Annotated in this window: 112 protein-coding genes, 1 tRNA gene and 1 pseudogene (1 of these 114 cut by a window edge); 63 read left to right on the top strand and 51 right to left on the bottom strand. The window is 62.7% G+C overall.

The window, feature by feature from the left end; all coding sequences use genetic code 11:
• Positions 1–371, top strand: the 3' portion of a protein-coding gene (locus tag RhoBH5_RS17215; protein WP_270008575.1) for a TenA family protein. 256 nt of this gene lie to the left of the window's left edge; the window shows 371 of its 627 coding nt (coding positions 257–627); its start codon lies beyond the left edge, outside the window; the stop codon is at positions 369–371.
• 97 nt (positions 372–468) lie between these two features.
• Here the strand turns inward: RhoBH5_RS17215 and RhoBH5_RS17220 are convergent.
• Together RhoBH5_RS17220 and RhoBH5_RS17225 are read right to left on the bottom strand one after the other, a co-directional pair.
• Positions 469–542 (bottom strand) — tRNA-Met (locus RhoBH5_RS17220).
• Between the two features lie 53 nt (positions 543–595).
• Positions 596–1306 carry a FadR/GntR family transcriptional regulator gene (locus RhoBH5_RS17225; RefSeq protein ID WP_030536564.1) on the bottom strand — a complete coding sequence of 237 codons (711 nt, stop codon included), beginning with the start codon at positions 1304–1306 and terminating at the stop codon, positions 596–598.
• A gap of 98 nt (positions 1307–1404) precedes the next feature.
• Here RhoBH5_RS17225 and RhoBH5_RS17230 point away from each other — a divergent pair, with 98 nt between their 5' ends.
• From RhoBH5_RS17230 to RhoBH5_RS17245, 4 genes are read left to right on the top strand one after another with little or no spacing between them, the layout of a single operon-like run.
• Positions 1405–2154 carry a (Fe-S)-binding protein gene (locus RhoBH5_RS17230; protein WP_221742388.1) on the top strand — a complete coding sequence of 250 codons (750 nt, stop codon included), beginning with the start codon at positions 1405–1407 and terminating at the stop codon, positions 2152–2154.
• Positions 2151–3671 carry a LutB/LldF family L-lactate oxidation iron-sulfur protein gene (locus tag RhoBH5_RS17235; protein WP_270008576.1) on the top strand — a complete coding sequence of 507 codons (1521 nt, stop codon included), beginning with the start codon at positions 2151–2153 and terminating at the stop codon, positions 3669–3671. Before RhoBH5_RS17230 ends, RhoBH5_RS17235 begins: the two co-directional genes overlap by 4 nt.
• Complete coding sequence (locus RhoBH5_RS17240) at positions 3668–4294, top strand: LutC/YkgG family protein (protein ID WP_234551256.1); 627 nt, start codon at positions 3668–3670, stop codon at positions 4292–4294. The genes RhoBH5_RS17235 and RhoBH5_RS17240 overlap by 4 nt, the downstream gene beginning before the upstream one ends.
• Before the next feature lie 58 nt (positions 4295–4352).
• Positions 4353–5168 (top strand): mycofactocin-coupled SDR family oxidoreductase, encoded by an 816-nt coding sequence (locus tag RhoBH5_RS17245; RefSeq protein WP_007730029.1) that lies wholly within the window; start codon positions 4353–4355, stop codon positions 5166–5168.
• A gap of 6 nt (positions 5169–5174) precedes the next feature.
• On the opposite strand, the gene RhoBH5_RS17250 is transcribed toward RhoBH5_RS17245, so the two are convergent.
• Positions 5175–5813, bottom strand: a complete 639-nt coding sequence (locus RhoBH5_RS17250; RefSeq protein WP_064073901.1) for an LON peptidase substrate-binding domain-containing protein — start codon at positions 5811–5813, stop codon at positions 5175–5177.
• Entirely contained in the window at positions 5813–6289 is a 477-nt protein-coding gene (locus RhoBH5_RS17255) for a DUF309 domain-containing protein (RefSeq protein WP_003940372.1), read from the bottom strand. The genes RhoBH5_RS17250 and RhoBH5_RS17255 overlap by 1 nt, the downstream gene beginning before the upstream one ends.
• Positions 6290–6429: 140 nt before the next feature.
• On the opposite strand from RhoBH5_RS17255, the gene RhoBH5_RS17260 reads away from it, so the two are divergent.
• Complete coding sequence (locus RhoBH5_RS17260; protein WP_003939718.1) at positions 6430–6774, top strand: YciI family protein; 345 nt, start codon at positions 6430–6432, stop codon at positions 6772–6774.
• A gap of 6 nt (positions 6775–6780) precedes the next feature.
• Positions 6781–8022 carry an RNA polymerase sigma factor gene (locus RhoBH5_RS17265; RefSeq protein WP_270008577.1) on the top strand — a complete coding sequence of 414 codons (1242 nt, stop codon included), beginning with the start codon at positions 6781–6783 and terminating at the stop codon, positions 8020–8022.
• A gap of 7 nt (positions 8023–8029) precedes the next feature.
• Here the strand turns inward: RhoBH5_RS17265 and RhoBH5_RS17270 are convergent, their stop codons facing one another.
• Entirely contained in the window at positions 8030–8608 is a 579-nt protein-coding gene (locus RhoBH5_RS17270; protein WP_270008578.1) for a DUF7822 domain-containing protein, read from the bottom strand.
• Between the two features lie 26 nt (positions 8609–8634).
• Positions 8635–9243, bottom strand: coding sequence for a TetR/AcrR family transcriptional regulator (locus RhoBH5_RS17275; protein ID WP_050654586.1), 609 nt, complete (start codon positions 9241–9243; stop codon positions 8635–8637).
• A 140-nt stretch (positions 9244–9383) separates the two neighbouring features.
• Here RhoBH5_RS17275 and RhoBH5_RS17280 point away from each other — a divergent pair, with 140 nt between their 5' ends.
• The 3 genes from RhoBH5_RS17280 to RhoBH5_RS17290 all read left to right on the top strand — a co-directional run bounded on the left by RhoBH5_RS17280 (position 9384) and on the right by RhoBH5_RS17290 (position 12109).
• Positions 9384–10529, top strand: coding sequence for an acyl-CoA dehydrogenase family protein (locus tag RhoBH5_RS17280; protein WP_007730036.1), 1146 nt, complete (start codon positions 9384–9386; stop codon positions 10527–10529).
• A gap of 73 nt (positions 10530–10602) precedes the next feature.
• Positions 10603–11364, top strand: coding sequence for an SDR family NAD(P)-dependent oxidoreductase (locus RhoBH5_RS17285; protein WP_003939707.1), 762 nt, complete (start codon positions 10603–10605; stop codon positions 11362–11364).
• A gap of 97 nt (positions 11365–11461) precedes the next feature.
• Positions 11462–12109 (top strand): TetR/AcrR family transcriptional regulator, encoded by a 648-nt coding sequence (locus RhoBH5_RS17290; RefSeq protein WP_007730038.1) that lies wholly within the window; start codon positions 11462–11464, stop codon positions 12107–12109.
• A gap of 2 nt (positions 12110–12111) precedes the next feature.
• Here RhoBH5_RS17290 and RhoBH5_RS17295 read toward each other — a convergent pair whose 3' ends face one another.
• Positions 12112–12573: an SRPBCC family protein gene (locus tag RhoBH5_RS17295; RefSeq protein WP_003940411.1), complete on the bottom strand. Its 462-nt coding sequence runs from the start codon at positions 12571–12573 to the stop codon at positions 12112–12114.
• An 89-nt stretch (positions 12574–12662) separates the two neighbouring features.
• Here RhoBH5_RS17295 and RhoBH5_RS17300 point away from each other — a divergent pair, with 89 nt between their 5' ends.
• Positions 12663–13289 (top strand): TetR/AcrR family transcriptional regulator, encoded by a 627-nt coding sequence (locus RhoBH5_RS17300; RefSeq protein WP_030536574.1) that lies wholly within the window; start codon positions 12663–12665, stop codon positions 13287–13289.
• A 79-nt stretch (positions 13290–13368) separates the two neighbouring features.
• Here the strand turns inward: RhoBH5_RS17300 and RhoBH5_RS17305 are convergent, their stop codons facing one another.
• Positions 13369–13947 (bottom strand): TetR/AcrR family transcriptional regulator, encoded by a 579-nt coding sequence (locus RhoBH5_RS17305; protein ID WP_007729643.1) that lies wholly within the window; start codon positions 13945–13947, stop codon positions 13369–13371.
• 82 nt (positions 13948–14029) lie between these two features.
• On the opposite strand from RhoBH5_RS17305, the gene RhoBH5_RS17310 reads away from it, so the two are divergent.
• Positions 14030–14959, top strand: coding sequence for a DMT family transporter (locus tag RhoBH5_RS17310; RefSeq protein ID WP_442972467.1), 930 nt, complete (start codon positions 14030–14032; stop codon positions 14957–14959).
• Here the strand turns inward: RhoBH5_RS17310 and RhoBH5_RS17315 are convergent.
• From RhoBH5_RS17315 to RhoBH5_RS17340, 6 genes are all read right to left on the bottom strand, one after another.
• Positions 14946–15767: a tyrosine-protein phosphatase gene (locus RhoBH5_RS17315; RefSeq protein ID WP_228401356.1), complete on the bottom strand. Its 822-nt coding sequence runs from the start codon at positions 15765–15767 to the stop codon at positions 14946–14948. The two genes, RhoBH5_RS17310 and RhoBH5_RS17315, sit on opposite strands and share 14 nt — an antisense overlap.
• Before the next feature lie 38 nt (positions 15768–15805).
• Complete coding sequence (locus RhoBH5_RS17320; protein WP_020970904.1) at positions 15806–16219, bottom strand: phage holin family protein; 414 nt, start codon at positions 16217–16219, stop codon at positions 15806–15808.
• 27 nt (positions 16220–16246) lie between these two features.
• Positions 16247–17224: a DUF1214 domain-containing protein gene (locus RhoBH5_RS17325; protein ID WP_269610956.1), complete on the bottom strand. Its 978-nt coding sequence runs from the start codon at positions 17222–17224 to the stop codon at positions 16247–16249.
• Positions 17225–17290: 66 nt separating this feature from the next.
• Entirely contained in the window at positions 17291–17599 is a 309-nt protein-coding gene (locus RhoBH5_RS17330) for an SHOCT domain-containing protein (protein WP_030537230.1), read from the bottom strand.
• A 1-nt stretch (position 17600) separates the two neighbouring features.
• Positions 17601–18038: a DUF6325 family protein gene (locus RhoBH5_RS17335; RefSeq protein ID WP_030537229.1), complete on the bottom strand. Its 438-nt coding sequence runs from the start codon at positions 18036–18038 to the stop codon at positions 17601–17603.
• The gene (locus tag RhoBH5_RS17340) at positions 18035–18409 is read right to left on the bottom strand and encodes a PLDc N-terminal domain-containing protein (RefSeq protein WP_007729621.1); all 375 of its coding nucleotides are present in this window, start codon (positions 18407–18409) and stop codon (positions 18035–18037) included. Before RhoBH5_RS17340 ends, RhoBH5_RS17335 begins: the two co-directional genes overlap by 4 nt.
• 170 nt (positions 18410–18579) lie before the next feature.
• Between RhoBH5_RS17340 and RhoBH5_RS17345 the strand changes: the two genes are divergently transcribed.
• On the top strand, positions 18580–20115 hold the full coding sequence (locus RhoBH5_RS17345; RefSeq protein WP_269610960.1) for a helix-turn-helix transcriptional regulator: 1536 nt from the start codon (positions 18580–18582) through the stop codon (positions 20113–20115).
• Here the strand turns inward: RhoBH5_RS17345 and RhoBH5_RS17350 are convergent.
• Positions 20050–20637, bottom strand: a complete 588-nt coding sequence (locus tag RhoBH5_RS17350) for a TetR/AcrR family transcriptional regulator (RefSeq protein ID WP_030537226.1) — start codon at positions 20635–20637, stop codon at positions 20050–20052. The two genes, RhoBH5_RS17345 and RhoBH5_RS17350, sit on opposite strands and share 66 nt — an antisense overlap.
• Before the next feature lie 95 nt (positions 20638–20732).
• Here RhoBH5_RS17350 and RhoBH5_RS17355 point away from each other — a divergent pair, with 95 nt between their 5' ends.
• From RhoBH5_RS17355 to RhoBH5_RS17370, 4 genes are all read left to right on the top strand, one after another.
• A complete protein-coding gene (locus RhoBH5_RS17355; protein ID WP_050654632.1) occupies positions 20733–22511 on the top strand; it encodes an ABC transporter ATP-binding protein in 1779 nt (592 codons plus the stop codon).
• 75 nt (positions 22512–22586) lie between these two features.
• Positions 22587–23798, top strand: coding sequence for an acyl-CoA dehydrogenase family protein (locus RhoBH5_RS17360; RefSeq protein WP_003940162.1), 1212 nt, complete (start codon positions 22587–22589; stop codon positions 23796–23798).
• Positions 23795–24820 carry a phosphotransferase family protein gene (locus RhoBH5_RS17365; RefSeq protein ID WP_270008580.1) on the top strand — a complete coding sequence of 342 codons (1026 nt, stop codon included), beginning with the start codon at positions 23795–23797 and terminating at the stop codon, positions 24818–24820. Before RhoBH5_RS17360 ends, RhoBH5_RS17365 begins: the two co-directional genes overlap by 4 nt.
• On the top strand, positions 24817–25554 hold the full coding sequence (locus RhoBH5_RS17370) for an SDR family NAD(P)-dependent oxidoreductase (protein ID WP_270008581.1): 738 nt from the start codon (positions 24817–24819) through the stop codon (positions 25552–25554). Before RhoBH5_RS17365 ends, RhoBH5_RS17370 begins: the two co-directional genes overlap by 4 nt.
• Positions 25555–25558: 4 nt before the next feature.
• Here RhoBH5_RS17370 and RhoBH5_RS17375 read toward each other — a convergent pair whose 3' ends face one another.
• Positions 25559–26104, bottom strand: a complete 546-nt coding sequence (locus RhoBH5_RS17375) for a hypothetical protein (RefSeq protein ID WP_007729604.1) — start codon at positions 26102–26104, stop codon at positions 25559–25561.
• Between the two features lie 144 nt (positions 26105–26248).
• Between RhoBH5_RS17375 and RhoBH5_RS17380 the strand changes: the two genes are divergently transcribed.
• Genes RhoBH5_RS17380 through RhoBH5_RS17395 form a run of 4 tightly spaced genes read left to right on the top strand, consistent with a single transcriptional unit; the run spans position 26249 to position 28728 of the window.
• Positions 26249–26749, top strand: a complete 501-nt coding sequence (locus tag RhoBH5_RS17380; protein WP_003940613.1) for a methylated-DNA--[protein]-cysteine S-methyltransferase — start codon at positions 26249–26251, stop codon at positions 26747–26749.
• Positions 26736–27290 carry an RNA polymerase sigma factor gene (locus RhoBH5_RS17385; RefSeq protein ID WP_080961251.1) on the top strand — a complete coding sequence of 185 codons (555 nt, stop codon included), beginning with the start codon at positions 26736–26738 and terminating at the stop codon, positions 27288–27290. The genes RhoBH5_RS17380 and RhoBH5_RS17385 overlap by 14 nt, the downstream gene beginning before the upstream one ends.
• A complete protein-coding gene (locus RhoBH5_RS17390; RefSeq protein WP_070385175.1) occupies positions 27287–27886 on the top strand; it encodes a methylated-DNA--[protein]-cysteine S-methyltransferase in 600 nt (199 codons plus the stop codon). The genes RhoBH5_RS17385 and RhoBH5_RS17390 overlap by 4 nt, the downstream gene beginning before the upstream one ends.
• Positions 27883–28728, top strand: coding sequence for a DNA-3-methyladenine glycosylase family protein (locus RhoBH5_RS17395; protein WP_270008582.1), 846 nt, complete (start codon positions 27883–27885; stop codon positions 28726–28728). Before RhoBH5_RS17390 ends, RhoBH5_RS17395 begins: the two co-directional genes overlap by 4 nt.
• Positions 28729–28732: 4 nt before the next feature.
• Here RhoBH5_RS17395 and RhoBH5_RS17400 read toward each other — a convergent pair whose 3' ends face one another.
• From RhoBH5_RS17400 to RhoBH5_RS17420, 5 genes are all read right to left on the bottom strand, one after another.
• Complete coding sequence (locus tag RhoBH5_RS17400) at positions 28733–30958, bottom strand: MMPL family transporter (protein ID WP_270008583.1); 2226 nt, start codon at positions 30956–30958, stop codon at positions 28733–28735.
• 102 nt (positions 30959–31060) lie between these two features.
• Complete coding sequence (locus RhoBH5_RS17405; RefSeq protein WP_270008635.1) at positions 31061–32611, bottom strand: bifunctional 3'-5' exonuclease/DNA polymerase; 1551 nt, start codon at positions 32609–32611, stop codon at positions 31061–31063.
• Between the two features lie 46 nt (positions 32612–32657).
• Positions 32658–33521: a biotin-dependent carboxyltransferase family protein gene (locus tag RhoBH5_RS17410; RefSeq protein WP_270008584.1), complete on the bottom strand. Its 864-nt coding sequence runs from the start codon at positions 33519–33521 to the stop codon at positions 32658–32660.
• Positions 33518–34150, bottom strand: coding sequence for a 5-oxoprolinase subunit B family protein (locus RhoBH5_RS17415; RefSeq protein WP_270008585.1), 633 nt, complete (start codon positions 34148–34150; stop codon positions 33518–33520). The genes RhoBH5_RS17410 and RhoBH5_RS17415 overlap by 4 nt, the downstream gene beginning before the upstream one ends.
• Entirely contained in the window at positions 34147–34626 is a 480-nt protein-coding gene (locus RhoBH5_RS17420) for a MarR family winged helix-turn-helix transcriptional regulator (protein WP_064687758.1), read from the bottom strand. Before RhoBH5_RS17420 ends, RhoBH5_RS17415 begins: the two co-directional genes overlap by 4 nt.
• 74 nt (positions 34627–34700) lie before the next feature.
• On the opposite strand from RhoBH5_RS17420, the gene RhoBH5_RS17425 reads away from it, so the two are divergent.
• The gene (locus RhoBH5_RS17425; RefSeq protein ID WP_270008586.1) at positions 34701–35534 is read left to right on the top strand and encodes an alpha/beta fold hydrolase; all 834 of its coding nucleotides are present in this window, start codon (positions 34701–34703) and stop codon (positions 35532–35534) included.
• Between the two features lie 4 nt (positions 35535–35538).
• On the opposite strand, the gene RhoBH5_RS17430 is transcribed toward RhoBH5_RS17425, so the two are convergent.
• Positions 35539–35982 carry a hypothetical protein gene (locus tag RhoBH5_RS17430; RefSeq protein WP_270008587.1) on the bottom strand — a complete coding sequence of 148 codons (444 nt, stop codon included), beginning with the start codon at positions 35980–35982 and terminating at the stop codon, positions 35539–35541.
• A gap of 49 nt (positions 35983–36031) precedes the next feature.
• Between RhoBH5_RS17430 and RhoBH5_RS17435 the strand changes: the two genes are divergently transcribed.
• A complete protein-coding gene (locus RhoBH5_RS17435; RefSeq protein ID WP_270008588.1) occupies positions 36032–36310 on the top strand; it encodes a hypothetical protein in 279 nt (92 codons plus the stop codon).
• Positions 36311–36409: 99 nt separating this feature from the next.
• Here RhoBH5_RS17435 and RhoBH5_RS17440 read toward each other — a convergent pair whose 3' ends face one another.
• Both RhoBH5_RS17440 and RhoBH5_RS17445 read right to left on the bottom strand, forming a co-directional pair.
• A complete protein-coding gene (locus RhoBH5_RS17440) occupies positions 36410–37786 on the bottom strand; it encodes an NAD-dependent succinate-semialdehyde dehydrogenase (protein WP_270008589.1) in 1377 nt (458 codons plus the stop codon).
• Positions 37787–37885: 99 nt separating this feature from the next.
• A complete protein-coding gene (locus tag RhoBH5_RS17445; RefSeq protein WP_007729572.1) occupies positions 37886–39199 on the bottom strand; it encodes a YhgE/Pip domain-containing protein in 1314 nt (437 codons plus the stop codon).
• A 171-nt stretch (positions 39200–39370) separates the two neighbouring features.
• Here RhoBH5_RS17445 and RhoBH5_RS17450 point away from each other — a divergent pair, with 171 nt between their 5' ends.
• The 9 genes from RhoBH5_RS17450 to RhoBH5_RS17490 all read left to right on the top strand — a co-directional run bounded on the left by RhoBH5_RS17450 (position 39371) and on the right by RhoBH5_RS17490 (position 49278).
• Positions 39371–40003, top strand: coding sequence for a DUF4178 domain-containing protein (locus tag RhoBH5_RS17450; RefSeq protein ID WP_192712194.1), 633 nt, complete (start codon positions 39371–39373; stop codon positions 40001–40003).
• Complete coding sequence (locus RhoBH5_RS17455; protein ID WP_192712195.1) at positions 40000–40500, top strand: DUF2617 family protein; 501 nt, start codon at positions 40000–40002, stop codon at positions 40498–40500. The genes RhoBH5_RS17450 and RhoBH5_RS17455 overlap by 4 nt, the downstream gene beginning before the upstream one ends.
• Positions 40488–40904 (top strand): DUF4247 domain-containing protein, encoded by a 417-nt coding sequence (locus RhoBH5_RS17460; RefSeq protein ID WP_037128670.1) that lies wholly within the window; start codon positions 40488–40490, stop codon positions 40902–40904. Before RhoBH5_RS17455 ends, RhoBH5_RS17460 begins: the two co-directional genes overlap by 13 nt.
• Positions 40901–41404, top strand: a complete 504-nt coding sequence (locus tag RhoBH5_RS17465) for a DUF350 domain-containing protein (RefSeq protein ID WP_442972466.1) — start codon at positions 40901–40903, stop codon at positions 41402–41404. Before RhoBH5_RS17460 ends, RhoBH5_RS17465 begins: the two co-directional genes overlap by 4 nt.
• Positions 41404–42978: a polyamine aminopropyltransferase gene (locus tag RhoBH5_RS17470; RefSeq protein ID WP_047272094.1), complete on the top strand. Its 1575-nt coding sequence runs from the start codon at positions 41404–41406 to the stop codon at positions 42976–42978. Before RhoBH5_RS17465 ends, RhoBH5_RS17470 begins: the two co-directional genes overlap by 1 nt.
• A 150-nt stretch (positions 42979–43128) precedes the next feature.
• Complete coding sequence (locus RhoBH5_RS17475) at positions 43129–44682, top strand: acetolactate synthase large subunit (protein WP_064688125.1); 1554 nt, start codon at positions 43129–43131, stop codon at positions 44680–44682.
• Positions 44683–44731: 49 nt separating this feature from the next.
• Complete coding sequence (locus tag RhoBH5_RS17480) at positions 44732–45409, top strand: GAP family protein (protein ID WP_192712196.1); 678 nt, start codon at positions 44732–44734, stop codon at positions 45407–45409.
• Positions 45410–45427: 18 nt separating this feature from the next.
• A complete protein-coding gene (locus RhoBH5_RS17485) occupies positions 45428–47320 on the top strand; it encodes an SEC-C domain-containing protein (protein WP_192712197.1) in 1893 nt (630 codons plus the stop codon).
• 35 nt (positions 47321–47355) lie between these two features.
• The gene (locus tag RhoBH5_RS17490; RefSeq protein ID WP_231782572.1) at positions 47356–49278 is read left to right on the top strand and encodes an SEC-C domain-containing protein; all 1923 of its coding nucleotides are present in this window, start codon (positions 47356–47358) and stop codon (positions 49276–49278) included.
• A 36-nt stretch (positions 49279–49314) separates the two neighbouring features.
• Here the strand turns inward: RhoBH5_RS17490 and RhoBH5_RS17495 are convergent.
• Positions 49315–50738: pseudogene (locus tag RhoBH5_RS17495) on the bottom strand (aldehyde dehydrogenase family protein).
• A gap of 109 nt (positions 50739–50847) precedes the next feature.
• Here RhoBH5_RS17495 and RhoBH5_RS17500 point away from each other — a divergent pair.
• From RhoBH5_RS17500 to RhoBH5_RS17520, 5 genes are all read left to right on the top strand, one after another.
• The gene (locus RhoBH5_RS17500) at positions 50848–51645 is read left to right on the top strand and encodes an enoyl-CoA hydratase (RefSeq protein ID WP_003939812.1); all 798 of its coding nucleotides are present in this window, start codon (positions 50848–50850) and stop codon (positions 51643–51645) included.
• A gap of 45 nt (positions 51646–51690) precedes the next feature.
• Complete coding sequence (locus RhoBH5_RS17505) at positions 51691–53211, top strand: acyl-CoA synthetase (protein WP_047272099.1); 1521 nt, start codon at positions 51691–51693, stop codon at positions 53209–53211.
• Positions 53212–53331: 120 nt separating this feature from the next.
• On the top strand, positions 53332–54498 hold the full coding sequence (locus RhoBH5_RS17510; RefSeq protein ID WP_007729538.1) for an acyl-CoA dehydrogenase family protein: 1167 nt from the start codon (positions 53332–53334) through the stop codon (positions 54496–54498).
• A gap of 42 nt (positions 54499–54540) precedes the next feature.
• Positions 54541–55281, top strand: coding sequence for a 3-oxoacyl-ACP reductase FabG (gene fabG, locus RhoBH5_RS17515; RefSeq protein ID WP_003940214.1), 741 nt, complete (start codon positions 54541–54543; stop codon positions 55279–55281).
• A gap of 72 nt (positions 55282–55353) precedes the next feature.
• Complete coding sequence (locus tag RhoBH5_RS17520; protein ID WP_003940302.1) at positions 55354–56550, top strand: CaiB/BaiF CoA transferase family protein; 1197 nt, start codon at positions 55354–55356, stop codon at positions 56548–56550.
• A gap of 5 nt (positions 56551–56555) precedes the next feature.
• Here RhoBH5_RS17520 and RhoBH5_RS17525 read toward each other — a convergent pair whose 3' ends face one another.
• The gene (locus tag RhoBH5_RS17525; RefSeq protein WP_007729531.1) at positions 56556–57776 is read right to left on the bottom strand and encodes an acetyl-CoA C-acetyltransferase; all 1221 of its coding nucleotides are present in this window, start codon (positions 57774–57776) and stop codon (positions 56556–56558) included.
• Positions 57777–58085: 309 nt separating this feature from the next.
• On the opposite strand from RhoBH5_RS17525, the gene RhoBH5_RS17530 reads away from it, so the two are divergent.
• A complete protein-coding gene (locus RhoBH5_RS17530; RefSeq protein ID WP_030537200.1) occupies positions 58086–59276 on the top strand; it encodes an acyl-CoA dehydrogenase family protein in 1191 nt (396 codons plus the stop codon).
• 50 nt (positions 59277–59326) lie between these two features.
• On the opposite strand, the gene RhoBH5_RS17535 is transcribed toward RhoBH5_RS17530, so the two are convergent.
• Entirely contained in the window at positions 59327–60997 is a 1671-nt protein-coding gene (locus tag RhoBH5_RS17535; protein ID WP_192712199.1) for a chitobiase/beta-hexosaminidase C-terminal domain-containing protein, read from the bottom strand.
• Positions 60998–61179: 182 nt separating this feature from the next.
• On the opposite strand from RhoBH5_RS17535, the gene RhoBH5_RS17540 reads away from it, so the two are divergent.
• Entirely contained in the window at positions 61180–62070 is an 891-nt protein-coding gene (locus tag RhoBH5_RS17540) for a LysR family transcriptional regulator (RefSeq protein WP_030537198.1), read from the top strand.
• Here RhoBH5_RS17540 and RhoBH5_RS17545 read toward each other — a convergent pair.
• Positions 62004–62933: a LysR family transcriptional regulator gene (locus tag RhoBH5_RS17545; protein WP_030537197.1), complete on the bottom strand. Its 930-nt coding sequence runs from the start codon at positions 62931–62933 to the stop codon at positions 62004–62006. The two genes, RhoBH5_RS17540 and RhoBH5_RS17545, sit on opposite strands and share 67 nt — an antisense overlap.
• Before the next feature lie 202 nt (positions 62934–63135).
• Between RhoBH5_RS17545 and RhoBH5_RS17550 the strand changes: the two genes are divergently transcribed.
• The 6 genes from RhoBH5_RS17550 to RhoBH5_RS17575 are packed head-to-tail and all read left to right on the top strand — an operon-like array spanning position 63136 to position 69179.
• A complete protein-coding gene (locus RhoBH5_RS17550) occupies positions 63136–64695 on the top strand; it encodes a long-chain-fatty-acid--CoA ligase (RefSeq protein WP_270008593.1) in 1560 nt (519 codons plus the stop codon).
• A complete protein-coding gene (locus RhoBH5_RS17555) occupies positions 64692–65738 on the top strand; it encodes an MBL fold metallo-hydrolase (protein WP_030537195.1) in 1047 nt (348 codons plus the stop codon). Before RhoBH5_RS17550 ends, RhoBH5_RS17555 begins: the two co-directional genes overlap by 4 nt.
• 37 nt (positions 65739–65775) lie before the next feature.
• On the top strand, positions 65776–66537 hold the full coding sequence (locus tag RhoBH5_RS17560) for a crotonase/enoyl-CoA hydratase family protein (protein ID WP_007729507.1): 762 nt from the start codon (positions 65776–65778) through the stop codon (positions 66535–66537).
• On the top strand, positions 66534–67346 hold the full coding sequence (locus RhoBH5_RS17565; RefSeq protein WP_193594920.1) for an enoyl-CoA hydratase/isomerase family protein: 813 nt from the start codon (positions 66534–66536) through the stop codon (positions 67344–67346). The genes RhoBH5_RS17560 and RhoBH5_RS17565 overlap by 4 nt, the downstream gene beginning before the upstream one ends.
• Positions 67347–67376: 30 nt before the next feature.
• Positions 67377–68279: a LysR family transcriptional regulator gene (locus tag RhoBH5_RS17570; protein ID WP_007729501.1), complete on the top strand. Its 903-nt coding sequence runs from the start codon at positions 67377–67379 to the stop codon at positions 68277–68279.
• A 3-nt stretch (positions 68280–68282) separates the two neighbouring features.
• Positions 68283–69179: a LysR family transcriptional regulator gene (locus RhoBH5_RS17575; protein WP_003939949.1), complete on the top strand. Its 897-nt coding sequence runs from the start codon at positions 68283–68285 to the stop codon at positions 69177–69179.
• On the opposite strand, the gene RhoBH5_RS17580 is transcribed toward RhoBH5_RS17575, so the two are convergent.
• The 5 genes from RhoBH5_RS17580 to RhoBH5_RS17600 form a co-directional block, all read right to left on the bottom strand.
• On the bottom strand, positions 69176–70081 hold the full coding sequence (locus RhoBH5_RS17580; RefSeq protein ID WP_245361854.1) for an NAD(P)H-dependent flavin oxidoreductase: 906 nt from the start codon (positions 70079–70081) through the stop codon (positions 69176–69178). The genes RhoBH5_RS17575 and RhoBH5_RS17580 overlap by 4 nt on opposite strands.
• Before the next feature lie 53 nt (positions 70082–70134).
• Complete coding sequence (locus tag RhoBH5_RS17585) at positions 70135–71790, bottom strand: class I adenylate-forming enzyme family protein (RefSeq protein ID WP_270008636.1); 1656 nt, start codon at positions 71788–71790, stop codon at positions 70135–70137.
• A 41-nt stretch (positions 71791–71831) separates the two neighbouring features.
• Positions 71832–72596: an SDR family NAD(P)-dependent oxidoreductase gene (locus RhoBH5_RS17590; protein ID WP_003939944.1), complete on the bottom strand. Its 765-nt coding sequence runs from the start codon at positions 72594–72596 to the stop codon at positions 71832–71834.
• Between the two features lie 54 nt (positions 72597–72650).
• The gene (locus RhoBH5_RS17595; protein WP_270008594.1) at positions 72651–73781 is read right to left on the bottom strand and encodes a thiolase family protein; all 1131 of its coding nucleotides are present in this window, start codon (positions 73779–73781) and stop codon (positions 72651–72653) included.
• Positions 73782–73915: 134 nt separating this feature from the next.
• A complete protein-coding gene (locus tag RhoBH5_RS17600) occupies positions 73916–75379 on the bottom strand; it encodes an MFS transporter (protein ID WP_270008595.1) in 1464 nt (487 codons plus the stop codon).
• A 195-nt stretch (positions 75380–75574) separates the two neighbouring features.
• On the opposite strand from RhoBH5_RS17600, the gene RhoBH5_RS17605 reads away from it, so the two are divergent.
• The gene (locus RhoBH5_RS17605) at positions 75575–76732 is read left to right on the top strand and encodes an acyl-CoA dehydrogenase family protein (RefSeq protein ID WP_270008596.1); all 1158 of its coding nucleotides are present in this window, start codon (positions 75575–75577) and stop codon (positions 76730–76732) included.
• Between the two features lie 66 nt (positions 76733–76798).
• On the opposite strand, the gene RhoBH5_RS17610 is transcribed toward RhoBH5_RS17605, so the two are convergent.
• Genes RhoBH5_RS17610 through RhoBH5_RS17620 form a run of 3 tightly spaced genes read right to left on the bottom strand, consistent with a single transcriptional unit; the run spans position 76799 to position 79921 of the window.
• Positions 76799–78019, bottom strand: coding sequence for a CoA transferase (locus RhoBH5_RS17610; protein WP_270008597.1), 1221 nt, complete (start codon positions 78017–78019; stop codon positions 76799–76801).
• 31 nt (positions 78020–78050) lie between these two features.
• A complete protein-coding gene (locus RhoBH5_RS17615) occupies positions 78051–79049 on the bottom strand; it encodes a MaoC family dehydratase (RefSeq protein WP_270008598.1) in 999 nt (332 codons plus the stop codon).
• Positions 79046–79921, bottom strand: coding sequence for an HpcH/HpaI aldolase/citrate lyase family protein (locus tag RhoBH5_RS17620; RefSeq protein WP_270008599.1), 876 nt, complete (start codon positions 79919–79921; stop codon positions 79046–79048). Before RhoBH5_RS17620 ends, RhoBH5_RS17615 begins: the two co-directional genes overlap by 4 nt.
• A gap of 200 nt (positions 79922–80121) precedes the next feature.
• On the opposite strand from RhoBH5_RS17620, the gene RhoBH5_RS17625 reads away from it, so the two are divergent.
• From RhoBH5_RS17625 to RhoBH5_RS17645, 5 genes are all read left to right on the top strand, one after another.
• Positions 80122–81273 (top strand): acyl-CoA dehydrogenase family protein, encoded by a 1152-nt coding sequence (locus RhoBH5_RS17625; protein WP_270008600.1) that lies wholly within the window; start codon positions 80122–80124, stop codon positions 81271–81273.
• 31 nt (positions 81274–81304) lie between these two features.
• Positions 81305–82051 carry a GntR family transcriptional regulator gene (locus RhoBH5_RS17630; RefSeq protein ID WP_003940169.1) on the top strand — a complete coding sequence of 249 codons (747 nt, stop codon included), beginning with the start codon at positions 81305–81307 and terminating at the stop codon, positions 82049–82051.
• A 69-nt stretch (positions 82052–82120) separates the two neighbouring features.
• Entirely contained in the window at positions 82121–82573 is a 453-nt protein-coding gene (locus RhoBH5_RS17635; protein WP_270008601.1) for a MaoC family dehydratase, read from the top strand.
• Positions 82574–82613: 40 nt separating this feature from the next.
• Positions 82614–83810 (top strand): acetyl-CoA C-acetyltransferase, encoded by a 1197-nt coding sequence (locus RhoBH5_RS17640; protein ID WP_270008602.1) that lies wholly within the window; start codon positions 82614–82616, stop codon positions 83808–83810.
• Between the two features lie 60 nt (positions 83811–83870).
• Positions 83871–84260, top strand: a complete 390-nt coding sequence (locus tag RhoBH5_RS17645; RefSeq protein ID WP_019745393.1) for an ArsR/SmtB family transcription factor — start codon at positions 83871–83873, stop codon at positions 84258–84260.
• Positions 84261–84267: 7 nt separating this feature from the next.
• Here RhoBH5_RS17645 and RhoBH5_RS17650 read toward each other — a convergent pair whose 3' ends face one another.
• The 3 genes from RhoBH5_RS17650 to RhoBH5_RS17660 all read right to left on the bottom strand — a co-directional run bounded on the left by RhoBH5_RS17650 (position 84268) and on the right by RhoBH5_RS17660 (position 86510).
• Complete coding sequence (locus tag RhoBH5_RS17650; protein ID WP_003940625.1) at positions 84268–84765, bottom strand: hypothetical protein; 498 nt, start codon at positions 84763–84765, stop codon at positions 84268–84270.
• Between the two features lie 111 nt (positions 84766–84876).
• The gene (locus RhoBH5_RS17655; RefSeq protein ID WP_270008603.1) at positions 84877–85527 is read right to left on the bottom strand and encodes a pyridoxamine 5'-phosphate oxidase family protein; all 651 of its coding nucleotides are present in this window, start codon (positions 85525–85527) and stop codon (positions 84877–84879) included.
• A gap of 29 nt (positions 85528–85556) precedes the next feature.
• Positions 85557–86510 (bottom strand): DNA-3-methyladenine glycosylase family protein, encoded by a 954-nt coding sequence (locus RhoBH5_RS17660; RefSeq protein WP_270008604.1) that lies wholly within the window; start codon positions 86508–86510, stop codon positions 85557–85559.
• A 45-nt stretch (positions 86511–86555) separates the two neighbouring features.
• Between RhoBH5_RS17660 and RhoBH5_RS17665 the strand changes: the two genes are divergently transcribed.
• Positions 86556–87107 carry a ribonuclease H family protein gene (locus tag RhoBH5_RS17665; protein WP_270008637.1) on the top strand — a complete coding sequence of 184 codons (552 nt, stop codon included), beginning with the start codon at positions 86556–86558 and terminating at the stop codon, positions 87105–87107.
• A 5-nt stretch (positions 87108–87112) separates the two neighbouring features.
• Here the strand turns inward: RhoBH5_RS17665 and RhoBH5_RS17670 are convergent, their stop codons facing one another.
• The 3 genes from RhoBH5_RS17670 to RhoBH5_RS17680 all read right to left on the bottom strand — a co-directional run bounded on the left by RhoBH5_RS17670 (position 87113) and on the right by RhoBH5_RS17680 (position 89857).
• Positions 87113–88111, bottom strand: coding sequence for an MDR family oxidoreductase (locus tag RhoBH5_RS17670; protein WP_270008605.1), 999 nt, complete (start codon positions 88109–88111; stop codon positions 87113–87115).
• A gap of 80 nt (positions 88112–88191) precedes the next feature.
• On the bottom strand, positions 88192–89325 hold the full coding sequence (locus tag RhoBH5_RS17675; RefSeq protein ID WP_003940612.1) for an oxidoreductase: 1134 nt from the start codon (positions 89323–89325) through the stop codon (positions 88192–88194).
• A 4-nt stretch (positions 89326–89329) separates the two neighbouring features.
• Positions 89330–89857 carry a nuclear transport factor 2 family protein gene (locus RhoBH5_RS17680; RefSeq protein ID WP_270008606.1) on the bottom strand — a complete coding sequence of 176 codons (528 nt, stop codon included), beginning with the start codon at positions 89855–89857 and terminating at the stop codon, positions 89330–89332.
• A 125-nt stretch (positions 89858–89982) separates the two neighbouring features.
• On the opposite strand from RhoBH5_RS17680, the gene RhoBH5_RS17685 reads away from it, so the two are divergent.
• Positions 89983–90888: an amidohydrolase family protein gene (locus RhoBH5_RS17685; protein ID WP_270008607.1), complete on the top strand. Its 906-nt coding sequence runs from the start codon at positions 89983–89985 to the stop codon at positions 90886–90888.
• A 22-nt stretch (positions 90889–90910) separates the two neighbouring features.
• Here the strand turns inward: RhoBH5_RS17685 and RhoBH5_RS17690 are convergent, their stop codons facing one another.
• Complete coding sequence (locus RhoBH5_RS17690; protein WP_030537180.1) at positions 90911–91654, bottom strand: SDR family NAD(P)-dependent oxidoreductase; 744 nt, start codon at positions 91652–91654, stop codon at positions 90911–90913.
• A gap of 26 nt (positions 91655–91680) precedes the next feature.
• Positions 91681–92619, bottom strand: a complete 939-nt coding sequence (locus RhoBH5_RS17695) for a 3-oxoacyl-ACP reductase (protein WP_007729451.1) — start codon at positions 92617–92619, stop codon at positions 91681–91683.
• Positions 92620–92989: 370 nt separating this feature from the next.
• Here RhoBH5_RS17695 and RhoBH5_RS17700 point away from each other — a divergent pair, with 370 nt between their 5' ends.
• Entirely contained in the window at positions 92990–94585 is a 1596-nt protein-coding gene (locus RhoBH5_RS17700) for an acyl-CoA synthetase (protein WP_065351432.1), read from the top strand.
• A 56-nt stretch (positions 94586–94641) separates the two neighbouring features.
• On the opposite strand, the gene RhoBH5_RS17705 is transcribed toward RhoBH5_RS17700, so the two are convergent.
• From RhoBH5_RS17705 to RhoBH5_RS17715, 3 genes are all read right to left on the bottom strand, one after another.
• On the bottom strand, positions 94642–95889 hold the full coding sequence (locus RhoBH5_RS17705; RefSeq protein ID WP_270008608.1) for an Nramp family divalent metal transporter: 1248 nt from the start codon (positions 95887–95889) through the stop codon (positions 94642–94644).
• 129 nt (positions 95890–96018) lie between these two features.
• Positions 96019–96510 (bottom strand): nuclear transport factor 2 family protein, encoded by a 492-nt coding sequence (locus tag RhoBH5_RS17710; RefSeq protein ID WP_003939809.1) that lies wholly within the window; start codon positions 96508–96510, stop codon positions 96019–96021.
• Between the two features lie 32 nt (positions 96511–96542).
• Positions 96543–97418, bottom strand: a complete 876-nt coding sequence (locus RhoBH5_RS17715) for a TIGR03619 family F420-dependent LLM class oxidoreductase (protein WP_003940045.1) — start codon at positions 97416–97418, stop codon at positions 96543–96545.
• Positions 97419–97556: 138 nt separating this feature from the next.
• On the opposite strand from RhoBH5_RS17715, the gene RhoBH5_RS17720 reads away from it, so the two are divergent.
• From RhoBH5_RS17720 to bphC, 4 genes are all read left to right on the top strand, one after another.
• Complete coding sequence (locus tag RhoBH5_RS17720) at positions 97557–98465, top strand: IclR family transcriptional regulator (RefSeq protein WP_003940451.1); 909 nt, start codon at positions 97557–97559, stop codon at positions 98463–98465.
• A gap of 76 nt (positions 98466–98541) precedes the next feature.
• Positions 98542–99411, top strand: a complete 870-nt coding sequence (locus RhoBH5_RS17725) for an alpha/beta fold hydrolase (RefSeq protein WP_019745379.1) — start codon at positions 98542–98544, stop codon at positions 99409–99411.
• A 171-nt stretch (positions 99412–99582) separates the two neighbouring features.
• Positions 99583–100761 carry an acyl-CoA dehydrogenase family protein gene (locus tag RhoBH5_RS17730; RefSeq protein WP_003940250.1) on the top strand — a complete coding sequence of 393 codons (1179 nt, stop codon included), beginning with the start codon at positions 99583–99585 and terminating at the stop codon, positions 100759–100761.
• A gap of 35 nt (positions 100762–100796) precedes the next feature.
• Positions 100797–101717, top strand: a complete 921-nt coding sequence (bphC, locus tag RhoBH5_RS17735; protein WP_003940493.1) for a biphenyl-2,3-diol 1,2-dioxygenase — start codon at positions 100797–100799, stop codon at positions 101715–101717.
• Between the two features lie 64 nt (positions 101718–101781).
• On the opposite strand, the gene RhoBH5_RS17740 is transcribed toward bphC, so the two are convergent.
• The 3 genes from RhoBH5_RS17740 to RhoBH5_RS17750 form a co-directional block, all read right to left on the bottom strand.
• Positions 101782–103095 carry a bifunctional o-acetylhomoserine/o-acetylserine sulfhydrylase gene (locus RhoBH5_RS17740; RefSeq protein WP_003939848.1) on the bottom strand — a complete coding sequence of 438 codons (1314 nt, stop codon included), beginning with the start codon at positions 103093–103095 and terminating at the stop codon, positions 101782–101784.
• 37 nt (positions 103096–103132) lie between these two features.
• Complete coding sequence (locus RhoBH5_RS17745; protein ID WP_007732784.1) at positions 103133–103648, bottom strand: OsmC family protein; 516 nt, start codon at positions 103646–103648, stop codon at positions 103133–103135.
• A gap of 241 nt (positions 103649–103889) precedes the next feature.
• A complete protein-coding gene (locus tag RhoBH5_RS17750; RefSeq protein WP_003940058.1) occupies positions 103890–104651 on the bottom strand; it encodes an enoyl-CoA hydratase-related protein in 762 nt (253 codons plus the stop codon).
• A gap of 117 nt (positions 104652–104768) precedes the next feature.
• Between RhoBH5_RS17750 and RhoBH5_RS17755 the strand changes: the two genes are divergently transcribed.
• The gene (locus RhoBH5_RS17755; protein WP_003940428.1) at positions 104769–105362 is read left to right on the top strand and encodes a TetR/AcrR family transcriptional regulator; all 594 of its coding nucleotides are present in this window, start codon (positions 104769–104771) and stop codon (positions 105360–105362) included.
• Here RhoBH5_RS17755 and RhoBH5_RS17760 read toward each other — a convergent pair whose 3' ends face one another.
• Entirely contained in the window at positions 105363–105965 is a 603-nt protein-coding gene (locus tag RhoBH5_RS17760; protein ID WP_442972468.1) for a TetR/AcrR family transcriptional regulator, read from the bottom strand.
• Between the two features lie 307 nt (positions 105966–106272).
• On the opposite strand from RhoBH5_RS17760, the gene RhoBH5_RS17765 reads away from it, so the two are divergent.
• The 4 genes from RhoBH5_RS17765 to RhoBH5_RS17780 all read left to right on the top strand — a co-directional run bounded on the left by RhoBH5_RS17765 (position 106273) and on the right by RhoBH5_RS17780 (position 111432).
• Positions 106273–107076, top strand: coding sequence for an SDR family NAD(P)-dependent oxidoreductase (locus RhoBH5_RS17765; protein ID WP_007732778.1), 804 nt, complete (start codon positions 106273–106275; stop codon positions 107074–107076).
• Positions 107077–107131: 55 nt separating this feature from the next.
• On the top strand, positions 107132–108253 hold the full coding sequence (locus tag RhoBH5_RS17770) for a DUF5938 domain-containing protein (protein WP_270008610.1): 1122 nt from the start codon (positions 107132–107134) through the stop codon (positions 108251–108253).
• Positions 108254–108326: 73 nt separating this feature from the next.
• Positions 108327–109847 carry an AMP-binding protein gene (locus RhoBH5_RS17775; RefSeq protein ID WP_065351429.1) on the top strand — a complete coding sequence of 507 codons (1521 nt, stop codon included), beginning with the start codon at positions 108327–108329 and terminating at the stop codon, positions 109845–109847.
• A gap of 205 nt (positions 109848–110052) precedes the next feature.
• Complete coding sequence (locus RhoBH5_RS17780; protein WP_007732774.1) at positions 110053–111432, top strand: MFS transporter; 1380 nt, start codon at positions 110053–110055, stop codon at positions 111430–111432.
• The last annotated feature ends 36 nt before the right edge of the window (positions 111433–111468 follow it).

A 111468-nucleotide genomic window follows, 5' to 3' on the forward strand; every position in this document is an offset into this window, starting at 1 on the left:
TCGCGCAGTTGCGTTCCCGCTTCCCGTACGAGGGTGACGCAGCGGCGCTGGTCGAGGAGTCGGCCGTGCTGTCGACGCACGCCTTGACTCTCGCTCGCGAAGAGGGCAGGGCGGCGGCGCTGGTGGGCATGTACGCCGCGGAAACCCTGTATCTGTCGTGGTGCCGGGAGGCGGCGGCAGTGAAGGTAGATCGCGAACCAGCGTTGCAGGACTGGGTGGACATGCATGTCGCTCCGCCGTTAGTGTCTCAGGTGGCAGTGCTGGCGTGCGAAGTGGACGCCATGCCCGAGTCCGTCACCGACGAGGACCTGGATCGGTGGTTCTCGGGCATGCTGGCCGCGGAGATCGATTTTCACAACGTGGTGGTGTGAACCACTGCTGTGCGCCTTTATTAACCCCCGGCGGTTAATAAAGGCGCACAGCAAAAGGCCCGTAGGTCGCTTTCGCAACCTACGGGCCTCTTCTTTGTAGCGGGGACAGGATTTGAACCTGCGACCTCTGGGTTATGAGCCCAGCGAGCTACCGAGCTGCTCCACCCCGCGTCGGTGTGAAACCAACAGTACACGACTTCTGGAGGCGCAATTACCACCCCCTGTCACCGGCTGGAGTGCGCGCTTTCCGAGTAGTAACCGCGGATGTGTCCGACTATGCGCTGACGTGCGAGTTCGCCGTCACCCGCGTTGACCGCATCCACCAATCCTCGGTGTTCGTCACGCAGTCGCATGCAGGTGCTCGGCCAGCTGTCGATCTGGACGCCCGCGAGAACGTAGGCCTCGATGGACTCGCGCAGGCCGGTCATCATGGCTGCGATCACCTGATTGCCCGCCGCGTCGGCGAGCGCCACGTGGAACTGTGCGTCGAGTAGCAAGAATTCCTCGGCCGAGAGAGCTGCGTCCTCCATCGAGTCGAGCAGTTCGACGGCCGCGCGGAGGTCGGGCGTCGGAGTCCGCGATGCCAGGGATTGCATCACCTCGGATTCGAGAACGAGTCGTGTCTTCACCACATCCGAGACCGGAAAGCCTTGTGCTGCAACCTGCATCCGCATCAGCATGGTCATACCGCCGGTCGGTTTGGCTACGATCATCGCGCCGGACGTCGGGCCGGAGCCAGTCTGCGCCTTGAGGAGGCCGAGTGCTTCCATGACCCGCAACGCTTCTCGGACCGATGACCGTCCGACGCCCAACTCTGCTGCCAGAATTCTCTCTCCCGGCAGGCGCTGGCCAGGAGACACCTCGCCTGAAACGAGCCGACGTTCGAGGTGGCTCAGTACTTGTTCCCACGCTCGCGGGCTCGGCTCGGTCGGCATGAGGCAAGAGCATAACCGGGTGGACGCCGTTTATGGGGTGGCCTGTACGGGGATGTATTACTGTGGTCAGACCACACCGACAGATTGCGGGGAACCACATGCGAGTAGCGCTGTTCGCCACCTGCATCGGGGACGCGATGTTTCCCGACGCCGTCAAGGCCACCGCCCTCCTGCTCACCCGTCTCGGGCACGACGTCGTGTTTCCGTCCGGGCAGACCTGCTGCGGGCAGATGCACGTCAATACCGGCTATCAGCCGGGCGCACTACCGCTGGTCGCGAACTACGCCGATACTTTCGGTGATGCGTCGATCGACGCCGTTGTCGCACCATCGGGGTCGTGCGTCGGCTCGGTCCGTCATCAACACGAGATGGTCGCCGAGCGCTACGGCACCGCGTCGCTGTGTGGACAGGTGCAGACCGTGAAGGCAAAGACGTACGAGCTTTCCGAATTCCTCGTGGACGTTCTCGGGGTCACCGATGTGGGCGCGTACTTCCCGCACCGAGTCACCTATCACCCGACCTGTCACTCACTGCGCATGTTGAGGGTGGGGGACAAGCCACTTCAGTTGCTGCGCAACGTCCGCGACATCGATCTGGTCGAACTCCCCGAAGCAGATTCCTGCTGTGGATTCGGCGGCACCTTCGCCATCAAGAATGCGGAGACTTCGACGGCCATGCTGGCGGACAAGATTCGCCACGTTGCGGACACCGGCGCCGAATTCTGCAGCGCCGGAGACTCGTCCTGCCTCATGCACATCGGCGGCGGTATGTCACGACTGCAGATGGGCGCCAAGACCATTCACCTCGCGGCGATTCTGGCGTCGGTGGAAAGCCGGGTGCACGCATGAGCGCTGTGACGCTGGGTCTGCCCAGCTTCCCGCCGAGGTCGCCCGAGGGTGCAGGGTTCCTGCGAGGTACTGAGAAATTCCCCGTCGCAGCACATCACGAGCTGGCCAACGCGCAACTGCGACGCAATATCGGCAAGGCGACGCACACCATCCGTGCCAAGCGCATCAACGTGACTGGAGAGCTGCCCGATTGGGAAGAGCTGCGTGACGCGGGTTCGGCGATCAAGGCCGACGTCATGGCGCGGTTGCCGGAACTGCTCGAACAGTTCGAGGCTGCAGTCATCGCGCGCGGTGGGCATGTGCATTGGGCGGCGGATGCCAACGAGGCCAACGCCATTGTGACCGAACTTGTCAAAGCCACCGGCTCCGACGAGGTCATCAAGGTCAAGTCGATGGCCACGCAGGAGATCGGTCTCAACGAGCATCTCGAAGCCCACGGAATCACCGCCTACGAGACCGATCTCGCGGAATTGATCGTCCAACTCGGCCACGACAAACCGTCGCACATCCTGGTTCCCGCGATCCATCGCAACAGGTCCGAGATTCGGGAGATATTCCTTCGTGAGATGCCAGATGTCGACCCCAACCTCGGGGAGAACCCGGCCGAACTTGCCGCTGCTGCACGAAAGTTTCTGCGCCACAAGTTCATGACGACGCCGGTCGCCGTCTCCGGCGCCAATTTCGGCATCGCGGACACGGGCACTCTGACCGTCGTGGAGTCGGAGGGCAACGGGCGAATGTGCCTGACCCTGCCGAAAACACTGATCACCGTGATGGGCATCGAGAAGATTCTGCCGACGTATCAGGATCTGGAGGTCTTCCTGCAACTGCTGCCGCGGTCCTCGACGGGGGAGCGGATGAACCCGTACACCTCCATGTGGACCGGCGTCACGCCCGACGACGGTCCACAGGAGTTCCACCTGGTCCTCCTCGACAACGGTCGGACTGCCGCGCTTGCCGACAAGATCGGGAGGGAAGCCCTGAGCTGCATACGGTGCTCGGCGTGTCTGAACGTGTGCCCGGTCTACGAGCGCACCGGCGGTCACGCCTACGGATCGACCTATCCGGGACCGATCGGCGCGGTGCTGACTCCGCAGCTCGCGGGCATGCATGGCAAAGACGATCCCAACTCGACGCTTCCCTTTGCCTCGAGTCTGTGCGGTGCGTGCTTCGACGCCTGCCCGGTCAAGATCGACATACCCTCGCTGCTCGTCGAATTGCGGCACCAGAAGGTCGCGCAATCCGGTGTCACGGCAGAGTCTTTGGCGATGAAAGCCGCCTCTCTGGCGATGTCGACCGAGGGCCGGTGGACGTTGGCTCAGAAAGCTGCCGGGCTCGGACGCGTCGTGGCCGGCAGGAAAGGGAAGATCTCTACGTTGCCACCTCCATTGAACGGTTGGACAGCTGCCAGAGACATTCCCGCACCGCCCAAGCAGACCTTCCGATCCTGGTGGGACTCCGACGAAGGCCGCGCGGCATTGGACGAGGCTCGTCGTGACGGGAAGGCGGACAGATGAATTCACGTGACGTGGTGCTCGGACGCATTCGTGATGCCATCACCTTGGCGCCCGCCCGCGAAGGCGAGATACCGCGAAACTACCGGACTGGCAGAACCATGTCCGACGAGGAACTCATCGATTTGTTCGTCGACCGTCTGGTGGACTACAAGGCGCACGTTCACCATTGCGCTGCAACAGAAATCGCCGAGGCCGTCGCCGGAATACTGAGAGAGCACGGACTACACACTCTGGGGATCCCCGCCGGCCTCGACCGATCATGGGTAGCCGGATTCGACGGAACGCTGGTGGTGGACAGCCCGGACGTACCGGCTCCTGAACTCGAGAACCTCGACGCCGTTGTCACCGGCTCGAAGGTATCGTGTGCCGAAACCGGCACCATCTTCCTCGACGCCGGTCCATCACAGGGACGCCGTGCGTTGACACTGGTACCGGACACACACATCTGCGTCGTGTATCGCAGCAGTGTGGAAGTGGGAGTGCCGGAGGCGATTGCGAAGCTGAAACCGGAGCGCCCCACCACCATGATCAGCGGCCCGTCGGCGACCTCCGACATCGAACTCGAGCGCGTCGAAGGTGTCCATGGTCCGAGGAATCTTCACGTCGTCATCGTCGACGGTTGATTCCCGTCGAGCGGGAACTCGGAGGCAGCGGGCCACATCAGCGTCTAACGTCCCGGCCATGACACAACTGTTGGCAGGCAAGGTCGTTTTCATCACCGGTGCAGCGCGGGGTCAGGGACGCAATCACGCGATTCGACTCGCGCAGGAAGGTGCAGACGTCATCGCTGTCGACGTGTGCGCGTCGGTGTCCGAAGACGTGGGTTACGCGGCCGCGACTGAAGCCGACCTCGAAGAAACGGCTCGTCTCGTGCGAGCGGAGGGGCGCGAGATCGTCACCGCTGTAGCGGACGTCCGTGACCTCGAGGCACTGCGTGCGGCGGTGGCGTCGGGCGTCGACAAGTTCGGTCGCCTCGACGTCGTGATTGCCAATGCGGGCATCGCTACGTGGAACCGTTTCTGGGAGATGCCGGAAGAGCAGTGGTCGACGCTGGTGGACATCAATCTCAATGGTGTCTGGCGCACGATGACAGCTGCGGTTCCTGCAATGATCGAAGCCGGCAACGGTGGTTCCATCGTGATTGTGAGCAGTGCTGCCGGCGTCGCCGAAGCGCCCGGCTGCGCGCACTACTCGGCGGCCAAGCACGGCCTCGTGGGTTTGGCTCGCACTGCTGCAACGGAATTGGGAAGCTTCGACATTCGAGTCAACACCATCCACCCTGGCGCGGTGGAGACCGAGATGGGCAACGATCCCAACGTCGGTAAGGTACTCACTACTCATCCGGAGTACATGAACTCGTACAAGTGGCCGCTCACGTCCGTCCCGCGCACCACCGTCGAGGACATCTCCAACGCCGTCGTCTACCTCGCGACGGACCTCTCCCGCGCGGTCACCGGGACGAAGATCGTCATCGACATGGGTCAGACGATGGCGTAGTTGCGCTCAGAGGAGATTGAACTGCGCGACCTCGATGGTGTTCTCGACTGCCTCCGAGAGTGCGCGAATACGTTCGTCGGCGCCTGGCGCGGTCAAAATCGCCAGGCGATCGGCGTCACCCATCGGAATGCTCCTGGCGAGGGCATACAGCCGAGAACCCAGCGGATCCAAGGGATCCGGTGGGACGGGCATTCGCGGAGTCTGTTCGCCGGCCCGAAGTGCGAGCTTTCCCAACATTCCGTACATGAACTCGATGCGCTCGAGGAGCGAGTCGTATTCGTAAGCAGTGACTGGTGTTCCGTTGTTCTCGTCAGGCCACAATTCGACCTCGGCAAGTGGGTAGGGATCGTCCGGCAGCCATCGATTGACCCGGATGCGGTCTTCGGTCCGGCAATACAACTGATACCGCCCGGCACCCATGGCGACATGAGACTCGATCCGAGCCAGAGTGCCGACGTCGTGACGTGATTCGCCGCCACCGACCTCGTGGCCACGAGCGATGAGCACTACTCCGAACAGTGGGCCGTCGGCAGCTTCGAGAACGTTCTCGACCAGTGCGCGATACCGAGGTTCGAAGATGTTCAGGGGCAACACCTCACCCGGTAGCAAAGCGGAGCCGAGCGGAAACATGGGGAAGATGGGCATCAGGGGATTCTCAACCTCGGAATCGGAGGGGCGGGGAAATCGCCGGGGCGATCGATTTCGGCGAGCAGGTGCTCGGACCACGTCAGTAGACCGGGGATATCGAGGCCGTGCGGACTCTCGACCTCGTAGTGCCTGATGCGGTCGTGACCCTGGCCGAGGAGTGAGACGGCGCCGGTGTTGTTGCCCCGAAGCAGATGGGTGAGCCCGACGGCCAACTGAGCCAGTCCCTGCCACAGGTCACGTTCCTCGGGCGGCGCGCTTTTCCACGTTCCTTCGAGAATCTCGTGTGCGTGGAAAGGCATGCCGTGGTCGAGGAGGCGCTGCGCCTCGGTGATCGACTCGTCTGGTGGCAGGCGTACATCGTCCGGAATGCGCGGGACACCGCCCGCTGCGTCGCGTGGCAGTGGACGTCCGAGTCCGTCACGGGGCCGCGAATTGAGGGGTTTCCCAGCGGCGTCCCGGTCGCGTTCGGTCATACACTCAGCCTAACGGCAGCGCCTCGGCCGAACTCGCCAAAAGTTTTTTCGAGTCGCCTGTCGATTCCGGGGAGAACCGTTCGTCGTCATGTTGTAAGGCAGGAAAGCCGCAAGAAAAACAACAGACCAAGGAGTCAGTCATGAAGTACATGTTGCTCATCTACACCGCACCCGGCGGAGACACCGAACCCCAGTGCACGTTCGAGGACTGGCAGCAATACGACAAGGAAATGAAGGATGCCGGGATCTGGGTGTCCGGCGATGCCCTCGCCGACCTGACGACTACGACGACGGTTCGGGTCTCGCAGTCCGGAGAAAAGACCGTCACCGACGGACCCTTCGCAGAAACCCGTGAAATCCTCGGCGGCTACGACGTCATCGACGTTCCCGATCTGGATGCGGCGCTTTCATGGGCCGCGCGGTGCCCCGGCGCGCGCGACGGCGGCAGCGTCGAGGTGCGTCCACTGGCCGGGTTCGGGGACTGATTCACCGTGGACGAGCAGGCCGAGAACTCCATCGAGTCAGTGTTCCGGGAGGAACGCGGACGACTCTTGGCCTCGCTCGTCCGCCGCTTCGGTGATCTGGATCTGGCCGAGGAAGTCACCTCCGAAGCCGTCGAGGCCGCGTTGGTGCACTGGCCCGTGGACGGAGTGCCGGCTAAACCCGGCGCCTGGCTGCTGACCACGGCGCGTCGTAAAGCCGTCGACAGGCTTCGTCGTGATCAGGCCTATGCGGCGCGATTGGCGGTGATGCAGGTGGACGCCGATCGTGCCGACCCGGCGCCGCCCACGGTCGACGGAGAACTTCCCGACGAGCGGTTGCAGCTGTTCTTCACCTGCTCGCACCCAGCGCTGGCCGAGGACGACCGAATCGCACTCACCTTGCGTTGCCTCGGCGGGTTGACGACGCCCGAAGTCGCTCGGGCCTTTCTCGTTCCTTCGGCGACGATGGCGCAGCGGATCGTGCGCGCGAAGAAGAAAATCCGTCAGGCTCGGATTCCCTTCCGCACTCCCAGCGCCGAAGAACTCCCGGAACGTTTGCCCGGTGTTCTGCAGGTGATCTACTCGGTGTTCACCGAGGGGTACGCAGCGAGTTCGGGTCCGGATCTGCAACGCGTCGACCTGGCGGTGGAGGCGATCAGGCTGGCGAGGATCTTGCGCGCATTGCTTCCCGATGAGCGCGAGATCGCCGGGTTGCTTGCATTGATGCTTCTCGTCCACGCGCGTCGGGATGCCCGTACCGACGCCGCCGGCGGGATCGTGCTCCTCGAAGACCAGGATCGCGGGTTTTGGGACCAGCCGATGATCGAGGAAGGCAGCGACCTCGTCGTAGTCGCGTTGACCGGGGGAGCGCCGGGGCCGTACGGGGTGCAGGCCGCCATCGCCGCATTGCACGACGAGTCCGCAGATGTGGAGAGCACCGACTGGCCACAGATCTGCGCGCTCTACGGAGTGCTTCTCACGTTGACGCCTTCGCCCGTCGTCGCAGTCAACAGGGCAGTGGCGCTGGCGATGCGCGACGGCGAGGAGGTTGGGCTGGCAGCTTTGGAAGAACTGGCAGCGGAGCCCAAACTTACCGACTACCACCCGTATCACCTTGCACGCGCCGAACTACTTGCTCGGTTGGGGCGCACCGACGCAGCGGCATCCGCGTACCGACAAGCTCTGAAACTCGTTGGTACGGAACCGGAGCGGGCCTACCTGGAGCGTCGGTTGGGTGAGATCTCGGACTGATCGGCTCCTATCGAGGGACGTCGAGATCGAAGTACAGGGTCTCGGACCAGTAACCGAGGCCGAGCTCGCGTAGCGGTTCCTCGACGCTCTCCTGAGTCGGCGTGAACAGTCGCTCCCAGAAGCTTGGCTTGACGGGTGCGAGCGTGGCCAGCGCCGCCTCCATCTCGGCGTCGATGTCCGCCAGACCGGTCATCAGGGCCGTGCCCTGTTCGGCGAACGGTTCGTCGTCCATGTCGAAGATCTCGCCGCACTCGAGGACGAAGTAGTGGTCGGGTTCGGTGTGGCTGCGCAGGAAACGCAGCGCATCGCCGGCCATCGTGCCGAGTGCGGGGTGATCGATGCGGCCGAGGAAGTCTTCGAGCCGGGCGATACCAGGACCACAGGGCGCGGTGACCGCGATCAGGTCGGGGGTGTCGTCCCAGATGATCGACTGTTGGGCGAAGGGATTCACGGACACAAGGATCCTCGGGACCAGCGGTATCGCGTACGACCACTCGGAGATACCGGTGAGACCTCGGGCGCGAGCGGCAGCCGGATTCTCATGCGGAGCAACAGGGGTCGAGTAGAGATAGGTGCGGTTGGCCACTGGCCGAGTCCTTTCTGCGGTCGGCGTCACCTGATTCGGGCGGCGCCCACCATCCTCAATGCCAGGTCTCCGTATAGTTTTCCGATGTCTTCCGGATTCGTGTAGTTGCCGGCCGGGAACCAGCGGCACACGTCGACGCACAGGGACATCAAGGCGAGGGTGACGCCTTCGGCATCGGGGATCGTGAAATCGCCCGACTGCACGCCGGCATCGACAACCTCCCGGACCACCCGCGTCGTGCTGCGGCGAAGCGCGACGACGGTTCGGTAGTGCTCTGGTGTGAGGGCAGTGAGTTCGTACTGGACAACGCGAGCGAGTGAGTGGTGCCCCGCCTGCCAACTGGCGAACGTGCTGATCAGTTCCTGCAAGCGAACGGACGGTTCTTCACCCGGTCGGTCGGCGCCCTCGACCACCTTCAACGCTTCGGTGTGGCCTTCGTAGCTGATCGCGAAAAGCAACTCTTCTTTCGAGCGGTAGTGCGGGTACATGGCGGCGGGACTCATGTCGAGTCGCGCGGCGATGTCACGGGTGGTGGTGCCGCCGTAGCCGGCAGAGGCAAAAGCGTCCACGGCTGCCGCGCGGATACGGGCCGCAGCTTTGGAGGGGCTGATCACCACGTCAGGTGAATCGCTCACGGTTTCCTCCAGGTGTGACGGATTTCGATGTTGACAATATCCCGCTCTCGATTCACTATAAGCAGGTGCTTAGATTCTAAGCGAATGCTTAGGAACATCGTTACGTGTGGCTTTGCCACGCCGAAAGGAAGCAACTCGTCATGCGTCGCACTCTGTACGGACCCGATCACGAGGCATTTCGCGAATCTGCTCGCGAATTCGTCAACCGGAACATCCTTCCGGTCGCAGAGAAGCTGATCGACCAGCGCTTCATCGATCGTGAAATCTGGCTCGAAGCGGGACGCAACGGCTTCCTCGGACTCGAGGTTCCGGAGGCGTACGGCGGAAGCGAAGCCGGCGACTACCGCTTCAACGCGGTTCTGGCCGAAGAGCTCTCGCGCGCCAGTGCAGCTGTTGCCTCGAGCTTCGGCATTCACGCCGACGTCGTTGCTCCCTACCTCGTTCAGCTCACCACCGAAGAGCAGAAGCAGCGTTGGCTGCCCAAGTTCTGCACCGGTGAGATGCTGACGGCCATCGGCATGACCGAGCCTTCCGGTGGATCCGACCTCGCCTCGCTCAAGACCACTGCGGTCAAGGACGGCGACGACTGGATCATCAACGGCTCCAAGACCTTCATCACCAACGGCTACAACGCCGACCTCGTGATCGTGGCGGCTCGGACCAGTCCCGAGAAGAAGTCCAAGGGCATCACCCTCTTTGCCGTCGAGACCGGCATGGAAGGCTTCGAGCGCGGACGCAAGCTCGACAAGGTCGGCCAGCACGAGTCCGATACCGCCGAACTGTTCTTCGAGAACGTTCGCGTGCCGTCCACCAACATCATCGGTGAGATCGACCGCGGCTTCATCCACATGATGGAAATGCTGCCGCAGGAGCGCGTCGGCGCTGCGGTGTCCAACATCGCGCACGCCGCTCCGATCCTCGAAGAGACGCTGCAATATGCCAAGGACCGCAAGGCTTTCGGTCAGCCGATCGGCTCGCTGCAGTGGAACAAATTCCTTCTCGCGGATCTCGTCACCCGCATCGAGGTCACCCAGGCCTACGTCGACAACTGCGTCGCGGCACACGCTGCCGGCGAGCTGACCGCCATCGACGCCGCGAAGGCTAAGTGGTGGACCGCGCAGGTGCAGAACGAGGTCCTCGATCACTGCGTTCAGTTGCACGGTGGCTACGGCTTCATGACCGAGTACCGCGCCGCTCGCGCGTGGATGGACGCCCGCGTCACCAAGATCTGGGCCGGATCCAACGAGATCATGAAGGAACTCATCGGCCGCGATCTCGGCCTGTAATTTCGCAACTGCAGTCGATACGTCACTGCAACCGCCACTTCCCGAACCCGACGACACAGGAGCATCACCGCGCATGTCTGTTCTCGACAAGTTCTCTCTGACCGATCGAGTGGTCATCGTGACCGGTGCGTCGTCGGGCCTCGGGGTGGCGTTTGCGAAAGCCGCAGCAGAGGCCGGCGCGGACGTCGTCCTCGCTGCTCGCCGCGTCGACAAGCTCGAAGACACGGCCAAGCTCGTGCGTGACGCAGGCCGCGAAGCATTGTGCGTGGCCACCGACATCGTCGATCCGGCTCAGGCTCAGAACATGGTCGACGCCGCGATGGAGAAGTTCGGCCGCGTGGACGTGCTGGTCAACAATGCCGGCGTCGGAACTGCCGTTCCGGCGACCCGCGAGACCCCGGACCAGTTCCGCGCCGTCATCGACATCAACCTCAACGGGTCCTACTGGGCAGCGCAGGCCTGCGGCCGCGTCATGCTCCCGGGCAGCTCCATCGTCAACATCTCGAGCATTCTCGGATTGACGACCGCCGGACTCCCGCAGGCCGCCTATGCGGCGAGCAAGGCAGGCGTCGTCGGATTGACCCGCGACCTCGCACAGCAGTGGGGAACGCGCAAGGGCATTCGCGTCAACGCGATCGCGCCCGGCTTCTTCAAGTCGGAAATGACGGACCAATACAACGACGGTTACTTGGACGCGATGGCTCCGCGCCTGATCCTCGGCCGCATGGGCGATCCGGAAGAGCTCGCGGCCACCATGGTGTGGCTCGCGTCCGAGGCCGGCGGATACGTCACCGGTCAGACCATCGCCGTCGACGGAGGAATCACCATCACCTGACGCCGATGCCGAGATGTCGCCGGCTTTGCCGTATAAGTAGCTGGTGACCTCTCGCGCCGAACCTCAGGAGAACTGGGAAGACCGTCCGCCACCATCCATGGCTGCGACGGAGCTTCTGCGTGACCTGCCGGTGACTGCCCGCGGCGTCCGGACCAGGGCTTCTCTGGTCGCAGCGGCTCGAACGGTGTTCGAGCGCGCAGGGTATCTCGACGCCCGTCTCACGGACATCACCAAGGAAGCGAACTGCTCCACCGGCACGTTCTACACCTACTTCGACAACAAAGAGCAGATCTTCGCCGCAGTTCTCGACGTCGCGCAGGAAGACATGCTGCACCCAGGCATGGGACGGGTCCGCGACGTCGACAATCCGTATGCGGTCCTCGAATCGAGCAACCGTGCCTACCTGACGGCTTTTCGCCGCAACGCCAAACTCATGGGCCTACTCGAGCAGGTATCGCACATCGACCCGGCCTTCGCGAAACTGCGTCGGGACCGAGCCGAGACCTTCATTTCTCGCAATGCCCGAGCCATCGAACGCTTGCAAGCGGCTGGCAAGGCAGATGCCTCGTTGGACCCGCTGTTGGCTTCCCGAGCACTGTCGGCGATGGTGAGCCGTCTTGCCTACAGTTCATTCGTCTCCGAGGAACCTGGCGCCGACGGCAACCCCGTCCCGTTCGAGGACGTCGTCAAGACGGCTACTCAGGTGTGGGCCAACGCGCTGGGACTCGAAGGCGACCGCGGGTAGTTTCAGCCTTCGCCGCGGGCCGCGAACTGCTCCTCGAGGCTGTGGCGCAGTGTTTCCTCGCTGTTCTTGACAGCGTTTTCGACGAACGGCCCGATCAATCGGCCGAGTGCCTTGCCGGCAATGCCGCCGGGCAGTTTGTAGGCGAAGTCGACGGAAAGCTCGGTCTTGGAATCGTCGATCGCGGCGAACTCCCACGTGGACGAGTTGGATACACCGCCGAGCGAAGACAGCTTGATGATTCGATTCTTCTCCCACTCGGTGACCTCGAGTTTGGAGCGCAACGTGCTCGGCCCGATCTGCATGGCCGCGTCGAACGTGGCGCCGAGTCCCTGATCGAACTCTCCGAACGGGGTGAACTCGGAAACACCGAACATCCACGTCGGGACATTGCGGTAGTTGTCGATGTAGTCGAAGGCGACATCAACCGGCACGGCAGCAACCGCGGTGTGGCGAACATGGATCATGACTGGTCCCTGTCTTTCGGTGAACACCGACTCTAACCAATGGCTCCGACGTGTTCGGCGGCGGCGCAAGAGCGATCTACGGTATCGGTATGACGAACGAGCTTCCGGTACGCGGGTCCTGGCGCGATTACGAAGACCTGGGACTACCGAAACCGCTCGCTGCGGCGCTGGAGGCGTTCGTCGAGCAGGGCTATCACGGGACTTCGATCCGTGACGTCGCGTCGCGGTCCGGGCTGTCGGTGCCGGGGCTCTACCACCACTACCCGTCCAAGCAGGCTCTGCTGATCGGTCTGGCGACCGTTGTGATGACGGAGTTGTTGGAGCGAAGCCGCGCCGCCGAACTCGATGCCGGGGACGATCCCTCCGATCGCTTCGACGCGGTGATCGAATCTCTGTTGCGGTTCCACATGTTTCGACGCGAGCAGTCGTTCGTCGCCTCCTCCGAGATCCGCAGCATGGAGCCCGACAGCCGGGCTGGTTACATCGCCCAGCGCGACGAACAGCAGAAGCAGGTGGACCGGATCGTCCTCGACGGCGTCGCCTCGGGCGTGTTCGAAGCCGACCATCCCGAGGACGCCAGCAGAGCCGTGGTGACGATGTGCGTCGCCGTCGCGGTCTGGTACCGACCGGACGGTGAGTTGTCTCCGGACGAGTTGGTGGAGAGGTATTTGGAGATAGCGAGGCGCATGGTGGGGGCGAAGCGGGTGGGGGAGTGACTGTGGGGGCGAAGCGGGTGGGGGAGTGACTGTGGGGGCGAAGCGGGTGGGGGAGTGACTGTGGGGGCAACTGCGCGAATCAGTCTGAATTTTTGAGCAATTCGAGCGCCGCGTCCCGGCCGGCGCCGAAGGGGTCGGTGCCGATACCGATCCCGTCTGCGACGAGGGCACCTTCGTGAAGCAGCATGATTGCCTCGACGAGACGTTCGTCGGCTAGTCCGTCCGTCGCCAGAATGCGCCGGAAAAGGTCTGACATCTCCCGCTTTTGTTCGGCGATGACAGCGAACACCGGATGTGAGTGATCGCTGAACTCGGCGTGCGCGTTGATCATGCTGCACCCTTTGCCTCCGCTCGCCTTGGACCAGGAGGCGGAAGCGTCGAATACCGCACTCAACTGTTCGGCGCGGCTAGCTCCGGCTGATGCGAGCTTCTCGTCGCGAAAGATTCGCCACCGCCGATCTCGAGCCCTCAGGTATTCAACGACGAGACCGTCTTTCGAGCCGAACCGTTCGTACAAAGTCTTCTTCGTGACCCCGGCGTCCAGTGCGACGGTATCCACGCCTACGGCATGAATCCCCTTTTCGTAGAACAGCTTCGACGCAGACTCCAGAATGCGACGCGCTTTCGGAGTCAATTCGGGTGTGGATTCCTCTGCCATGGACAAAAGTATACCGATCTGTATAGTCGGGCTCATGAGTAAACAGATCGGTATACCTCGGATCGTGACCTCGAGATCTGCCGTGACGGCTACCTTGTCGGTCCTGTTCGTCGCGTGCTGGAGTTCGGGATTCATCGGAGCCAAACTAGGCGCCGGCAGTGCCGGGGTCCCCACGCTGCTGATGTGGCGTTTTCTCCCGCTCGCGGTGGTACTGCTCCCGATTGTCTGGTTCTCCGCCCGGCGCCAGAACACGATGCCGACACCACGGGCTCTCGGCAGGCAGGTGGTGATCGGGATGCTCTCCCAGAGTGGCTACCTGTTGTCGGTGTACTGGGCAGTCGATCTCGGCGTGAACACCGGAACAACTGCGCTGATCGACGGTATTCAGCCGCTGGTGGCTGCCGCGCTGCTCGGTCCGGTCCTCGGTGTCGCAGTCCCGCGTATGCAGTGGATCGGGTTGGCGATCGGAATGGGCGGCGTCGCGATGGTCACGGCAGCCGATGCCGGGGCCGGTACATCGGCGCCGTGGTGGGCGTACGCGATTCCGTTCCTGGGGATGCTCAGCCTGGTTGCATCCACCTTCGTCCAACAACGCGCTCACACGTCCACGCCACCTCTGCAGGCTCTGGCCATCCACTGCTCTACCAGCGCAATAGTTTTCACGACACTGGCGGTGGCCTCAGGTGTCGCCGTACCACCAAGCGTCAACACATTCTGGATCGCATTGCTCTGGTTAGTCGTGCTGTCCACGTTCGGTGGTTACGGGCTGTACTGGTTACTGCTCCGTCGCATCGGCATCACGTCCGTCAACACCTTGATGTTCTTGATCGCCCCCGTCACCGCGGTCTGGGGCGCGTTGATGTTCGGAGAATCGTTCACTGCGTTCACCGCGCTCGGCTTGGCGGTGGGGATCCTCGCCGTCGTCGTGGTCACCCGGGCGGACAATCACCAGAAAAAGCGGGGAGAGGGCGAAAATGCCTGTTCGGTAAGGGCTCCGATCACTTCGCGCTGATGACTCCCGACCTGGATGTGAACCGCTCGCGGAGCGCGGTGAGTTGCTCTGCGGTGAGCTTCAGTCCGTTGATTGCGTAGTCCTCGACGGTGCCGAAGTGCGTGCGCATTTCGTCGAGAGCTGCGTCGAAATAGCTGTCACGGACTCCGAGGAGGGGTCGTAGCACTTCTGCGTCAACGCCTTTGCTCGCGGCGAAGTCGAGGATCGGTTCTGTCATGGGAGCCAGATCGGTGTTCGTCTCCAGGTAGTCGGCGCGTACATCGGCTTCGTCGGCCCCGAGGAGGAGTAGGAAAGAGGTCGCGGCCCACCCGGTTCGATCCTTGCCGGTGGTGCAGTGGAAAAGTGCTGCCCCGGTGCGTTTTTCGTCGATGAGGTCGAGGTAGAACGTGCGATAGGCGTCGAGAGCGGACGGCAGGCTGACGAAGTTGCGGTTGGCTTCCTCCATCTGTGCGATCCCACGTCCGTCGCTGATGGTCTCGGCGTATGCGACCGGGTCCGTCATGAGTAGTCCAGTGGCCGCGGCGTTTTGGGCATTGTCGGCAAGTACGTCGAGCCAGACTGTGCGCGTCGAGTCAGGGAGATTGTCGAGTGCGCCGTCGCGCTCGGCGGCGGTCCTCAGGTCGTATACCGTCCGGACGTCCAAGTCGGCGACCGCGGCAAGGTCGTCGCCGTCGAGTTTCGCCAGAGTCGCTGAACGGTAGAGCGCGCCCGCGCGGACGGTGCCGTCTGCAACAGGAATGCCACCGAGGTCCCGGAAGTTCGGAGCGGTCTTCAGGAGAACGCGGCGATCGAGCGGGTGAGTTGGCATGGCTGACTCCTTGTGGGTTCCGTTTCTGAACTGATCATTCATGCCTTCTGCACACTGCGCACGAGCTTTTCGGCATTGCGTCTCTTGATCCACTTGTCGATGACGAGAGCCATGAAGATCCACCCTCCCAATGCCGTGATCACCCACACGATGATCGGGGCGAGGATCCAGGACCCGACGCCGCTGATCTCGATACCGTCGGGGACCAGGGTCGCAACCCAGAGCGCGAGCAGTGTGGCGACCAAGCCGACACCACCCGCGAGCGGAGCCGCGTAGTGCAGTGCCACGCTGAGCACGAATGGGCCGAGGATCATGTGTGCGAGGGTGAATACACCGATAGCGGCCAAGAAGCCGTTCACGCTCAGGCTGACCCCGGGAAGAGCAAAATGCACGACGATCAGCGCGATCGCGCCGAGAACACATTGCGAAATGAGCTGAAATAACAGACGCATGGCTTGTACCTCCGTGATCAGGTCGAGTCACCCGAGAGTGGTGTGTGCGTGGGGAACGCTTTGCTGCAGGGCTTCGGGACGAGGCGCCGTCCAGGTGCCGTCGAGCACGGAGGGACGGGGGCGGTACAGGCGCAGTACGTAGTTCCAACCGGGCATGATGGGCAGTGCGTTCGCGACGCCGTCGAGATGGACCCCGAAGCGGATGGTGGTGCTGCCGTCGGAGTCTGGGGTGGCCGTGAGGCTGTTGATGCTGTTGACGCCCAGGGCGTTCTCTTCGAAGTATCCGGCCGCGTTGTACAGCGAGACCGACCAGAACGCATCCACGGGAACATCGTTCAGGCGGAGACGGTATTCCCCGACCGGGAGACGTTCGTCGAAGTTGACGTAGGTGGCCTCGTACTCGGGAAGGCCACCCCAGCCGGATGCGGTACCGAGCAGGTGCCTGATCGGGTCGACTTCCGCAGCGGTACCGAATGAATGGTCGTACGTGGTGATGCCACGCGCGAGTGCGAGGAGTGCGTCGCGGGTCTCGGTCTGCGATTGCTCGTCGTAGTCGGGCAACGGGAACTCTCCCGTTCCGCCGCCGTCGATGTTGAGGGCGTCTTGCAACCGGTTCACCTCGGCGACGTCTTCGGGGCTGTTCGGATCGACGAGGATGCGCACGATCAGTGCGGCGTAGTCGGTCCCGACCAATTCACGCGTGAGCAGGTGCTCTCCCGAGTCGCGCAGGATGACGGGACCGAAGTGATCTTGACTGACCACCCACACGGAGATGTAGCGCTCGCCGGTATCGGGCACCGTGATCGTGACGTTCTCGCGCACGTCGATGATCGCGCTGCTGTACAGAGTGTCGCGGTTCTGGCGGATGATCGGCTGGTTGTCGAGTGACCCGAGATCACGAGTGTGGTTCCACGTGCCCAGGCCGACGCCCGCGGCCAGGCGAGCGAACATGAGATCGGATTCTGCCCGATTGAAGTTCAGGACGTTGACGGCGATCGTGGACATAGCGGATTCCATTCGGTGTCGGGTATGGAAGCGAGAGCGGGAATCCCTCGCCTCTGTCGGGGTGAATCAGCCGAGCAGTCGCGCTTTGGCGGCTTGGAACTCGGCCTCACTCAGCAGGCCTTGTGATTTGAGGTCGCCGAGTTTCTGCAACTCGGTGACGAGATCGACCGGGGCCGCGGGTGCGGGTGTGGGCATCGGGAGTGCGGCATGCTGCTGGGCGAATTCGTACTGCGCCTGCTCGTAGTCGGCCTGAGCTCTCCTTTGCCGGCGGGTGGCCATACCGTCGCTGACGGCGGTCGCGGTACCGGTGACGACCGCGGTGCGGGCGGCGAGGCCCAGTAGTCCGGGGCGGCCTCGTCTCGGGATGTACGGCATGTCAGACCTCCAATTCCGGGATGATCGTGTCCATGAGGGCATTGACGACGGGTGCGGGTATCCGCTCATAACCCAGTAGCACCGCGCCTGACGCAGCGGTGCGGGCGGCGAGCTCACGCTGATAGACCAGCTCGAGCGCGACCAGCAGCGCTGCAGCGCCGGTGGGAATGGCTGCCGCGAGTTCGGTGATGTCCTCATGCCCGAGCAGACCGGACGCGCCGAGCATCTCGACGTTGATCTCGAAGCCGTTCGGCAACTCCTCGACTTCGATGAGGGTGAGTTCACCGTCCTCGGACTTGGAGATGACGATCAGATCGAGCAGCCGCACCAGGCCGGTATCCGTAAGGTCGGTCAAGGCGGAGAGCGCGGCCGGGTCGAGGCTCTGCCCAGGCAGGCCGAGAAGGTAGAAGTCGACGGGGCCGAAACGCGCGGCACTCACGAGAGGACCTTCAGCTTGAGTGCGGCGAACTCGTCCTCGCTGATCGCTCCGGCTTCGAGCAGTGCTGCGGCTGCGGCGATCTCCTCGCTGGGGCTCTTCCCCGCGACCTCGCGGATATACGATTCGGCGGCCTTCTCGGCGTCGCGTGCGGCCTTGTTGCTGCGTTCCGTCATCCCTTCGCCGCGGGCGACGAGATAGACGAGGGCGGTCAGGATCGGTAGGAAGAGCAGGAAGAACACCCAAACGGCCTTCAACCAGCCGTTCAGCTTGTGGTCGCGGAACAGGTCGGCGATGATCGCGAACAGCGCGAAGAGATATCCGATGAAGACGGTTGCCCACAGCATCCAGCCGAGGCTTTCCCAGAAGCTCATGTGTCTTATCCGTTTCGTGTCAGGCCTGCGCACCGGGATTCCGCCGACTAGCGCATTTCGGTTGATTCCGGCAATTCTCACTGGTTTCCGCAGGCTTCGATCGCGGTCTCATCCGAAGCGGATGAGACCGGATTTCCACGGACATCGAACGTCTCGAGTATCTTCGACACATGATCGAAGCCGTGCGTGACGCACTCGCCTCTGGTGAGGCGGAGCAGGCTCGACGAGTCCTGCGGAAAAACTGGCTTCGTTTGATTCTCGAATCTCACACCAGGGAACTCGAGCAGCTCTGCCTTGCTCATCCCGATCCCCACGATCCGCACATCCTGCTGATACGGGCGTGCTGCCGCGATCTCAGCGGTGATCCGTACGGCGCTGAGTTTCTCCGCGGGCAGGGTCTGCGGGTGGCGTCCGACGATTTTGTCGTCTGCTTCACCGACCTGCTGCTCGCTCCGGACACCTCGACCAAGGCCGTCATCGCCGATCGCGCGCGTCACGCGCTCGCCCAGTGCGAGCCCGAGGACGATTACCCGTCCGCGCTTTTCCTCCTCGGATGGACCGAGGTCAGGCTTCGTCGTGACCTTCCTCGTGCCATCGCGCTACTTCGCTCCGCCAGCGACGAGGCGCAGTTGCAGTCGCGCACGGAGACATTGCGTCTTGCACAGTCCAACTTGGCCTTTGCGCTGACCCACGCGGGAGCATTCACCGAAGCCGAACAGATCCTCGACGGCCTTCCTGCGCGAGATGTGGCGTCCGATTGGGAACGCTTCGAAGGTGGACTCCCACAGTCGAATCGAGGGTGCATCGCTTACTGGCGTGGCGACTTCGAGGAAGCGATCGCTCAGTTCGACTCGATCATCGTGGAGGGCAGTCCCGGAACCAACTTCGAGGCGCTCGCCCGTCTGTACCTGGTGATGAGCCTGATCGCTCTGAACCGGGAAGACCGGTACCACAACGCCGCTCGTCTGCTGCGAGGCGTGAGCACTGCGGACAAGCACGGCATTCCTTGGGATACGCTGCGGCGCGTCACCACGGCCTGGCTCGCCCACGCTCAAGGACAGGACGAGCAAGCTCGCCGCATCGCAATGCCCACGCTGACCAGAACAGGTGCTGCGGTCGCTCACGCGCTTCTCGCGGAGCTCTACCGAGTCATGGGGGATCCGGAACCGTCGGCTCAAGCGCTTCGCTTGGCAACCTCGGCCGCGCTGCCGCGATACGCGCTGGTGAGCACCCTTGTCACGTCTGCCGCCCTGAGCTCCGTCGCAGGGTGTGGACCGCAGGCACACGAGCAGTTGGATCGTGCGCTGGCCGAGGCAATCCCCGAGCGCATTCTCGCCCCATTTCTGAGCGGCGATCCGGTAGTTGTCGACCTCCTGACAGCGCACGCGGTCCGGGGGTCGAGACACCACGAGCTCCTACGCACGATTCTGGAAAAACGGGGCCAGCTCTCTGCCAAACTCGCCGGAGTCCTGACGGAACGTGAGAAAGAGATCCTCACTTTTCTGCGAACTACGATGACTGCAGACGAGATCGCTGCGCACCTCGGCATCGCCTATCCCACTGTGAAGACTCACATTCGCTCGATCTACCGCAAACTAGGCGTGACCAAACGGCGTGCCGCAGTCCAAGCAGCCGACAACCTAGACCGCGGGATCGGGGGCGATTCCGCGGCGGAGGCTGCGAACCGTCAGGTCCAAGGCTTGTAGGCGCGTCCCGGAACCACGGTTCACGTAGTCCATCGACGTGTAGAGCAGTGACCACAGCAGGTTCTGCACCCAGTCCGAACCCATGTCGGGGTCGATGGAACCGTCGGAGTGTCCGCGCTCGATGGCATCGGTGACTGAGTCGTCGTTCGACGCGGACTCGGCAAACGAATCTTCCTGATACACACCGGGAGTGAAGAACAGGACCGTCAAGAGGTCGGCCAGTTCGAAGTATTCATGGCACAGGCGAACCAGCGCTTCGGCTCCCGTACCCTCGCCGAGTCGAGCTGCTGCTGCTGCCTCTCCGACGGCGCGGGTGGCCTCGGCCGCGACTGCGTCGACCAGGTCTGACCGTTCGGGAAAGTAGCGGTGCAAAGTGGTCCGGCCGACCTTTGCGGCCGAAGCGATCTCGCTGAGGGTCGCAGCAGGCTTGGATGCGAACACCGAAACGGCAGCATCGAGGATGGCCTTCCGTGTGCGCTCGCGGGTCGCGCTTTGTTCTGGCGCGCTGTGGATCGTTGTCACGAATCCGAAGCGTAGCCGTGTCCGGTTTCGGTATCCAGTGTTTCCGAATCGGAATTTCTCTTGCCCTTTATGGAACATTCGTGTTCCATAAATTCATGCTTGAATCCGACGCTTCTCAGCCCGCACCGAAATGGAGCAATCTCCGCGTCCTCTCGGAGTTCGCTCGACCGCATCTGCCGTCGCTCCTCCTCGGATTGGTACTGGCGCTGTGCGGCTCCGCGGCGACGCTGGCAACGCCCATGGTCACCAAGTGGGTTCTCGACACCCTCGATACCGGTGCGTCGCTGAAAGGACCTATCCTCACGCTCGTCGTCCTTCTGATCGTCGGTGCCGTGCTCGGTTGTGCTCAGTGGATCGTTCTCGGAACCGCCGCCGAGAAGGTTGTCTTCGACGCCAGGTCGTCGCTGGTGAAGCGATTCCTGGCGGCGACCGTACCTTCGCTGCAATCGCGATCCGTGGGTGAATTGGTCACCCGGGTCACGTCTGACACCTTGCTGCTGCGGGAGGCTGCGTCGTCGGCCGCGGTGAATATTCTGAACGCAGCCGCGTTGACCATCGGAACGATTGTTCTGATGGGCGTACTGGATCTGCCGTTGTTGGGCGTCACCATGGTGGCAATCGTGTTCGCCTCCATACTCTTTGCCGTTCTGATGCCTCGGATTTCCGCAGCCGAAGCGCGAACCCAGGAATCGCTCGGTCAGCTCGGCGGCGTACTCGAGGGTGGCTTGCGTGCGATCCGGACGGTCAAAGTTTCCCTCGCCGAGGATCGCGTCGGCGCTCTGGTGACGAACAATGCGTCCGAGGCGAAAAAGCATGCGATCACGGCAGTTCGAGTGTCGGCAACCGCGTGGACTGTCGCGTGGACCGCCATTCAAGGATCGATCATTGCCATCCTCGGCTTTGGTGCCTGGCGAGTCGCCGACGGCGAAATGGCAGTCTCGACGCTCATCGCGTTTCTGCTCTACGCCTTCACCCTGATGGGGCCGGTGTCGGAGCTTGCGCAGAACGTGACCTCCGTTCAGTCGGGAATCGCGGCAGCTATCCGGATTCGCGAGATGCAGTCGTTGCCCACCGAGCAGTACGACGAGGTCGTGGACGTGGTCGCGAAAACCAACGCTGCCGCGCCGCTGATCGAGTTGCGCGACGTCACCGTGAGCTACCACGGATCGAACCAGCCGGCGTTGCGCGATGTCTCGCTGGTCATTCCGACGCGTGGGCACATGGCCATCGTCGGCCCGTCGGGTGCAGGAAAGACGACCTTGCTCTCGACCGTGCTGCGATTTGTCGAACCGCGATCGGGTGAGGTTCTCCTGCATGGAGTCGGTTACGACGCGCTCGATCACCGCGCTGTGCGCGAGAGTCTCGCATACGTGGAGCAGGAGACACCGGTGGTGCCCGGAACGATTCGGGAGAACGTCGTCTTCAGCCATCCCGATGCGACGGACGAAGAAGTCCAGGCCGTTCTGCGCTTGCTCCGGCTCGACGACGCGATCGAGGCCCTGCCCAACGGACTCGACACCGCTCTGACGGCCACTTCGCTGTCGGGCGGCCAACGTCAGCGGATCGCGATGGCGCGCGCAGTTCTGCGGCCGAGTGCTTTGCTTCTGCTCGACGAAGCCACTGCCCAGGTCGACACGCTCACCGAAGCCGCGATTGTCGACGCGATCAACGAACGTGCGCGCACCGGGGCCGTGGTGACTATCGCTCACCGGCTCTCGACGGTGCGTGACGCCGACTGGATCGTGGTCATGGAAGACGGTCGGATCCGCAACATCGGCAACCATGACGAGCTCATGGACAAGGACGATCTGTACCGCGACATGGTGGTTGCCGGCCGGCTCGATCAGGGCGAGGCAATGCTCGAGGATTGTTGACCCGACGCGTCGGCGTGTGCGAGAGTGCTGATACCGAGCGATCGCTCGGTCGGGATGTTCTTTCGGAGGTGGCTGGTGGCAATCGATCTGACGTACGCGCCCGAGGTGGTGGCGCTGATCGAGAAGACGCGCGACTTCACGCGCAACGTAGTGCTCCCCATCGAAGACGAACACGCCGGTGACATCGCTGTAGCGGGTGGCGATGCAATCCGCATCGAGATGCAGTCGGCAGCAAAAGAAGCCGGTGTCTTCGCCCCGCATGCGCCGATCGAGTACGGCGGACACGGACTCAACATGAGTGATCGCGCGCCGGTCTTCGAGGAAGCCGGCTACTCGCTATTCGGGCCGACGGCGCTCAACATCGCGGCGCCGGACGAGGGCAACGTTCACATGCTGGCCCACGTGGCGAACGAAGCACAGAAGCAGCAGTTCCTCGCGCCGCTCGCAAGCGGGGACATGCGGTCGGCATTCGCCATGACCGAACCCGCGCCGGGAGCGGGATCCGATCCTTCGGCTTTGAACACCCGCGCCGAGAAAGTCCCCGGTGGCTGGAAGATCAACGGTAAGAAATGGTTCATCACCGGCGCCGACGGCGCCGGGTTCTTCATCATCATGGCGCGCACGTCCGGTGAGCCCGGGCAGCGCGGCGGAGCGACCATGTTCCTGGCGCCGACGGACACTCCCGGCCTGGTAGTGGGTCGACACATCGACACCCTCGACAAGGCCATGATCGGCGGGCACTGCGAGGTCACGTTCGAGGATCTCTTCGTACCCGACGAGGCCGTTCTCGGTGAGGTCGATCAAGGTTTCGCCTACGCGCAGGTTCGCCTCGGTCCCGCCCGCATGACGCACGTGATGCGCTGGCTCGGTGCAGCGCGCCGCGGCCACGACGTCGCCGTGGCCAGGGTTGCCGAACGAGAAGGCTTCGGCTCGAAACTCGGTGATCTCGGAATGATCCAGAAGATGGTCGCCGACAACGAGATCGACATCGCAGCCAGCCGCGCACTTCTGGTGCAGGCCTGCTTCGAACTCGATCAGGGCGGGCACGCGAGCAACGCGACGTCCATCGCCAAGACCTACGCTGCCGAGGCGATCTTCCGGATCGTGGACCGCTCCATTCAGATGTGTGGCGGAATGGGCGTGTCCGGCGATCTGCCGCTGGCACGCTTGTCCCGCGAAGTGCGTCCCTTCCGCGTCTACGACGGCCCGTCCGAGGTTCATCGCTGGGCAATTGCGAAACGTGTTGTCGGAGCTGCGAAGCGCGCTGCTCGGGAGGAGTCGAAGTGACGGACTTTCCAGGACTCGATCTCGCGGCGCTCCACAAGTATCTGCAAGCCGCTGGCGTCGAGGTGAGCGGAGAGTTGCGAGCCGAACTGATTTCAGGCGGCAAATCCAATCTCACCTACGGAATCTTCGACGACAACTCGAAGTGGATTCTCCGTCGTCCACCCACGGCCGGCCTCACGCCGTCGGCGCACGATGTTGCGCGCGAGTTCCGAATCACCTCGGCGTTGCAGAACACCGCCGTGCCGGTCGCGCCGACCGTCGTGCTGTGCGAGGACGCCTCGGTGATGGGTGCGTCGTTCACGGTGGTCGAGTTCGTTACCGGTCAAGTGATCCGAACCAAAACCGAGTTGGAAGCTGTTCCGGCAGCGCAGGTCACGCAGTGCACCGACGAGTTGGTGCGTGTTCTCGCTACACTGCACGGCGTCGACTACACCGCAGTGGGTCTCGGCGAACTCGGCAGACCCGACGGTTACGTAGCCCGCCAGGTGAAGTTGTGGGCCGGTCAATGGTCACGCGTCAAGACCGAGGACTCGGCCGACGTGGACAGGTTGGCGTCGAGCCTCGCGGAATTGATTCCGGCGGAATCAGCCTCGTCGATCGTTCACGGCGACTACCGGATCGACAACACGATTCTCGCGGCGAACGACGTCACCAAGGTTGCCGCAGTGGTGGACTGGGAACTGTCGACGCTGGGAGATCCGCTGGCGGACATCGCGATGATGTGCGTCTACCGGCACCCCGCGCTGGATCTGGTTCTGGGTGAGCCTGCTGCGTGGACGAGCCCGTCGCTACCGTCCGTTGTCGATCTGGCGCAACGGTATTCGTCTGTTTCGGGTCGTGAACTGGCGCATTGGAACTTCTACATGGCGCTCGGGTTCTTCAAACTCGCCGTCGTGGCGCAGGGCATCGATCACCGATTCCGAGCAGGAGCCACCGTCGGCGGGGGATTCGACAAGGCTGGATCTTCTGTGCCGGAACTGATCTCGGCCGGACTCAACGCACTGCAAGGGAAATTCGAATGACTCGATCAGCACTGGTCACCGGCGCCTCCAAGGGAATCGGGCTCGGCATCGCAACACGCTTGGCTTCGCAAGGGTACGGGCTGACCATCACGGCGCGTGATACCGAGCGGCTCGCCGTTGTCGCCGAAGAACTTACGCGCGCCGGATCGCCGGACGTCGTCGTCTCGGCCGGCGACATGGCGGACGAGAACTTCGCCGCAGCACTCGCCGCCACACACAATGAGCGATTCGGCTCCATGAGGGCTCTCGTCCTCAACGCCGGAGTGGGAACCAGTGGGCGAGTGGCGGATTACCCGATGCGACGTTTCGACAAGACCGTTGCCGTCAATCTCCGGACACCGTTTGCACTATTGCAAGCGTCGCTGCCGCTCCTGCGTACAGCGGCGGACGCGGACCTTGCCGGCGGAGCGAAGGTGATAGCTCTCGCCTCGATGGCCGGTGTGTATGCCGAGAGCGGCCTGGCCGTCTACGGAGCCACCAAAGCTGCGCTGATTTCGATGGTCGAGGCACTCAACGCCGAGGAATCCGGAAACGGCGTCAGTGCGACGGCCATCGCTCCCGGTTACGTCGACACCGACATGTCGGCATGGACACAGGATCGGATCACACCGGACACCATGATCAAGGTCGACGACATCGTGGAGTTGGTGGACGGTCTGCTCAAGCTCTCGTCTCGAGCGGTCGTTCCGAAGGTCGTCATGGCGCGGGCCGGGACCAACGGCTACTCCGCCTGAAATTTCAATCCAGCTTGGCTTCGCCCCGCTTGCGAAAGAAGTGAAAGCCAGGCACCCCGACGATCGCCTGCCGCAGGTCCTTGACCACTCCGAGGAGTTCGTGGATCTCGGGCGAGACGGAGTCCAAGGTTCCGAGGATGGGCAACACCGCGGCCACCCGGTCGGTGAGCTCCGGTAGTTGGTCGATCAGCTTGATCGCGGCGCTGACCTCTGCCTCGGAAAGGTCGTCGGCGAACCTGGCGGCCAGCGGTGCGAGCTGTAGGGCGATGGGTTCGTAGATCTCGAGGAGTTGTCCCGCGATGTCCGACGTCTGCTCGACGGCCTCGACCAGTGTCTCAGCGCGAACGGTCACGGCGGCGGCTCCGATGACGACGCGGTCGGCGTTGTCGGCGATCTGGTTGATGCGCGCCACCAACCTCTCGACCGAGAAGAGGAGCGCCTCGAGTCGAGTGGGCAGGGTGACCGCAAATGCGACCGTGGACAGGGACCAGTGCACCACGTCGCCGACGGAGCGGACGACGGTGGAGCTGCCGGGCAAAACTAGAGCCATCCCTCGATACTGCCTGATGTGACGTCAAAGTACAGGTAAATCTCACATTCACGAGGCCCGCGGCGTCTTCGAGGTGTCGGTGCCGGCGCGGACAATCACTTCACCCGCTGCCTGCCGCACCGCGCAACCTGGAAGGATCGAGACATGACGGCTATCCGTACGCACACTGTGATCGACTCGCCGATCGGAGCGTTGACGCTGGTAGCAGCAGGTGACGACCTCTGCGGTCTGTACATGGCGGAGCATCGCCACAAGCCGGACGAGTCCACGTTCGGTGATCGTTCCTCGGCGGTCTTCGGTGAAGTCGAATCGCAGCTCACCGAGTACTTCGAGGGTGATCGCACGGAGTTCTCCGTGCCGCTGGCGCCCGTGGGTACCGAGTTCCAGAAGCGGGTGTGGGACACCTTGCGAACGATCCCGTACGGCGAAACCTGGACCTACATGGAGCTCGCGCAAACTTTGGGTAACCCGCTTGCGATCCGTGCTGCCGCCGCGGCAAACGGCAAGAATCCGATCAGCATCATCGTTCCCTGTCATCGCGTGGTCGGTAGCGACGGAAGTCTGACCGGTTTCGCCGGCGGCCTCGAACGTAAGCGGTTCCTACTCGACCGCGAGCACGGCGGCGAATCGGATGTCCTCTTCTGATGCGCTCGGCTCACAATTCGGTGATCGGGAACGTCTACCGGTCGTGACACTCAAACCGTTCGAAGACGTCGTGACCGAATACGGTGCAGTGGTCCTCCGTGTCTGCCGCGCGGTGGTCGGGCCAGTCGACGCCGAGGACGCGTGGTCCGAGACGTTCATCGCGGCGATGCGGGCATACCCGGATCTGAACCCGGACGCGAACATCGAAGCCTGGCTGGTCACCATCGCGCACCGCAAGGCAATCGACATCACCCGAGTGCGTGCCCGCGTGGCCGTGCCGACAGACGACGTTCCGGAGTTGCCGACGCGAATCGGCGTGCCGGGCACGTGGGATCACGAACTCTGGGACGCACTCGAACAACTACCACTCAAACAACGTGCGGCGGTCGCCTATCACTTTCTGGGTGGGCTGCCGTACGCAGAGATCGCGGACATCCTCGGCAACACGCCGGCAGCCGCCAGACGCGCGGGTGCCGACGGTATCGCCACCCTACGGAGAACCTACTTGTCCGCTACCGCTGCGGAAGGGAGTCACTCATGAGTAACGATGTGTTCGAGGCACTTCCAGCCGTTGACGCCGACGCCATGATCCGCCTACGGGCGCGCCTGGCTGCGCAGGCGTCCGAAGCCGAATTGATCGACGTGGCATATCGAACCGTCGATTCGCCGGTCGGAAAGCTGCTGCTGGCGGCAACTGATGTCGGCCTGGTGCGGGTTGCCTTTGCCGTCGAAGGGCACGACCTCGTTCTGGAACGATTGGCGGACACCGTCAGCCCTCGTGTGCTTCATTACCCGCGCAGGCTGGACACTGTCGCTCGCGAGTTGGACGAGTACTTTGCCGGTGCGCGTCGAGAATTCGATCTGCGCTTGGATTTCCAACTCGCGAAAGGGTTTCGACGCGAAGTGTTGCGTCATCTTCCCGAGATCGAATACGGCCACACTGCAAGCTATTCGGTGGTCGCGGCAGCGTCGGGAAGCCCACGTGCCGTGCGTGCCGTGGGGACCGCATGCGCAAAGAATCCGCTGCCGTTGGTGGTCCCGTGTCACCGGGTGGTGCGCAGCGACGGCAGCCTCGGGCAGTACGCCGGCGGCCCCGAACTGAAAGCGATTCTGCTGGATCTGGAAGCCTGCCGGTGAGCGCAGTGACGCTGCGCTTTCAGGCACCCTACGCAGTCGAACCGCTCACCGGTGCCCTGCGGGCTCACTGCGTCGCAGGCCTCGAGCGTCACGACGACGGTGTTCACACCAGAGTCATACCGTTGCCTTCCGGCCCGGTTGTCGTGTCGGTGTCGTGGACAGACGGCGGCGTCGTCGTGGATTCCGATGTGCCGGCGGGGGATTCTGCAGTGCTGGAGGTGATCGTGCGTCGTTGGCTCGACCTCGACGCCGATCACACTGCTGTCGAAGCGGCGTTCGGTAGTGATGAGTTGTTGGCCCCACTTGTTGCCGCCCGTCCAGGATTGCGTGTGCTCGGTTCGGTGGACGGGTTCGAGACCGCAGTGCTCACCGTTCTGGGACAACAGGTTTCGCTCGGCGCGGCGAGGACGTTCGGTGGTCGTTTTGTCAGCGCATTCGGAGCGCCGGTGCAAGGGGATTTTCTTGCCTTCCCTGATCCGGACGTGGTTGCAGCGCAATCAACCGAGGGCATACAGAAAGCCGTCGGATTGACCACAGCGCGCGCAAGAACAGTGCACACGCTGGCAACTGCGGCAGCGAACGGCCTCGACCTCTCCTGGAATGCGGATCCTGTCCAATTTCGGCGAGAGCTGTTGGCGCTAAAGGGGATCGGACCGTGGACCGCTGACTATCTCACTGTCCGGATTCTCGGTGATCGCGACGCATTCGTACCCGATGATCTGGTGTTGAAACGTGCGCTGGGGGTCTCGACGGCCAAAGAAGCCTCAGCGTTGTCCGAGCGCTGGCGACCCTGGCGAGCGTACGCACTCTTTCATCTGTGGACAAAGGAAGCGTTTCTGTAGTCGGTCAGTCTTTCGCGCGGGCCAGTTCGGACGGCCACCAAATACGTTTCCCGATGTCGTGAGAGAGCGCAGGCACCAGGACACTGCGCACGATGATCGTATCGAGCAGCACGCCGAAGGCCACGGCAAATCCGATCTCGGCGAGGAAGACCAGTGGCAGGATGCCCAGTACGGCAAATGTTGCGGCCAAGACGATTCCGGCTGACGTGATCACACCGCCCGTCACCGCAAGACCGCGCAGTACACCTGCACGGGTGCCGAATTCTCCGGTCTCCTCCCGGACTCTGGTCATCAGGAAGATGTTGTAGTCGATACCCAGTGCGACGAGGAAGACGAAGGCGAACAGCGGGAACGATTGATCCGCCCCGGCGAACCCGAATACGTGTGTGAAGAAGAATCCGCTCACACCGAGGGTCGCCGCGAAGGAAAGCACCACGGTGACAATGAGAATCACCGGGATCAGCAGAGCGCGGAGCAAAGCGGCCAGAACCAGGAAGATCACCACCAAGACGATCGGGATGATCAGGTTTCTGTCGCGGACCGAGGCGGCCTGGACATCAAGGGTGGTGGCCGTGCTGCCCCCGACGAGCGCGTCGGCGCCGGGCACGTCGTGGACGGCAGTCCGCAGTCGCTTGACAGTTTCGAGTGCCTGCGGCGAATCGTAGGAGTCGGCGAGGGTTGCATTGATCATGGTTCGGCCGTCGATCGGTGCAACGGTGAAAGCCGCAGGGGCGCAACCCGCAGCGGCGGCTTGTGCGACGGCAGCGGGGTTGGTCTTGATCAAATCGCTGACCTTTGCGACGTCCACCTGGGTGCAGACGGCGCCGGGATCCTGCGAGATACCTTCGACGCCGCTGGCTGCTTTGATGACGGCGTCGGCCTGGTCGGCGTTTGCGGTGATCACGGCCGGTGCGCCGGCTCCGGGATCGAACTTCGAGTCGTAGAGTTCTTGTCCGACAACTGCGTCGGGACGATTGGTGAAGCTTTCGGTGGATGTCAGGCCATCGGTTTTGAGACTGCCGATCCCGGCCGCGAACAGGATGATCAACAACACTGTGGCGCCGATCCACAGTGGGCGGTCCTTGCTACCGACGGCCTCGGCGATCTTGCCCCACATCCCGTGCGTCGTAAGGTCTGCGGCGTGATCGACCTTGGGCTTGCGCGGCCAGAAGACCCACCGTCCGGTGGCGGCCAGAGCGACCGGCATGAACGTCATCATCACCAGATAGGTGCAGGCGATCCCGATGGCGGCGACGGGTCCGAGGCTCTTGTTGGAGTTGAGTTGAGAGAACGTCAGGCAAAGCAGACCGAGAATCACGGTGACAGCCGAAGCGGTGATGGCCGGCGCAGACTCGCGCCAGGCCTTGATCATCGCGTCGAAGCGGTTGGGATACGTGTGCAATTCTTCGCGATAGCGAGAGATCAAGAGTAGGGCGTAGTCGGTACCGGCACCGATCACCAACACGAAAAGGATGCCTTGAGATTGCCCGGTCAGCGTCAGTAGTTCGGCTTTCGCGAGGAAGTAGATCACCATCGACGACAAGCCGATGGCGAGGAGCGCGGAGAACAGCGGGAAGAACCACAACACCGGCGATCGGTACACGACAAGCAGGATGAGGATCACGACCAGGAGTGCCGCGCCAAGGAGCGCTCCGTCCAGACCGGCAAAGGCGTCGATGAACGCAACGAGTAGCCCACCTGGCCCGGCTGGGAGTACCTCGACATCACCGGCTGCTTGTTTTGCGGCGTCGATGACGTTCTGCTCGGTGGTCGCCAGGACATCGCCTGCCACGGCGGTGTCACCGTCTTTGGCCACGAGTGGCACGAAGATCGACGCAGTTGTGCCGTCGGCGGAGTACTGAGTGGGCTGCATACCGTCGGCGTCTACTCCGGAGATGCCGGCAATGGCGCCGTAGGCCGAGTTGATTGCAGATTTGTCCGCCTCGGTGAGGGCCGAATCTCGATGGAACAGAACAAATCCAGGGATCGTCTCGACTGCGAGGAAGTTCGCGGATTGGTTGCTGACGATTGTCGATTCGGCGGAACTCGGGAGGTACGAGGCGTTGTCGTTCTTTTGAACCTCGGCGAGTTTGCCCTGGAAAGAACCGCCGAATCCGCCTGCGAAGAAGGCGAAGATCGCAAGGGCGATCACGGTGAAGATCGGCACGCGAAGGCGCTTCACGGCTCCGCGCTCGTTCCGTTCTGCGTCAGTTGTGTCCAGCTTGGTCATGGTTCTCCTCGAACGCAGTCGACCAGCACCAACAAAGCAACATTTTCCAGTAGAACACGCAATACGGGCGCGGTGGAACCACTTGGCGTGGAATTGACGACGCTACGAAGTGCCTTTGCCGTATGTCTCGCGGGCTGCGACGTCCATGGGAAAACGGACGACTGTGTCGCCGAACAACAATCGAGTTGCCGAAGCCGCGGCGGCCAGCACGTGGGCGGTACCTGACTCGGGATTTCGGGTATGCACGACTACCTCGTCGTGCTGGAAGAAGACCAACTCGCCGTCCGGGTCTTCGGCGAGGCGGCGCCTGAGGTCGGCCAGGAGGCACAGCGCCCACTCGGACGCAGTGGCCTGCACGACGAAGTTGCGCGTGAAACGACCGCGGGCGTGAGCGTCGCCGTGGGAGTAGAAGTCGGGAGACGGTGGGGGACAGGCCCGGCCGAGCAGTGACTTCACCACCTCGCCGCGCTCACCTGCCTTGGCAGCTTGCTCGACGTACTCGACGGCGACCGGGAATCGCTTCCGCAACAAGACGAGCAGTGCTTTGGCTTCACCCGCCGTCGCCCCGTACAGGACTCCGAGGATTGCGACCTTGGCTTTGGCGCGATCACCGCCGAAGGCTTCGGCACCGACAAGTGCGTACAGGTCGTCGTCCCCGGCGGCGGCCATCATGCGGCGGTCGCCGGACATGGCGGCCAGAATTCGGGGCTCGAGCTGACCGGCGTCGGCGACGACGAACACGTGGCCCGGATCGGCGACGACGCTCGAGCGCATTGTCTTCGGAATCTGGAGGGCCCCGCCGCCTCGACTCGCCCACCTGCCGGACACGACACCACCGGGAACGTAGATCGGACGGAATCGATCTACCCGCACCCAACTGTCCATCCACTGCCAACCGTTGGTGCTGTACAGCTTGGCGAGTTCGCGATGACGAAGGAGTAGCGGCACAGCCGGATGATCGATCTCCTGCAGAAACCACTTGCGCGTCGACGGAAGTTCGATGCCCTGACGACCGAACGCCTCGGTGATCTCCACCGAAGACGAAGGATTGACGGTGCGCCCGAAGACCTCACTGATCTGTGCGGCAAGTTCCTGCATACGAGCGGGGAGGTCGTATCCCGTCGGCCGCGGCCCCAGCCGTTCTTCGAGGAGTTCGCGATGCTTCTGCGTCGAGAACGGAAGGCCCGTGTGCGTCATCTCGGCGGCGCTGAGAGCGCCGGCCGATTCTGCTGCGATCAACAAGTCCAGTCGAGCGTCCGCGCCGATGGTTGCGCGCTGCTCGGCGAATTCGGTGACGACGGCGAGGGGATCGAGAACGGGTGCAGTGTCGAAGAGTCCGAGTCGATCGTCGTCGAACTCCTCGGCGGGCGGTGACGGTTTGCCGGCGCGCATTCCGAGTATCGCGCGGGTCAGGGAGATGTCGTGGCACCGCTGAACCCGTACGCCTGCCCGCAGTAGAGGTGGGTACACGGTCGCCGTACTCGGCCACACCCACCGCGGGTGCTCGGCTTCCTCGATGGTGCGTACCGCTGCGATCAGGTCGGGGTATTCGACGGGATCGGCGAGCGGCGTTCCAGCGGGATCGGTCCGTAGGACAGTCGCCGTCACAGCTCCCGTGGACGTCGTACTACCGGGGACCAGGACAACTCGCACGACATCAGTGTGACGGCTGGGTCCGACACGCCATCGCTCGGCGTGCTCAGGCCCCGACGAACTGGATGTGCTGACCCGGGCGGGCTTGGCCGAGTCGGTCGACATCTGCGTCCTCGACCACTCCCACCACCGGATAGCCGCCGGTGATGGGGTGATCGGCGAGGAACACGACAGGTTGGCCGCTGGGTGGGACCTGGATCGATCCGAGTGCCACGCCTTCGGTGGGCAGTTCGGTGTCGTCTGTTCTTCGAAGTAGTTCGTCGGCGCCGACGCGATCGACGCGTGCGCCGATTCGGTCCGAGTCGGTCGAGATCGCCCATCGGCCCTGGAGGAGTGTTTCGGGGTTGGTGAATCGATCTGCGCGAGGACCGAACACCACTCGAATGGCGAGAGTCTCGTTTGCCATCGGCGGCACCGGTGCGAGGTCGACGGCTGAGAACGTGGTCGGCGATGGCCCGATCGGGAGAAAAACACCAGGCTCGAGAGGCGCCGGACCGATCCCGGACATCGTGTCGGTGCTGCGCGATCCCAGGATCTCGGGAACCACAATGCCGCCTCGGACGGTCAGATACGTCCGCAGTCCACTCGGTGCGTAGTCCAGGCGGACGGTCTGCCCAGCCCGCAGATCGATCACGCTCGAATGCCCGACCGGAATGCCGTCGCGGTAGGCCTGTGCAGGCGCACCGGTGAACGCGATCGTTGTCGGTTGCTGCGCCCGAAGACTCAGCCCACCCAGGAGGACCTCGACACCGGCTGCGCCCTCGTTGTTGCCGACGAGCCGATTGCCAAGCCTGAGAGATCGCCTGTCTGCCGCACCGGAAACCCCGACACCCGAGCGAAGATGACCTATCCGTCCGAGGTCCTGGATCAGGCTCAGCGGCCCGGTGTCGAGTATCTCCAGACCGTTCATCGTTGTTCCTCGTTCACGAAGCGCACGCGTCTGCCGGGCTGAACGGTGGCCGGTGGTGTGGCGTTCAGATCCCACATCACGGCATCGGTGCTCCCGATGATCTGCCAGCCACCCGGTGATGCACGCGGGTAGACCGCGCTGTATCCAGCGGCCAGGGCGACGGAACCGGCAGGCACAGCGGTTCGTGATTGCGTTCGACGCGGAACGTCGAGCCGAGTGTCGCCTGAAGTCAGGTAGGCGAAGCCGGGTGCGAATCCGATGAAGGCGCAACGCCACATTGCCCCGGTGTGGGCCGCAACCACCTCGGATCGGCTCATACCAAGTGACTGTGCGACGTCGTCGAGGTCGGGCCCGTCGTACCTGACGGCGATGGTGAGTGCATTCGTCTCGAAATGTTCGTCTGTGGTCGCGGCAGAATCGGTCTGCTCGAGATCGTTCAAGCACTTCCGGACGTACGTGAGATCTGCCGCCGGGGTGCACGTGACCAGGACAGTGCGAGCTGCGGGGAGGAAGTCTTCGACCCCGACCGGGGTGTTACGCGTCAGTGCTTCGGTGAACGCGAGAACGCCAGCTTCGGAATCGAAGTCCACGAGCAATGCGCGTTCTCCCGCGGGAAGTATGCGAGTCACCGGGAGGGCTCCCTATCGACTCGAGTCCGCTCCACGTCCGCTCGCATCGCGGCGATGAAACTCGCGATGGTGGCTCGCTCTGTGGCGGTAAAATTGCCGAGGGTGCTCACCGCCCGTGAAATGAGTGGGCCGAAGTAACTCTCGCCCAGAGTGACCGCCGATGGTGTGACCTGCAAGAGCACCCGCCTGCGGTCTGCTGAGTCTCGCTCCCGAGCTACGTGGCCCGCTTTGACCATCCGGTCGACGAGCGCGGTCACCGACGCCGAGTTGATACCCAGCTGTGCGCCGAGCCAGCCTGGTGTCGCCGGTGTGTCCGAGCGCTCGGCATCGAGAAGGCAGATCAACGCGCGCACGTCGGTGGAGTGCATTTTGTACTTGTTCGCAAAGCCGGAAACCGCCACGTTCAAGTCGACGGTAAGTGCGCGAAGCGAGTGGACGATCGCCATCGCTTCGTCTTCTGCATCGCCGACGCTCAAGGATGCCTCCAGCCCTGGTGTGTTGTCTCTTGATTGTCTACTATCTCGATAATCGAGAGAAATGGGGGTGGGGGATGGACTTCAATCGCGCATACGACGCTGTACTGACCAAATGGCCGCAGAAACCGCTGGGTGTGGATCTCGCGGGGCGGTTCGGTAACACGCATGTGAACGTCTGTGGGCATGCAGACTCGCGGCCGTTGATCCTTCTGTCCGGGGGAGGTGCCACTTCGACGGTGTGGTTCGACAACGTTGGGGCGCTGTCGAAATCCCGGCGTGTTTTTGCCGTCGGCACGCTGGGTGATGCCGGACTCAGCGTTCCGAATGGCGATCGGATGAAGTCCGTCGACGATCTGATCGAGTGGATGGACTCGATAGTCGATTGCACCGGGGCCGACACCGTCGATGTGATCGGACATTCCTACGGCGCGATGATTGCGTTGGCCTTTGCGCTGCATCGACCGGATCGTCTCGGCAAACTTGTTCTGCTCGACCCTAATTCGAGTTTCTCCGGCATGAAGGCGGGCTACCTTCTGCGTGCGCTTCCGCTGTTGCTCTCCCCGTCGCGAGCACGCCGACGCCGACTGTTGGAATGGGAGACAGGCGAGTTGAGTATCGACTCCGACTGGCTGTCTCTTGTGGAAGTGGGCACTTCGGATCTACCGCGACCCGATCTCGTAGTGCCTCGACGTCCTTCGAAGGAGGCCTTGAGCGCACTGGATGTCGAGTTGCTGGTGGTCCTCGCACAAGACGGGCGGGTGCATGATGCGGAAACCGTGTCGAAGTCAGTGCGGGAGAGGTTTCCCGCAGCGCGTGTCGAGGTTCTGAAAGCTTCTTCGCATCACAGCATTCCGATGGTTCCCGCCGATGAAATCAACCGGGTGCTCGTCGACTTCTTGGAGGGCTAGCGGATCAGGGTGCGACGACGCACCCCGGACCGATCGGTGTCGCCGGATTGACATCGACCGTTGTGACCGGCCCGCCCGCGGACGTCTGGTAGGCCATCAGAGAGTGTTCGCCCGGTGCAGTCGGAGTCCACAGCGTGACGGCGTGGCCGAGTACAACCGGCAAGGTGAAGTAGGGATTGACGGTGTCCCAGATCAGTTCCTGCGGGAACATGGTCGACGCCCGGTTCATGTCGACAATCGAGACGTTCGGCTCGTTCAACGCTGCTGTCCTGGCAACCACCAGATACGTGCAGCCCGCTCCGTACGGCGTCGTCGGCCCGCCGCTGAGACCCGGAAGGATCGTGACGTCGACTACGTCCGCGGACGCTGAAGTCGCGGAACAGATGGCTGCACTCGCGCAGAGGGCAGCGGCGATTACGGTAGTTCGAGCGATTCGTGAGAGTGTCATACCAGCAGGTCGGTTTTATCTGGGTGGGCGTTACAGGCAGACTGACCGGATGCGCGCACTTCACGTTCTGCTGGCCGGCTTCGGCTTCCTGCTGGGGTTCCTGATTATTGTTGTCTCCGGCCTGATCGAGTGGGTGTCCTTCGCCTCCCGAACCGATTTCGCCTTCGTCGGTGACTCCGCCGTGTCGGTTGGTGTTTCCAACGAGGCGATCTACACCGCGATCGCTGCTCCACTGGTGGGTGCGCTGTTGGGCTGGCTGTCAGCTGTCATCGCGACGAGGTTCGGGTGGAGCCTCACTCGTGGGAGTGTCACTCCGGCAAGCGAGTGACCAGGGCACTGCTCTTGCTGGTTCGTGGGATATGAGGAAAGGCCCCGACCTCAACAGAGATCAGGGCCTTCCTTTGTATCGCGCTACTTTTGCTCCGAGCTACTTCTTGGAGACGCGGAGCAGCTTCTTGTTGACGAACTCGTCCATTCCCCACGGACCCAGCTCGCGGCCGACTCCGGAGCGCTTGACTCCGCCGAAGGGCAGACCGGGCAACGTCGTTCCGTGCTCGTTGACGAACGCCATTCCCACGTCGAGATCTGCAGCGACCGACCGGGCGGAATCGAGATCGCTGCTCCAGACGGATCCGCTCAGACCGTAGACCGACGAATTGGCAAGTTCCACAGCCTCGCTGGCCGACTTGACCTTGTAGACGACTCCGGCAGGTCCGAACAGTTCTTCGCTGTAGGCCCGCATGTCCGGTGTCACGTCTGCGAGCAATGTCGGTTGAACGTAGGCGCCCGGGCCGTCGATCTTCTTTCCACCGGTCAGCAGCGTGGCACCCTTGGACACAGCGTCGTCGATCTGCTCGATCAGAGTATCTGCCGCGCTCTGCGAAGAGAGCGGACCCAAGACTGTGGATTCGTCCAACGGGTCACCGGCAGTGACGGATTCGAAGGACGTCGCCAACTTGTTGGTGAAGTCGTCGTAGAAATCTTCGGTGACGATGAAACGCTTGGCCGCGTTGCAGGCCTGGCCGGCATTGGACAGACGTGCCTTGGTTGCGGACTTGACGGTGGCATCCATGTCGTCGGAATCGAGGACGATGAACACGTCTGATCCGCCGAGTTCGAGGACGACCTTCTTGAGATTGCGTCCGGCAGTTTCGGCGACGCTGGTTCCGGCGCGTTCGCTGCCGGTCAGTGACACACCTTGAACTCGGGGATCGGCGATCATGTCCGCGATCTGCTCGTTGGTCGCGAAGACGTTGACGTAGGCGTCGTCCGGCAATCCGGCTTGTCGCAGAATCTCTTCCATCAGCAGCGCCGACTGCGGACAGTTCGATGCGTGCTTGAGAATGATCGTGTTACCGAGCATCAGATTCGGTGCCGCGAAGCGGGCGACTTGGTAGTACGGGAAGTTCCACGGCATGACGCCGATGAGAGCGCCGATCGGTCGCCGGTACACAACCGACTCCTCGGCCCCGGGAACGTCGAGTCGTTCTGCCTCGAGCAGTGCCGGACCGTGGTCTGCATACCACTGATAGATCGCGGCCGAGAGTTGTACTTCGCCCTTGGCCTCGCGGACCGGCTTACCCATCTCCAAGGAGATCATTCGGGCCAGTTCGTCTGCGCGCTCTGTGTACAGTTCGGCGGTCTTGCTCAGGACTGCCGCACGCTGCTGTGGCGCACTGTTGCGCCAGGTCAAGTAGCCGCGATGCGTGTTCGCAAGTGCGGCTTCAACTCCGGCGTCATCCAAAGTATCGAATTCCCTGACGGTTTCACCTGTCGCGGGATTGACTGTTTTGTAATTAGCCATAGTTGTACAACGTGCGGAAGGGGCTCGAAGATTCCCGAAACGCGCAATCACATTGAATCGGCTCAACAGGTTTCGATCAAATCCCGGCTGGGTACCATGTCACGCCACCTTGGGACGATGGGTGCGCTCGTAGCCCTTGCGGTCGTAGAAACGGGTGGTCACGATGCCGAGTACGACGCCGATCAATAGCCCCACCAACGTCATCCAGACGGCATGCAGCAGGCCTGCCTCACCGCGTGCGCCGAAGAACAGGATCGATCGCGTGCCCATGTAGATCTGGTGCATCGGCTCGAATTGCGCCAGCCAGGCATACAACCTGGGGCTGGCTTCGAGGGGGATGGTGCCACCGGACGAGGGCAGCGCGAGAATGACGAACACGAACAGGTTGATCAACATGCCCAACGAGCCGAACGCGGCCATCACCGACATCGCCGTGATGCCCACCGCTGTGATGACCAGAGCGCCGTACTCCCACAATGCAAGCCCGTGAGTGACCGGCATTCCGAGGGCGCGACTGATCCACTGGAACAACGCGGAGACTATGCCGGACAACACGATCATGAATGCCCATTTGACGAGCAGCGTTCGAAACCTGTTGATACCCACAACGTCGTTCTGAACGAAGAGTGGACCGAATTCGGTAGGCGCGTATCCGAGCATGCCGTCCACCAAGGAATTGACCACGGTTGCTCCGGTGAATCCCGCAAGGACCAACAGCAGCGCGAAATAGAATGCCACCAAACCGAATCCGGTTCCGTCGGGAAGCGGATCGTGGGCAACCGTGAGTACGTTCACCGGGTTTTCGAGCAGCAGGCGGCTCGCTCCGGAGATCTGGGTTCCGGTGCCTCCCGCTTCCAACTGCGCGGTGACAAGGGCGGTGAGTTGCTCGCCCATGTTCTTGTTGACCGAGGCGAGGGCTGTGGTTCCGATCGACTGGACCAGCGATGCCGAGACGGAACCGGCGCGAGGATTGGTGTAGATCGTGATGATCGGTTGCTCTACGTCACCGGCGACGACGCTGGCCTCCGCCAGGATGATCGTCCTCTTCGTGAAATCACTGGGAATCACGATCGCGCCGTACAGCGTGCCGGAGTTCAACCGCGATTGGGCTTCGGCGATACCGATCTGCTGCAGGTCGATCTTCTGGTGGTCGATTCCGCTTTCGAGGCCGGCGACGATGTCGTTTCCGAAGTTCTTGCGGTCGGCGGGGTCGCCACCGGGGAGGGTGTCGCCCTCGTCCTGGTTGACCAGGGCGATCGGGAACTGGTCCAGGTGTTTCTTGGGGTCGAGTATTCCGCCCATGTACAACGCTGCCAGCGCAGACATCAAGAGGGTGACCACTATCAATGGTGTCAACCAGAATCGTGGTGTGTGCATGACGGTGCGGGCAGACGGCTCCGTGTTCTTGCTCATCGTCAGTCGACCGGCTTTCGTTCGCGCGGAGTTCCTCGGGCTGAGCGTAAACGCAAAGGTGCGCCGGGGCAGTCTTTCGATCTGCCCGCGGCGCCGGAGACCTGTCCGGTCGGCGACAGGCCGGATTGCCGGCAGTCTCATCCGAAAAGGCTGAGAACGGATCGGTAGGGTATGGCCCGCGGCAACCCTGCCGAGATGATTTCGGAGAAACCGTTGACCAACGTGCTGATAGTTGTCCTGATACTCGTAGTGATCGCTGCCGTCGTGTTTGTGGTCCTGCGTGGACGCCAGGGCAAGCCGAATGCTCGCGTCGACCCGCTCGCCGACTATCCCGAGGTGTACGACCCCCACAAGATCGGGGTCGGCGACATCATCACGTACGCGGGTATCGACCATGTTGTTCGAGGGACCATCACGCTCGACGAAGAGGGGTACATCTGGCGTGAGCACCTTCTCGACGGTTCGACCGGTCGTCGTTGGCTGACGGTCGAGGACGACGAGGGCGAATTGGAGATGACTCTCTGGATGCGTCGAGAAGGAACCAACCTGGTCCCGAACGGCGACGTCATTCTCGACGACAAGGTTCACCGCAAGATCGAAAGTGGAACGGCGAAGTTCACGGCCGAGGGTACGACGGGTACGGCCCCTTCCGGCTCGATGGAATACGCGGACTATGCGACCGCAGACAAGACCGGCCTGATTGCATTCGAGAAGTGGGCGCGCGGACAGTCGTGGGAGGTTTCCACGGGACGGGCGGTCACTCGCAGCGAACTCACTGTCATCCACTCGGGCCCCCCGGAATGAGCCTGTATCTACTCGACGTGGAGCCGACCGACGTGGATGCCTCGGCACTGGGGTTGGTACTGGGAGCTCCTGCGCCACCGACCCTCGCCGAGTTGGTGATCGGAACTTCCGACGCGACGCTGACCCTCGGAGTGCTGGGGGCTTCGCACGTGGTGACGGCCTGGGCGTCGGGAAAGGAACTGACCGAACAGGTTTCGTGCGATGCTCTTGCAGTCGGCGGTGAACCACTGCCCGCAGTGGAGTCCACGCAAAACTACCGGTTCGAGTCTTCCTCACTGGTGATGGATCGGGTCGAATTCGACTCGGAAGCTGCGTCGTTGAAAGAGTCCGCCGGCCACGACGGTTGGATCTGCGGATCCTTTCCCGGTGACGACACGGCTTTGACCGCTTTGTATGGCGTGCGAGACCGCCAGGGGTGGAGTTGGCAGAGTTGGCATTTGTACCCGGGGGAGGGGACAGGAGTGATCGTGAAGACACGCAGCAGGTGGCAGCCGTGAGGGGGCGGACGTGGTTGGCTCCGGTGATGCTGGCGGCCGCAATTGTCTTGTCGGCGTGCGGTGGTGGAGCCAAAGACTTCATCGCGGACAACTATTCCAAGACGTCCCAGGATGGCGACGTCGTGTTGTACTCGTCGAAAGATCCAGTGGGCACGACCGTCTCACGGATTGTCGACGCGGACGAACCAGCGGCGCGAAGTGCTGACGGCGGCAACGAATACCTGCGCTACGACGACGACATCGTCACTGTCAGTTCGGCTTCGGGCGGTGGCAGCACCATCAAGGTAGAGGACATCGACGGCACGTATCGCAGCGGCGGATACGCGTACCTGGGACCGGGCTTCAACCCGGGATCCCCGGCGGGTGGAAGCAGTGGCAGCGGCGGCTCGGGTAGTGCCAAATGACGGTAATGCTCAATGAGGAGGAGAACGGCGTGACGAACATCTTTGCATCCACTTCCGTCGAGATCGGGACGGTGGATCCGGCATTGCTCGTCGGGGGCGTTCTCGGCACCCTCGCCTACTTCGTCGTCGGTGCAGCGGTTCTGGCGACGGGATTCCTGGTCCTCGACCTCATGACACCCGGAAATCTCCGCCACCAGGTTTACGTCGACAAGAACCCGAACGCTGCGATTCTGTTGGCCTCCAATCATCTTGCGCTGGCGATCATCGTGGTGACGGCAATCCTGACCAGTTCGGACGGCTTTGCTCAGGGACTCGCCGACTCCGCGGTGTACGGACTGTTCGCGATCGTGTTGCAAGCGATCGCGCTGCGATTGATGAACGCATTCCTTCCCGGCAAGTTGGTTGCGCTGGTGCAGGATCCGAAGATGTGTGGCGCCGCGTGGGCTGTGGGTGTGAGCTTGCTGTCCATCGGTTTGGTGAACGCCGCAGCGCTCACCTGATGGTTGCCGCTGATCCCGATGTGACAGTTGACGAGCGTTCGACGATGCTCGGCCCGCGCGCACGCGTCCTTCTCCTTGCGGCTGTTGCGGCGTGCGCTGCGTGTGGCCTGATCTACGAGCTGGCCCTGTTGACACTCAGCGTGAGTCTGACCGGCGGCGGCATCACCCAGACGTCGTTGATCGTCGCGGGATTTGTTGCGGCTCTGGGTATCGGAGCGCTGGCCGCCAAACCTCTGCTGGGACACGCTGCCGTTTCGTTCGTGACGGTCGAGATACTGCTCGGGCTGATCGGCGGATTCAGTGCCGTCACGCTGTACGTGACCTTCACGTTCTTCGGTTCCAGCGCAGCAGTTCTGGTGGCGGCGACCGCGCTGATCGGCATCCTCGTCGGTGCCGAAGTGCCTCTGCTGATGACGCTCTTGCAGTCCGGTCGCAGCGACAACGACGCACAGAGCACCGGAAAGGTACTGGCCAACCTCAATGCCGCCGACTACCTCGGCGCATTGATCGGTGGTCTGCTGTGGCCGTTCGTACTGTTGCCGTGGGCGGGAATGATTCGCGGTGCCGCACTCACCGGCATGATCAATCTCGTGGCTGCGGCAGTGGTCGCGCTGATACTCCTTCGGTGGCAGCTCAGCCTGCGCGCACGATCGATCGCCGTCGTCGCAATGCTGTTGGCAGCAAGTTTGATCGGATGGTTGCTGATCGCAGCGTCGGACATCGAGACCACGTCGAGGCAGCGGCTCTACACCGATCCCGTGGTGGCCGCCGAGCGATCGGTGTACCAGGAAATCGTCGTCACCGAGCGGGGGAACGACGTGCGCCTGTTCCTCGACGGAGACCTGCAGTTCTCCAGTGTCGACGAGCATCGGTACACGGAGTCGCTGGTGTATCCGGCCCTGGTGAACGACCCCCGGCGCGTGCTGATTCTGGGCGGCGGTGACGGCCTCGCTGCACGGGAAGTGCTGCGAATGAACAGCGTCGAGCAGATCGTTCAAGTGGAACTCGATCCGGCAGTCATCGAGTTGGCCAACACGCGTCTTCGTGATCTGAACGAGGGAGCGCTCGAGGATCCACGGGTGGACGTCGTACTCGACGACGCGTTTCGGTGGCTGCGAGAGCGTCCGGAACCGGGTTTCGATGCGGTGATCGTCGACCTCCCGGATCCTGACACCCCCGCACTTGGCCGCTTGTATTCGATGGAGTTCTACGGACTTGCCGCTGCCGCGATGAATCCGGGCGGGCTGATGGTCGTCCAGTCCGGCAGCCCGTACTCGACACCGGATGCGTACTGGAGAACGGTGTCGACGGTATCGGCTGTCGGACTGAGCGTCTCGCCCTATCACGTTTTCGTGCCGAGCTTCGGTGACTGGGGATATGTGCTCGCGCAAAGAGGTTCCACGCCGCCCGAGCTTCGTCTGCCCGCTGATGTGCCGAACCTGCGGTTCCTCGACGAGCCGACGCTGGCGTCGGCCTCGGTGTTTCCTCGCGATCGCCCGAGGCGGGAGTTGGAACCCTCGACGCTCGACCGGCCACGCATCGTCGACGATATGCGCAAGGGCTACGAACGCTGAACTCCCGACCGAGTAGCTTGAATCGAGACTCTCGGCCACGACGGAGGTACGGATGACTGTTCGGATCGAGGAGCACGCACCGGGAGTTCGGTTGCTCACGATGAAGCGCAGGAAGCATTCGCAGCTTTTCATGAAGAAGAGGTGATCGAAATGAACGGTGCACAGTCGCTCATCCAAAGCCTGGTCGACTCGGGCGTCGAGGTGTGCTTCGGCAATCCAGGAACGTCCGAGATGCATTTTGTCGCCGCACTCGATTCCGTTCCGCAGATGCGGGCGGTACTCGGCTTGTTCGAGGGCGCCGTGACCGGTGCCGCGGACGGCTACGCACGGATCGCCGGAAAGCCTGCCGCGACGCTGCTCCATCTGGGCCCCGGTATGGCGAACGGACTGGCGAACCTTCACAACGCGCGCCGCGCCCACACACCGATCGTGAACATCGTCGGGGACCACGCGACCTACCACCACGGTTTCGACGCTCCTCTCGAATCGAACATCGATGCGCTGACCGAATGGTTGGAGGGGTGGAGTCGACGTTCCGAATCCACCGCGACCGTCGGTAGCGACGCGGCCGACGCCGTTGCCGCCTCGTTGAATCCGCCCGGACGCATTGCCACACTTGTCCTCCCTGCCGACGTCTCGTGGGGCGAAGGTGGAGTTCTTGCGGGTCCTCGGGACATACCGGGGCGGGCGGAAGTTTCTGCAACACAGATCGACTCGGTGGTGGGCGCGCTCAATGCCGAGGGTCGCGCCACGCTACTGCTGGGCGGCGCAGCCTGTTCCGAAGCTGGGCTGCGCGCCGCTTCCCGAATTGCGGTCGCGACCGGTGCCCAGATTCTGATCGAGACTTTTCCAGCCAGGCTTCAACGAGGTGCGGGGCTACCGTCATTCGAGCGCTTGGGATACTTCGCCGAGCACGCCACCGAACAACTTCGCGGAACAACTCAGCTGGTTCTGGCCGGAGCGGTTTCGCCGGTCTCGTTCTTTGCGTATCCCGGAAAACCGAGCGATCTGGCACCGGAGGGTGCTGCGGTGACAACGCTGGCAAGCGTCGGCGACGATGTTGCCGGTGCACTGGAGGCAGTGGCCGAACTCGTGGCACCGGGAGTCGAACCTGTTTTGCAGGAAGCGAATCGGCCGGCGCTGCCGAGCGGGCCTCTGGACGTTCGAAATTGGGCCGACGTGATCGGCGCCCTGCTGCCAGGCGACGCCATCATCTCCGACGAGGCGGCGACTTCCGGTTGGGCGATCCCGATTGCCCTTGCCGGAGCGCCGCGCCACGACGTGCTCACGCTCACCGGAGGTGCCATCGGCCAGGGCATCCCGGTGGCGACGGGCGCCGCTGTGGCAGCGCCGGAGCGACCGGTGATCAATCTCGAAGCCGACGGAAGCGCGATGTACACCATCACGGCGTTGTGGACGCAGGCGCGAGAGATGTTGAACGTCACGACGATTCTGCTCAACAATCGCGCATACGCCATCCTGCGTGGCGAACTGCAACGAGTCGGCGCAGAAGGTGGCGGCGTCGTCGCACAGTCGATGCTGGATCTGTCATCTCCGAACATGGACTACGTCAAGATCTCCGAGGGGTTGGGAGTGCCCGCGTCGCGGGCGAACACAGCGGAGGAGTTGGCCCAACAGTTTGCCGCAGCGCTGGCGGAACCCGGCCCGCATCTCATCGAGGTCATGCTGCCTCCGACGTCGTGATTTCGACCTCGAATCGATCGTCGATCGTGCATTCAACTGGAGGTTTTCGGTGCTAGCTGCGATCGGTCTGTCTCTTCCGATTGCCCTCGGCCTGCTTTTCGTCTCGATGCCCATGGCGGTGATCGTGCTCGTCATGATCACCGCTGGAGCACATCGAGGGGCGGCATCTTTTCTACTCGGGTGGGTCCTCGGAATCTCGGCAGTCGTCGCGGTGACCATCGTGATCGCGGACTATTCGTTTGCGGAGTCGGAGTCGTCGCGGACTTCCGTGTGGTCGAGCGTCGTACGAATCGTGTTGGGTCTGGTCCTGTTCGGCTTGGCATACAAGCAGTGGCGCGCGCGTCCGCGAAACGGGAGTGAGCCGACAGTTCCGAAGTGGATGAAGAGCGTCGACGGGTTGACTCCGCGGAAGGCGTTCGGGTTGGCGTTCTTGTCCGCGGCGGTCAATCCCAAGAATGCAGCGCTGGCGGTATCCGGTGCGGCCACTATCGCGGTCGCCACGAATGTCGTTGCCCAACAGATTGTTGCCGCGGTGATCTTCACGGTCATCGCGAGCGTCGGCATCGCGTCGCCGATCCTGGTGAAGGTGTTCTCCGGCAAGCGTGCCGACGAGATCCTCGCGTCCGCGAAGGCATGGATGACCGCCAACAACGCGGTGATGATGACGGTCATCCTGACGATCCTCGGTGCGACCGTGCTGGGCGAGGGGCTCAGTGGGCTGCAATAGGTCGCCTACCATTGGCGGGTGACTGATTTCGACGACGACGCTGCCGGTTCCATTGCCTCCGCTGCTTTGGCTGTTCTGCGCGAGCAAGGCCCGCTGAGTCTCGAAGAGTGGGCGACCCATCTCGAGGAGTACGGAACTGCGACCGAGTTGGCCGATGTACTCGAGTACCTGTCCGAACCGATGCTCGGGTACCTGCCCAACGGAAAGTACGTCGCTCTCGACACGGTCCTCGAAGGGCTCGTGTTCACTCACCGGCTCAGCGAAGTCGAAATTGCGTCGGACATCCTTGACGCGAGCCCCGACCTGGAACCGATCTTGGCATTCGGCGACGACGACGGGGCGATCCGGGTGGCCCTGGCGGAAGAAGCAGCCTCCGAACGCGGAGCTGCTCCCTTCCGGAGTCGACGAGTTGTGGTACTTCCGGCCGGAACCCTCGGCGAGTGCGCCGACGGTGATCTCGTCGGCTTGGCTGTCGAAGACGGAACACTTGCGTTTCGTCTGGTCGAGATCGAGGACGAACCCGATCTTGCTCCGGCGCTCGGCGAACTCTTCGAGGAGGACGGAGTCGAGGCCCTGGATTCTGTGTGCTGGCAACTCCTGATCGAGGATCCGTCACTCTTCACGGTTCCTGTTGCGCCGCTGGGTGAGATCTTCGAGGTGGCAGGTTACGAGCACGAGCGTGAGCTACTGGCTCGGCGGGGATTCGACTTCGACGCCTACGACCTGCAGATTCGGACAGCCTTGGTGGCCAGTACCTACGACCTGACCCACGACGAGGCAGTCTCTGCCGTTGCGTTTGTCGATCTGGCGGACCGCGGATACACCGACGCGGTCATCGCCGACTTCGATATCGCGGACTGGGCCCACCGTCATGTGAGCGCTGCTCCGGACTCTTTTGTCTCACTGGCAGATCCGGGTGCTGCAGTGGCCGTGTTCGATCTCGGATTTCGGAATCAGGACCCGGTGACCGACGCAATCCTCGAAGCGCTTGCCTCCGAACTGGCCGAGCGAGGGCCACGGTCGGTGCGGGCGGCGGCTCATTGGCTCGCCGGTAAGGCCGTCGATCGGCTGGGGCGCGTCCTCGAAGCGGAGGCGCACTACGAGAAAGCGCTCCTTGCCGAATCCGGTTGGGGTCCGGCCTTGTTCGAGCTGGCTCAGTTTGCGTCGGACCGCGGCGACGCGACCCGGGCGCTGTCACTGCTCGGGCGGATCGACGGCGGAACCGAAGAGAATCTCTACGCCGTACTGCAGGACTTCGTCCCAGCCGATCACCCGGAACTCGGGCGAAACGACAAGTGTTGGTGCGGTTCCGGCCGCAAGTACAAGGTCTGCCACCTCGGAAAGGCCGATGAATCCGTCAAGGCGGACGGTCGGTGGCTGTACAAGAAGGCATGCCTGTTTGCGTTTGCCTCCGAATTCGTCGACATCGTGACCGGGCTCGACGATCTCGAAAACGAAAATCTCTCCGAGGACGAACTGATCGCGGCCACGATCTTCGACGGATCGGCACTGGACGTCGCTCTGTTCGAGGGTGGAATCTTTGCCGAATTCTTGGCCAGACGCAGCGAACTACTTCCGGAGGCGGAAGTTGTGACAGCCGCACAGTGGCTCGGAATCCGGAGGTCGGTGTACGAGGTGATCGAAACGTCCGACACCGGCGTCGTGCTGCTCGATCGTGGATCCAAGGAGACCGTCACGGTTGCTCACTCGGTCGAAGGCAAGCCAGGTGATGTGATCAGTGCTCGGGTCCTGACGGCCCCAACTGGAGCGTTTGCGGTGGGTGTTGTGGTCATGGCAATGGAATCGCAGGCTGCGAGGGTGCTCGAGGTTCTCGCTTCCGAAGATCTCGAGGCCGAAGAACTGGTGCGCGAGTTGCGTGGAGGCGCCGATCACTCGACCGATGACCGGTGACGATGTATCGAGTCGACCCCGTTAAAGTTGGATAGGTGAACGAACCGATGGATGCCAATGACTTGATCGCCGAAGCCGCGATGGAGTTGTTGCGTGAGCACGGCCCGCAGACAGCGGCGGACTGGGGCACCCTGTTGGCTGACGCCGGGCACGGTACAGCCGAGGACATGACCGAATTCGTCGAGTACGTCGAGGACCCGTTGCTCGGATACTTGAGTGAGGAGCGGTACGCCGCACTCGACACGTTGTTCGAGCATCGAGTGTTGACCCATCGCCTCACCGAAGCGGAGATCAAGTCCGGCGTTCTCGACGCGAACCCCGATCTGATGATGCTGCGGGTTTTCCTCGATCGTGACGACGACGTAATCCACGGCATCAGCGTCGTGCACCGCGGGACCGACGACGATCTTTTGGCTGATCGTGGGATCGAAGATCCGGAGTTCCCACACGACGAAGGCTTTCTGCTCGACACCGACACCCTTGCCGAGTGCTCGGTAGGTGACTTGATCGGATTGTTCGTCGCTGACCGTGAGCTGACACTCTGCACCATCCCCGAGGTACTGGATCCCGCACCCGGATTCGGCGAGAGTCTGGGGACGGTCCTCGCAGACACCGGTGCTGACACCCTCGATGCCATTGTCTGGCAATTGATGCTCGACGAGCCGTCGCTGTTCCGTCAGCCGACCGCACCGCTGGGCGAAATGCTCGAGGCGGCAGGTTACGTCCGCGACGGTGATTACGTTGCGGTCGACGGATTCGATTTCGAGGCGTACCACCTGGCGAACCGGGCTCGCATGCTCGAGGTCCGCGAGAATCTGCACCCCGAAGAAGCCGCGTCGGTGATCGCCTTCGTCGATGTGGTCATGGCCGCGAAAGCCGAAGGCGTCGACGATGTCTCGGACTGGGCGCGCAAGAAGATCAAGGAGGATCCGCAGGCCTTCGCAGGCCTCGCCGAGCCGCCCGCGGCTGCGGCAGCGTTGGAGCTGTTGTCCGAACTCGACGATCATGATTCCGTATTGCATTCTGTTGCAACTGCTCTCGCCGAAAAAGGGTCGCGTCGTGTCAAGCCGGCAGCGCACTGGCTGGCGGGCAAGGCTTCGGATCGTCTCGGCAAGATCCTGGCCGCTGAGGCGTCGTACGAATCAGCGCACGATCTCGATCCCGACTGGACTCCCGCGATCTTCGATCTGGCGCTACTGGCCGCCGATCGAAGCGATGTGACGCGCGCGCTGGCTTTGCTGGGCCGAATCGAGGGTGGCGAGTCCGAGGTTCTGCACGAGGTTCTTCAGCGCTACGCCCCGGCCGAGCACCCCGAACTCGGACGAAATGACAAGTGCTGGTGCGGTTCCGGTCGAAAGTTCAAGGTTTGCCATCTCGGTAAGTCCGAGGTGACGTTCGACGACCGGGCCAGCTGGCTCTACGTCAAGGCTCAGTTGTTCTCGCGCACGCCGGAGTACTTCGACGCCGTGTTCGATCTTGCGCTCATCCGTGCCGAGCAGTTCAACAGCGAAGAAGCACTGACGCTGGCCGTCGAAGGTGGTTTGGCCGTCGACGCTGCCTTGTTCGATGCGGGTATTTTCGCAGCTTTTGTCGAGCGCCGCGGAGAACTGCTGCCTGCCGACGAACGCGAACTGGCCGATCAGTGGTTGTCGATTCCGCGCTCGGTGTACAAGGTCGCCTCGACGGAGCCGGGACAGTTGGTGACCCTCAGCGACGTCCGCAACGGGCATCTGGTGAAGGTCACGGACGAGTGGGGCTCGCTGAACCTCGAGCCAGGCACGCTCGTGTGTGCTCGTGTTCTTCCGGCCGGGTCCACGATGCGCACGTTCGGTGGCATCGAACCGCTTGCGGTAGAAGACAAGAAGGAGTTGATCCAACTGATCGAGTCCGAGGACACCGAGCCGGGTCAGCTGGTGGAGTTCCTCAGCCGCGGCCTTGCCGGTGCGCCTTTCCGGTAGCGCGAACTAGCAAAAAGGCGCACGGGGCCGGAGGCCCTAGGGCGTTACCTGAGCCAACATCATCTGCTCGAAACCCTCACCGTACGGCGGGAGCATTCCCCATTCACCGCGTGGGTCATGCTGCGCTGCTTCGAATACCGTTCGCGCGTGACTGAACTCGAGGAAACCCTCACGGCCGTGGTAGTGCCCGAAGCTCCGACGCCGCCGAAGGGTGCGTCGCTCAGCCCGGGGTGAGACATCGCGTCGTTGATGGTGACGCCGCCCGAGACGGTCCGTTCGAGTACGGATTCCTTCTCGTCCAGATCGGTTCCGAAGTAGTACAGCGCCAACGGTTTCGGTCGTGAATTGATGTCGGCGACGACGTTGTCGAGTTGGTCGTACGGCAAGACGACGACGGCCGGCCCGAAGATCTCCTCCTTCATGATCTGCGCGTCGGTCGGAGGGTCGACCACGATTCGCAGTGGGCGACGACGAGTGTCTGCGGAGAGTTCTTCGTCGGGAACGGTGATGATTCGTGCCCCACGTTCTTCGGCGTCCGCGATGTACCCCTCGATGCGTGCGAGGTGACGATCGCTGACTATCGAGACCATGTCTTTGTTGTCGGCAATCGTGGGAAACAGTCCCGTGAACTGGTCGGTGAACGCGTCGATGAATGCTTCCGTGTTCTCGCGCGGAACGTAGATCAGATCGGGAGAGACACAGAGTTGACCGGCGTTGGTGGACTTCGCGATAGCCAAACGCGAAGCAGCAGAGCTGATATCGGCACTGCGGCTCAAGACGCTCGGTGACTTGCCGCCGAGTTCGAGGGTGACCGGCACCAGGTTCTTCGCAGCATTGGCCATGACCAGCTTTCCGACGGTCGTGCTGCCGGTGAAGACGAGGTGGTCGAAAGGCAGGGACGTCAGCCGATCAGCGACTTCCGGGCCGCCGGTCACCACCGCGACCTCCACGGGGTCGAGAGTTCGACGCGCCGCCTCGGCCAGGACGGCCGCAGTATTGGGCACGATCTCCGACGGTTTGAGAACGGCGCGATTTCCTGCTCCGAGGGCGCAGGCGAGCGGGCTCAGGAGAGTGAACAGGGGAGCATTCCAGGTTCCGATGATGCCGATCGAACCCTTCGGCTGGTACGACACGTACGCCGTGGCACCCAACTGGTCCTGCATCGCTCCGGTTGCTCTCGGTGAGCGAATCATCCACTCTTCGAGCGAATCACGAACGTGCTTGAGTGAAACCATCGACCCGAGAACGTCATTCATCACCGAGTAGGCCGGGATTCGGCCGCCGAAGTCTTCGTTGATCGCCTCGGTCAGATCCTTGTGGTTTGCCACCAGGAGATCGACGACGCGTTGAATGCGCTCGCGTCGTGTCTGCGCGGACGGAAGACCAGCGGCTCGAGTTGCTTCCTGCTGAGCGCGCAGAATCTCTTCGAGATCAGTGGTGACGGCGGCATCGGTGCTCATGGGCACTCCTCGTAGTGGCGAAGTATTGACCGGACCGTATCGACGCGGTGCGAGTGGATGTCCTTTTCGTCTCGTTGACCGGGACGGATTCGATTGGTAGAGAGAACACATGTCGCAGACACAGGTAGAAGACACTGCAGTGAAGATTTCCGTCGAGGAATCGGTGGGACTCGGTTTCCTGACGCTCGATCGGCCGGCGCGGCGCAATCCGCTCTCGGCGGAGACCATGCGTGAGGTGACGGCTGCCCTTGTCGAATTGTCTGTAGACGAGCGCGTGCGGGTCGTGATCGTGCGCGCCGAAGGCCCGGTGTTCTCCGCCGGACACGATCTGACGGAGATGATCGGGAGAACCCTCGAGGACGAGCGGGCGATCTTCGACGGCTGTACCGAGATGATGGAGACCGTACAGCGGATTCCGCAGCCGGTGATTGCCGCAGTACAGGGCCCGGCTATCGCGGCGGGCTGCCAACTGGCCGCGTCGTGTGATCTGGTTGTTGCTGCGTCGAATGCTGTCTTCGGCACGCCGGGCGTCAAGATCGGACTGTTCTGCTCGACGCCCATGGTGGCGCTGAGCAGGGCAGTAGGGCGCAAGCGCTCGATGCAGATGTTGCTCACCGGGCAGACGATCGACGCCGACACCGCTGCGGACTGGGGTCTGGTGAACTTCGTCGTCGCGCCCGAAGACCTGGACCGAGAGGTGCGCGAACTGGCCGCCAAGATCACGACGGCCAGCCCCTTGACGGTGAAGATCGGTAAGCAGGCGTTCTATCGCCAGATCGATCTGCCGCAAGCGCAGGCGTACGAGGCGATGGCGGAAACTATGGCAACCAACGCCGTGACCTGCGACGCTCAGGAAGGTATGCAGGCCTTTGTGGACAAGCGAAAGCCCGAATGGCGCAATAAGTAACGATCGCTCTTCCGGTTTAGTTGGACGTCCTATAACCTGAGGCGCATGAGCCTGGATCCACGCACCAACACTGTCGACGGAGTGCTTCGGCGCTCGGCAGCCAAGTACCCCGACCGTGTAGCCGTCGTATTCGAAGATCGCACTCGCACCTACCGCGAACTCGACGACGCGGTGACGCGGGTCGCCGCCTACTTGCTCGGTCTGGGGCTCGAACACGGCGACCGCGTCGCGGCATACGGAACCAACTCCGACGCCTATGCAATCGGATTTCTTGCCTGTGCACGAGCAGGTTTGGTGCATGTTCCGGTCAATTACGCACTGAAGGGGGAGGAACTCCGGTACCTCGTGGCGCAGTCAGGCGCCCGCGCGGTGTTGGTGGATCCGGCATTGGCGCCGACGCTCGACTCGGTACGCTCCGACCTCGATCTCGATCACGTGATCGCACTGCGGGACGCGGAACTGTCCGTCGTCACGATCGGTGAGGCAGGCGAGGTGCCGGTCTTCGAACCGCGTGCGACGTCGACCGATCTGGCGCAACTCCTGTACACCTCGGGCACCACCTCGAAGCCCAAGGGCGCCATGATGTCTCACGGTGCACTGGTTCACGAGTACGTGTCCTCGGTGATCGCGCTCGGCCTCGACAAGAACGACAACCCGCTGATCTGCATGCCGATGTACCACTCCGCGGGCATGCACGTCTTCATGCTGCCGTACCTGTCCGTCGGCGCGACGGTCAGTCTGATGCAGGCGCCGGACATCCCGGAAATCCTGCGCCGTGTCGAAGCCGAAAAGATCGGATCGCTGTTCTTGGCGCCGACCGTGTGGGTACCGCTGGCCAACCATCCGGACCTCGAGACCCGCGATCTGTCGTCGCTGAAGAAGGCGCAGTACGGCGCCTCGATCATGCCGGTCACCGTGCTCAATCGTCTGCGCGAGCGCTACCCGGACATCGGTTTCTACAACTGCTTCGGCCAGTCCGAAATCGGCCCACTGGCAACAGTTCTCCAGCCCAGCGAGCATGCTGATCGCCCGTCTTCCTGTGGTCGCGCGGTGTTCTTCGTCGAAACCCGCGTCGTCGACGCCGACGGAAACGATGTCGCCGACGGTGAGTCCGGCGAGGTTCTCTACCGCTCACCGCAGCTGTGCAACGGCTACTGGGAGAATCCGGAAGCCACCGCCGAGGCCTTCCGTGACGGCTGGTTCCATTCGGGCGATCTGGTCGTGCGGGACGAAGAAGGTTTCATCACGGTCGTCGACCGGATCAAGGACGTCATCAACACCGGCGGCATCCTGGTGGCGTCACGCGAGGTCGAAGATGCGGTCTACACGCACCCAGCTGTGGCAGAAGTTGCCGTGATCGGTACGCCCGACGACAAGTGGATCGAGGCCGTCACCGCGATCGTCGTGCTCAAGGACGGCAACGACGAGTTGACGCCCGAGGCGTTGATTGCCCACGTCAAGGAGCGAATCGCTCCGTTCAAGGTGCCCAAGCATGTCCGTTTCGTGGCCGAGCTTCCGCGCAACCAGAGCGGCAAGCTACTGAAGCGGGAACTGCGCACCGTCTGAAGCTTGCTATAGGTTCTGCCTTACCTTCGGTTCGTTTTCAGGTCTTTGACTCCGATTGCCTCACGGTATTGACTTCGGGGGACGGCATGGACTTCGGAAACAGCAAGGTGAGTGGTGGGAATGCAGGTCGATGCAGATGACTTCGCAGATATCTTGGCGACTGCGCGGGAGTTCATCCGTAAGGAAGTAGTTCCGCGTGAGCAGGAGATAGCCGACACCGACGCCATTCCTGAGGACATACGCAAGAAGGCCGCAGCTATCGGGCTCTTCGGTTACGCGATCCCTCAGGAATGGGGTGGGCTCGGACTCGACCTCACCCAAGACGTCGAACTGGCAATGGAATTCGGCTACACGTCTCTGGCGCTGCGTTCGATGTTCGGTACCAACAACGGAATTGCCGGGCAGGTGCTGGTCGGCTTCGGTACCGACGAGCAGAAGGCTCAGTGGCTCGAGCGCATCGCCTCCGGTGATGTCGTGGCTTCCTTTGCTCTCACCGAACCCGGCGCGGGCTCCAACCCGGCCGGCCTTCGGACCAAGGCAGTGCTGGACGGATCCGACTGGGTGATCGACGGCAACAAGCGGTTCATCACCAATGCTCCACTGGCACAGCTGTTCGTGGTGTTCGCGCGCACTCGCCCGGCGGATTCCGATGGTCCGGGAATTGCAGTGTTCCTGGTTCCGGCTGACACGCCCGGTGTCACGGTCGGTCCCAAGGACAAGAAGATGGGTCAAGAAGGTGCTTGGACCTCCGAGGTCACCTTCGACAACGTCCGAGTTCCCGAGTCGGCCCTCGTCGGTGGCGACCAGGACACCGGATACCGCGCAGCGATGACGTCTCTCGCGCGCGGACGAGTCCATATCGCGGCGCTCTCGGTGGGAGCAGCACAGCGAGCGCTCGACGAATCTGTCGCGTTCTCCGTGGTCACGGAACAGGGCGGCACCGCGATCGGCGACTTCCAGCTGGTTCAAGCGATGTTGGCAGACCAGCAAGCCGGTGTGATGGCAGGGCGCGCGATGGTGCGCGAGGTGGCCGCGCGGTACGTCAGCGGTGAGGATCGCCGTCTCGGGCCTTCGGCGGCAAAGCTTTTCTGCACCGAGATGGTGGGCAAGGTCGCAGATCTCGCCGTGCAGATCCACGGGGGCAACGGGTACATGCGTGGTGTTCCGGTCGAACGCATCTACCGTGAAGTTCGCCTGTTGCGCCTGTACGAGGGAACCAGCGAGATCCAGCGTCTGATTCTCGGTGGTGGGCTCGTGGCGCAAGCGAAAAAGCAAAACCAGCGCTGACACATTTTCCAGACGAGCTTTAACCTCACGAACGGAGTGGACATGGGATTGTTGGACGGCAAGGTTGCGGTAGTGACCGGAGGAGCCCAGGGCATCGGGCTCGAAATTGCGCGCACCTTCATCAAGGAAGGCGCGACCGTCGTTCTCGGCGACATCAACGAAACCGTGGGAACGGCTGCGGTCGCCGAACTCGGTGGAGAGTCGGTCGCCCGTTTCGCTTCCTGCGACGTGCGTGACTCCGGACAGGTCGAGGCCATGCTCGATCTGGCCGAAAGCGCTTTCGGTCCAGTCGATGTCATGGTCAACAACGCCGGCATGACGCGCGACGCCACGATGCGGAAGATGACCGAGCAGGACTTCGACGACGTGATCGCCGTTCACCTCAAGGGCGCCTGGAACGGAACACGCGCTGCCGCCGCCCGCATGCGCGAGCGTGAGACGGGCGCGATCGTGAACATCTCGTCGATCTCCGGCAAGGTGGGCATGCTCGGGCAGACCAACTACTCGGCCGCGAAGGCCGGGATCGTCGGTCTGACGAAGGCCGCGGCAAAAGAGGTCGCGTTCAAGAACGTTCGCGTCAACGCCGTTCAGCCCGGACTGGTCCGCACGGCGATGACCGAGGCGATGCCCGAACGGATCTGGAACGAGAAGCTTGCCGAGATTCCGATGGGGCGCGCAGCCGAGCCTTCGGAAGTTGCTTCGGTTGTGCTGTTCCTCGCGAGCGACCTCTCGAGCTACATGACCGGCACGGTTCTCGAGATCACCGGCGGCCGCCACATCTGATCCGTCCTGTTCGAGTGCAAGAATTCAGAGTGTGAGAATTCTGGGTGTAAGACTTCTGGGGTGACTACTGACATGGGACAGCCGAACTCGGATCTTCCGCTCGACGGAATCACCGTAGTTGCACTCGAACAGGCGGTGGCGGCACCGCTCGCCACCAGACATCTCGCGGACATGGGTGCGCGGGTGATCAAGATAGAACGCGTCGGCGAGGGTGACTTCGCGCGTCACTACGACCAGGCGGTTCACGGTCAGGCATCACACTTCGTGTGGCTCAACCGTTCCAAGGAATCGATCGCCGTCGACGTGAAGTCGGACGCCGGCCGGCAGATCCTTCTCGATCTGGTCGCGCGAGCCGATGTGTTCCTGCAGAACCTGGCTCCCGACGCAGCCGCGAGACTGGGGTTCGGCGCGGAGGAACTGCGCGATAAATACCCACGGCTCATCGTGATCGACATGTCCGGCTACGGCAGTGCCGGCCCGCGGCGCGAGCGCAAGGCCTACGACATGTTGGTCCAAGCCGAGACCGGAATGATCTCCGTGACAGGCACACCGGAGACGGCCACCAAGACCGGCATCCCGGTCTCCGACATCGCGGCAGGAATGTACGCGCTGACTTCGATTCTGAGCGCCCTGTTCCGTAGAGAGCGAACGGGCAAGGGAGCGCTCGTCGAGGTCTCGATGTTCGATTCCACCGTCGAGTGGCTGGGTCATCCGATGTACATGAAAATGTATGCAGACAAGCAGATTCCACGTGTCGGTCTCGGCCATGCCGCGATCGTTCCCTACGATTCGTATCCCACGGCCGACGGCGAAATCCTGATCGGCGTCCAGAACGACCGTGGATGGCGAGCGCTGATGGTGGACGTGTTCGAGCGAGAGGATCTGGTCGATCATCCGCGTTACCGCACCAACATCGTGCGCGTCGAAAACCGTGGCGAGGTAGACGAATTGGTGGGCTCTCTGACGCGTCTGTACTCGACGACAGATCTGGATCAGCGTCTGGCCGCCGCTGGTGTTCCGGCCGCGGCACTCAACGACATGGCCGGTCTGCTGGAACATCCGCAGCTGGAGAAGCGTGCCAGATGGCGGTCCGTGGGCACCGAGAACGGTCCGATCGATGCCGTGCTGCCTCCGATGACGTATTCGGATGTCGAAATGCGCATGGGTGACGTTCCGGCACTCGGCCAGCAGACGGATTCTCTGCTGGCCGAGTTGGGACTTACGGGCGACCGGATCGCGGAACTTCGCCGCGACGGATCGATCGGTTAACGCTTCTAGCGTCGCAGGTTCTCGAACACCGCGGCAATCCCTTGTCCGCCACCGATACACATGGTCTCGATCCCGTACCGTGCCTGGCGCCGGTCGAGTTCGCGCAGCAGATTGGCGAGGATCCGCCCACCGGTAGCGCCGACAGGATGTCCGAGCGAGATTCCGGAACCGTTGACGTTGAAGCGTTCTTCGATGTCCTGCGCGCTCAATCCCCAGGCTTTGGCGCACGCGAGAACCTGGGCGGCGAAGGCCTCGTTGACTTCGATGAGGTCGATGTCGTCCAGCGACAGATCGACACGGGAGAGAGCCTTCGCCACGGCAGGCACCGGTCCGATGCCCATCCGGTTCGGCTCCACACCGGCCACACCCCAGCTGACCAGTTTCGCGAACGGCCGCAGGCCCAGCCGTTCGGCGTTGGCCGCAGTGGTGACGATGGCCGCGGCTCCGGCGTCGTTCTGGCCGCAGGCGTTTCCGGCGGTGACTGTTGCTTCGGGGTCGACGCGACCTCGAATGGGGCGCAGTGCAGCAAGATCGGACAGTTGTATCCCTCGGCGCGGATGCTCGTCTTGGGTGACGACTGTCTGCTCACCACGGCGTCCGGGGACCGAAACGGGAATGGTCTCGTCGTCGAAATACCCGCTGTCCTGGGCGTGAACGGCCCGTTCGTGCGATCGCACCGCGTATCGGTCCTGCTCGTCGCGGGTGATCGAGTACTCCCGGCGCAAGTTCTCGGCGGTCTCGATCATGCCGCCTTCCACCGGAAAGTTGACTCCGCCGGAGTTCGTGCGCGGTTTGGCCAATCGGTCGTGGAACTCGACGGAAGGGCGCTTCGTGCCCCAACGCATGTCGGTGGAGTAGAACTCGGTTCCGCTCATGCTCTCGGCGCCGCCGGCGATGACCAGATCACTCATCCCAGTCTGTACCTGCATCGCGGCGTAGATGATCGCCTGCAATCCCGAACCGCAACGGCGATCGAGTTGTATTCCGGGAACGGACACGTCGAGACCGGCGTCGAGTGCCGCGATTCGTCCGATGGCCGCGGCCTCTCCGTTGGCGTACCCCTGACCGAAGATGACGTCGTCGACATCGGTGGACGCAATGCCGGTTCGTTCGACGAGGCCACGCACAACAGTGCCGGCGAGTGTGGTGACGGGAACGTCCTTGAAGACTCCGCCGAATCCGCCCACCGGGGTGCGAACGGGTTCACAGATGACTGCGTCGTGCATGGAATGCGCCTGTCTCGAGGAGAGTGGGGAATGCGTCGCGTGAACGGGCCGATCGAAGGGCCCACCGCGACCTGGCCTCTCGAATATCCAGCACACGTGGCGCGGTTGTCAACAGCAGGAACGACCTGTTCGGACATAGTTTCCGCCATACGGTTCGTATGCGAAATCGACTTTGACACATATACCCTTCGGGGATTGAATGGATACAGCGTCTCTGCCGCACACACGTCGCGGCGGGATGAAAGTTCCTGGAGTCGAATCAATTTCGTCGACCGGGAGGGCGCGAAGTACCGACTGACAGGTGGAACAGTGACTCGTTTGGCGCAGACGGCGGGATTGACCGAAACTCAGACCGATATCGTCGGGGCGGTACGCGAGTTCGTCGATCGTGTGGTCATCCCCGCGGCGCAGGAACTCGAACACTCGGATACGTACCCGACCGACATCGTCAAGCAGATGAAGGACATGGGTCTGTTCGGACTGACCATCGACCCCGAGTACGGGGGTATCGGCGAATCATTGCTCACCTACGCGCTGTGCGTCGAAGAATTGGCCCGTGGATGGATGAGCGTGTCCGGTGTCATCAACACGCATTTCATCGTGGCTCACATGATTTCGGCGCACGGGACGCCGGAACAGAAGGCGAAGTACCTGCCGCGTTTGGCTTCCGGGGAACTCACCGGTGCATTTTCCATGTCGGAGCCTGCCCTCGGTTCCGATGTTGCTGCCATATCGACCAGGGCGAAGCGGACGGACTCCGGCGATTACGTGATCACCGGCCAGAAGATGTGGCTGACCAACGGGGGTTCCTCGACCTTGGTGGCAGTCCTGGTCAAGACGGACGAGGGCGCGGAGAAGCCGCACAACAATCTGACGACGATATTGATCGAGAAACCCGCAGGTTTCGGCGAGGTACTCCCGGGCCTGACCATTCCGGGCAAGCTCGAGAAGATGGGGTACAAGGGAATCGACACCACGGAGATGATCTTCGACGGTTTCGAGATCGGAGCCGAGGAGGTTCTCGGTGGCACCCCTGGCTCGGGATTCCGGCACATGATGGACGGCGTCGAGGTCGGCCGGGTCAACGTCGCCGCGCGTGCCTGCGGAATTGCCCAGCGCGCTTTCGAACTGGCTGTCACCTACGCCAAGCAACGCGAGACTTTCGGCAAGCCGATCGCCGAGCATCAGGCCATCGCGTTCCGGATCGCCGAGATGGGCACCAAAGTCGAAGCGGCACATCTGATGATGGTCAACGCTGCCAGGCTCAAGGACTCGGGTGAGCGCAACGATGTCGCCGCGGGTATGGCGAAGTATCTGGCGAGTGAATTCTGCTCGGAGGTCACCCAGGACAGCTTCCGTATCCACGGCGGATACGGCTATTCCAAGGAATACGAGATCGAGCGGTTGATGCGTGAGGCGCCGTTCCTTCTGATCGGTGAAGGCACCAGCGACATCCAGAAGCAGATCATCAGCAAGGGCCTGCTTCGCACGTACAACTGAGCCGAGAAGCGGCACCGCGAATATGCGCGGTGCCGCTTTGTCGTGTCGGGTCAGCGGGTGAAGGCCAGGGTTGTCACCGGTGACCGGTTGCCGTATGCGTCAACGGCTTCGACGCGGGCTTCGTATGCGGTGCCCGCTGCGGCGTCGGGAATCGGAATGTCGAGGCTGTTCGGCCGCGGCATGAAGTAGAAGTCCGAGAGCACCTTCGACGAGACCACCTTCGCTCCGGTGGCTGTGTCCGTGACCTCGACGGCGTAGTGGTGCACCATCTGATCGTCCTTGGCCTGCGCGATCCTCAGTGCGGTCGCACCGTTTTCGCCGGTCGTCGCCGAGAGCGGAGTGCTCGAGGTGAACTCCGGCGCGTGCGTGTTCCGTGCGCCCGAGGTGTAGCGGAAGTTGTCCTTGATCTGCTGGTTGGTCGACCCGTCGAGTTCGACCGTCCACCCCGAACCGCTCAGCGTGCCCGCGCTCGAGTACGGCGGCTGCCAGTTGGCTGACCACGCGCCACCGGCGTAGATGTCGTGCTTGTCTGCCGCCATGTTGATTCGGTTGATTTCCGTGCGGTCCTGGTAGACCTCGACGAAGAGCGCTTGGGCAGTGGGTGATTCGAAACGGTTCGCGAGACCGGACTCGGTCACCATCTGGTAGCCGTGATCGATTTCGATGTACGACATCGAGCCGTCGTTGACCGACGTGAAGTCACGCTGATGGATCGACCGGTCGTCGTTGTTGTTCAGATGTGAGTGCCCGGAGAAGAAGATTGCCTGAGGGAAGGCACTCAGGTCTTCGGTCAATCGAGGGTTCGACGCCTGCTGCCCGTCCATGGCTGTGTTGCTTGCCGGCCGGTGTCCCTGGACCAGGATCGGCTTGGTCAGGTTCCCGGACTCCGCGGTGATTTCGGTCAGGCGGGACTTCAGCCAATTGCGTTGCGCTGAATCATTGTTGTAGGTTTCGGTGTTGACCGTGAAGAGATGGACACCATTGACGTCGGATTCGTAGTATCCGCCACCGGAATCCGGGAACCACTCCGCCGGGTACCCGGCTCTGATCGCCGCGAGACTTGCATCGTGATTGCCGTTGGAGATCAGGAGTTGTGTGTCGTTCATGCCCTTCCGGGCGAGGTTTGCCTGGAAGATTTCTGCGACGATCTTGTGGTCGGGCCCCTTGCCGTCTCCGTTGTCGTTGATCATGTCCCCGTTGGAGAGGATAGCGTCGGGTTTCGGGAAGATGGAACCGATTGTGTCGAAGAAGCTTTCGTACTTCTTGTCGTTGTTCGCGTGATCGCCGACGTGGACGTCGGACATCACGACGACCTGAGCCAGCGGCTTTTCCGACGTCTTGATCAGGTAGCCGAACGAGACGGCCGCGCTCGCGTGATCGCCTCGGAAAGCTGCGACAGTGACGTTGGTGTCCTGCGCGATGTGCAGCGGACGTCCCGGCGTGGCAGCTTGGCTGTCGGTGGTGGGTGTCGTTCCGTCCACGGTGTAGCGGACGGTGGCGCCGCGCTCGGCGGTGAAGGTCAGGTCGACGGGGTGCTCGTACCGTCCGCCGGGGACGCTGACGCCGGGCGCTGCGGGCGGCGTGTTGTTCTCGCCCGAAGAGCTGCCCCATTCGAAGGACGAACTGCCCCAGCCGGGTTCGGCGTGGGATTCGGCGGGGGCGATGCCGGGAACGGCGAGAGCCGCTGTCACGGCTGCTATCGCGATGGTCGTACGTCTCACGAGGATTCCTTGTCTTCGACGCGGTGGTTCAGACCTATCCGTAATTGGTCTGGACCAATTACGGTAGGTGGCGCCGGGTAGAAGAAGGTGTGTCCTGAATGTCCGATTAATGAAGCGTGTGTGAACACCCTGCAGTGCTTGGTACCGGTATACCCGGCTGCGTTTATGGCAAAGTCGATGGAGTGGACCTACGTCAGATCGAGTACTTCCTTGCCGTTGCCGGTGGTGAGTCCTTGTCGACGGCTGCGCAGAATCTGTCGGTCACCAAGCCGTCGCTGTCGCAGGGTATTCGTGGCCTCGAGCGTGAACTCGGAGTCGAACTGTTTCACCGCGTCGGTCGCGGTTTGGTGCTGACGGCAGCAGGTCGGGCGTTGGTAGGGCCGGCGAGGCAGATGACTCGCAGCAGCGCGGCCGCGTTCGACGTCGCGATCGGTACGGCCGACGAGCCTCGTGGCCGGCTCGACATCTGCTCCGCGGCACATGGTCTCGAAGGTCCGATCGCACGCATCGTGGCAGACTTTCGTGAGCGGTGGCCTGCTGTGACCGTTCGGGTCGGTGAGTTGCCGCAGGGTGCAACGTCTGAGCAGGTGTTGGCAGACGGCGCGTGCGAGGTGGTCTTCAGTTACTGGCCACCCGACATGTCGGCGCTGTCCACGAAAGTGTTGGGGGTGAACGAGTACTGGCTGGCAGTGCCGTCGGGGGTTCATCCTGACGTCTGGCCGAATGGTGTGAAACCCGCTGCGGGAGAGCCGGTGTCATTGACGGCATTGCCCGATCTCCCCGTGGTGGGTGTGCTCAAACACTCGCGGGCTCGCCTTGCCATCGAGTCGTCTCTGCAGGCCGCCGGGGCCCGGACTCGGATGTCGACGGAGTTGGCGCAGCGGGAGACCGTCGGCGCGTTCGTCTTTGCTGGTTTGGGCATGGCATTCATGGAGCGTTCGTTGGCCGAGAGGTCGGTCGCGTCCGGCGCGGAGATATTTCCGGTGGAGCCGGCGATCTCACTGAATTACGGCGTCGAGTTCGATCCGGAGACGCTCTCGCCGTTGGGCAGGCTGTTCGTGGAGGGCTTGTGACGTGGGGAGATGTTCTCGATGTACGCAGACCCGGCCGGTGAGAGCGGGCCGTCGCGGTAGACCAAGATCGTCTGCCGGGTGATCGGTGGGAAAAGCGAGCGAACCTCAGATGCCGGGGAGTCTTGTTCGGCGATCGATCTGGGCAGCAGCGCGGCGCCTACACCTTGCCCGACCATTTCCCGGACAGCAAGGCGATCTGGCACTTCCACGACGACGTCGGTGAGTTCCAGATCGTCGTCGATCGAGTGCCCGCGCCGAACTGCGGATGCCTCGACCACCATCGGCAGGCGCGCGACCGCGGTGCGCGGAACCGGATCGGGGAGGTCTGTGGCCAGGCGAATGGGGATCGACAAGACCGTTTCCTGGGTGCTCACGGCAATTTCTCGAAGCCCGTCGGAGACTTCGGCACCCGGGTGGGTCTCGAGAAACCCGAGTTCACACGTACCTGCTCTGACGAGCGCGCGCACGTCCTGTGCGTTGGCGGAGGCGTTCGTGGAGAACCGAATTCCGGGTGCCGTCAGATGGAGGCGTCCGGCGACCTCTGCAACAGGGTCGATGGCGAGATCGGACTGAACTGCTATGGCGAGTTCCCCGGCGCGCAAAGCGGTTACCGCAGCCACCGCGGCCTCGGCCCGAGCAACGTCGGCGAGCAACGTACGGGCAGAATCGGCAACTGCCAGTCCGACCGTGGTGGGAGCCAGACCGCGAGTGGTGCGCTCGAAGAGTGTGGCTCCGAGAGCTCGTTCGAGGTTGCGCACGGCCTGCGAGAGGGACGGTTGCGAGATACGCAGGACGTCCGCGGCGGCAGTGACGCTGCCGTGATCGACGACCGCGACGAGATACTGCGCGCTGCGTATGTCCATGCCGGGTGCCTGCATCTGACGAATTCTCCCAGATGACGGAGCCTTGGCGGCGGTGACTTGCTGCGACCTGCGGACATAGGTCTGAGCTATGGCTCTGTGCGCCTTCTCGTCTTTGTGGCGCAGGCCATAGCGATGGTCGACTGTTCCAGTACCACCGACCGCGGTTCGTGCTCGGTGAGTACCTGGAACACAGGAGCGTGATGTGAGCGAGCTTCACCTACCCAACCGGATACGCCACTCGGCGTCGACACGGCCGTCCGATCCGGCAATCACGTGCGGCGACCGAACGTTGACTTGGGCTGAGCTGGATGGCGAGACCAGCACCTTGGCGAGTGCGCTGGCAGAAGTGACCACAACGGGTGCTCGTGTCGGTGCGCTACTGCGTATGGGGCTCGAAGGTGCGGAAACCTTCATCGCATGTGCGAAGGCAGGCGCTGTGTTCATACCGTTGAACTGGCGGCTCAACCCACTCGAACTCGTCGACATCGCCGAGGACGCGGAGCTCGACGTCTTGATCGTCGATGACGAGTTCGCCGCGGGGGCGGCGGCGATGTCCGCAGCGTTGCCGGACATCGAGGTCATAACCGTGGGAGCTGCAGGGGGCCTGCCGGATTCGCGAACCTGGGCGGAGTTCGTGGCATCAGGGACCGGTGTCGACCCCGGACACGGGCACGATCCGGACGCAGCAGTTCTGCAGCTGTACACGTCCGGGACAACCGGCCGGCCCAAGGGCGTCGTGGCCACGCACCGGAATCTGTACAACGAGCCCGAGGGGTTCGATGTCTACGAATTCGGTTCGAATGCAGTCGCACTCGATGCACTTCCCCTCTTTCACATCGCCGGTGCCGGCTGGATGAGTACATGCTTGTCGGCCGGAGTGCCTTTGGTGCTGCTCGGAGACATGGCGCCTGCTCGGGTCGCTGATGCCATCGCGACCCACCGCGTCACCCACGCATTTCTGGTGCCTGCAGTCATTCAGACGCTGGTAGATCTGCCGACTCTCGACAGTTTCGATCTGACCAGCCTGGAGGTGGTCGCCTATGGGGCGTCACCGATCACTCCGGCGCTCCTCGCCCACGCGATGACTGTCTTGAACTGCAAATTCGTTCAGCGATACGGGATGACCGAGACGACGGGTTCGGTATCCGTCCTTCGTGCTTACGACCGTCATGTGAGCGGGCCGCGTTCGGAGTTGCTTCGCTCTGCGGGCAAGCCGATGATCGGCGTCGAGATCTCGATTCGAGACGTCACCACTGGTGAGGAATTGCCGCCCAATAATTCCGGTGAGATCGTCGCGCGCAGTAGAAACAACACTCGCGGATACTGGCGACGTGACCGTGAGACCGCCGAATTGTTCACCCACGACGGTTTCCTCCGAACGGGGGACGCCGGCCATCTGGACGACGAGGGGTATCTGTTCGTCACCGATCGACTCAAGGACATGATCATCACCGGCGGAGAGAACGTCTATCCGATCGAGGTGGAATCCATTCTGGCCGAGCACCCCTCGGTAGCCGAGGTCGCGGTGGTCGGGGTTCCCGACAAGCGCTGGGGTGAATCCGTGACCGCAGTGGTCAAACTGGTCGACGGTGCCGACGTGCCGAGCATCGACGAGTTGATCGCGTTCAGCACAGCGAAGTTGGCGTCGTACAAGAAACCTCGCCAGATCCATTTCGTGGACTCCCTACCTCGCAACGCGAGCGGAAAACTGCTCAAGTCGAGCCTGCGGACCATGCTGAACGCGAGCGGAGAAGCATCATGATCGTGACCGAAGACGTCGGTGTCGCACAACGTGAGGCGTGGGCGAACAAAGTTCTTCCACCGGTCGAACAGGTGCGGGACGGATTGTGGTCGATCCCTGTTCCCATGCCGGACAACCCTTTGCGCTACGTACTCGTCTACGCACTCGCGCTCGACGACGGACTTGCCCTCATCGACGTCGGTTGGGATCACGAACAGTCCTGGCAGGCTCTCGTCGACGGCATAGCATCGATCGGATACCACGTTTCCGAAGTGCGCTATGCGGCAATCACGCACCTGCATCCCGATCACTTCGGTCTGGCGCCGCGTCTTCGGCAGGTCAGCGGCGCGACACTTGCGATGCACGTGGCCGACGCGACGCTCCTCGGGTACCACGGGCCCGAACAGACCCGCGACGACATCAGTGGCTGGAACCTGCAGTTGTCCGAACTCGGCGCACCGGCCGAAGTGCTCGACGCGTCTCGGGTCGACCTGGTGCGGTTCGCTGAGCACGAAACCATCGACATTGTTCTGGGAGAAGGGGATTCACTCGACCTACCCGGTTGGAATCTCCGCGCCCAATGGACACCGGGGCACACTCCCGGACATCTCTGTTTCGTGGAAGAGGACAGAGGCTTGTTGTTCAGCGGCGATCACATGCTGCCGAGGATCAGCCCGAACATCTCCACGATTCCCGGTGAACTCGAGAACCCACTTCATCGTTATCTTCTCTCGCTCGAGGCGACGACAACACTGGGCGAGTGCGAAGTGCTTCCGGCACATGAATATCGATTCCGTGGGATCGCCGATCGTGCACGTCAATTGATGGGGCATCACGAGGAGCGATTGGCGGAGATCGTGGCTGCGGTGCAGGATGAGCCTGAATCCACGGCCTGGGAACTCTCACGCACGATCTCCTGGTCTCGCCCGTTCGAACAGATGTCGCCGCGACTACTTCGCTTGGCAGTCCGCGAAACCCATGCTCATCTTGTTGTTTTGGCCAAGCGGGAGATCGTGACACCGTCCGGCGGCACACCCGTGCGCTGGAGCATTCGCGCGCAGTGACCTTTCAAGAATCTCATCACGGAAGTAGGAACCGAACATGAGCGTCGTGCTCACCGACTTCGCCGACGGCGTTGCCGTCATCACCCTCAATCGTCCCGAGGCCAAGAACGCGGTCAACCTGGAACTCGCACAGGCACTCGCCGCCGCGATCGACGAGTTCGAGGAACGCCCCGATCTCACCATCGGCATTCTGACCGGATCTGGTGGAACCTTCTGCGCCGGTATGGATCTGAAGGGATTTGCGCGCGGAGAGCGGCCATCGCTACCGGGTCGTGGTTTTGCCGGTCTGACCGAGGCACCGCCGTCGAAGCCGCTGATCGCAGCCGTCGAAGGTTGGGCACTCGCCGGCGGTTGCGAACTGGCCTTGGCGGCCGACTTGATCGTGGCGTCCACGGACGCGAAATTCGGCCTGCCCGAAGTGAAGCGGGGACTTGCCGCGGCCGCCGGCGGACTCCTACGTCTGCCGAAAATTCTTCCGTATCAGTTGGCCATGGAAATCGCGATCACGGGGGATCCACTCAGTGCCACCGTGGCGCATCATCACGGCTTGGTCAATCGGCTCGCCGAACCGGGACAGGCGCTGACCGTCGCACGCGAGCTTGCGGCCCGAGTAGCGGCTAACGGTCCACTGGCTGTTCGCGCGACCAAGCAGGTACTGGCAATGTCCGCCAAGTACACCGATCCGGATGCCTTTGTCGCGCAACGCGAATTCATCGATCCGGTCTTCACCTCTCGTGATGCCAAGGAGGGTGCCACGGCATTTGCCGAGAAGCGCTCTCCCGTGTGGAGTGGTTCATGAGTGCCGAGACGATCGAGCGTGCGGCCGTAAGCATCGAACGAGACGGTGCTGTCGCGACGATTGTTCTCTGTCGGCCGCACCGCCGCAACGCTCTCGATCTCGACGCCTGGATCGCTCTACGTGAAGCAGTCCTCGAACTTCAAGAGGACGCGCAGATTCGCTCGGTGATCCTGACCGGCGCGGATGGGACCTTCTGCGCGGGCTCCGATCTGGACAAGCGTGGCTCGTCGCACCCGCTCGATCGCATGCGTGTCATCAACGCAACGGCAATCGCACTGAGTGAGTTTCCCAAACCTCTGGTGGCGAAGGTCGACGGGTTTGCCGTCGGAGCCGGATGGAACATGGCGTTGCTCTGCGACTTCGTCGTGGCGGCCAAGGGTGCGAAGTTCAGCCAGATCTTTGCCAAACGGGGGTTGTCTGTCGACTTCGGTGGTTCGTGGATCCTGCCGAGACTGGTCGGCCTCCAACAAGCCAAGCGACTGGTGATGCTTTCCGAGACGATCGACGCACAGGAAGCCTACGAGCTCGGGTTGGTGACTTATCTGGTCGAACCGGCCGAGCTGGACGAACACACGTCAACACTGGCGCAGCGGCTCGCCGCCGGCCCGCCGGCCGCACTGAGTCAGTCTGCCGCCATGCTCGAACATCACACCTCCCTCTCGTTGCGGGAGGCGTTGGACAACGAGGCGAGGGCGCAAGCGGTCAATTTTGCGACGGATGCCACCGACGCGGTTCGTGCCTTCGTGGAAAAGCGGGAGCCGATCTTCACCGGAGAGTGGGCCGTACCAGGGGCAACTCGGGTGGAGTGAGCGACGGATCGCTGGTCGTATGATGGATGAGTGGATCTGCACTTCGTCACCTACTTCGTCGCTGTTGTCGACCACGGTGGGATAACGAAGGCCGCTCAGGCTCTCTACATTTCGCAGCCCTCGCTGTCACAGGCAATTCGTACGCTCGAGCGTCGACTCGGCGCCACGCTGTTCGACCGGACGGGCAGGCGGTTGGTTCTTACCGACGCGGGCCGCACGTTCGATCTCGCGGCCAGGAGAATCCTTGCCGACGTCGAGCGCGCGAAGGCGAAAGTGACCGCCGTTCGCGAACTCGAGTTCGGTCGTGTCGACGTCGTCTCGTACTCGGCGTTCTCGATCGATCCGATGGTCGAGTTGGTCCGGCGATTCCGGGCCAACTTCCCGAAGATCGTCGTGCGTGTTCTCGACACGTACGGCCCGGCCGGGGTCGACAATGCGTTGCGGCGAGGGTCGGCCGAGGTCGGCGTCACCGATCTGAGTATCGGGTACGAAGGTTTGGTCACGGCTCCGATTGCCACTCAGGAGTTGGTGCTCGCCACCCATGCGTCGTTGTCCGGCCGACTTGCAACGCCGTTGGCGGATCCGGTTCCGCGAGCGCTCTTGCACAGTTTGCCGCTTGTGGTCGATCTCGGTGATCAATCGAATCAGTTCCGGGGCTTGCTCAGCGAAGGCGCCGAGAACGTAGTCGTGGACTGTGTCCACCCTGTGACCACGTGGGAACTCGTGCGTCGAGGAATCGGCGCCACTGTAGTGCCGAGAAGGGTTGCACAACAGCAGATGACAGACGTCTGCGCCTTCTCCTTCGATCCGCCGCTGACACGCGACGTCGGTATCGTCTATCGCTCGGGCGAGCAATCCCCGGCGGCCGCTGCATTCATCGCGACGGCTGCGGAAATGGCCACCTCCGCCGTTCCGTCCACGGAAGAGGAGTGAACTGTGGAGTTCCGGCAGATGGAGTACTTCCTCGCAGTGGTCGAGAACAAGGGGATCAACGGCGCCGCAGCGGCTCTCGGCGTTGCTCAGCCGACCGTGTCACAAGCGTTGCGCGGGCTCGAACGTGAACTGGGAGTGAGGCTGTTCCACCGCATCGGGCGCGGCATGGTGCTCAGTGCTGCCGGTCGCAGTCTGGTCGGCCCGAGTCGACAGGTTTTGCGAGACGTAGCTGCGGCGGCTGAACAGTTGACGGCATCCGATGGCGCCATCGTCGGTCGCCTCGACATCATGGCTTTCCCTGCACTGACCTCGGGGACGATCGTCGATCTGATTGCGGAGTTCTGTCGACGGTATCCGCAAGCGCGAGTCAGATTCTCGGAACTCGAGCGTGAGGACAATCTGGAAAGTCTCATCCGGGACGGCCACTGCGAATTCGCGGTGGCTCATCTGCCGCTCGAGGCGGGCGAAGGGCTCGAAATCGTCGAATTGGGGGAGCAGGAATACCGCCTGGTCTACCCGGCGGGAACGGAACTACCCGAGGGGCCGGTACGCCTTTCGGAAATGCCGGACATTCCCATGGTATTCGTTCCTCGCGGGGCAGCGATGGGTGACGCGATCGAAGATTCGATCCGAAAGGCCGGTACCAGAACGGAACTCGCGGTGGTGACCGAGCAACGGGAGTCGCGGCTCCCGATGGTCATCGCCGGACTCGGCGGCTCGTTGGTCGAGCGCTCGGTGGCGAAATCGATGCCTGGTCAGGTGGTGGAACGGGCCTGCGAGCCGAGATTCCTGCGTGCGTACGGTCTCGCCTTCGACCCCTCGACGTTGTCGCCGGTGGGACAGGTATTCGTGAACCTGATCCACGAGTACCTGTCCGACGAACGCCGGTCACAGCACTAGAGTCGGCAGATACGTTCTCGCGCGGCAGAGTACTCGGCGGCGAGACGCTCTACTACTGCATGCGTCGGAAGGACTGCATCGATCGCTCCGATGCCCTGTCCGGCACCCCAGATGTCACGCCAGGCCTTGGTATCGGTGTCGTTGGTCGCGAAACTCATTGCGGATGGATCGGATTCGGCCAGGTTGTCGGGGTCCAAGCCGGCGGCAACGATGCTGCCCCGCAGGTAGTTTCCGTGTACTCCGGTGAACAGGTTGGAATAGACGATGTCGGAGGCCCCTGAATCCACGATCATCTCCTTGTACGCAGGATCCGCGTTAGCCTCTTCGGTTGCGATGAAAGCTGATCCGACGTATGCCAAATCGGCCCCGGCCGCGAGCGCAGCGAGAATCGAATCACCATGAGCGATGGCACCTGACAACAGCAGTGGACCGGCGAACCACTCACGAATCTCCCGAATCAGGGCAAACGGCGACTGCCTACCGGCATGGCCACCGGCCCCGGCAGCTACCGCGATCAGTCCGTCGGCGCCCTTCTCGATCGCCTTGCGTGCAAAGCGATTGTCGATGACGTCATGGAGAACGATTCCGCCGTATGCGTGGACTGCGTCGTTGATGTCGGTGCGAGCGCCGAGGGACGTGATGACGATCGGAACCTCGAACTCGGCGATGGTCGCCAGATCCTCTTCCAGGCGGTTGTTGGACCGGTGGACGATGAGGTTGACGGCAAATGGCGCCGATGGATTCTCCGGGTGCTCACGATCATGTTCCTCACGAGCCACGGTGATCAGTTTGAGCCAATCCCGAAGTGCCGACTGCGGACGAGCATTCAGTGCCGGGAAGGACCCGATGATGCCAGAGGTGCACTGCGCGATGACGAGGTCAGGGGTCGAGATGATGAACATCGGTGAAGCGAGAACCGGGACACGCAGTTGCGACGTCAGGTCTGCGAAGGTCGTCACCTGGAACCGCCTTTCTGATCGACGGATTCGAGAAGTCTCGAGCGGAGGTCGGTCTTGAGGACCTTACCGGCAGCCGATGTCGGAAGGAGTTCTACCTCGACGACTTCGCGAATCTTCTTGTACGGCAGCACCTGCTCGGCGACGAACGCCTTGATCTGCTCGGCGTCGAACTCGGTGCCCGGAATCATCACGACGAAGGCTACGGGCTCCTGGCCGTTGTTCCCCACTTCGCGGCCGACGACCGCGGCAGTCGAGATCGCCGGGTGCGAGACCAGAATCTCTTCCAGTTCCCGCGGATAGACGTTGTATCCCTTGTAGATGAGCATGTCCTTGGCCCGGTCACAGATGAAGAGGTATCCGTCCGAGTCCAGGTACGCGATGTCTCCCGTGTCCAACCAGCCGTCGACGAACTGTTCTGCGGTGGTTTCCGGGTGTCCGAGATAGCCGTCGGTGACCTGAGGCCCACGCACCCACAGTTCGCCGCGTTCGTTCTCGCCCAGAACGGTCTTCCGGTCGAGCTGATCGCGAATCTGGATTTCGGTGTCGAAGATCGGGAGGCCGACGCTGCTCTGCCGATATTCCGAGCCGTTGATCAGCGGAGCGGCCGTGACCACACAGGTGGCCTCGGTCAGCCCGTAGCCTTCGACGACGAGCGCTTTGGGAAATGCCCGGCGGAGTGCGGCGAGCGTGACACTGTCGATCGGGGCAGCACCCGAAGAGACGACGCACACGCTGTCGGTGTTGCGCACCGTGGCGTCGGGATGAACCGACAGTGCGTGCCACATGGCGGGAGACCCGGTGAGATAGGTGGCCTCGTGCTTTTCGATCAGCTCGAGCATCCGGCCGGGTTCGAACCGACCGGCAAACACCTGGGTGAGACCGGAAATCAACAGGAACGACGTGTTGAGCAACGAATGTGCGTGGAAGAGAGGGGAGACCACGATGGTCGCCCCGGTCCCGGGCGTCGGACCGAGCACGTCGAGGCCATCGATGCGTCGAGGAGTGACGAGACCTTCAGGACCTGCATCCAACTCGTGACCGGTTCTCCACCCACACATCTGTGTGATGTTGCCGACGACGTTGCGGTGAAGAACACGAACACCTTTGGAGACTCCGGTGGTTCCGCCGGTGAACGCGATGTGTGCGATGTCGTCGCTACGAACCGAGGCAGGGGTGAATTCGGTGGGTAGATCGGCGATGAAGGAGTCGAATGCGACGACCGACTCCGGTGTGTCGAGCGCGCCCTCGGTGTCCTGGACCATCACGATCGTACGCACGGAGGTTCCTGAAGCGGCCGCGAGCAGTACGTGCAGCTGCGAACTCTGAGTGACTGCAGCAACGGCGGACGTCTCCTCGATCTGCTTGCGCAGGCCGAGCTCTGGCTGCAGTGGGTTGACCAATGTGACTGTCGCCCCGGCCTGTAGGCATCCGTAGTAAGCCTGGAGGAACTCGACGCAGTTCCCGAGGTGCATCAACACCACGTCGCCGACGCCCACCCCGGCTTGCCGCAGTGCGCCGGCGAATTGCGCACTGCGCTGGCCGAGTTCGCGGAAGGTGCACGTACGCTCGCCGTCCACGACGGCGAGGCGGTCACCGTAGAGCGCCGCCATGCTGGGCGCCCAGTACGCCATGGTGGTATCCGGGTATTGCATGTTGTGCCGCAGTTGTGGATTGGCGATCACGCTGGTGCCCGTCACCGGGGAGCCATTCGGATAGCGCCGTCGAGTCTGATGGTCTCGCCGTTGAGGTAGCCGTTCTCGAGCATCGAGACGGCGAGCTGGCCGAACTCGTCCGGACGACCCAGTCGTGAGGGATTGGGAACAGAGGCTTCGAGGGCCGTGCGCACGTCTTCGCGTAGGCGCGCCAGGAGGGGAGTGTCCATGATGCCGGGAGCAATGGTGTTGACGCGAATTCCGCGGCTGGCGAGATCGCGGGCAGCGGTGACCGTCATACCGACGATGCCGGCTTTGGACGCTGTGTAGTTGATCTGACCGATCTGACCTTCGAATGCTGCGACCGACGCCGTCATGACGATGGCACCTCGCTCACCGTCCACGGCGTCGAGTTCCGCCATCCGCTCGGCGCCGAGACGGAGTGCGTTGAACGAACCGACAAGATTCAGCTTGACGACGAACTCGAAATCTTCGACCGATCCGGCTTTTCCGTCCTTGTCGAGAATGCGCATACGACGCCCGGCACCCGCGCAGTGGACGACGCCGCGGAGGCCGCCGCGCTCGTGCGCCGCGTCGAGTGCTTCGGCGAATTGTTCGCTGTCGGTGACGTCGGCCGGGGCGAATTGTGCGGCAGCACCGAGATCGGCCGCCACCTGCTTACCGTCGGACGAAGGCAGATCGATCAACGTGACCTGCGCTCCGGCGTCGAGCAGCCGTCGAGCGGTTGCCAGGCCGAGGCCTGAAGCGCCGCCGGTGATCGCGGTGGAAAGTCCCTCGAGTTTCATGGATCAATTCTTCTTTCCTGCTGGATGACGTGTCGGCCCGAAAGCGTTGTCGGGTCAGATCAATTCGAGAATGGTCGCATTGGCCATGCCGCCGGCCTCGCACATCGACTGGAGACCGTAGCGAATTCCGTTGTCGCGCATGTGATGTGCCAGGCGAGTCATCAAGATCGCACCTGATCCGCCGAGTGGGTGGCCGACCGCGATAGCGCCGCCGAGCGGATTCACACGATCGATGGCTGCGCCGGTTTCAGCCTGCCAGGCAAGCGGGACGGGGGCGAATGCCTCGTTGATCTCGAAGGCGCCGATGTCGTCGATGGACAATCCGGAGCGATCCAATGCCTTTGCGGTGGCGGCAATCGGACCGGTGAGCATGATGACCGGGTCGTCGGCTGCGAGCACTGCGGTGTGAATACGAACGAGCGGCTTCCACCCGCGTGCCCGGGCGTACTCGCTGGTCGTGACGAGTGTGGCGCCCGCCCCGTCGGAGATCTGAGAAGAGTTGCCGGCGTGGATGGCACCGTCGGCGTCGAAGGCCGGGGGCAACTTCGCGAGCGACTCCACACTTCCGCCTCGCCGAATGCCTTCGTCCTGGGACAAGCCCGCGATCGGAGTGATCTGCCCGGTGAATGCCCCTTCATCGGTGGCACGGGCCGCGAGTTCGTGTGAGCGGAGGGAGTATTCGTCCAGAGCTGTTCGTGTGAGTGCCCATTTGCGGGCCATCATCTCGGCGCCGGTCCCCTGGCTGAAACCGTCCACCCCGTAGCGTTCGAGTACCGAAGCCGGAAAATGCTCACCGTTCTTGCTGGCGGTCCCCATCGGTACTCGCGACATCGATTCGACGCCTCCGGCTACGACCACGTCGTTCTGACCGGAGATGACGGTGGCCGCAGCAAAGGAAACTGCCTGCTGGCTCGATCCGCAGGCCCGGGTCAGTGTGACGCCGGGAACGCTGTCGGGCCAGCCGGCGGCGAGTGCCGCTGTGCGGGCGATGCTTCCGGCCTGTTCGCCGACCTGACTGACGCATCCCCAGATCACGTCGTCGACCGTGGCCGCGTCGAGTCCGGTCCGTTCAGCGAGCGCACGCAGTACATGTGCGGACAGTTCGGCCGGATGGATCTCCGAGAGGGCGCGGCCGCGACGGCCGATCGGTGTACGTACTGCGTCGACGATGACGGCATCTCGCATGTATCTCTCCTGCTGTTCGTGCCCGGTGTTGCGATTGTGCGGTCGGGGCGTGTCTCGAGTCGATCACGAGCGGGTCGACCCGGCAATGTCTTTCGGTGAATGGCTTTGTTAGCGAATGGCTATACGTGGAGCATTCAGCCGCGGATGAGCTTGCGATCGCGCTCGGGATTGGCGAAGACGAGGACCAGAACCGCGGCGATCACTCCGATGACGCCGATTGCCTGGAAGGACTGGGCGTAACCGTCGGCCGGGGTTGCTGCGTTGTCCACGATGACTCCCGTTGCGTAGGGAGCAATCAGGCCGCCGATCGACATGATGGCGAGGAAGAATCCCATGGTTCCGGCAGTTTGCTGCGGCGGGCACAGTTCCGAGATCGCAGCGTTGATGAGCGGGAAGGTGATTGCCGAGAATCCGTAGCCGATCGAGACCATGGCGACAGCGACGATGGGAGTGGAGATCTGTGGCAGGAACAGGAGAATCGATCCGCAGATCAGAACGCCGACGCAGGGAACGATGACGCGAACCGTGCGAGAGGTGAAGCCGCGGCCGATCAACTTGTCCGTGACGGAACCGGAGGTGATCATGAGGACGAGGCCGACGATCGAGGGCAGCGCGAACATCGAACCGGCTTGCATCGCACTGTATCCGAGGCCGACCTCGAAGTACGACGGCAGCCAGGTGAGAACGACGGTGGTCAGTGCGTAGATGGTGGCGATGAGGAAGCAGCAGCTGACGAAGGTGCGGGAGAGCAGGATCTTGCGCCACGGAACGTTGGGCTCGGTGACCGCCTTAGTTGCTGTCCCGGCTGCCTCGGTTGCTTCTGTACCTGCAGTCTTGGTCGCCTTGACGGCCTTGCTCGTGTACGGGCCCTCGGACCAACCGGCCAGCCAGCAACCCATCCACACGAGACCGAGAACGGAGAGCGAGAGAACCGCTGCGCGCCAGCCGTAATGAACGGCGATGAAGGTCAGTACCGGCGCGAGGGCGATCTTTGCTACGGAGGCGGATCCGGCGAGCATTGCGCCGGGAAGGCCGCGCTTGGCCGGCGGGTGCCACGAGTACGCCGCGGTGTGCATCAGCGCCGAGCTGGGGCCTTCGGCAAATCCGAGGAGCATGCGCGAGACGATCAACATCGCGAGGCTGGCGCCGAGAACGAGGGGGAGCATGACCACGGACCAGATTGCGGCCAGGATCAACAGCGCCCAACGCAGGGTCAGGTACTTGTTGAGCGGTCCGGCGAGGAATCCACCGATGCAGAACATCAGGAAGAAGAGCGAGCCGACCATGCCGATTTGCGAAGACTTCAGTCCGAGCTCACGAGCGAGGGGCTGAGCGATGATTCCGAGGACTGCCTTGTCCGCGTAGTTGACGATGTAGAGGAAAACGACGAGCCCGGTCATCGTCCACGCACGCTTGCGGGTACCGAAGACGGGAACTGCTGACGAATCTGGCGTTGCTGTTGCTTCGGGCTGGACGTCGTTACGCTGTGGCGCGATGGGGGTCACGTGGCGTCCCTTCGAGACTGGTGGGCGGATGCGATCGTGCTCGAAGCGCGGCCTCGAAGCGATCGATGGTGGTGTGTTTGCCGGCTGACCCATTCAACGTGTTCTGGATCACTTTGAGCAATGTCGCGTCGATGATCGGAACGATAGCGGTTGCCTATGTATCGCAGGTCAGGCCATATTGGTACGCCCTATCGGAGGTATAGCCGATGAGTGTTGGATCGAATGCGGAACATTGAGGCAAGGTGAGATCAGGATCACCCTGTTCCCTTGACCGACTGGAGTTCATACATGCAGCGCACCGTGTTCAACGAGGATCACGAGGCATTCCGGGCTACCGTTCGCGATTTCATCGCGAAGGAAGTAACCCCGGTCCACGAGAAGTGGGAAGAGGACGGTCACCCGCCCCGTGACTTCTACCGGCGGCTGGGAGAGCTGGGCGTACTCGGAATTCAGGTGCCGGAGGAGTACGGCGGAGGCGGCGAGAGCTCGCTCAAGTTCAACGTCGTCGTCGCCGAGGAAGTTGCTGCCGCCGGGGCGTCTTTCGGCTCGCAGTCGGTGCATACGAACTTGATCCTGCCCTACCTGCTCGAGTACGCGAACGAAGAACAGAAGAGCCGCTGGTTGCCGGGCTTCGCTTCCGGAGATCTGATGTTCGCGATTGCGATGACGGAACCGGGAACAGGGTCGGATCTGGCGAACATCTCGACGACGGCCAAGCTGTCCGAGGACGGTACGCACTACGTGGTCAATGGTTCCAAGACGTTCATCACCGGCGGGGTACTTGCCGATCGCGTCCTGGTGGTGTGCCGTACCGCGCCCAGCACAGCGGAAAACCGACGCACGGGGTTGTCGATTCTGGTGATCGATACGTCGTCGACCGGATACTCGGTGGGGCGCAAGATCAACAAGATCGGTCTCAAGACCTCAGATACTGCGGAGCTTTCGTTTGTCGACGTCCAGGTGCCGGTCGAGGACCGCCTCGGAGAAGAGGGCGACGGATTCAGCTATCTGACCCACAACCTGGCTCAGGAGCGGTTGACCATCGCGTTCGGAGCAGCGGCAACCGCGAGCGCCGCGCTTCGGTTTGCCATCGACTACGTCAAGGACCGCAAGGTGTTCGGCAAGCCGGTCGCGGCATTCCAGAACACCAAATTCGTTCTGGCCGAATGCGCTACCGAGGTCGATGCCATCCAGTTGGTGTCCGACAACGCGCTCGAATGTCATGACCGTGGCACGCTGACGATTCCCGATGCAGCGAAGGCGAAACTGTTCTGCACCGAGGCGGCAGGTCGAGTGATCGACAAGTGCCTCCAGTTGCACGGCGGATACGGCTACATCACCGAGTACCCCATCGCTCGTCTTTATGCAGACACACGCGTCACGCGAATCTACGGTGGCACAAGTGAAGTCATGAAGACCATCATCGCGAAGGATCTTGGTCTCTGACGCACTCTCGACATGTTTTCGGCCTCGGAACACTTGTTCCGAGGCCGAAAACATGTTCCGGGTAAATCAGTTCGCCGGAACCCCGACGACGCCGTCCGCGATCAGCGTCGAGGCATGATCGGCGTTGGTTCCGAGGATGTCGGCGAGCACCGCGATCGAATCGCCGCCGACCTCGGAGGCGGGTCCGGTACCCAGGTGTGCGCCGTCGAACGAGGCAGGATTGGCGGCAGCCAGGTAGCTTCCGATTCGAGGTTGATCGAGTGCGGAGAACATCGGGTTGTTCTCCAGTTCACCAGATTTCACCACTTCCTCGAAACTGCGGTACCTCTCGAACAGAACCGACGATGTGTCCAGCGCTGCGGTGATCTCGGCGGCGCTGTGTTCCCGGAACCAATGTGAGAACAGAGCAGTGAGCACCTCTCGATGGCGGTAGCGGTCTGCCTCGGTGGAGAAGTCGGCTCCGAGGGCACCTTCGACGGCGTCGACAGCCGCCGCGGTGCCGGTGACCGACGCAAGGTCACGGAAATGGCGAGTAGTGAGTGCAACGATCATGAACCGTTCGTTGTCGCCGGAAACGAAGTCGATTCCGTACGTGCCGTAGACGGCGTTCCCGTCGGACTCGCGGCTGCGGCCGTTCACCTGAACTTCGGTGAGGTAACCGAGAGTTCCCGCGGTGGCCAGCGCGACGTCTTCGAGTGGGAGCGTGATCCGAGATCCATGACCGGTCGAGTCACGTTGGCGCACTGCGGCAGTGATCGACAGGGCGGCGTAGAGCCCGCATGCGACGTCCCAGGCAGGCAAGGCGTGATTGACAACTCCGGCGTAGTCCGCGGGGCCGGTGATCTGTGGAAATCCCAACGCGGCGTTGACCGTGTAGTCGACCCCGGCGCTGCCGTCGCGGCGTCCGAGAACCTCGAGGGTGATGACGTCGCTACGCAACTGGGCCAGGGAGTCGTGGCTCATCCAGGTGCGACCGCCGGCATTGGTGACCAGGATTCCGCCGCCAGGTCCCGGAGCCGTGACCAGTTGGCGTATCAGTTCTTGGCCGCGCTCGGCGCGCATGTCCACTGACAGTGACCGTTTGCCTTTGTTGAGTCCGGTCCAGTAGATGCTCTCGCCCTTGTCGGTGACGGGCCAGCGCTTGTAATCGGAGGCACCTCCGATCGGGTCGATCCGGATCACCTCGGCGCCGAGCTGGGAGAGAGTCAGTCCGCACAGGGGCGCGGCGACAAAGCTCGAGACCTCGACGATGCGAAGCCCGGACAGCGGGCCTGCGCTCTGAGTCATGTGTGGTCCTCCGTGATAGAAGAGTGTGCGATCATGCCATCAACACGGTGAAACGCCAGTCGAGAACCGGAGTTTGTGTTGCAGAAGCATTGTGGGAGAACACGAGCGAACGCAAGTGCACTGCCGTTCCGTGTTCGAGGGGCGACGAGTTTTCGACGTGTAGTTCACTGGTGAGGGTATCGCCCTCGTGAACGGGTCCGGTGTGATCGCACGAGTGCCACCCGAGAACCGTCACCACGTTGGGCAGAGCGCGAGTCGCCTGGGCGAGTGCGATCCCGATGGTGTGGCCGCCGTAGACGAGGCGACCGTGGGCGCCGACGCGATCGTCGTGGTGCGTCGCTGCGATGTTCAAACTCAGCCGGGCAAGTTCGGGTGCGCTGGAGACGACGTCGCCGCTGCTACGGAATACCGAGCCCACCAAATCCGACTGGAAGTGCCTGCCGGGTACCCGCTCTCGATACGTGTCGAGATCCCAACCGTCAGGTGATACGTACGGAGCCGGTTCGGACGGACCGATCGCCCCGAGGTCGTCGGCGTGGCGAGTTCTCGTCTCGATCGGGTCGGGGCGCAGGGGGAGCATGGCGCAGCGGTAGAAGTCGAGGACCGTGTTGCCGTTCTGATCAGCAGACGTCATCCGTAGCGCGGCAAGTCCGGTGGCGCCGCGTCCCGGCTTGGCCGAGTTCTCGCGTAGACCGACAACCTCGGTGCGCGTGTACAGAGTGTCGCCGAGTACCGGGAAACGGTGGAAACGCAGTCCACGGTAGAAGAGGTTCGCCTTGACGTGGTGTGTGACCACGGTTGACTGGCCGATGGCGATGTCAGTGACCAGTCCTGGATTTGCCACTGGTGCAACGGAACCCGTGACGCTCGACGACAAGTGTGCATCGAGAGGCAAGCGCATGCGGTCACCGAGGATCGCCTGATGGGAGGCGGCGAGTCCACTGGTCAACGTCACCGCGGGGGCTTCGTCGAAGATCTGTCCATGGGTGAGCTCGTCGAAGTACGGGCCTCCCACGTAGTGCTCGCTCATACGGTGACTCCTTCGGCTCGGGCAAGCGTACGACGCGCTGCCACGGCCACAGCTTCGTCGAGCATCTGGCCGTCGAGTTGGGCGGCACCCGAACCCAGGGTTTCGGCTTCTTCGAGGGCGGTCAGTACCCGTCGGGCGTCATTGACGGCGTCGTCCGAAGGAGTGAATGCGGCAGTGGCCGAGTCGATCTGTGCCGGGTGGATGACCCATTTGCCGTCGAACCCGAGAGCACTGGTCCAGTGCACGGCATGGCGGAAAGCGTCGTCGTCGGTGATGCCGAGAAAGGGCCCGTCGATGGCTGCGACGCCGGCTGCGCGGCAGGCGATCAGGATTCTGTCCTGAACAGCAAGCCAGTGTTCGGGCAGTGCCGAGCGTGAACGGCCCAGCGCTGCACCGAGATCGGCGTATCCGATGATCGCGGCCAGCAGACGAGGAGTCGCGCGGGCGATGGAGTCGGCATTCTGGACGCCGAGCGGAGTTTCGATCAGGGCTTGCAGGGTGGTGTGGTGCCCACCGGCAGTGAAGAGGATGTGCTCGGCCTCGAGTAGTTCGTCGGCGGACTCGACCTTCGGGACGATCACGCTCGTCAGCGATTCTCCGAGGGCGCCGCAGGCGATCAGGTCGTCGCGGGCCCATGGTGTGGTCAGGCCGTTGATTCGGACCGAGATGGTGCGCGCCCTACCGAACTCGTGCACCAAGGTGCTCACGAGGGTTCGCGCCAGGTCCTTGTTCGCCGAAGTGACGGCATCTTCGAGGTCGAGAATCACCTCGTCTGCGTTCGAAGAGAGTGCTTTGCGTGCCTTGCGCTCGTCTGAACCCGGCGCGACCAGGGACGCGCGGCGTCTGGTCGCGCGGTAGTGGTTCTCGTCCATAGTGTGTCGATTACCTCGATCTGGTGATCAAATGTACGGCCAGTTACGAAATAGATGTGCTGCCGTGAACGGCGTTGATGTGCACCGAACTGCCTCGATGCTGGCAGTTGCTGCGTATCGATGTCAAGGCGCGGTATTGACATTGCGCGAACAATATCGAAATATGGCCGTACAAACTTATTTCAAGTCGAGGCGGATTCATGCTCAAGCTCAACGACGAAGAGACATTCCTGATCGAAACCGTGCGCCGGTTCGTCGACCGAGAGGTCAAGCCCACGGTCCAGGAGGTGGAGCACGCGAACGAGTATCCCGAGAAGTGGATCGATCAGATGAAGCAGATCGGGATCTACGGCCTCGCGATTCCCGAGGAGTACGGCGGATCGCCGGTGTCCATGCCCTGTTATGCGCAGGTGACGCAGGAACTGTCGCGCGGATGGATGTCCCTGGCGGGCGCGATGGGCGGTCACACGGTGGTCGCCAAGCTCATCTCGCTGTTCGGTACCGAAGAACAGAAGGTGAAGTACCTGCCGCGAATGGCAACCGGCGAGATCCGGGCAACGATGGCCCTCACCGAGCCCGGCGGTGGCTCCGATCTGCAGGCCATGACAACCAACGCCAAGAGTGACGGCACTGATCTGGTCGTCAACGGTGCCAAGACTTGGATCACCAATGCCCGGCGGTCCGGCGTGATCGCCTTGCTGTGCAAGACCGATCCCAGTGCAAGCCCTCGTCATGCTGGCATCTCGATCGTTCTCGTCGAGCACGGCGAAGGGCTGACCGTCTCCCGCGACCTCCCGAAGCTCGGATACAAGGGCGTCGAGAGTTGTGAACTGTCCTTCGACAACTACCGCATCTCCGAGTCGGCCATTCTGGGTGGCACTCCCGGAAAGGGCTTCGGTCAGATGATGAAGGGGCTCGAGACCGGCCGTATCCAGGTGGCTTGCCGCGCACTGGGCGTCGCCACGGCCGCACTCGAGGATTCACTTGCGTACGCGCAGCAGCGCGAGAGCTTTGGCCAGCCGATCTGGAAGCACCAGTCGATCGGCAATTACCTCGCCGACATGGCAACGAAGCTGACGGCCGCGCGGCAGCTGACCTGGCACGCGGCGCAGATGTACGACAGTGGGGAGCGGTGCGACATGGAGGCAGGCATGGCGAAGCTGTACGCCTCCGAGGTGGCGATGGAAATCGCGTTGTCCGGCGTCCGCATCCACGGCGGTTACGGCTACTCGACGGAGTACGACGTCGAGCGGTATTTCCGTGATGCACCACTGATGATCGTCGGGGAGGGAACCAACGAAATTCAGCGCAACGTGATCGTTTCGCAGCTGGTTGCCCGCGGCGGTCTGTGACGGACCGGTGAGCAAGTAGGATCATGTCGCTATGAGCGGTAAGGAAAGAGAGACGGAGCCGGCGTACCAACGCCTCTCTCGTGAGCTTCGTCAGCAGATCTCTGCCGGTACCTACCGCGACGGCATTCAACTGCCCACTGAATCCGAACTGGCGCAGCATCACGGCGTGAGTCGGCAGACGGTCCGCCGAGCCTTTCACGACCTTGTTGCCGAGGGCATCGTGTACCGAGTACCTGGGCGCGGAACGTTCGTGACCGAGAACAGTGGCCGCTACCTCCGTCATCTCGGGTCCATCGAAGATCTCATGAACCTTTCGCGGGACACGACGATGGAAGTTGTGTCACCGCTGCAACGGCGAGTGGACATCGAGGCGGCCAGTCGGCTTCGGCTCGACACCGACGTCGTGTACACCGTGGTCTTCCGACGGATACACGAGGGAGTTCCGTTCGTGCAGACGACGGCGCATCTGCCGGAGGCGATCGCGCGGCAAATCATCGACCTGCCCGCCATGGCAGCCGGTGCGGTGAGCGCCAATACGGTGATCGGCCTGCTGGAACCGCTGATCGACAGTCCGATTGTCGAAGCAGCACAATCGATCACGGTGTCCCCGGCAACGGCAGACGTTGCCAGGGACGTCGATTGCGAAATCGGCCACGCGATGTTACGGGTGGACCGTTTGTACTCCAACGCGCAGGGCGTTGCCAACGAGTTGTCGGTGAGTTACTTCTTGCCGGAGCAGTACACCTATCGGGTGACGCTGCGCCGCGGCGCACATTAACACTGCGCCGCGGCGCACATTAGCGCTGCGCCATTTTCTTTGCTGTTCAACACCTTTCAGGAGAGAACTATGCGAATTTTCAACGGAATCGACGAAGTTGAGACGGCTGTCGGTGAGCACTTGGGCTACAGCGCGTGGTTCCCGGTCACACAGGATCGGATCGACAAGTTCGCCGACGCCACCGAGGATCACCAGTGGATTCACGTGGATCCCGAGCGCGCAGCGCGGGGCCCGTACGGCGGCACCATCGCCCACGGCTATCTGACTCTTTCGTTGTTGCCGGTGCTCGGCGCTCAGGTGATGCGTGTCGACGGAATCTCCATGACCGTGAACTACGGAAGCAACAAGGTGCGATTCCCCGAACCGGTCAAGGTCGGTTCTTCGGTGCGGGCAGGTGCGGAGATTCTTTCCTTCGAGCGCACCGCGAAGGGCGCGACGATTGTCGTGCGGTACACGATCGAAATCGAAGGAGCAGGTAAACCTGCGCTGGTGGCGGATACCGTGCGCCTGTTGGTCTCCTGAATCCTTTTCCATTCTTCCAGAACGAGATTCGAGGTCAGTTGTGAAACGAGCAGCATTGGTCGCGCCGGTCAGAACCGCGGTGGGCCGTTTCGGAGGGGCACTTCGTGACGTGCCTGCGGAAAGTCTGGCTGCCACTGTCGTCAAGGAGACCGTGCGTCGTAGCGGAATCGATCCGTCCCGCATCGACGACGTCGCGATGGGGCAGTCGTATGCCAATTCGGAGGCACCGTGCATCGGAAGGTGGGCGGCGCTCGAGGCAGGGTTGCCGATTTCGGTAGCCGGCTTCCAGACGGATCGCCGATGTGGAACGGGTCTGCAGGCCATCGTTACCGCGGCCATGATGGTCCAGACGGGTGCGGCCGACGTGGTTCTCGCGGGCGGCGTCGAATCGATGAGCGGGATCGAGCACTACACCACCGGAGCGCGGTGGGGCACCAAATCCGGTGGGCTGCAACTGTTCGACCGCCTCGATCGTGGTCGAGAGCGCTCGCAACCCGAGTGGCGTTTCGGCCGGATCAGCGGAATGATCGAAACGGCCGAGAACGTCGCGACACGCTGCGGGATCAGTAGGGAAGAGTCGGACGCCTTTGCGGTCGACAGTCACCGAAAAGCGACACTGGCAAGAGAATCCGGCCGCTTCGATGCCGAAATCGTCGCCGTCGAACTGACCGATCGAAAAGGGAACGTCACACAGTTTCGTGCTGACGAGGGGATCCGTCCGGATACCTCACTCGAAACCTTGGCACGGCTGCGTGCGTTGACCGAGGGAGGCGTCGTGACCGCAGGTAACGCCAGCCAACAGAATGACGCTGCGGCAGCGATGTTGGTGGTCGCCGAGGATCGTCTGGACGAGCTGGGGCTGGAACCCATCGGGTTCCTCGACAGCTGGGCCGCGGCCGGTTGTGAACCGGCGCTGATGGGCCTCGGGCCGGTTGCGGCCGTCTCGAAACTGTTTGCTCGCACCGGGGCAAGCTTTGCCGATTTCGATCTGGTCGAGCTGAACGAGGCGTTTGCGTGCCAGGTTCTCGGCGTCGTGAAGGAATGGGGATTCGAGGACCTCGATCGCCTGAACGTCAACGGTTCCGGCATCTCGCTCGGGCACCCCGTGGGAGCGACGGGTGCGCGTATGGCAACAACTGCGCTTCACGAACTCGGCCGACGCGGCGGCGGAAAAGCGCTGTTGACCATGTGTATCGGCGGTGGCCAGGGTATGGCGGCCGTGGTGGAGTCTGCCTGACGAGGTTTGCTTCTGGGTACACTTGCGGCGGGGGATCGGAAGTTCTACGGAGGCAGTCGGTTGACGAATGCGGGCGCAGCAGACACCAGTGGCGCGCTGAGCGTCGAGGATGTTCGTCGCGCCAGGGCTGCACTCGAGGGTTTGGATGTCACCAGTTGGTCCGGGCGCTTCGAGCTTCTCTCCGACGCCAACCGTCTGCGTCTGCTGCTCTGCCTGCACCACGCACCTGGTATCTGCGTCACGGATTTGTCCGTGGCGCTGGGGATGAGCGGCACAGCCGTCTCACATGCGCTGCGGCTACTGCGTAGCCAGGGGTGGGTGAGCGCAACGCGCGACGGCCGATCGATGCGATACCAACTGGCAGACGACACCGTTCACCAGCTGCTGCATTCGATCGGCGCCACACATTTTCACGACGAGACACCCACCCCCGGGCACACGCACAGCTGAGCGCTACTCAAGGAGTCGCGAAGAACTTCTCGACGGCCGGTGCAGCGTTCGGGTTTCCGTTGGTGATTCCTGCGCCGACTCCGGCAACCGTGCCGATGACTCCACCGACGATGCAGCCGGCGATGAAGTTCGGGAAGATCGACAGGCAGCCGATTCCGACGCCGAGGTTGGCTCCGATCAGGGTCGACTGCAGACCACCGTTGTTCCAGCCGATATTGACCTCGTTGGCCATCGTGTCGAACGCGGCCTGCTTCGGATCGTTACCGGGGAAGAGCATCAACGCCGCCTGGCTGTTCGACTCTGCGGTCGGTGTCAGTAGGGGTTGGGACGGATCGAAGCCCGCATTCGGGGGCGCTGCGACCGCGGTGCCGGCTCCGGCGCCGACTGCGGCGACAACGAGTACGGACATGGTGAGAGTTCGGGACAGTTTCATGGGGACGGCCAATCTGTCTGTGTGGAACCAGTCGTGAATGGTGGCGGTGCAGTTCGTTAACCAGAACTCCACCGTCTGGATCGATCGTGCGGACCTCCTCGGGCACAACGGGACCCGTCGTCTCCGCGCGACGGGCCGTGTTTGGTGGCTACCCGACTCCGTGTGCCCTGAAACCGCCCAGTCTCATTCGTTTTTCGACAAGCGAGCGCGCAGTTCTTCGACCTCGGCAGTAAGCCGATCGACCTCGGCTTGCAGGGGTTGGCGTGCCAGAGCGAGGGATTCGTCCATGCGCTCCTTGTCGAAGCGAGGTGTGATGTTTCGACTGCAGTTCCAGTCGAACGCTTCGACGTCGATGACGATGGAACGCTGGGCTTTTGCCGTCATGGTGCCGCCGGGAACTTGCAAGAGTTGTTGCAGTAGTGCAGGGTCCTCGTCCGCTTCGATCACCTGCGCCCGCCCGTAGATCTTCAATCTCGTCCGCGTCGGGTAGTCGATGACGAACAGCGAGATGCGATCGTTCGCTTCCAGATTGCCGAGTGTCACGAATTGCTGATTGCCGGGAAGATCGGCGAATCCGATTCGGTTCGGGCCCAACACATGCAGGAATCCGCGCGGGCCGCCACGATGTTGGACGTACGGCCAACCGTCGGGCGTCACCGTGGACATGAAGAAGGAATCCACGGATTTCACGAATCCCTGCGCGCGGAAATCGAATTCCATCGGGCCTTCGTCGGGCTGATCGAGTTTCGAACCGTAGACGGTAAAACTCCCGGTCGACCGCTGACGCTCCACCGCAGCGGGGGAGAAGGCGATGTGTGCGTATCGGGTCGACATTGTTATCTCCTGCTTCTCGGTGCAATCCCTCAGTGCCAGCGGTGGTCGGCGACGGCAGTTCGCGGACCGAACTTGGGTTTGACGGCTTGGCCGCTGACCTGCAGAAGCCTCACGGCGCGGTATCGATGCGGTTGAAGGGGAGCGAGGTACTGCACCATCTCGGCGTCGTCGATCGGTTCACCCAGCAGTGACCACCCGACGACGGCAGCGAGGTGGTAGTCGCCGACCGAGAGTGCATCGGAATCGCCGAAGGCACGCTGAGCCACTTCGGCGGCAGTCCAGATCCCGACGCCGGGCACCGCTCGCAACCGTTTGGTCGCCTCGGCCCTGGGGAACGTGGATGCTTGCTCGAGACGGTCGGCGACGCGAGCACACTGAACGATCGTCTTGGACCTCGCGGGATCGACGTTCGCGCGATGGAACTCCCATGACGGCATTCGACGCCATTGGTCCGCGGTGAGTGGAACTCGCATTCCGTCGGGCGCGGGGCCGGGTGGGCGCTCACCGAACTTGGTCAGCAGGCGGCGCCACGCGGCAAACGCGTCGATGCCGTGGACTCGTTGCTCGAGGATCGCGGGAACGAGGGCTTCCATGACGCGGCCGGTGCGGCCGATGCGTAGATGAGGGAAGCGTCGATGAGCTTCGGCGAGCTTGGGATGTTCGGGAGCAAAATCTTCGGCTTCGTCATCGAGGCCGAGCAGCGCTTCGGCGCCGGTCAGGAATTCCGTGGCGCCGGGACCCCAGGCCTGTACCCGGACCGTATGGCGATCCGACTGGGTGATGCGGTAGGTCACAGGACCCGACAGTTGGCGGGAAACTCGCCAGATCGCTCCGTCGGCGGACCGTCGATGTGCGGGGTCGCCGGGTCCGCGCTGATGCGGGCTGAGCGTCAGCGCGGCATCGAGTGGTCGCTGAGAAGTCACCGTGACTTCGTCGGCGGGAGATGGCGGCGTCATCGAGGTCAGCGTATCGCCACCGTCCATCCTCCGTTAAGGCGTGTGTCGGTGGCGCAACGTATTGTCCGAGCCATGATCATCGTGAGCACCGACGGATCCTGTCTGCGAAACCCCGGCGGGGCTATCGGCTGGGCGTGGGTCAATCACGAGGGTCCGAGCCTGTCCGGCGGAGAAGCGTCCGGCACCAACCAGATTGCCGAGTTGCGTGCTCTGTTCGAGGCCGTCGTCGCCCATCCCGGTGCTGATCCTCTGCTCATCGAATCCGACTCGCAGTACGCCATCAAGTGCGCTTCCGAATGGTTGCCCAGTTGGAAGCGCAAGGGCTGGAAGACCGCGAGCGGCGGGGCGGTCAAGAACCTCGAACTGGTGCAGAGTATCGATCGAGCCATCACCGATCGTGTCGGACCGGTGCGCTTTCGCTGGGTCCGCGGGCACGTCGGCAACCACTACAACGAAATGGCAGACAAGCTGGCCGGCGAAGCCGCACGCGCCATCGTCTCGGGGGACATCGCATCGGTGCCGCTTGCTGCCCCGGTGAAGAAGGAACCGATCGCCGTGAACTCCCCCTACAAGGAGAAGTCCACGACGGCCGAAGAACCGGCAGATTTGTTCACACTTTTCTGAGCGGTTCAGAACCCGTCGGCAACCTGAACCAGCGCCCGGCCGGTGTACTTGCCTTCGCGGACCTGATCGATCACCGATACGACGTCGCGGACGGCAACGAGGTTCGTGATCTCCTTCAGATGACGTGGCGCCAAGTCGGAGCCCAACCGGGTCCACAGCGCGCGACGGGGCTCGATCGGCATCAATACCGAGTCCATGCCCAGCAGTGAGACTCCGCGGAGAATGAACGGCAGCACGGTCGTGTGAAGCGCGGCGCCACCGGTCAATCCGCTGGCGGCCACAACACCGCCGTAATTGATCGTGCTCAGAACGTGAGCGAGGGTCTTTCCACCGACGCAGTCGACGGCCGCCGCCCACTGAGATTTTCCGAGCGGGCGAGGCTTGGCGTCGGGATCCTCGGGGAGCCGGCCGATCACCGAAGACGCACCGAGTGACGTCAGAAGGTCTGCCGCGCCTGGCTTACCGCTGGAGGCGACCACGTCGAAGCCCGCGCTTGCCAGAAGGTCGACGCTGACGGTGCCGACTCCGCCGCTCGCGCCCGTCACCAGGACGGGACCGTCGGTGGGCTTCACTCCGCTGGACAGAATGGCTTGGACACTCATGGCCGCGGTGAATCCCGCCGTGCCGATCGCGGCAGCGTCGGCGGTGGAAATGCCGTCGAGCTTCACGACCCACTCGGCAGGCAAACGGGCGATCTCGGCGTAGCCGCCGTTGCGGGCGGTCCCGATCTCGTAGCCATGTGCGACGACCTTGTCGCCCGGGGCGAATGCGTCGGACTCGGAGGCAATGACCTCGCCGGCGACGTCGATGCCGGGGACGATCGGGTAATCGCGAACCACCCCGCCTTTCGGCGTGACCGCGAGCGCGTCCTTGTAGTTGACGCTCGAATACTCGACGCGAATGGTGACCTCACCTGCCGGGAGGAACGATTCGTCGACGGTTTCGGGGGCGAAGTCGATGGTGCCGTCGCTGTCGCGGGCGACCCAGGCGTTGAAAGTAGTCATGGGTCGAACATAAAGGCCTTCGGCCCTGTGCGCCTTTTTGGTAGTGCGAACTACCGGAAAGGCGCACAGGGGCGGAGCCCCTAGATCAAGCTGCCCTCATGCACCGCTCGATCGAACGCCGGTAGCGGGCCACCGGCGCGCAGGGTAGTTGCCAATGCAGGATCGGCGAGATGGAGACGGCCGATCGCGATCAGATCGAACTCTCCGCTGCCGATGCGCTCCTCGAGCTGTGGGATGTTGTCGACTACAGGTGCGACGCCTTCGATGCGGCTGTCCCGCAGCGACTTTCCGATACCGACGCTGCCGACGGCCATCGTGACGGCGCCGGTCAGCTTCTTCGCCCAACCCGCCAACGAGAGATCGCTGCCTTCGAAGGCCGGCACGTCGAAACGCCTGATGCTGGCGTCGAGAACGTCGACTCCGGCGTCGACCAGCGCGCCCAGGATGACGCCCAACTCTTCGGGGGTTTCGGCGATCTTCGCGGTGAAATCTTGCTGCTTGTGCTGTGAGAAACGGTAGATGATCGGCAGATCCGGTCCGATGGCCGCGCGGATCGCGGCGACGACGGCGGCCGGGAACCTGGTACGACGCTCCAGGTCGCCTCCCCACGCGTCGTCGCGCTGGTTGGTGCCCTCCCAGAAGAAGGAATCGAGGAGGTAGCCGTGACCGCCGTGGATCGCGATGCCGTCGAAGCCGAGTTCGACGGCGTGCTTCGCGCTACGGACGTACGCGTCGATGACGTCCTGGATGTCCTGCTCGGTCATCGCTTCGGTGCTGGCCTGTGCGCGTTCGACGTAGGCAGCGGAGTACGAGGTGACGCCGAGCGGGCCCCATTCGCCAGAGGGGCGCATCGGCTTGAGTGAGGGGTCCATCTGCGTCATCGCGCCCCACAAAGGTCCGACGTGCCAGAGCTGAGGCACGATCTTGCCGCCCGCAGCGTGCACGTCGTCGACTACCTTCCGCCATCCGGCCTGAGCAGCGGGAGTGTGGAGGTTGGGGACGTTGGCGTGGTCGACAGCAGTCTCGTGATCGATCGCGACGCCTTCGGTGACGATCAGTCCGGTGCCGCCCTCAGCTCGTCGGCGGTAGTAGTCGGCAACGTCGCGGCCGGGCACACCTTCGATGGAGTACGTGCGCGTCATCGGCGACATGACTATGCGGTTGGACAGTTCGAGCGAACGGATGCGGAGCGGTTGGAACAGCGGGTTGGTCACTTCGTCACAGCGCTTTCATGAATCGGAAGAATCCGGGGTCCTGGTCGACACGGAGCCGGGTGAGGGTTCGGTAGCTGATCAGCCACTTGCCGTCTTCTTTGCGGTATTTCTCGTGGTAGTGGCCGTAGCCGTGTAGGTGCAGTTCTTTCTCGCCGTCGTTCCACCACAGCATGTCCTCCATCGCCCAGATGCCGGTTGCGGTGGTGGGCGAGGTCAGCACGATTTCGGGAGTGTGTGCGTGGTGCGCCGTGGTGAGGAGGATGTCGCCGTCGAGCATGTTCCGAATTGCCGCGGTGAGTTTGTCGATGCCCACTACCTGGTTCGAGGTGTCGCCGGTCTTGGGTTGCTTGTCTGTCGGGAGTCCGCCCCACGTCTCGCTGACGACGTCTGCGGTGTGCAGGGTTGGGTAGACGTGCCACTGCTTGGTGTCCATGCAGCGTAGGCGCGCGGCGAACACACGCTTGATTTCCTCGATTGCGAGCAGTTCCTCGACGGCACTGATCGACCCCACTTCGGACTCGGCCTGAGACATTCAACCTCCAACGGTGATCGGCAAGATGGGTTCACATTCGGGTGCTCCGGGCGGGCCGTCAACGACCTGTCCCGGTGAGCGCGACGGCACTCGGTATGGTCGAGCGAACGAAAGGGGTGTCAGACGTGTGTACCGAAGAGGTCCCATCGACCGGACCGGAGGAGATCGCCGAGGTTCGGGCTTTTTGGCGCGAGTTGGGTGTTCCTGGCGTGATCGACGTCCACACCCATTTCATGCCGAAGAGCGTCATGGACAAGGTGTGGGGCTACTTCGATTCGGCGGGACCGATGATCGGTCGTCCTTGGCCCATCGCCTACCGACTTGCCGAGGAGGAGCGGGTACACCGTCTCCGCGAGTTCGGTGTCCGGGCTTTCACGTCGATGATCTACCCGCACAAGCACGCGATGGCCGAGTGGCTCAATCAGTGGGCCGTCGAATTTGCCGCGCAAACGCCCGATTGCCTGCACACGGCCACGTTCTATCCCGAGGAGTCGGCGGCGTCGTACGTCGGCAAGGCATTGGAGTCGGGCGCGCGAATCTTCAAGTCCCACATCCAGGTCGGAAACTACGATCCGAACGACCCTCTGCTCGACAAGGTCTGGGGGCAACTCGAGGACTCCGAGACGCCCATCGTGATTCACTGTGGATCGGGACCGGCGCCGGGGGAGTACACGGGACCTGATCGCATTTCTTCGCTGCTCGCACGGTACCCGCGCCTGTCGTTGATCGTCGCCCACATGGGGATGCCCGAGTACAGCGAATTCCTCGATCTGGCAGAGGCTTACGGCAATGTCCGCCTGGATACGACCATGGCGTTCACCGACTTCACGGAAGAGCAGTGTGCCTTCCCGAAGGCGGACGTATCACGGCTCGTCGACATGCAGGACCGGATTCTGTTCGGTAGCGACTTCCCGAACATTCCGTACCCGTATCTCACAGCCTTGCAAGCGGTTACGCGCTTCGATCTTGGAGACGAATGGCTGCGAGCCGTCGTGCACGACAACGCTGCGAAACTCTTCTCGGTGAGCTGAGCCCACCGAGAAGTATTTCGACTCAGCGCAATTTGATGCTGCCGCCGTCGGCCATCAACGTCTGTCCGGTCATGTACTTGGAATCGTCGCTCGCCAGGAATACCACGACGGGAGCGATGTCGGTTTCGGGATCACCGATGCGTCCGAGAGGCACCTTGGCAACCGATGCGGCTGCGCGCTCAGGGAAGGCTTCCTGCCACTTGACGACGCCTTCGGTGGCGGCGAACGGGCAGACCACGTTGACCCGAATGCCTTCCGGCGCCCACTCGTTGGCGACGACGCGCGTCAGGCCTCGCACAGCTTCCTTGGCCGCAGCGTAGGACGTCTGGGTCGGCATTCCGTCCAAACCTGAACCCGACGCGAAGTTGACGACCGAACCCTTGGTCTTCGCGAGTTCGTCGTGGCACGCCTGCATGAGGTGGACAACGGGGTAGAAACCGGTGTTGAAGGACAGGTCGAACATGTCCTGCGTGGTTTCGAGCAACGGAGCCTGACGGGACGCGTGAGCGTTGTTCACCAGGATGTCGAGCTTGCCGAAAGCCTCGAGCGCGGCGTCACGGATCTGCTCGGCCGAACCGGCGGCAGCAAGGTCGACGTTCAGGAACTTGCCGGAGCCGGCCAGTTCTTGTTCGAGGGCCTGGCCCTGCTCGTCGTTGATGTCGACGAACAGGACCTTCGCGCCTTCACGGGCGAAGACTCGGGTGATGGCACGACCGATTCCACCGGCGCCGCCGGTGACGATCGCTACCTTGCCGTTCAACCTCATGAAACGCTCCTCTTCGTAAGTGCTGCTCAAACTGTTGCGGTCTCGTCGACTGCAAGTGCAATCTTTTCGAGGCCGGCGATGCTGTAGGCGGCGTAGGTCTCGTACGGCCCACGGCCGGAGAAGTAAGACGAGAGCTGGCCACCGAGTTCTTCGACGGTGAACGCGGATCCGGCTGCGTCGAAACGGTTCTCGACCTTGGGTGCTTCCATCAACGCCACCATCTTGCCGTAGACGACGAAGACCTGTCCGTTGATCTCGTCGGAATCGGGGGATGCGAGGTAGCTGACCAGGGTCGCGACGCGCTCGGGTGCAAGCGGATCGAGGCCGACGACGCCGGTGTTGTTCTCGCCGAAGGCTTCTGCCGTCATGGCGGTGCGGGCACGGGGGCAGATCGCGTTGGTGCGGACGCCGTAGCGGGAGAGACCTGCTGCGCTCGAGAGCGTCAGAGCGGTGATGCCGGCCTTGGCTGCCGAGTAGTTGGGCTGTCCGGCGCTGCCGAAGAGGAAGGCCTCGGAAGAGGTGTTGATGATGCGGCCGTAGACCGGTGCGTCGGCTGCCTTGCTGGCTGCGCGCCAGTGGACTGCGGCTGCGTGCGAGGTGGCGGCGTGGCCCTTGAGGTGCACACGGATGACGTCGTCCCAATCGGATTCGGTCAGGTTGAAGATCATCTTGTCGCGCAGGATGCCTGCATTGTTGACGAGGATGTCGAAGGATCCGAAGTTCTTGACAGCCTCTTCGATGATGCGCCCGCCGAGCGACCAGTCGGAGACGTCGCCGGTGATGGCGAGTGCCTGTCCACCTGCGGCCTTGATCTCGTCGACCACGTCGTTGGCCGCTGCACCCATGTCGTTGACGATGACGGCTGCACCGGCAGCCGCGAGTCCGAGTGCTTCGGCGCGACCCAGGCCGGCGCCGGCGCCGGTGACGGCGGCAACTTTGCCTTCCAAGCTCAGTGATTGCGTCATGTCGTGCTCCTTCGATCCGGGCGGTCGGGTACGTCTTGCAGAATTAGTATTCATTCTAATTTGAAGTCGAGAGTTCGGTAGTCGGTTCCGAAAAAATCATTCGAGCGAAATCAGAATTAGTTCTAGTTTTGAACAGAAGTTTGGCCGACTGAGGAGGAGTCTCACTCAGCGGGAGCGGTGATCTGGGTCACGAGCGCTGCATGCCACCTTGGGGCGACGCGGCGATCCCACCGCGTACGCGTTTGCGTCACCACCGATCCGCTCAGTTCTCGGCCGCATTCGTCGGCTCCAGGGTCGGATAGTTCCCACCGAAAACGCAGTACGGTCGGCCCCGAATTCACCGGGCCGGACATCAAGGAAGGCACCAGCAGTGTCACTGAATTTGGCAGATCTGTACGAGGGCATCTCGGATCTGATTCCGGACCGCACGGCGCTCGTGTGCGATGGTCGTCGTCGCACCTACGTCGAGCTGGACGAGGGCTCGAATCGCATCGCCCGCCACCTGGCGAGCGTCGGTGTCGGGCCCGGCGATCACGTTGCTCTGCACATGCGCAACAGCATCGAGTTCGTCGAGAGTTTGCTCGGCTGCCTCAAGATTCGTGCGGTCCCGATCAACGTCAACTATCGCTACGTCGACGCCGAACTGACCTATCTGTACAACGATTCGCAGTCGGTGGCACTGATTGTGGACGAGGAGTTCGTTTCCGTCGTGGAGACGGTTCTCCCGGCCGCGCCCGGCATCAAGCACGTCGTTGTCGTCGGCAAGTCCGTGGTCCGCGATATCGAAGGTGTCGACGTCGTTGGATACGCCGACGCTGCCGCGGAGCAGCCCGCTACTCGTGACTTCGCGCCCCGCAGCAACGACGACCTCTTTGTCATCTACACCGGCGGCACGACGGGGATGCCCAAGGGCGTCATGTGGCGTCATGAAGACTTCTACTTCGCGGCGCTCACCGGCGGAAATCCGTTCGGTCCGCCGCACACGACCGCTGAGGCTCTGTTCGCCGCGGTGCCGAACGTTCCCGCGATGAACATGCTCAGTACCGCACCCCTGATGCACGGTGCGGCGTCGTACTCGCTGTTCACCGGATTCTTCATGGGCGCCAACGCAATTCTCATGGCGCGGTTCGACGCGAAGACGACGCTGCAGCTCGCCGGAAGTGAGAAGGCCGTCTCCATCACCGTCGTCGGAGACGCGATGGCACGTCCGCTCGCAGACGAATTGGCAGCAAACGCAGCAGATTACGACCTCAGCACGGTCGGAATGGTCTCGTCGGGTGGAGCCTTGTTCTCGCTCTCACTGCGGGAGCAGCTCAAGTCGATGCTTCCGAACCTGGTGATCCGCGACGGATTCGGCTCCTCGGAGTCGGGCGTCGACGGCAATCTGGAGATCGGCGAAGACGGCCTGATGCGCATCGCCGCTCGCGACGAGACCCGCGTCGTGGACGAAAGGATGCGGCCGCTGGAGCCGGGATCGCCCGAGACCGGCTACATCGCTCGCAGCGGTCACGTGCCGGTCGGCTACTTCAATGATCCGGTCAAGACCGCGGCTACGTTCCCGGTGATCGACGGGGTGCGGATGTCGGTGCTCGGCGACGTCGGGCGCGTGGAAGCCGACGGCTCGATCGTCCTGCTGGGGCGTGGTTCTCAGTGCATCAACACCGGCGGGGAGAAGGTGTATCCGGAAGAGGTCGAGCAGGCGCTCAAGAGTCACCCGGCGGTGCTCGACGCTCTGGTCGCGGGAATTCCGGATGCGAAGTTCGGTGAGCGCGTCGCTGCGGTCATCACGACCCGCGAAGGCTTCGACGTCCCGGACGCTGCCGAGATCGGTGAGCATTGCGCGTCGCAGGTCGCTCGGTACAAAGTGCCGCGCACCGTCATGAACGTTCCGTCGATCAGGCGTTCTCCCAGCGGAAAGGCCGACTATCGCTGGGCCAAGGCCACTCTCGCCGAGCAAGTCTCCTAGTCCGGCCGGAGCCGTCCAGCGCGTTTGTGAGGGACGCGTTGGGTGGCTCCGGTGCTCTAGCCTGTCACCGTCAGAACCAGCAGAGCGACGTTGAGTGCAACGATCAAGCCCGCCGCAATCCACGCCGCGACGGTCGTGAGCGGGGCATTGCGCGCGTCGCCCATGAGTTCGGGGTCCGAGGTCATTCGCACCAGCGGGATGATCGCGAAGGGGATGCACAGGCTCAAGACCACTTGGCTGAACACGAGCGCCAGCGTCGGGTCGACGCCGAGTCCGAGCACGATCAGTGCCGGGATGAGCGTGACGATCCGGCGTGTGATCACCGGAATCCGAATGGCCAGAAGACCATGCATGATCTCGGCGCCGGCCGCGCATCCCACGGAGGTCGACGCGAGTCCGGAGGCGAGGAGGCCGATCGCGAACACCACGGCTACGCCCGGGCCGAGCGAATTCTCGATCGCGGCATGCGCACCGTCGATGGTGTCGGTGCCGGGTACTCCGCGCAGCGCCGAAGCGGCCAGCAGCAGCATGCCGATGTTCACGCCACCGGCGATGATCAACGCGACGACGACATCCCAACGGGTGACTTTGAGTAATCGCTGCAACCGTGGGCCGGGTTTGATGTGGCCGTGGCGATCACGTGCCAATGCGGAGTGAAGGTAGATCGCGTGCGGCATGACCGTTGCTCCGAGCATGCTGGCGGCGAGCAGTACGGTCTCGGTTCCTTCGAAGCGGGGGACCAGTCCGGCGACGGCCTCGCTGCCGGAGACGTCGGTGAAGGCGAGCCCGGTCAGGAAGCCGATGGTGATGATGGCCAGCAATCCCATGACCACGAACTCGAAAGTGCGCTGTCCGCGCCGACTTTGGATCGTCAGGATGACCATCGACACGCATCCGGTGATCAGTCCGCCGAGGAAGAGCGGGATGTTGAAGAGCAGGTTGAGTGCGATGGCGCCGCCGATGACTTCGGCGACGTCGGTCGCGATCGCCATCATCTCGGCCTGGAGCCAGAAGGCGCGGCGGTTGTTCTTACGCAGGCGCTGACCCAGCATTTCGGGCAGGGATCTGCCGGAGACGAGACCGAGTTTCGCGGACAGATACTGCACGAGGACGGCCATCGCGTTGGCGAGTACGAGTACCCAGATGAGGAGGTAGCCGTACTTGGCGCCGGCGGTGAGGTTGGCGGCGACGTTGCCCGGATCGACGTACGCGATTGCCGCGACGAACGCCGGACCGAGCAGGGCGATGGATCTCCCCGTGGGTCGTCGGCGCGGAGTCGTCGGCTCTTGCGTACTGGTGCTCATCGGTCTCCTGGTCACACGTACTCGGACCTGTTGGTTCGAATAAGTGAACTATAGAGTTCGGGGAGCCGAACTTTCAACAGCTGTGCGCGGTTAGCGACCGCAGAGGGTCCCTAACCGCCCACAGGCCGGTTAGGCCGTCACGCCGGCAGCCAGGAGAGCGCGAGCCTCGGGTCGGCCGTCGAGGAGGGCGTTGGTACGCAGTTCGACCTTCCACTCGCCGTCCGTCTTGATCAGTTCCCAACGGTTTGCGGTGATGCGGAGGACCTTGAATCCCGTCGGGTTCTCGGGATCTTTGATGACCAACTGCGAATGGCAGGTCGCGACGGCCTTGTTGCCGTCGATGCGGATGTGGGCGGGTGTCATCATGTGGGCCGCGCCGTTCATGATCCAGTTCTGGTGTGAGGCGCTGTGAACCATCGCGCGCAGTTCGCCGCGGCCGTGCATCGCACCGGTATCGACGTCGTAGACGCCGTCCTCGAGCCACAGGTTCGCGACCTCGTCGGCTGATCCGCTGTCGACGGCAGGGCTGTATGTGGTCAGCAGTTCGGTGATCGCGAGCTTGTCCTCGAGCAATTCCACTCGGGCGAGCAGGGATTCGATCAGGGCGGTCGAGTCGGTCATCGGTACGTCCTTTGCATTGAATTGTCGGGGAATCAGGAAGTGGTGAAAGAAAAGCCCTCGGCGAGGGCGATTCGGTGAAGTTCTTCGAGTTGTTCGCAGTAGTGCTCGACGCTTCGAGCGCCGACCGAGCAGCTGGCGATGGTCGCCCCGGCGTCACGGACGCGAGTCAAGGCGCGAAGGGTGGATTCGCGATTGCCGAGAGGATCGAGCGGCGCACCGGCGGGAAGCACCACGTCGAATCCGTCGGGGAGCGTCGTGGCATCGAGCATTTCCTTCAGTTCGGAGAATCGCAGCCCGAACGGCACCCACCCGTCGCCGTGTGTGGTGGCCCGGCGCAGCGATCTCTTGGTCCGGCCGCCGATCCACAGCGGCACCCGTTTCTGGACGGCGTGGGGTTCGACGACAAATCCGGAGTAGTCGTAGAACTCGCCGTGATACTCCGGAGTCGGCGTCGACAGTGATGCCCGAAGTGCGGCCAAGGCATCGTCAGCGCGCGCTCCTCGGTCGGCAAATGGAGCATTTATGAGATCGAATTCTTGTTTCAGAGTCCCCACCCCGAGGCCGAGTATCAGGCGTCCATTGCTGACGCGATCAAGCGTTCCGTAACGCTTGGCGATCTCGAGGGGGTGGTGGTAGCCCAACACCAGCACCTGGGTCGCCAGCAGGATTCGTGATGTACGCGCGGCGAGAAAACCAAGGGTGGCGAGCGGATCCCAGTAGGTTCCGCCGCGCTCGGCGGCAATCTCCTCGGGGACCGCCACGTGTTCACTGCAGGTCAGATGATGGAAACCGAGTCGATCCGCCGTGGCGGCCACTGTGGCGATCTCGCCGATGTCAGCACTTGCCTCCCACTCCGAGCGCGTGCTCGGGTGCTGAATCAGGACCGGTGTGACGATTCCCAGGTGCATCGGGCGTTTATAGCGTCCCCACTCGCCCGGTGGCAGGTGAATTACCGCTGATCGGGATCGAAAAGATCGATTCACTTTCCAGAAACTGTGACCTGGGTTATAGTCGGTAGAATCAATTCCAGTTTTCGGGAGGCGTCCATGACCATTGTTGACATGAACGACACACTGTCCACCGTCCAGACTGCCGGTGGGCAACCCAAGAAGGATCTGCCGCCGTCGATGGTCGAGCGGATGACATTGATTCTCGACGCCTTCGACGGCCGCGCCGCGCGGCTGACGCTGGAAGAGGTCGCGTGCCGTACTCAGTTGCCGCGCTCCACGGTCCACCGCATTCTCGATCAGCTGGTCAAGCTGGACTGGGTCGATCACGCATCGTTCGGCTACTGCCTCGGGCGTCGCGCGCTCGGCCTCGGTGGTGGCGACGGCGGCCACAGCCAGATCCGCGAAGCCGCTGCACCGCTTCTGCACGAACTGCACCTGCAGACCGGCATGGTCGTTCACCTGTCGGTGCTCGACGGACGCGAGAGCGTCTATCTCGACAAGGTCGGCGGACGATTCGCCGCGGCGCTCCCGTCCCGCGTCGGCGGCAGAGTGCTCGCTCATTCGACGGCTGGTGGCAAGGCGATGCTGGCGTGGATCGACCCCGAGCGCGTCGACGCTCTGTTCGGGTCTTCTCTTCCCCGCTGTACCGAGAACACGATCACCGACGTCGCTGTGCTCCACCAGGAACTGAACCGCATCCGTCAGCGTCGGGGACTGGCCTTCGAACGCGGGGAGTCGGCGCGTGGAGTCGCTTGTGTGGCTTCGGCAATTCGCGGACACGAGGGTCCCGTCGGCAGCATCGCGTTGTGTGGTGACATGCGGACCGCTCAGCTCGAGCGAGTTGCTCCGCTGGTCGTCGACGCGGCTCGCGAGGTCTCACGGACGCTGTACCCCGAACTGGGTGCTCCTCGCCGCGGCCGCAAAACGCCTCCCGTTCCGACCAATACGTTCTCGGCGGAGACGATGGATCGCCTGCTGGCAGCGTCGTCCGACCACTGGATCTGACGTATTTTGATCGACTTGTCTCGCTGATCGGGACGAGTCATAGCAGCTCAGCGGTACTGATGGCACCGTTCGGACCATGACGACTGAACTGAGCTACGAGGGAACTCTGAAGGAACTGCAGACCGATCTCGGTGTGCTCCGGTACCACGAAGCCGGCGACGGCCCGCCGCTCCTGCTGCTGCACGGATCGGGCCCCGGCGTCACCGGTTGGCGTAACTACCGCGGCGTTCTCGCGGACTTCGCGGAGCACTTCCACTGCTACGTTCTCGAGTTTCCCGGATTCGGCGTCAGCGATCCCGGCCCCGACCATCCGATGATGATGGCGCAGGCGTCGGTCGGGATGTTCCTCGACGGCCTCGGCCTCGGCCCGGTCCACATGATCGGTAACTCCATGGGCGGCATCGTCGCCACCAAGGTCGCGATCGACGAGCCGCACCGGGTGAGCAAGCTCGTCACCATCGGCGGCATGGGAAAGAACACCTTCTCGCCGGGGCCCGGTGAAGGCATCAAACTCCTCATGGAGTTCACCGACAACCCCACCCGCGAAGCTCTGGTCCGCTGGTTGCATTCGATGGTCTTCGACCGTGCCGTCGTCACCGAGCAGCTCATCGAAGAGCGTTGGGCCCTGGCCACCGAGCCGACGACGCTCGAGATCGCCCGTCGTATGTACAGCAGCAAGGCCATGGCCGCCATGGGCGCGGCTGCCGCTGCGTCGACCGCCGTGCCGTACTGGGCGCAGCTGAACAAGATCAAGGCGCCGACGCTGTTGACCTGGGGACGCGACGACCGCGTCAGCCCCGTGGACATGGCGATTCTGCCGATGCGCGACATCCCCAACGGCGAAGTTCACATCTTCCCCAACTGCGGACACTGGACGATGATCGAAGCTCGCGACGCCTGGGTCGCGTCCGTTCTGGCATTTCTGACGCGTCCAGAAGGCAAGTAAGGCCCGTGCGCCTTTTTGGTAGCCCCCACTACCAAAAAGGCGCACAGGGGTGCTCCCACTCACCGGGAAGCGTTTCTGCACTTCGGTGGGCTACCTGCCACCGTTTCACCAACAGATTTTCATTCTGCCCAGGCACTCGCCGGGTAGCGAAACCAGAAAGCCGGAAAAATCATGGGTCAGGTTCTGGACAACATCTCACAGTTCGCCGACGAGATCCGCGCCGACGGGGTCGAGGGCGACAAGCTGATGCGCTTGACGGACGGCAGCGCGAAGCGCTTGCGCGACTCCGGCGTCATCCGGATGTTCCAGCCGAAGGAGTTCGGAGGCCTCGAGGCGCATCCGCGTGAATTCGCCGAGACGGCAATGGCTATCGGCGCGATGGACGGTGCCACGGGCTGGGTCAGCGGCATCGTCGGTGTTCATCCGTGGGAGCTTGCGTTCTTCGACCGCAAGGCTCAGGAAGAGGTGTGGGGAACCGATCCCGATACGTGGATGGCGTCACCGTATGCGCCGATGGGCGTGGCGAGGCCGGTCGAGGGTGGGTACATCCTCAACGGTCGTTGGTCGTTCTCGTCCGGCACCGATCACTGTGACTGGATCATGATCGGCGCGATGGTCGGTGACGAGTCCGGCAAGCCGTTGATGCCGCCGAAGCACCTGCACGTACTGCTGCCGCGCTCCGATTACGACATCGACCAGGACAGCTGGAATGTCGTGGGCCTACGCGGAACCGGGTCGAAGGACCTGATCGTCAAGGACGCGTTCCTGCCCACCTACCGCACGATCGACGCCGGAAAGGTGTACGACGGGACGGCGTGGAAGGAAGCGGGCCGTACGGAGACGTTGTACAAGTTCCCGTTCTCGTGCATTTTCCCGTTGGGGATCACCTCGTCGTTGATCGGTATCGCCGAAGGTGCGTTGGCGTGCAACATGGCGGCGCAGCGTGAGCGTGTGACGGTCAGTGGTGTTCCGATCAAGGAAGATCCGTACGTGCTGTTCGCGATCGGTGAGGCGGCGGCCGAGATCGCTGCTTCTCGGGCTGCGATCTTGGAGACGGTGGATCGTTTCTGGGACATGACGGAGAAGGGGCAGGAAGTTTCGTTCGAGCTTCGTGCGATCGGTCGCCGTACGCAGACTGCTGCTGCGTGGCGGGCGGTGCGTGCGGTGGACGAGATCTTTGCTCGTTCCGGTGGTGGGGCTTTGCAGTTGAACACGCCGATGCAGCGGTTCTGGCGTGATGCTCATGCCGGTCTCGCGCACGCGATCCACGTACCTGGCTCCATTTTCCATGCGTCGACGCTCTCGCAGCTCGGTGGCGAACCGCAGGGTATCCACCGCTCGATGATCTAGTCCCACAAATACTTTCGAAGCAAGGACGGTTAGGCATGACTGAAATTCGGGGCCTGGGGTATCTCAGGATCCAAACGCAGGACGTGGCTCGCTGGCGCGAGCTCGTGGTCGACGGACTCGGCCTCGCGGTCGGTAGTGGCCCGGAAGCCGACGGCCTCTACTTGCGCCTGGACGAGCGTCGTGCGCGACTGATCGTCCTGCCCGGTGAGACGGACAAGGCTCTCGCAGTGGGCTGGGAAGTGCGAGATCAGTTCGCGCTCCAGCGTGTTCGTGAAGCAGTGGAGAAGGCCGGAGTCGAGGTCGAGGTTCTTTCCGAGGTCGACGCCAGCTACCGCGATGCCGAGCAGGTCATCGCATTCGACGATCCCAACGGCAACCGAGTCGAGGTCTTCTTCGGACCGGTACTCGACCACAGCCCGTTGGTCACCCCGCACGGCGGCCGTTTCGTCACCGGCGATCAGGGCCTCGGCCATGTGGTGCTTCCGGTTACGCGTTTCGACGAGGCATACACCTTCTACACCGAGGTGCTCGGATTCCTCCCGCGCGGTTCCATCCGTCTCGGCGGTATCGATGCGCCGCCGCCGGCTCGCCGCGTTCGCTTCATGGGTGTCAACCAGCGCCACCACAGCCTGGCGTTGTGCCCGGCGCCGCCGGTTGACGAGCCCGGTCTCGTGCACCTGATGATGGAAGCCGAGACTCTCGACGCCGTCGGTCAGGCTCTCGATCGTGTTGCCAAGCTCGGCTTCTCGATCTCCTCGACGTTGGGTCGCCACACGAACGACAAGATGGTGTCGTTCTACGTGCGCGCACCGGGTGGATGGGATCTGGAGTTCGGCTGCGAAGGCATGCTTGTCGACGAAGCCTTCTACACCGCTGAGGAAATCACGGCCGACAGCTACTGGGGCCATGACTGGTCCGAGAGTGAACCGCTGGCCGCGTTCACTCCCAAGAGCTAGCTCTTACGCAACGAAAAAGCTCGGTCCCAATGCATATCGGGGCCGAGCTTTTTCGTGCGATAGATCAGGAAGCTGCTGCGGCCAAACCGGTTTCGAGGTCGGCGAGAATGTCGTCGATCCCTTCGATGCCGACCGCGAGGCGGACGAGCCCCGGCGTGACGCCCGAAGCGAGCTGCTCCTCGGGGGTGAGCTGCGAGTGCGTCGTCGACGCGGGGTGGATGACGAGTGAGCGAACGTCACCGATGTTGGCGACGTGGCTGTGCAGCGTCAGGGCGTTGACGAACTTCTTGCCTGCGTCGACTCCACCGGCGAGCTCGAACGCGACGATGGCGCCGGTTCCCTTGGGAGCCAGCTGCTTTCCGCGCTCGTGCCAGGGCGAGGATTCCAGTCCGGCGTACGCGACCGACGTGACCTCGGCGCGGCCCTCGAGGAATTCCGCGACCTTTTGGGCGTTGGACACGTGGCGCTCGATGCGCAGGCTCAGTGTCTCGATACCCTGCGAGATGAGGAAGGCGTTGAACGGTGCGATGGCCGAGCCGAGGTCGCGCAGAAGCTGAACGCGTGCCTTGAGGGCGTAGGCGGGTGCACCGAGATCGGCAAAGGTGACGCCGTGGTAGCTGGGGTCGGGGGTCGTGAAGTTGGTGTGGCGTCCCTGGGTCCAGTCGAAGGTGCCACCGTCGACGATGACGCCGGCGATCGCGGTGCCGTGTCCGCCAAGGTATTTGGTGGCGGAGTGGACGACGATGTCGGCGCCGTGCTTCAGCGGCTGAATGAGGTACGGAGTTGCGACCGTGTTGTCCACGATCAGCGGGATGCCGTGCTCATGGGCGACTGCGCTGATGCCGGGGATGTCGAACACGTCGTTCTTGGGGTTGGAGATGGTTTCGCCGTAGAACGCCTTGGTGTTCGGACGGATTGCCTCACGCCAGTGATCGAGGTTGTCCGGGTCCTCGACGAAGTCGACGGTGATACCGAGCTTGGGCAGCGTGTAGTGGAAGAGGTTGTACGTGCCGCCGTACAGGCGAGGGCTTGAGACGATGTGGTCCCCGGCCTCGGCGAGGTTGAGGATCGCGAAGGATTCGGCGGCCTGACCGGACGCAACCAGCAGAGCCGCGACTCCGCCTTCGAGGGCGGCGATGCGCTGCTCGACGGCGTCCTGCGTCGGGTTCATGATGCGGGTGTAGATGTTGCCCGGCTCGGCGAGGCCGAAGAGCGCCGCCGCATGGTCGGTGTTGTCGAAGACGTAGCTGGTGGTCTGGTAGATCGGAAGCGCCCGAGCGTTGGTAGCGCTGTCCGGGCCCTGTCCGGCGTGGACCTGCTTGGTTTCGAACGACCAATCGGCGGTCGGATCGGTATCGACGGGGGTGTTCTCGCTCATGAATTCATACTCCGTGGTGAAGGTGGGTTGGTGCGGGTCAGGCGGTTTCGACGACTGTATGCACTGGGACGGGATTGCGGGTGAGATCGAGTACGGGGCAGTGGGCGTCGACCGTTTCCTGCAGTTCCAGGTAGCGCTCGCGGGTTTCGGGGCCGGTCAGGGTGACGACCACGCGGACCTCGGAGAATCCCGGACGGACGGCGTCGTCGAAGCCGAAGAATCCACGAACGTCGAGGTCACCTTCGGCTCTGGCCGAGATGTCGTCGAGAGCGATACCGAGTTTGTCCGCCCAGACGCGGTAGGTGACCACCTGGCAGGAGAGCAGGGAAGCAAGGTAGTACTCGACAGGATTGGCTGCGGTGTTCTCGCCGCCGAGGGCCGGCGGCTCGTCGACCTCGACGCTGTACTTACCGAGAGAAATGGTGCTGGCAACGGCGTCGTGCGCCTGGGCGGAAGCCTTGAATACGACGTGCGCTTTGCTGGCGTCTTTGTCGATGGCGTCGGCGTTGGCTGCTACGACGGAACTCAGGTGTGAGATGGAGGCGGTGGTCATGACAGAAATGTCCCCTGATCTGGGTGTACATACGAGTATCGACGTGAGCGGCGCTCACGTCGTAGGTCCGATCAGTAGATCGGACACCCGGATGTACAGACATGCGCAAAGTCGACATGGCGCCGCCGCGTCAGCAGCGTGCCCGTCTCGTATGCGCCGATTCCCGTCACAGGAGAGACTGTAACCGGTTCATACCCTTTCCGACCAGACGTATAGGAAATCTGTCTCGGATTGTGGTCTGTCATGCGGGCGGCAGTCCGCTCCATCGGGGTGTCCGACGAGTGGCGAAAGCGTCGAGTCCTTCGGCGATGTCCGGAGAGCGCAACACTGCGTCCTTGGCGTCGTCGGTGACCTTCCATCCGTCGGCGTCGGCGTCGGCGTAGAGAGCCTCGATGGCCTTCAGACTCAGACTCACGGAGGTGGGGGAGGACTCGCAGATCTCCGCTGCCATCACCAGTGCCTCGTCGAGTGCCTTACCAGGGGCAGTGACTGCATTGACGACGCCGAGGTCCTTTGCCCTTTCGGGATCGAGTGTGCGGCCGGTGATCAAGAGTTCACGGGCGACGTTGATCGGAAGCGCGCGAGGAGCCCGAAAGAGTGCGCCGGACGTCGCAACCAGACCGCGTTTGGTTTCGGGAAGGCCGAATTGCGCTGTGGCAGAGGCGACGATCAGATCGCAGGCCAGTGCGATTTCGAAACCGCCACCAAGCGCGTAGCCCTCGACTGCAGCGATCAGGGGCTTGTTCCGCCGGCGCCGAATGACGCCGTACTCACCGCCGCGAGGCATGCGAAGGTCGGCCCGCTCTCGGATATCGGTTCCGGCGCAAAAGATGTTGGGGGTTCCGGTGATGATGCCGACCCACAGATCAGGGTCGTCGTCGAGAAGATTCAGCGCGGCTTCGATTCCCTCGGCAGTCTCACGGTTGATCGCGTTACGGCGTTCTTCGCGTTCGATCCTGACGATGAGAACGCGGTCATGGCGTTCGGTGGAAACAGTCGACATAATTGGACTGTAGTCCACCTATCGGAGGCGGAGGTGCGTCACCTGACGGGACGGACATTGGACACATTCCGGACTGTGGCGAAGACTGTGTTCTGAGGCGGAGAAGGGCAGGTCGACGTGATTTCCAAACGAGAACAGAACAAGCGCGACACCAACGACAGGTTGCTCTCGGCTGCTCGAATTCTGTTCTCGGCGCAGGGTTTCGCCAGCACGACCGTCGACGACATCGCCGAGCGAGCCGAGGTGTCGCGAGCCACCTTCTTCAATTACTTCCAGGGCAAGGACTCGGTTCTCGAGGCGTTGCACAGTGATCATCTCGATCAGCTTGCGGCACTGGTGGATCAGCTCATGGAATCGCCGATGCCGACTTCTGATCGGATCTCCCGGATTTTTCAGGACTTTGCGCAGCAAGCGATCATGCACCCGCGCTATCTGCGCATGGTGACTGCAGAACTCGAGCGCGACTTCGCCTCCTCCGGAGCGGGGGCGGCCCACGATCATCGGTTCCACGTGGAACTTCTGCGGATCGTCACTGCCGGTATCGAAGCCGGCGAAGTGAGATCGGACTACCCGCCGCTCTTTCTCGCACAGATGATCGGTGGTACGTACGGAGCGTTGGTCCGCTTCTGGCGGCAAGACGCCGATTACGACGTGGTCGGAGAATTCGATCGCGGAGCCAGGTACGTCGCGGAAGGCATCGCTGCTCGCTGATCAGGGAGTGGGCACTACCAGAGGCAGCATCTGCTGGACGCTCACCGAAAGATAGTTTGCGGCAGTCTGATCGCCGGACAGATGGCGCAGCAGGCTCTGCTGGAACAGGCCGTCGAAGATTGCGTACATCGCCGCCGAGGTGACCGATGCCTCTACGTCGAGAAGCTCGGCGTAGCGAGAAACAATGCGCCAGATCATGTTTTCGAGACTCTCGTCGATCGCGGCGACGTCGGCTCGGAACGACTCCTCGAACATCGACTGCGCGCGCAGGTCGTACCAGAGGCGGTGCATCGTGGGTTCTTCGATCATGGTCTCGGCGAGCAGTGTGCCGAAACCGGTTTTCAGTTCCTCCGGTGTCTTCGCGGTGGCGACGATGCCGTCGTAGCGGGTTACGCAGCGTGCCTTGTAGTGGCGCACGCAGTGGGTGATGAGATCGACCTTGTCGCTGAAGTAGTAGTGCAGGACGCCGTGGGAGAACTCCGAATTCTGGGCGATTTCGCGCAGGCTCGTGCGTGCGTAGCCCAATTCGGCCAGGGTTTGCAGTGCGGCCTCGGCGAGTTGATCACGTCGCTCGGAGAATTTGTCGACCTGGCGACGCGACACCTTGTCTGCGTTGGACCGCTTCTCCGAAGAGACAGGAACCGCCTTTTTCCCTGCCTCACTAGGCTTCTCGACTGTCGTGGTCACGATGGCACGTCCTGTTCCCTGCGGTTTCCACAGCGGCACGATCACCGCGTCCGAATCAGTGTAACCCCTGGTCTTTGACGAACGTGTAACAAAATCTTGACAGTCGTCAAGATTTCTCTTGACACTCGTCCAAAGTTGAATACTCTGTGACTCACACCACTTGGCAGCGTCGCTGTGAACGGTGGCATCGCGAGAGTCGTTTCAGTCATGGAGGCAGTCGAAAATGAGCGTGTTTGATCTCGAGGGACGAAAAGCACTGGTCACAGGTGGTGCCAAGGGGCTCGGAGCCGGAATGGCTGAGGCGTTGGCGAAGGCGGGGGCGTCAGTGATGATCGGCGACGTTCTCGAAGACGAGGGTCGTGCCACCGCAGAGGCTGTTGGTTCGGGCGGAGTCAAAACCGGCTTCGTAAAGCTGGACGTCACCGACGATGCCAACTGGGAAGAGGCAGTCGCCGCCACCGCGGAGACTCTCGGCGGCTTCGACATCCTCGTCAACAACGCAGGCATCGAGATTTCCTCGCTGGTGGTCGACCTCGATCCGAACGACATCCGCCGTATGTGTGAGGTCAACATCCTCGGAACAGCGCTCGGAACCAAACACGGACTGCGCAGCATGCGTCCGGGTGGCGTAGCCGGAACCGGCGGTTCCGTCATCAACATCTCTTCAGTGGCCGCAACCATTCCGTTTCCCGGGATCAGTGGATACTCCGCGACCAAGTCCGCGGTCGATCGCTTCACCAGAGTTGCCGCCGCCGAGTCGGGCAAGCTCGGCTACGGAGTCCGCGTCAACTGCATCTACCCGGGTCTTGTCGCCACGGAGATGGGTCTCGGACTCGCGGCGGACATGGAGAAGCTCGGTCTCTGGCCCAGCGCCGAAGCAGCAGTCGGAGACGTCATCGGCCTCACCCCGCTCGGCCGCCTCGGTGAAGTGAACGACATGGCTGACGCCGTTGTGTTCTTGTCCTCCGACGCCGCGCGATTCATCACCGGAATCGGCCTACCGGTCGACGGTGGCATGGGCATGTAACTCGCCCTTCATTCGTACGTACACCCTTCTCACGTCTTCGAAAGGTTCCACGAACATGTCCGAAAAGAAGCCCGTCATCGTTTACGGCGTCTCCGGGTACACCGGCCGTCTGGTGTGTGAATACCTGCGCGAGTTCAACATCCCGTTCATCGCAGCCGGCCGCGACGCCGCTCGCATCCAAGAGGTCCTCGACAAGATCCCTGGTTTGGACACCGTCGATCACGAGGTCGTCGAGGTCGAGCACACGGTCGAGGCTCTCACCGAATTGTTCACCGGTGCAAAGGTTGTCAGCAACATGGTCGGGCCGTTCATCAAGCTCGGCGGGACCGTCGTCGAAGCTGCGTTGAATGCCGGTTGCCACTACATGGATACCACCGGTGAGCAGGACTGGGTACTCGACGTCCAGGAGAAGTTCAGCGACAAGTATCAGGAGAAGGGCCTGCTTCTCTCGCCCGGTATCGCGCAGATGTACACCACCGGTGAGATCGCGGCCAATATCGCACTGGAAACGCCGGGCCTCGATACGCTCGACATCCTCGTGCTGTGGAAGGGATTTCCCACCTACGCGTCCACTCAGACGATCTTCACCATCCTCAAGGCAAACTGGTACTACCTCGAGCAGAACAAGTACGTGCAGTGGGCGCCCGGCCAGACTTTCGACGTCGTCGTTCCGGGCCAGCACGAAACTGCGCTTGCATTGCCGTGGGGCGGAACATGCCACCCGGTGTGGTTCAAGAACGATCCGCGAGTTTCCAACGTCAAGGCTGCGGGCGGAGTGTTCGACCGCACCGTGATGGAAGGCGTTGTCGCGACGCAGAAGATCGTGGAGGAGCAGATCAAGACCCTGCCCGCCGACGAGCAGGAAGCCGCCTTGGCCGAGATCGCCGGATCGGTTCAGGCCGGTATGCCCCCTCGTGAGAATCCGCGCATCAACACCTCACTCGACTCCGTCTACGCGTCGGGCCCGCTGGGTCGCTCGCACGTCGTGATCCACGGAAACTGTAACTACAAGCAGACGGGCCTCCTGCACGCCTATGCAGCGCATTCTCTGCTCCAGCAGGCGCCGAAGCGGACCGGGCTTGCCTCGGCTTGCCAGGCGTTCGGCCATCGCGAACTGCTCGGCGCGCTACGTAGTTTCGGGCTGGCTCTGGAGCCGGAAGTAACCATCAACGCCTAACTCGTCGCCCTCGTCATCATGTTCACGGCTCCCGGCGTGTAGCGCGCCGGGAGCCCCGCCCTGGAGGCTCCCCATGCGTTTGACCGACTATCTCGACAAGGGAGCCTCTCTTGGTTCCACCGCACCGTGTTTGACGATGGGGGAGCGCACTCTCTCCTACGGCGAGGTGCAACAGTTCAGCCGACGCTTCGCAGCTTCGCTCGCGGCTTCGGGCATCGCGCCGGGCGAAAAGGTCGCGATTCTGTCCGGCAATGATCCGATCTCGTTCTCGTGCGTATTCGGAATAAGCCGGGCCGGCGGCGTCTGGTGCCCGATCAACCCTCGCAACGAAGCTGCGGAAAACCGAGACCTGTTGGATTTGTTCGATTGTCGCGCTCTGTTCTTCCAGAAGTCCTATGCGCCGCTAGTCGACCAGATCAAGGATGCGCTTCCCCAGTTGGTGACGCTCGTCTGCATCGACGGCGAATGGGACTCGGCACAGTCCCTCGAAAGCTGGCTCGGGGAAGAAGAACTCGACGCCGCGGCGCCCGACGACGTCACCATGCTGGTCGGCACCGGTGGTACAACTGGACGGCCAAAGGGAGTGATGTTGACCGGGCACAACATCGAGACGATGACCGCAATCACTTTGATGAGTTATCCGTTCGAGGGGCGCCCGGTGTATCTGGCGCTGGCACCGTTGACTCACGCCGCCGGTGTTCTGTGCTTCCCGATCATGGCCCTCGGCGGCGAAGTAGTGATCATGCCGAAGCCCGACCTCGGGTACTTCCTCGCGAACATTCAGAAGCACAAGGTGACTCACACATTCCTGCCGCCGACGCTCATCTACATGCTGCTCGAGCACGAGGCCCTGTCGGCCACGGATCTCAGCTCGCTGCAATGCTTCTGGTACGGAGCGGCGCCGATCTCCCCGACCAGACTCGCGGAGGCGATCGACAAGATCGGCCCGGTCATGGCTCAGCTGTTCGGGCAGAGTGAAGCCCCCATGATGATCTCGACGATGTCACCGAAGGAGCACTTCGGCTCGGACGGCACTGTCGCAACGTCACGACTTTCGTCGGCGGGTCGACCGTCGCCGCTGGTGACCGTGGGGATCATGGACGACAAAGGCGCGCTGCTCGGACGTGGCGAGCGTGGTGAGGTGGTGATTCGCAGTTCGTTGGTGATGGCGGGTTATTACAAGAACCCCGACGCAACCGCGGAAGCGTCAGCCCACGGCTGGCATCACACCGGCGATATCGGGTACCTGGACGAGGACAATTTCCTGTTCATCGTCGACCGTGCGAAGGACATGATCATCACCGGCGGTTTCAACGTCTATTCGGTCGAGGTGGAGCAGGCACTCATGGCGTATCCGGGGATTCAGGACTGCGGAGTGATCGGGTTGCCGGACGACAAGTGGGGCGAACGCGTTGTGGCAGTGGTGCAACCGCACCTCGGCGCCGACATCGACGGCGCCGAGGTGATGGCTTTCGTGAAGGCTCGCATCGGAAGTGTGAAGACTCCGAAGCAAGTCATCGTCTGGGACGATCTACCTCGCTCCAAGGTCGGCAAAGTTCTCAAGAACGAGATCAAGAGCGAGCTGACTGGCTGAATACCCTCGGGACGCCTATGTTTCACCGCACGGAGTGCCTGTCGAAACCGACAGGCACTCCGCTTTCTTGTCACCCCGGCTGGTCGATTGCTCACGAATCGAGTACCGATCATCGGGAATCGTGTCTGTGAAGTTCGAATCGCGACCCGCATCGTCTCTGTGTCAGCCATCACAATGATGTGTTCGAATGAGTACGAGGTGAATCATGCGTCACGAAAGAACAGTCACCGAGCAACTTCCCCTTCCGGCCAGGACCGTCCGGAAGGTCATGCTCCGCTTCATGCCGGTCATCGGATTGGCATACATCGTCCTGTATCTCGACCGATTGAACATCGGCGTTGCAGCATTGACGATGAACAAAGAACTCGGAATATCGGCCTCGATGTTCGGGTTTGCGGCCGGAATCTATTTCTGGAGTTACACGATCTGCGAACCCCCGAGCAACTACATCCTCACAAAGGTCGGTGCGCGGCGCTGGATCACACGAATCATGATCACGTGGGGCGTGGTCACCATCGGAACCGCGTTCGTTCAGGGTGCCAGCGGATTGGTGGCAGCACGATTCCTGTTGGGTATTGCCGAAGCCGGCTTTTCGCCCGGCATGCTGTTCTTCGTCTCGAAGTGGTTCCCGAATCGGGATCGAGGCAAAGCAATGGCGTGGATCGTGACCTTCATCTGTATCTCCGGCCTGGGTACTCCGATCACCACACACCTGATGGCTATCGACGGCTTTCTCGGGCTTTCCGGATGGCGATGGGTTTTCATTCTCACCGGCGTCCCCGCTGTGGTCATGGCGTTTGTGATCTACAAGGTTCTGCGGGACAAGCCTTCGGAGGCGGAGTTCCTCTCCGAGGAAGAACGCGGTTGGCTCACCGATACGCTCGAGTCCGAGGCGCAAGAGCGCGAAGCGGTCGTCGGTAAGCACAGCTTCCTCCAGGGACTCGTGCACCCACGAGTACTGGTGTTGATCTCCGTGTTCATTTGTTTCACCTTCAGCCTCAACGGTTTCCAGATTTGGATGCCGCAGATTTACGCGCAATTCGGGATGAGCACCAATCAGATCGGATGGGTTGCCGCACTACCTGCACTGATTGCGATCGGACCGATGATCTGGTGGACGCGCCATTCGGACCGCGCCGGAGAGCGCCCCGTGCACTTCGCCATCGCCGCATCGGTCGCAGCACTCGGATTTGCTATTGCTGCGCTGTTCTTCACCACACCGGTTGTCGCTATCTTCGGATTCTGCATCGCCGGGATCGGTCTCTACAGTTCGATGAGCATCTTCATCACCATGCCTTCGAGCTTCCTTACCGGCGCTGCCTTGGCGGCAGGTTTCGGTGTCATCAACGGAATGGGTAACCTCGGAGGCTATTTCGGTCCACAGGTCACCGGCTGGATCAAGGACGCGACCAACAGTTTCACACCGGCAATCGGGGTGTACTCCGCGGTGCTGGCGACGGCAGCATTGATCGTGCTGCTGCTCAAGGTGATCACCAGAAAGGCCGACAAGGCCAACGACCAACTGACACTGGATTACCGGGCGGAGCGCGACGCCGGAACCTTAGTTGCACCTGAACAGGCTTGAGCCGAGTCTCGGCCCCGGAAGATTCCCGATCAACGG

Source organism: Rhodococcus sp. BH5 (assembly GCF_027583855.1).
In the GTDB taxonomy this organism is placed as follows: Bacteria; Actinomycetota; Actinomycetes; order Mycobacteriales; family Mycobacteriaceae; genus Rhodococcus_F; species Rhodococcus_F qingshengii.

What these genes read in the sequence shown, in the direction of transcription:
- RhoBH5_RS17225 (WP_030536564.1), bottom strand. Translation starts at nt 1,306, where the DNA reads ATGCCGACCGAGCCGAGCCCGCGAGCGTGGGAACAAGTACTGAGCCAC.
- RhoBH5_RS17230 (WP_221742388.1), top strand. Translation starts at nt 1,405, where the DNA reads ATGCGAGTAGCGCTGTTCGCCACCTGCATCGGGGACGCGATGTTTCCC.
- RhoBH5_RS17235 (WP_270008576.1), top strand. Translation starts at nt 2,151, where the DNA reads ATGAGCGCTGTGACGCTGGGTCTGCCCAGCTTCCCGCCGAGGTCGCCC.
- RhoBH5_RS17240 (WP_234551256.1), top strand. Translation starts at nt 3,668, where the DNA reads ATGAATTCACGTGACGTGGTGCTCGGACGCATTCGTGATGCCATCACC.
- RhoBH5_RS17245 (WP_007730029.1), top strand. Translation starts at nt 4,353, where the DNA reads ATGACACAACTGTTGGCAGGCAAGGTCGTTTTCATCACCGGTGCAGCG.
- RhoBH5_RS17250 (WP_064073901.1), bottom strand. Translation starts at nt 5,813, where the DNA reads ATGCCCATCTTCCCCATGTTTCCGCTCGGCTCCGCTTTGCTACCGGGT.
- RhoBH5_RS17255 (WP_003940372.1), bottom strand. Translation starts at nt 6,289, where the DNA reads ATGACCGAACGCGACCGGGACGCCGCTGGGAAACCCCTCAATTCGCGG.
- RhoBH5_RS17260 (WP_003939718.1), top strand. Translation starts at nt 6,430, where the DNA reads ATGAAGTACATGTTGCTCATCTACACCGCACCCGGCGGAGACACCGAA.
- RhoBH5_RS17280 (WP_007730036.1), top strand. Translation starts at nt 9,384, where the DNA reads ATGCGTCGCACTCTGTACGGACCCGATCACGAGGCATTTCGCGAATCT.
- RhoBH5_RS17285 (WP_003939707.1), top strand. Translation starts at nt 10,603, where the DNA reads ATGTCTGTTCTCGACAAGTTCTCTCTGACCGATCGAGTGGTCATCGTG.
- RhoBH5_RS17290 (WP_007730038.1), top strand. Translation starts at nt 11,462, where the DNA reads ATGGCTGCGACGGAGCTTCTGCGTGACCTGCCGGTGACTGCCCGCGGC.
- RhoBH5_RS17295 (WP_003940411.1), bottom strand. Translation starts at nt 12,573, where the DNA reads ATGATCCATGTTCGCCACACCGCGGTTGCTGCCGTGCCGGTTGATGTC.
- RhoBH5_RS17300 (WP_030536574.1), top strand. Translation starts at nt 12,663, where the DNA reads ATGACGAACGAGCTTCCGGTACGCGGGTCCTGGCGCGATTACGAAGAC.
- RhoBH5_RS17305 (WP_007729643.1), bottom strand. Translation starts at nt 13,947, where the DNA reads ATGGCAGAGGAATCCACACCCGAATTGACTCCGAAAGCGCGTCGCATT.
- RhoBH5_RS17315 (WP_228401356.1), bottom strand. Translation starts at nt 15,767, where the DNA reads ATGCCAACTCACCCGCTCGATCGCCGCGTTCTCCTGAAGACCGCTCCG.
- RhoBH5_RS17320 (WP_020970904.1), bottom strand. Translation starts at nt 16,219, where the DNA reads ATGCGTCTGTTATTTCAGCTCATTTCGCAATGTGTTCTCGGCGCGATC.
- RhoBH5_RS17325 (WP_269610956.1), bottom strand. Translation starts at nt 17,224, where the DNA reads ATGTCCACGATCGCCGTCAACGTCCTGAACTTCAATCGGGCAGAATCC.
- RhoBH5_RS17330 (WP_030537230.1), bottom strand. Translation starts at nt 17,599, where the DNA reads ATGCCGTACATCCCGAGACGAGGCCGCCCCGGACTACTGGGCCTCGCC.
- RhoBH5_RS17340 (WP_007729621.1), bottom strand. Translation starts at nt 18,409, where the DNA reads ATGAGCTTCTGGGAAAGCCTCGGCTGGATGCTGTGGGCAACCGTCTTC.
- RhoBH5_RS17345 (WP_269610960.1), top strand. Translation starts at nt 18,580, where the DNA reads ATGATCGAAGCCGTGCGTGACGCACTCGCCTCTGGTGAGGCGGAGCAG.
- RhoBH5_RS17355 (WP_050654632.1), top strand. Translation starts at nt 20,733, where the DNA reads ATGCTTGAATCCGACGCTTCTCAGCCCGCACCGAAATGGAGCAATCTC.
- RhoBH5_RS17370 (WP_270008581.1), top strand. Translation starts at nt 24,817, where the DNA reads ATGACTCGATCAGCACTGGTCACCGGCGCCTCCAAGGGAATCGGGCTC.
- RhoBH5_RS17375 (WP_007729604.1), bottom strand. Translation starts at nt 26,104, where the DNA reads ATGGCTCTAGTTTTGCCCGGCAGCTCCACCGTCGTCCGCTCCGTCGGC.
- RhoBH5_RS17380 (WP_003940613.1), top strand. Translation starts at nt 26,249, where the DNA reads ATGACGGCTATCCGTACGCACACTGTGATCGACTCGCCGATCGGAGCG.
- RhoBH5_RS17385 (WP_080961251.1), top strand. Translation starts at nt 26,736, where the DNA reads ATGTCCTCTTCTGATGCGCTCGGCTCACAATTCGGTGATCGGGAACGT.
- RhoBH5_RS17390 (WP_070385175.1), top strand. Translation starts at nt 27,287, where the DNA reads ATGAGTAACGATGTGTTCGAGGCACTTCCAGCCGTTGACGCCGACGCC.
- RhoBH5_RS17400 (WP_270008583.1), bottom strand. Translation starts at nt 30,958, where the DNA reads ATGACCAAGCTGGACACAACTGACGCAGAACGGAACGAGCGCGGAGCC.
- RhoBH5_RS17410 (WP_270008584.1), bottom strand. Translation starts at nt 33,521, where the DNA reads ATGAACGGTCTGGAGATACTCGACACCGGGCCGCTGAGCCTGATCCAG.
- RhoBH5_RS17425 (WP_270008586.1), top strand. Translation starts at nt 34,701, where the DNA reads ATGGACTTCAATCGCGCATACGACGCTGTACTGACCAAATGGCCGCAG.
- RhoBH5_RS17430 (WP_270008587.1), bottom strand. Translation starts at nt 35,982, where the DNA reads ATGACACTCTCACGAATCGCTCGAACTACCGTAATCGCCGCTGCCCTC.
- RhoBH5_RS17435 (WP_270008588.1), top strand. Translation starts at nt 36,032, where the DNA reads ATGCGCGCACTTCACGTTCTGCTGGCCGGCTTCGGCTTCCTGCTGGGG.
- RhoBH5_RS17440 (WP_270008589.1), bottom strand. Translation starts at nt 37,786, where the DNA reads ATGGCTAATTACAAAACAGTCAATCCCGCGACAGGTGAAACCGTCAGG.
- RhoBH5_RS17445 (WP_007729572.1), bottom strand. Translation starts at nt 39,199, where the DNA reads ATGAGCAAGAACACGGAGCCGTCTGCCCGCACCGTCATGCACACACCA.
- RhoBH5_RS17450 (WP_192712194.1), top strand. Translation starts at nt 39,371, where the DNA reads ATGGCCCGCGGCAACCCTGCCGAGATGATTTCGGAGAAACCGTTGACC.
- RhoBH5_RS17455 (WP_192712195.1), top strand. Translation starts at nt 40,000, where the DNA reads ATGAGCCTGTATCTACTCGACGTGGAGCCGACCGACGTGGATGCCTCG.
- RhoBH5_RS17465 (WP_442972466.1), top strand. Translation starts at nt 40,901, where the DNA reads ATGACGGTAATGCTCAATGAGGAGGAGAACGGCGTGACGAACATCTTT.
- RhoBH5_RS17470 (WP_047272094.1), top strand. Translation starts at nt 41,404, where the DNA reads ATGGTTGCCGCTGATCCCGATGTGACAGTTGACGAGCGTTCGACGATG.
- RhoBH5_RS17475 (WP_064688125.1), top strand. Translation starts at nt 43,129, where the DNA reads ATGAACGGTGCACAGTCGCTCATCCAAAGCCTGGTCGACTCGGGCGTC.
- RhoBH5_RS17500 (WP_003939812.1), top strand. Translation starts at nt 50,848, where the DNA reads ATGTCGCAGACACAGGTAGAAGACACTGCAGTGAAGATTTCCGTCGAG.
- RhoBH5_RS17505 (WP_047272099.1), top strand. Translation starts at nt 51,691, where the DNA reads ATGAGCCTGGATCCACGCACCAACACTGTCGACGGAGTGCTTCGGCGC.
- RhoBH5_RS17510 (WP_007729538.1), top strand. Translation starts at nt 53,332, where the DNA reads ATGCAGGTCGATGCAGATGACTTCGCAGATATCTTGGCGACTGCGCGG.
- fabG (WP_003940214.1), top strand. Translation starts at nt 54,541, where the DNA reads ATGGGATTGTTGGACGGCAAGGTTGCGGTAGTGACCGGAGGAGCCCAG.
- RhoBH5_RS17520 (WP_003940302.1), top strand. Translation starts at nt 55,354, where the DNA reads ATGGGACAGCCGAACTCGGATCTTCCGCTCGACGGAATCACCGTAGTT.
- RhoBH5_RS17525 (WP_007729531.1), bottom strand. Translation starts at nt 57,776, where the DNA reads ATGCACGACGCAGTCATCTGTGAACCCGTTCGCACCCCGGTGGGCGGA.
- RhoBH5_RS17545 (WP_030537197.1), bottom strand. Translation starts at nt 62,933, where the DNA reads ATGGACATACGCAGCGCGCAGTATCTCGTCGCGGTCGTCGATCACGGC.
- RhoBH5_RS17555 (WP_030537195.1), top strand. Translation starts at nt 64,692, where the DNA reads ATGATCGTGACCGAAGACGTCGGTGTCGCACAACGTGAGGCGTGGGCG.
- RhoBH5_RS17560 (WP_007729507.1), top strand. Translation starts at nt 65,776, where the DNA reads ATGAGCGTCGTGCTCACCGACTTCGCCGACGGCGTTGCCGTCATCACC.
- RhoBH5_RS17565 (WP_193594920.1), top strand. Translation starts at nt 66,534, where the DNA reads ATGAGTGCCGAGACGATCGAGCGTGCGGCCGTAAGCATCGAACGAGAC.
- RhoBH5_RS17580 (WP_245361854.1), bottom strand. Translation starts at nt 70,081, where the DNA reads ATGTTCATCATCTCGACCCCTGACCTCGTCATCGCGCAGTGCACCTCT.
- RhoBH5_RS17585 (WP_270008636.1), bottom strand. Translation starts at nt 71,790, where the DNA reads ATGCAATACCCGGATACCACCATGGCGTACTGGGCGCCCAGCATGGCG.
- RhoBH5_RS17590 (WP_003939944.1), bottom strand. Translation starts at nt 72,596, where the DNA reads ATGAAACTCGAGGGACTTTCCACCGCGATCACCGGCGGCGCTTCAGGC.
- RhoBH5_RS17595 (WP_270008594.1), bottom strand. Translation starts at nt 73,781, where the DNA reads ATGCGAGATGCCGTCATCGTCGACGCAGTACGTACACCGATCGGCCGT.
- RhoBH5_RS17600 (WP_270008595.1), bottom strand. Translation starts at nt 75,379, where the DNA reads ATGGGTCAGCCGGCAAACACACCACCATCGATCGCTTCGAGGCCGCGC.
- RhoBH5_RS17605 (WP_270008596.1), top strand. Translation starts at nt 75,575, where the DNA reads ATGCAGCGCACCGTGTTCAACGAGGATCACGAGGCATTCCGGGCTACC.
- RhoBH5_RS17610 (WP_270008597.1), bottom strand. Translation starts at nt 78,019, where the DNA reads ATGACTCAGAGCGCAGGCCCGCTGTCCGGGCTTCGCATCGTCGAGGTC.
- RhoBH5_RS17615 (WP_270008598.1), bottom strand. Translation starts at nt 79,049, where the DNA reads ATGAGCGAGCACTACGTGGGAGGCCCGTACTTCGACGAGCTCACCCAT.
- RhoBH5_RS17620 (WP_270008599.1), bottom strand. Translation starts at nt 79,921, where the DNA reads ATGGACGAGAACCACTACCGCGCGACCAGACGCCGCGCGTCCCTGGTC.
- RhoBH5_RS17625 (WP_270008600.1), top strand. Translation starts at nt 80,122, where the DNA reads ATGCTCAAGCTCAACGACGAAGAGACATTCCTGATCGAAACCGTGCGC.
- RhoBH5_RS17630 (WP_003940169.1), top strand. Translation starts at nt 81,305, where the DNA reads ATGAGCGGTAAGGAAAGAGAGACGGAGCCGGCGTACCAACGCCTCTCT.
- RhoBH5_RS17635 (WP_270008601.1), top strand. Translation starts at nt 82,121, where the DNA reads ATGCGAATTTTCAACGGAATCGACGAAGTTGAGACGGCTGTCGGTGAG.
- RhoBH5_RS17655 (WP_270008603.1), bottom strand. Translation starts at nt 85,527, where the DNA reads ATGTCGACCCGATACGCACACATCGCCTTCTCCCCCGCTGCGGTGGAG.
- RhoBH5_RS17660 (WP_270008604.1), bottom strand. Translation starts at nt 86,510, where the DNA reads ATGGACGGTGGCGATACGCTGACCTCGATGACGCCGCCATCTCCCGCC.
- RhoBH5_RS17665 (WP_270008637.1), top strand. Translation starts at nt 86,556, where the DNA reads ATGATCATCGTGAGCACCGACGGATCCTGTCTGCGAAACCCCGGCGGG.
- RhoBH5_RS17670 (WP_270008605.1), bottom strand. Translation starts at nt 88,111, where the DNA reads ATGACTACTTTCAACGCCTGGGTCGCCCGCGACAGCGACGGCACCATC.
- RhoBH5_RS17680 (WP_270008606.1), bottom strand. Translation starts at nt 89,857, where the DNA reads ATGTCTCAGGCCGAGTCCGAAGTGGGGTCGATCAGTGCCGTCGAGGAA.
- RhoBH5_RS17690 (WP_030537180.1), bottom strand. Translation starts at nt 91,654, where the DNA reads ATGAGGTTGAACGGCAAGGTAGCGATCGTCACCGGCGGCGCCGGTGGA.
- RhoBH5_RS17695 (WP_007729451.1), bottom strand. Translation starts at nt 92,619, where the DNA reads ATGACGCAATCACTGAGCTTGGAAGGCAAAGTTGCCGCCGTCACCGGC.
- RhoBH5_RS17705 (WP_270008608.1), bottom strand. Translation starts at nt 95,889, where the DNA reads ATGAGCACCAGTACGCAAGAGCCGACGACTCCGCGCCGACGACCCACG.
- RhoBH5_RS17710 (WP_003939809.1), bottom strand. Translation starts at nt 96,510, where the DNA reads ATGACCGACTCGACCGCCCTGATCGAATCCCTGCTCGCCCGAGTGGAA.
- RhoBH5_RS17715 (WP_003940045.1), bottom strand. Translation starts at nt 97,418, where the DNA reads ATGCACCTGGGAATCGTCACACCGGTCCTGATTCAGCACCCGAGCACG.
- RhoBH5_RS17720 (WP_003940451.1), top strand. Translation starts at nt 97,557, where the DNA reads ATGACCATTGTTGACATGAACGACACACTGTCCACCGTCCAGACTGCC.
- RhoBH5_RS17725 (WP_019745379.1), top strand. Translation starts at nt 98,542, where the DNA reads ATGACGACTGAACTGAGCTACGAGGGAACTCTGAAGGAACTGCAGACC.
- RhoBH5_RS17730 (WP_003940250.1), top strand. Translation starts at nt 99,583, where the DNA reads ATGGGTCAGGTTCTGGACAACATCTCACAGTTCGCCGACGAGATCCGC.
- bphC (WP_003940493.1), top strand. Translation starts at nt 100,797, where the DNA reads ATGACTGAAATTCGGGGCCTGGGGTATCTCAGGATCCAAACGCAGGAC.
- RhoBH5_RS17740 (WP_003939848.1), bottom strand. Translation starts at nt 103,095, where the DNA reads ATGAGCGAGAACACCCCCGTCGATACCGATCCGACCGCCGATTGGTCG.
- RhoBH5_RS17745 (WP_007732784.1), bottom strand. Translation starts at nt 103,648, where the DNA reads ATGACCACCGCCTCCATCTCACACCTGAGTTCCGTCGTAGCAGCCAAC.
- RhoBH5_RS17750 (WP_003940058.1), bottom strand. Translation starts at nt 104,651, where the DNA reads ATGTCGACTGTTTCCACCGAACGCCATGACCGCGTTCTCATCGTCAGG.
- RhoBH5_RS17765 (WP_007732778.1), top strand. Translation starts at nt 106,273, where the DNA reads ATGAGCGTGTTTGATCTCGAGGGACGAAAAGCACTGGTCACAGGTGGT.
- RhoBH5_RS17770 (WP_270008610.1), top strand. Translation starts at nt 107,132, where the DNA reads ATGTCCGAAAAGAAGCCCGTCATCGTTTACGGCGTCTCCGGGTACACC.
- RhoBH5_RS17775 (WP_065351429.1), top strand. Translation starts at nt 108,327, where the DNA reads ATGCGTTTGACCGACTATCTCGACAAGGGAGCCTCTCTTGGTTCCACC.
- RhoBH5_RS17780 (WP_007732774.1), top strand. Translation starts at nt 110,053, where the DNA reads ATGCGTCACGAAAGAACAGTCACCGAGCAACTTCCCCTTCCGGCCAGG.